The organism is Nocardia sp. 2TAF39, from assembly GCF_052114905.1.
Lineage (GTDB): Bacteria > Actinomycetota > Actinomycetes > Mycobacteriales > Mycobacteriaceae > Nocardia.
On record NZ_JBFRFQ010000015.1, the window covers coordinates 1 to 115343 of the forward strand.

Annotated in this window: 105 protein-coding genes, 1 tRNA gene and 2 pseudogenes; 50 read left to right on the forward strand and 58 right to left on the reverse strand. The window is 66.5% G+C overall.

The window, feature by feature from the left end; translation table 11 throughout:
- Window positions 1-130 precede the first annotated feature (130 nt).
- From AB4Z47_RS11565 to AB4Z47_RS11580, 4 genes are all read right to left on the reverse strand, one after another.
- On the reverse strand, window positions 131-427 hold the full coding sequence (locus AB4Z47_RS11565) for a tetratricopeptide repeat protein (protein ID WP_441950209.1): 297 nt from the start codon (window positions 425-427) through the stop codon (window positions 131-133).
- Between the two features lie 55 nt (window positions 428-482).
- Window positions 483-1712, reverse strand: coding sequence for a tetratricopeptide repeat protein (locus AB4Z47_RS11570; protein ID WP_441950210.1), 1230 nt, complete (start codon window positions 1710-1712; stop codon window positions 483-485).
- A 176-nt stretch (window positions 1713-1888) separates the two neighbouring features.
- Entirely contained in the window at window positions 1889-2344 is a 456-nt protein-coding gene (locus AB4Z47_RS11575) for a hypothetical protein (protein ID WP_441950211.1), read from the reverse strand.
- A gap of 265 nt (window positions 2345-2609) precedes the next feature.
- The gene (locus AB4Z47_RS11580) at window positions 2610-2993 is read right to left on the reverse strand and encodes an ester cyclase (RefSeq protein ID WP_441950213.1); all 384 of its coding nucleotides are present in this window, start codon (window positions 2991-2993) and stop codon (window positions 2610-2612) included.
- Between the two features lie 92 nt (window positions 2994-3085).
- Between AB4Z47_RS11580 and AB4Z47_RS11585 the strand changes: the two genes are divergently transcribed.
- Together AB4Z47_RS11585 and AB4Z47_RS11590 are read left to right on the forward strand one after the other, a co-directional pair.
- Window positions 3086-3676, forward strand: a complete 591-nt coding sequence (locus AB4Z47_RS11585; protein WP_441950214.1) for a TetR/AcrR family transcriptional regulator — start codon at window positions 3086-3088, stop codon at window positions 3674-3676.
- Window positions 3677-4180: 504 nt separating this feature from the next.
- Entirely contained in the window at window positions 4181-6124 is a 1944-nt protein-coding gene (locus tag AB4Z47_RS11590) for a polyprenyl synthetase family protein (RefSeq protein WP_441950215.1), read from the forward strand.
- A gap of 183 nt (window positions 6125-6307) precedes the next feature.
- Here AB4Z47_RS11590 and AB4Z47_RS11595 read toward each other — a convergent pair whose 3' ends face one another.
- The 3 genes and pseudogenes from AB4Z47_RS11595 to AB4Z47_RS11605 all read right to left on the reverse strand — a co-directional run bounded on the left by AB4Z47_RS11595 (window position 6308) and on the right by AB4Z47_RS11605 (window position 7752).
- Window positions 6308-6526, reverse strand: a complete 219-nt coding sequence (locus AB4Z47_RS11595; RefSeq protein WP_441950565.1) for a hypothetical protein — start codon at window positions 6524-6526, stop codon at window positions 6308-6310.
- Window positions 6527-6566: 40 nt separating this feature from the next.
- A pseudogene (locus AB4Z47_RS11600) lies at window positions 6567-6653 on the reverse strand (hypothetical protein); the annotation flags it as partial.
- Window positions 6654-6828: 175 nt separating this feature from the next.
- Window positions 6829-7752 (reverse strand): squalene/phytoene synthase family protein, encoded by a 924-nt coding sequence (locus AB4Z47_RS11605; RefSeq protein WP_441950216.1) that lies wholly within the window; start codon window positions 7750-7752, stop codon window positions 6829-6831.
- A 418-nt stretch (window positions 7753-8170) separates the two neighbouring features.
- Here AB4Z47_RS11605 and AB4Z47_RS11610 point away from each other — a divergent pair.
- From AB4Z47_RS11610 to AB4Z47_RS11645, 8 genes and pseudogenes are all read left to right on the forward strand, one after another.
- Window positions 8171-9685, forward strand: a pseudogene (locus tag AB4Z47_RS11610) (Mu transposase C-terminal domain-containing protein).
- Window positions 9682-10464: an AAA family ATPase gene (locus tag AB4Z47_RS11615; protein WP_441950218.1), complete on the forward strand. Its 783-nt coding sequence runs from the start codon at window positions 9682-9684 to the stop codon at window positions 10462-10464. The pseudogene AB4Z47_RS11610 and the gene AB4Z47_RS11615 overlap by 4 nt, the downstream one beginning before the upstream one ends.
- Complete coding sequence (locus AB4Z47_RS11620; protein WP_441950220.1) at window positions 10461-12026, forward strand: hypothetical protein; 1566 nt, start codon at window positions 10461-10463, stop codon at window positions 12024-12026. The genes AB4Z47_RS11615 and AB4Z47_RS11620 overlap by 4 nt, the downstream gene beginning before the upstream one ends.
- 166 nt (window positions 12027-12192) lie before the next feature.
- A complete protein-coding gene (locus AB4Z47_RS11625) occupies window positions 12193-12624 on the forward strand; it encodes a hypothetical protein (protein WP_441950221.1) in 432 nt (143 codons plus the stop codon).
- Window positions 12621-13541, forward strand: coding sequence for a tyrosine-type recombinase/integrase (locus AB4Z47_RS11630; RefSeq protein ID WP_441950223.1), 921 nt, complete (start codon window positions 12621-12623; stop codon window positions 13539-13541). Before AB4Z47_RS11625 ends, AB4Z47_RS11630 begins: the two co-directional genes overlap by 4 nt.
- A 279-nt stretch (window positions 13542-13820) precedes the next feature.
- Window positions 13821-14165, forward strand: a complete 345-nt coding sequence (locus AB4Z47_RS11635; protein ID WP_441950225.1) for a hypothetical protein — start codon at window positions 13821-13823, stop codon at window positions 14163-14165.
- Complete coding sequence (locus AB4Z47_RS11640; RefSeq protein WP_441950226.1) at window positions 14165-14848, forward strand: recombinase family protein; 684 nt, start codon at window positions 14165-14167, stop codon at window positions 14846-14848. Before AB4Z47_RS11635 ends, AB4Z47_RS11640 begins: the two co-directional genes overlap by 1 nt.
- A complete protein-coding gene (locus AB4Z47_RS11645; RefSeq protein WP_441950228.1) occupies window positions 14841-15455 on the forward strand; it encodes a DUF4158 domain-containing protein in 615 nt (204 codons plus the stop codon). Before AB4Z47_RS11640 ends, AB4Z47_RS11645 begins: the two co-directional genes overlap by 8 nt.
- Window positions 15456-15602: 147 nt before the next feature.
- Here the strand turns inward: AB4Z47_RS11645 and AB4Z47_RS11650 are convergent.
- Window positions 15603-15676: transfer RNA gene (locus AB4Z47_RS11650), tRNA-Met, on the reverse strand.
- Between the two features lie 538 nt (window positions 15677-16214).
- On the opposite strand from AB4Z47_RS11650, the gene AB4Z47_RS11655 reads away from it, so the two are divergent.
- Window positions 16215-16748, forward strand: coding sequence for a transglycosylase family protein (locus AB4Z47_RS11655; protein ID WP_441950229.1), 534 nt, complete (start codon window positions 16215-16217; stop codon window positions 16746-16748).
- 116 nt (window positions 16749-16864) lie between these two features.
- Here the strand turns inward: AB4Z47_RS11655 and AB4Z47_RS11660 are convergent, their stop codons facing one another.
- Complete coding sequence (locus tag AB4Z47_RS11660; protein ID WP_441950230.1) at window positions 16865-19864, reverse strand: UPF0182 family protein; 3000 nt, start codon at window positions 19862-19864, stop codon at window positions 16865-16867.
- 210 nt (window positions 19865-20074) lie between these two features.
- Here AB4Z47_RS11660 and AB4Z47_RS11665 point away from each other — a divergent pair, with 210 nt between their 5' ends.
- The gene (locus tag AB4Z47_RS11665; protein ID WP_441950232.1) at window positions 20075-20656 is read left to right on the forward strand and encodes a PPA1309 family protein; all 582 of its coding nucleotides are present in this window, start codon (window positions 20075-20077) and stop codon (window positions 20654-20656) included.
- 3 nt (window positions 20657-20659) lie between these two features.
- Here AB4Z47_RS11665 and AB4Z47_RS11670 read toward each other — a convergent pair whose 3' ends face one another.
- Window positions 20660-21685 carry a YlbL family protein gene (locus tag AB4Z47_RS11670; protein WP_441950233.1) on the reverse strand — a complete coding sequence of 342 codons (1026 nt, stop codon included), beginning with the start codon at window positions 21683-21685 and terminating at the stop codon, window positions 20660-20662.
- 126 nt (window positions 21686-21811) lie between these two features.
- Here AB4Z47_RS11670 and AB4Z47_RS11675 point away from each other — a divergent pair, with 126 nt between their 5' ends.
- The 3 genes from AB4Z47_RS11675 to AB4Z47_RS11685 all read left to right on the forward strand — a co-directional run bounded on the left by AB4Z47_RS11675 (window position 21812) and on the right by AB4Z47_RS11685 (window position 25571).
- Entirely contained in the window at window positions 21812-23218 is a 1407-nt protein-coding gene (locus AB4Z47_RS11675) for a zinc-dependent metalloprotease (protein ID WP_441950235.1), read from the forward strand.
- A gap of 85 nt (window positions 23219-23303) precedes the next feature.
- Entirely contained in the window at window positions 23304-24179 is an 876-nt protein-coding gene (locus tag AB4Z47_RS11680; protein WP_441950237.1) for a hypothetical protein, read from the forward strand.
- A gap of 48 nt (window positions 24180-24227) precedes the next feature.
- Window positions 24228-25571 carry an ABC1 kinase family protein gene (locus tag AB4Z47_RS11685; RefSeq protein WP_441950239.1) on the forward strand — a complete coding sequence of 448 codons (1344 nt, stop codon included), beginning with the start codon at window positions 24228-24230 and terminating at the stop codon, window positions 25569-25571.
- A 62-nt stretch (window positions 25572-25633) separates the two neighbouring features.
- Here the strand turns inward: AB4Z47_RS11685 and AB4Z47_RS11690 are convergent, their stop codons facing one another.
- From AB4Z47_RS11690 to AB4Z47_RS11725, 8 genes are all read right to left on the reverse strand, one after another.
- A complete protein-coding gene (locus AB4Z47_RS11690) occupies window positions 25634-26035 on the reverse strand; it encodes an NUDIX hydrolase (protein WP_441950241.1) in 402 nt (133 codons plus the stop codon).
- Between the two features lie 46 nt (window positions 26036-26081).
- The gene (locus AB4Z47_RS11695) at window positions 26082-27290 is read right to left on the reverse strand and encodes a NupC/NupG family nucleoside CNT transporter (protein ID WP_441950242.1); all 1209 of its coding nucleotides are present in this window, start codon (window positions 27288-27290) and stop codon (window positions 26082-26084) included.
- Window positions 27291-27754: 464 nt separating this feature from the next.
- A complete protein-coding gene (locus AB4Z47_RS11700; protein WP_441950243.1) occupies window positions 27755-28078 on the reverse strand; it encodes a WhiB family transcriptional regulator in 324 nt (107 codons plus the stop codon).
- A gap of 137 nt (window positions 28079-28215) precedes the next feature.
- Window positions 28216-28554: a hypothetical protein gene (locus AB4Z47_RS11705; RefSeq protein WP_441950245.1), complete on the reverse strand. Its 339-nt coding sequence runs from the start codon at window positions 28552-28554 to the stop codon at window positions 28216-28218.
- A 113-nt stretch (window positions 28555-28667) separates the two neighbouring features.
- Window positions 28668-30815 (reverse strand): ATP-dependent DNA helicase UvrD2, encoded by a 2148-nt coding sequence (locus AB4Z47_RS11710; RefSeq protein ID WP_441950246.1) that lies wholly within the window; start codon window positions 30813-30815, stop codon window positions 28668-28670.
- 136 nt (window positions 30816-30951) lie between these two features.
- Entirely contained in the window at window positions 30952-31428 is a 477-nt protein-coding gene (locus AB4Z47_RS11715) for a MarR family winged helix-turn-helix transcriptional regulator (RefSeq protein ID WP_441950248.1), read from the reverse strand.
- Between the two features lie 9 nt (window positions 31429-31437).
- Window positions 31438-31860, reverse strand: a complete 423-nt coding sequence (locus AB4Z47_RS11720) for an EVE domain-containing protein (protein WP_441950249.1) — start codon at window positions 31858-31860, stop codon at window positions 31438-31440.
- Window positions 31857-32273 carry an SRPBCC family protein gene (locus AB4Z47_RS11725; protein ID WP_441950251.1) on the reverse strand — a complete coding sequence of 139 codons (417 nt, stop codon included), beginning with the start codon at window positions 32271-32273 and terminating at the stop codon, window positions 31857-31859. The genes AB4Z47_RS11720 and AB4Z47_RS11725 overlap by 4 nt, the downstream gene beginning before the upstream one ends.
- A 117-nt stretch (window positions 32274-32390) precedes the next feature.
- Here AB4Z47_RS11725 and AB4Z47_RS11730 point away from each other — a divergent pair, with 117 nt between their 5' ends.
- Window positions 32391-32621, forward strand: a complete 231-nt coding sequence (locus AB4Z47_RS11730; protein ID WP_441950536.1) for a mycoredoxin — start codon at window positions 32391-32393, stop codon at window positions 32619-32621.
- A 35-nt stretch (window positions 32622-32656) separates the two neighbouring features.
- On the opposite strand, the gene nudC is transcribed toward AB4Z47_RS11730, so the two are convergent.
- The 4 genes from nudC to AB4Z47_RS11750 form a co-directional block, all read right to left on the reverse strand.
- A complete protein-coding gene (gene nudC, locus AB4Z47_RS11735; RefSeq protein WP_441950253.1) occupies window positions 32657-33562 on the reverse strand; it encodes an NAD(+) diphosphatase in 906 nt (301 codons plus the stop codon).
- A 44-nt stretch (window positions 33563-33606) separates the two neighbouring features.
- Window positions 33607-34662: a potassium channel family protein gene (locus tag AB4Z47_RS11740; protein WP_441950538.1), complete on the reverse strand. Its 1056-nt coding sequence runs from the start codon at window positions 34660-34662 to the stop codon at window positions 33607-33609.
- Window positions 34663-35087: 425 nt separating this feature from the next.
- On the reverse strand, window positions 35088-39122 hold the full coding sequence (locus tag AB4Z47_RS11745; protein WP_441950255.1) for an ATP-dependent helicase: 4035 nt from the start codon (window positions 39120-39122) through the stop codon (window positions 35088-35090).
- An 85-nt stretch (window positions 39123-39207) separates the two neighbouring features.
- Entirely contained in the window at window positions 39208-42654 is a 3447-nt protein-coding gene (locus tag AB4Z47_RS11750) for an ATP-dependent helicase (protein ID WP_441950256.1), read from the reverse strand.
- 72 nt (window positions 42655-42726) lie between these two features.
- Here AB4Z47_RS11750 and AB4Z47_RS11755 point away from each other — a divergent pair, with 72 nt between their 5' ends.
- The 5 genes from AB4Z47_RS11755 to AB4Z47_RS11775 all read left to right on the forward strand — a co-directional run bounded on the left by AB4Z47_RS11755 (window position 42727) and on the right by AB4Z47_RS11775 (window position 47089).
- Window positions 42727-43503, forward strand: coding sequence for an alpha/beta fold hydrolase (locus tag AB4Z47_RS11755; RefSeq protein ID WP_441950258.1), 777 nt, complete (start codon window positions 42727-42729; stop codon window positions 43501-43503).
- 4 nt (window positions 43504-43507) lie between these two features.
- Window positions 43508-43813 carry an MGMT family protein gene (locus AB4Z47_RS11760; RefSeq protein WP_441950259.1) on the forward strand — a complete coding sequence of 102 codons (306 nt, stop codon included), beginning with the start codon at window positions 43508-43510 and terminating at the stop codon, window positions 43811-43813.
- Window positions 43814-43859: 46 nt separating this feature from the next.
- Entirely contained in the window at window positions 43860-44615 is a 756-nt protein-coding gene (locus AB4Z47_RS11765; RefSeq protein WP_441950261.1) for a VOC family protein, read from the forward strand.
- A gap of 82 nt (window positions 44616-44697) precedes the next feature.
- Window positions 44698-46440 carry an NTP transferase domain-containing protein gene (locus AB4Z47_RS11770; RefSeq protein WP_441950262.1) on the forward strand — a complete coding sequence of 581 codons (1743 nt, stop codon included), beginning with the start codon at window positions 44698-44700 and terminating at the stop codon, window positions 46438-46440.
- A 469-nt stretch (window positions 46441-46909) separates the two neighbouring features.
- Window positions 46910-47089, forward strand: a complete 180-nt coding sequence (locus AB4Z47_RS11775; RefSeq protein ID WP_441950264.1) for a hypothetical protein — start codon at window positions 46910-46912, stop codon at window positions 47087-47089.
- Here AB4Z47_RS11775 and AB4Z47_RS11780 read toward each other — a convergent pair.
- The gene (locus tag AB4Z47_RS11780; RefSeq protein ID WP_441950265.1) at window positions 47086-47352 is read right to left on the reverse strand and encodes a hypothetical protein; all 267 of its coding nucleotides are present in this window, start codon (window positions 47350-47352) and stop codon (window positions 47086-47088) included. The genes AB4Z47_RS11775 and AB4Z47_RS11780 overlap by 4 nt on opposite strands.
- 46 nt (window positions 47353-47398) lie before the next feature.
- Here AB4Z47_RS11780 and AB4Z47_RS11785 point away from each other — a divergent pair, with 46 nt between their 5' ends.
- From AB4Z47_RS11785 to mtnC, 4 genes are all read left to right on the forward strand, one after another.
- Window positions 47399-47587, forward strand: a complete 189-nt coding sequence (locus tag AB4Z47_RS11785; RefSeq protein ID WP_441950266.1) for a DUF1330 domain-containing protein — start codon at window positions 47399-47401, stop codon at window positions 47585-47587.
- Between the two features lie 79 nt (window positions 47588-47666).
- Window positions 47667-49313, forward strand: coding sequence for an S-methyl-5-thioribose-1-phosphate isomerase (mtnA, locus tag AB4Z47_RS11790; RefSeq protein WP_441950268.1), 1647 nt, complete (start codon window positions 47667-47669; stop codon window positions 49311-49313).
- The gene (locus tag AB4Z47_RS11795) at window positions 49310-49885 is read left to right on the forward strand and encodes a 1,2-dihydroxy-3-keto-5-methylthiopentene dioxygenase (protein WP_441950269.1); all 576 of its coding nucleotides are present in this window, start codon (window positions 49310-49312) and stop codon (window positions 49883-49885) included. The genes mtnA and AB4Z47_RS11795 overlap by 4 nt, the downstream gene beginning before the upstream one ends.
- Window positions 49882-50568, forward strand: a complete 687-nt coding sequence (gene mtnC, locus AB4Z47_RS11800) for an acireductone synthase (protein WP_441950271.1) — start codon at window positions 49882-49884, stop codon at window positions 50566-50568. Before AB4Z47_RS11795 ends, mtnC begins: the two co-directional genes overlap by 4 nt.
- 1693 nt (window positions 50569-52261) lie before the next feature.
- Here mtnC and AB4Z47_RS11805 read toward each other — a convergent pair.
- A complete protein-coding gene (locus AB4Z47_RS11805) occupies window positions 52262-53008 on the reverse strand; it encodes an MspA family porin (protein WP_441950273.1) in 747 nt (248 codons plus the stop codon).
- Window positions 53009-53102: 94 nt separating this feature from the next.
- Complete coding sequence (locus AB4Z47_RS11810; protein WP_441950275.1) at window positions 53103-53708, reverse strand: MspA family porin; 606 nt, start codon at window positions 53706-53708, stop codon at window positions 53103-53105.
- Between the two features lie 698 nt (window positions 53709-54406).
- On the opposite strand from AB4Z47_RS11810, the gene AB4Z47_RS11815 reads away from it, so the two are divergent.
- The 6 genes from AB4Z47_RS11815 (at window position 54407) to AB4Z47_RS11840 (ending at window position 62665) form a co-directional block, all read left to right on the forward strand.
- Window positions 54407-58072 (forward strand): nitrate reductase subunit alpha, encoded by a 3666-nt coding sequence (locus tag AB4Z47_RS11815; protein WP_441950276.1) that lies wholly within the window; start codon window positions 54407-54409, stop codon window positions 58070-58072.
- 10 nt (window positions 58073-58082) lie between these two features.
- Entirely contained in the window at window positions 58083-59888 is a 1806-nt protein-coding gene (gene narH, locus AB4Z47_RS11820; RefSeq protein ID WP_441950540.1) for a nitrate reductase subunit beta, read from the forward strand.
- Window positions 59885-60565, forward strand: coding sequence for a nitrate reductase molybdenum cofactor assembly chaperone (gene narJ / locus AB4Z47_RS11825; protein ID WP_441950277.1), 681 nt, complete (start codon window positions 59885-59887; stop codon window positions 60563-60565). The genes narH and narJ overlap by 4 nt, the downstream gene beginning before the upstream one ends.
- A complete protein-coding gene (gene narI / locus AB4Z47_RS11830) occupies window positions 60562-61320 on the forward strand; it encodes a respiratory nitrate reductase subunit gamma (RefSeq protein ID WP_441950279.1) in 759 nt (252 codons plus the stop codon). Before narJ ends, narI begins: the two co-directional genes overlap by 4 nt.
- A gap of 317 nt (window positions 61321-61637) precedes the next feature.
- Complete coding sequence (locus AB4Z47_RS11835) at window positions 61638-62162, forward strand: DMT family transporter (protein WP_441950281.1); 525 nt, start codon at window positions 61638-61640, stop codon at window positions 62160-62162.
- Window positions 62159-62665: a DMT family transporter gene (locus AB4Z47_RS11840; RefSeq protein WP_441950282.1), complete on the forward strand. Its 507-nt coding sequence runs from the start codon at window positions 62159-62161 to the stop codon at window positions 62663-62665. Before AB4Z47_RS11835 ends, AB4Z47_RS11840 begins: the two co-directional genes overlap by 4 nt.
- A 138-nt stretch (window positions 62666-62803) precedes the next feature.
- Here the strand turns inward: AB4Z47_RS11840 and AB4Z47_RS11845 are convergent, their stop codons facing one another.
- From AB4Z47_RS11845 to AB4Z47_RS11865, 5 genes are all read right to left on the reverse strand, one after another.
- Window positions 62804-63256 (reverse strand): VOC family protein, encoded by a 453-nt coding sequence (locus tag AB4Z47_RS11845; RefSeq protein WP_441950283.1) that lies wholly within the window; start codon window positions 63254-63256, stop codon window positions 62804-62806.
- A gap of 200 nt (window positions 63257-63456) precedes the next feature.
- Entirely contained in the window at window positions 63457-64308 is an 852-nt protein-coding gene (locus AB4Z47_RS11850) for a class I SAM-dependent methyltransferase (protein ID WP_441950284.1), read from the reverse strand.
- A gap of 59 nt (window positions 64309-64367) precedes the next feature.
- Window positions 64368-64706, reverse strand: a complete 339-nt coding sequence (locus AB4Z47_RS11855; RefSeq protein WP_441950285.1) for a VOC family protein — start codon at window positions 64704-64706, stop codon at window positions 64368-64370.
- A gap of 1 nt (window position 64707) precedes the next feature.
- Window positions 64708-64884: a CopG family transcriptional regulator gene (locus tag AB4Z47_RS11860; protein ID WP_441950286.1), complete on the reverse strand. Its 177-nt coding sequence runs from the start codon at window positions 64882-64884 to the stop codon at window positions 64708-64710.
- A 162-nt stretch (window positions 64885-65046) separates the two neighbouring features.
- Window positions 65047-65493, reverse strand: a complete 447-nt coding sequence (locus AB4Z47_RS11865) for a cupin domain-containing protein (RefSeq protein ID WP_441950288.1) — start codon at window positions 65491-65493, stop codon at window positions 65047-65049.
- 207 nt (window positions 65494-65700) lie between these two features.
- On the opposite strand from AB4Z47_RS11865, the gene AB4Z47_RS11870 reads away from it, so the two are divergent.
- Window positions 65701-67404: a metallophosphoesterase gene (locus AB4Z47_RS11870; RefSeq protein ID WP_441950289.1), complete on the forward strand. Its 1704-nt coding sequence runs from the start codon at window positions 65701-65703 to the stop codon at window positions 67402-67404.
- Between the two features lie 6 nt (window positions 67405-67410).
- On the opposite strand, the gene AB4Z47_RS11875 is transcribed toward AB4Z47_RS11870, so the two are convergent.
- Window positions 67411-67746, reverse strand: a complete 336-nt coding sequence (locus AB4Z47_RS11875; RefSeq protein WP_441950290.1) for a TfoX/Sxy family protein — start codon at window positions 67744-67746, stop codon at window positions 67411-67413.
- 145 nt (window positions 67747-67891) lie between these two features.
- A complete protein-coding gene (locus AB4Z47_RS11880) occupies window positions 67892-68803 on the reverse strand; it encodes an NAD-dependent epimerase/dehydratase family protein (protein WP_441950291.1) in 912 nt (303 codons plus the stop codon).
- Window positions 68804-68940: 137 nt separating this feature from the next.
- Here AB4Z47_RS11880 and AB4Z47_RS11885 point away from each other — a divergent pair, with 137 nt between their 5' ends.
- The 3 genes from AB4Z47_RS11885 to AB4Z47_RS11895 all read left to right on the forward strand — a co-directional run bounded on the left by AB4Z47_RS11885 (window position 68941) and on the right by AB4Z47_RS11895 (window position 72273).
- Window positions 68941-69933, forward strand: coding sequence for a GlxA family transcriptional regulator (locus AB4Z47_RS11885; RefSeq protein ID WP_441950292.1), 993 nt, complete (start codon window positions 68941-68943; stop codon window positions 69931-69933).
- Window positions 69934-70498: 565 nt separating this feature from the next.
- Window positions 70499-70981 (forward strand): hypothetical protein, encoded by a 483-nt coding sequence (locus tag AB4Z47_RS11890; RefSeq protein WP_441950293.1) that lies wholly within the window; start codon window positions 70499-70501, stop codon window positions 70979-70981.
- Window positions 70981-72273 carry a flavin-dependent oxidoreductase gene (locus tag AB4Z47_RS11895; RefSeq protein WP_441950295.1) on the forward strand — a complete coding sequence of 431 codons (1293 nt, stop codon included), beginning with the start codon at window positions 70981-70983 and terminating at the stop codon, window positions 72271-72273. Before AB4Z47_RS11890 ends, AB4Z47_RS11895 begins: the two co-directional genes overlap by 1 nt.
- Before the next feature lie 31 nt (window positions 72274-72304).
- Here AB4Z47_RS11895 and AB4Z47_RS11900 read toward each other — a convergent pair whose 3' ends face one another.
- From AB4Z47_RS11900 to AB4Z47_RS11925, 6 genes are all read right to left on the reverse strand, one after another.
- The gene (locus tag AB4Z47_RS11900) at window positions 72305-73063 is read right to left on the reverse strand and encodes a sirohydrochlorin chelatase (protein WP_441950296.1); all 759 of its coding nucleotides are present in this window, start codon (window positions 73061-73063) and stop codon (window positions 72305-72307) included.
- The gene (locus AB4Z47_RS11905) at window positions 73060-74301 is read right to left on the reverse strand and encodes a uroporphyrinogen-III synthase (RefSeq protein ID WP_441950297.1); all 1242 of its coding nucleotides are present in this window, start codon (window positions 74299-74301) and stop codon (window positions 73060-73062) included. The genes AB4Z47_RS11900 and AB4Z47_RS11905 overlap by 4 nt, the downstream gene beginning before the upstream one ends.
- Before the next feature lie 4 nt (window positions 74302-74305).
- Entirely contained in the window at window positions 74306-74707 is a 402-nt protein-coding gene (gene nirD, locus AB4Z47_RS11910; RefSeq protein ID WP_441950298.1) for a nitrite reductase small subunit NirD, read from the reverse strand.
- Between the two features lie 64 nt (window positions 74708-74771).
- On the reverse strand, window positions 74772-77297 hold the full coding sequence (gene nirB / locus AB4Z47_RS11915) for a nitrite reductase large subunit NirB (RefSeq protein WP_441950299.1): 2526 nt from the start codon (window positions 77295-77297) through the stop codon (window positions 74772-74774).
- A gap of 29 nt (window positions 77298-77326) precedes the next feature.
- Complete coding sequence (locus AB4Z47_RS11920; protein ID WP_441950542.1) at window positions 77327-78784, reverse strand: nitrate/nitrite transporter; 1458 nt, start codon at window positions 78782-78784, stop codon at window positions 77327-77329.
- Between the two features lie 331 nt (window positions 78785-79115).
- Complete coding sequence (locus tag AB4Z47_RS11925; protein WP_441950300.1) at window positions 79116-80363, reverse strand: MFS transporter; 1248 nt, start codon at window positions 80361-80363, stop codon at window positions 79116-79118.
- 65 nt (window positions 80364-80428) lie between these two features.
- On the opposite strand from AB4Z47_RS11925, the gene AB4Z47_RS11930 reads away from it, so the two are divergent.
- From AB4Z47_RS11930 to AB4Z47_RS11945, 4 genes are all read left to right on the forward strand, one after another.
- Window positions 80429-81100, forward strand: a complete 672-nt coding sequence (locus AB4Z47_RS11930; protein WP_441950301.1) for a FadR/GntR family transcriptional regulator — start codon at window positions 80429-80431, stop codon at window positions 81098-81100.
- Window positions 81101-81314: 214 nt separating this feature from the next.
- Entirely contained in the window at window positions 81315-82799 is a 1485-nt protein-coding gene (locus AB4Z47_RS11935) for an MFS transporter (protein WP_441950302.1), read from the forward strand.
- A 799-nt stretch (window positions 82800-83598) separates the two neighbouring features.
- Window positions 83599-86052, forward strand: coding sequence for a DEAD/DEAH box helicase (locus AB4Z47_RS11940; protein WP_441950303.1), 2454 nt, complete (start codon window positions 83599-83601; stop codon window positions 86050-86052).
- Window positions 86053-86187: 135 nt separating this feature from the next.
- Window positions 86188-86532: a YrdB family protein gene (locus AB4Z47_RS11945; protein WP_441950304.1), complete on the forward strand. Its 345-nt coding sequence runs from the start codon at window positions 86188-86190 to the stop codon at window positions 86530-86532.
- Window positions 86533-86608: 76 nt separating this feature from the next.
- Here the strand turns inward: AB4Z47_RS11945 and AB4Z47_RS11950 are convergent, their stop codons facing one another.
- Complete coding sequence (locus tag AB4Z47_RS11950; protein ID WP_441950305.1) at window positions 86609-86944, reverse strand: DUF3761 domain-containing protein; 336 nt, start codon at window positions 86942-86944, stop codon at window positions 86609-86611.
- Window positions 86945-87333: 389 nt separating this feature from the next.
- Here AB4Z47_RS11950 and AB4Z47_RS11955 point away from each other — a divergent pair, with 389 nt between their 5' ends.
- Window positions 87334-88089, forward strand: a complete 756-nt coding sequence (locus AB4Z47_RS11955; RefSeq protein WP_441950544.1) for an alpha/beta hydrolase — start codon at window positions 87334-87336, stop codon at window positions 88087-88089.
- A 75-nt stretch (window positions 88090-88164) separates the two neighbouring features.
- Here the strand turns inward: AB4Z47_RS11955 and AB4Z47_RS11960 are convergent, their stop codons facing one another.
- Window positions 88165-88485, reverse strand: a complete 321-nt coding sequence (locus AB4Z47_RS11960; RefSeq protein WP_441950306.1) for a hypothetical protein — start codon at window positions 88483-88485, stop codon at window positions 88165-88167.
- Between the two features lie 444 nt (window positions 88486-88929).
- On the opposite strand from AB4Z47_RS11960, the gene AB4Z47_RS11965 reads away from it, so the two are divergent.
- Window positions 88930-91551, forward strand: coding sequence for an ATP-binding protein (locus AB4Z47_RS11965; protein ID WP_441950307.1), 2622 nt, complete (start codon window positions 88930-88932; stop codon window positions 91549-91551).
- Between the two features lie 1094 nt (window positions 91552-92645).
- Entirely contained in the window at window positions 92646-95237 is a 2592-nt protein-coding gene (locus tag AB4Z47_RS11970) for an AAA family ATPase (RefSeq protein ID WP_441950308.1), read from the forward strand.
- A gap of 348 nt (window positions 95238-95585) precedes the next feature.
- On the opposite strand, the gene AB4Z47_RS11975 is transcribed toward AB4Z47_RS11970, so the two are convergent.
- On the reverse strand, window positions 95586-96173 hold the full coding sequence (locus AB4Z47_RS11975) for a TetR/AcrR family transcriptional regulator (RefSeq protein ID WP_441950309.1): 588 nt from the start codon (window positions 96171-96173) through the stop codon (window positions 95586-95588).
- Window positions 96174-96296: 123 nt separating this feature from the next.
- Between AB4Z47_RS11975 and AB4Z47_RS11980 the strand changes: the two genes are divergently transcribed.
- The gene (locus AB4Z47_RS11980; protein ID WP_441950311.1) at window positions 96297-97265 is read left to right on the forward strand and encodes an alpha/beta fold hydrolase; all 969 of its coding nucleotides are present in this window, start codon (window positions 96297-96299) and stop codon (window positions 97263-97265) included.
- 455 nt (window positions 97266-97720) lie between these two features.
- On the opposite strand, the gene AB4Z47_RS11985 is transcribed toward AB4Z47_RS11980, so the two are convergent.
- From AB4Z47_RS11985 to AB4Z47_RS12050, 14 genes are all read right to left on the reverse strand, one after another.
- Complete coding sequence (locus tag AB4Z47_RS11985) at window positions 97721-98560, reverse strand: class I SAM-dependent methyltransferase (RefSeq protein WP_441950312.1); 840 nt, start codon at window positions 98558-98560, stop codon at window positions 97721-97723.
- Window positions 98561-98569: 9 nt separating this feature from the next.
- Entirely contained in the window at window positions 98570-98956 is a 387-nt protein-coding gene (locus AB4Z47_RS11990; RefSeq protein ID WP_441950314.1) for a hypothetical protein, read from the reverse strand.
- Between the two features lie 137 nt (window positions 98957-99093).
- Complete coding sequence (locus AB4Z47_RS11995) at window positions 99094-99678, reverse strand: RDD family protein (protein ID WP_441950315.1); 585 nt, start codon at window positions 99676-99678, stop codon at window positions 99094-99096.
- Window positions 99679-99967: 289 nt separating this feature from the next.
- Entirely contained in the window at window positions 99968-101047 is a 1080-nt protein-coding gene (locus tag AB4Z47_RS12000; protein ID WP_441950317.1) for a YncE family protein, read from the reverse strand.
- Window positions 101048-101278: 231 nt separating this feature from the next.
- Window positions 101279-102052 carry an ESX secretion-associated protein EspG gene (locus AB4Z47_RS12005; RefSeq protein ID WP_441950318.1) on the reverse strand — a complete coding sequence of 258 codons (774 nt, stop codon included), beginning with the start codon at window positions 102050-102052 and terminating at the stop codon, window positions 101279-101281.
- A gap of 96 nt (window positions 102053-102148) precedes the next feature.
- Complete coding sequence (locus AB4Z47_RS12010) at window positions 102149-102739, reverse strand: hypothetical protein (RefSeq protein WP_441950320.1); 591 nt, start codon at window positions 102737-102739, stop codon at window positions 102149-102151.
- 72 nt (window positions 102740-102811) lie between these two features.
- Entirely contained in the window at window positions 102812-103594 is a 783-nt protein-coding gene (locus AB4Z47_RS12015) for a hypothetical protein (protein WP_441950321.1), read from the reverse strand.
- The gene (locus AB4Z47_RS12020; protein ID WP_441950322.1) at window positions 103594-103917 is read right to left on the reverse strand and encodes a hypothetical protein; all 324 of its coding nucleotides are present in this window, start codon (window positions 103915-103917) and stop codon (window positions 103594-103596) included. The genes AB4Z47_RS12015 and AB4Z47_RS12020 overlap by 1 nt, the downstream gene beginning before the upstream one ends.
- Window positions 103917-104576: a hypothetical protein gene (locus AB4Z47_RS12025; protein ID WP_441950323.1), complete on the reverse strand. Its 660-nt coding sequence runs from the start codon at window positions 104574-104576 to the stop codon at window positions 103917-103919. Before AB4Z47_RS12025 ends, AB4Z47_RS12020 begins: the two co-directional genes overlap by 1 nt.
- 198 nt (window positions 104577-104774) lie before the next feature.
- A complete protein-coding gene (locus AB4Z47_RS12030) occupies window positions 104775-106064 on the reverse strand; it encodes a hypothetical protein (RefSeq protein ID WP_441950324.1) in 1290 nt (429 codons plus the stop codon).
- On the reverse strand, window positions 106064-106447 hold the full coding sequence (locus AB4Z47_RS12035; protein WP_441950326.1) for a hypothetical protein: 384 nt from the start codon (window positions 106445-106447) through the stop codon (window positions 106064-106066). Before AB4Z47_RS12035 ends, AB4Z47_RS12030 begins: the two co-directional genes overlap by 1 nt.
- 15 nt (window positions 106448-106462) lie before the next feature.
- Window positions 106463-106966, reverse strand: a complete 504-nt coding sequence (locus AB4Z47_RS12040) for a DUF3558 domain-containing protein (RefSeq protein WP_441950328.1) — start codon at window positions 106964-106966, stop codon at window positions 106463-106465.
- Window positions 106967-107101: 135 nt separating this feature from the next.
- Window positions 107102-107311 carry a DUF397 domain-containing protein gene (locus tag AB4Z47_RS12045; protein WP_441950330.1) on the reverse strand — a complete coding sequence of 70 codons (210 nt, stop codon included), beginning with the start codon at window positions 107309-107311 and terminating at the stop codon, window positions 107102-107104.
- Window positions 107308-108183 (reverse strand): helix-turn-helix domain-containing protein, encoded by an 876-nt coding sequence (locus tag AB4Z47_RS12050; protein ID WP_441950332.1) that lies wholly within the window; start codon window positions 108181-108183, stop codon window positions 107308-107310. The genes AB4Z47_RS12045 and AB4Z47_RS12050 overlap by 4 nt, the downstream gene beginning before the upstream one ends.
- Before the next feature lie 161 nt (window positions 108184-108344).
- Between AB4Z47_RS12050 and AB4Z47_RS12055 the strand changes: the two genes are divergently transcribed.
- The 4 genes from AB4Z47_RS12055 (at window position 108345) to AB4Z47_RS12070 (ending at window position 110204) form a co-directional block, all read left to right on the forward strand.
- Complete coding sequence (locus AB4Z47_RS12055) at window positions 108345-108755, forward strand: hypothetical protein (protein WP_441950334.1); 411 nt, start codon at window positions 108345-108347, stop codon at window positions 108753-108755.
- Window positions 108752-109075, forward strand: a complete 324-nt coding sequence (locus AB4Z47_RS12060; RefSeq protein ID WP_441950335.1) for a hypothetical protein — start codon at window positions 108752-108754, stop codon at window positions 109073-109075. The genes AB4Z47_RS12055 and AB4Z47_RS12060 overlap by 4 nt, the downstream gene beginning before the upstream one ends.
- A gap of 6 nt (window positions 109076-109081) precedes the next feature.
- The gene (locus AB4Z47_RS12065; RefSeq protein WP_441950337.1) at window positions 109082-109390 is read left to right on the forward strand and encodes a hypothetical protein; all 309 of its coding nucleotides are present in this window, start codon (window positions 109082-109084) and stop codon (window positions 109388-109390) included.
- 265 nt (window positions 109391-109655) lie between these two features.
- Window positions 109656-110204: a hypothetical protein gene (locus tag AB4Z47_RS12070; protein ID WP_441950338.1), complete on the forward strand. Its 549-nt coding sequence runs from the start codon at window positions 109656-109658 to the stop codon at window positions 110202-110204.
- 298 nt (window positions 110205-110502) lie between these two features.
- Here the strand turns inward: AB4Z47_RS12070 and AB4Z47_RS12075 are convergent, their stop codons facing one another.
- Entirely contained in the window at window positions 110503-111003 is a 501-nt protein-coding gene (locus AB4Z47_RS12075) for a winged helix-turn-helix transcriptional regulator (protein ID WP_441950339.1), read from the reverse strand.
- A gap of 83 nt (window positions 111004-111086) precedes the next feature.
- Between AB4Z47_RS12075 and AB4Z47_RS12080 the strand changes: the two genes are divergently transcribed.
- Window positions 111087-111731, forward strand: a complete 645-nt coding sequence (locus tag AB4Z47_RS12080; protein WP_441950341.1) for a dihydrofolate reductase family protein — start codon at window positions 111087-111089, stop codon at window positions 111729-111731.
- A gap of 386 nt (window positions 111732-112117) precedes the next feature.
- Here AB4Z47_RS12080 and AB4Z47_RS12085 read toward each other — a convergent pair whose 3' ends face one another.
- Both AB4Z47_RS12085 and AB4Z47_RS12090 read right to left on the reverse strand, forming a co-directional pair.
- Window positions 112118-113077: a DUF6924 domain-containing protein gene (locus AB4Z47_RS12085; protein ID WP_441950343.1), complete on the reverse strand. Its 960-nt coding sequence runs from the start codon at window positions 113075-113077 to the stop codon at window positions 112118-112120.
- 359 nt (window positions 113078-113436) lie between these two features.
- The gene (locus tag AB4Z47_RS12090) at window positions 113437-113883 is read right to left on the reverse strand and encodes a MarR family winged helix-turn-helix transcriptional regulator (protein ID WP_441950344.1); all 447 of its coding nucleotides are present in this window, start codon (window positions 113881-113883) and stop codon (window positions 113437-113439) included.
- Window positions 113884-113979: 96 nt separating this feature from the next.
- Here AB4Z47_RS12090 and AB4Z47_RS12095 point away from each other — a divergent pair, with 96 nt between their 5' ends.
- Together AB4Z47_RS12095 and AB4Z47_RS12100 are read left to right on the forward strand one after the other, a co-directional pair.
- The gene (locus tag AB4Z47_RS12095) at window positions 113980-114624 is read left to right on the forward strand and encodes an SgcJ/EcaC family oxidoreductase (RefSeq protein WP_441950346.1); all 645 of its coding nucleotides are present in this window, start codon (window positions 113980-113982) and stop codon (window positions 114622-114624) included.
- Window positions 114609-115331, forward strand: coding sequence for an SDR family NAD(P)-dependent oxidoreductase (locus tag AB4Z47_RS12100; RefSeq protein ID WP_441950348.1), 723 nt, complete (start codon window positions 114609-114611; stop codon window positions 115329-115331). The genes AB4Z47_RS12095 and AB4Z47_RS12100 overlap by 16 nt, the downstream gene beginning before the upstream one ends.
- Window positions 115332-115343 lie beyond the last annotated feature (12 nt).

Genomic DNA, 115343 nt, shown 5'->3' on the forward strand with positions numbered 1-115343 from the left:
CGAGCGACCGGAATCGATCACCCGATGAGCAGCCTCGACCTTGTACTCGGCCGAGAACGACCGACGCTTACGAGGAGGCATAACGGACATCCTTACCAGCAGAACCATCATCCTGCTAACTCGGTGTCCACTACCCGGGGTGAACCTCATGGCCGGCGTCCACAGCCTTCCGATACCAAAATTCCGCTTCTGCGTCCTCGCCCCGCTTCCGGAGCAGAACACCCAGATTTACCATCGCAGCGGAGTGGCCGGCGTCCACAGCCTTCCGATACCAAAATTCCGCTTCTGCGTCCTCGCCCCGCTTCTGGAGCAGAACACCCAGATTTACCATCGCAGCGGACCCGCCGCCGGCGGCTGCTGCCCGCCACCAGAATCCCGCTTCGGCGTCCTCACCCCGCTCGTAATGCAGAACTCCCAGGTTGTACATCGCAGCGGGTTTGCCGGCGGCTGCTGCCAGCCACCAGGATTCCGCTTCGGCGTCCTCACCCCGCTCCTGGAGCAGGACCCCCCAGGTTGTACATGGCGTCGAAGTCGCCGACGTCCGCAGCCTTCCGATACCAGTATTCCGCTTCCGTGATCTCGCCCCGCTCGTAGAGCAGAACACCCAGGTTGGCCATCGCGCCAACGTGGCCGGTAATCACAGCACGACGCAGCAGTGCGAGCGCGCTGGTTTTATTGTCGCGCTGGTAGGCAGTGTTCGCGACCGAGATCAGGACATCGGTGTCGGAGTCGTGAGTTGCGGTGTCCCAGAACGTATCCGGGATGGGGCGTGGGGTGCGGTGGCCTTGTCCGTCGTCAGCGGCAACGAGATAGTCGAAGGGCCGGTATCCACGGGTGTCGTCGCCATTGAGGTAGCTGGTGTGCAGCGCAGCGGCCCGCCCGGCACCCGTCGGCGGTGTACGGGCACCGGTGATCGCCGCACGGACCGTCTCGCTGGTGATGTCGATCTCCGGCCTGTTCACTCGCATTCTGCGCACGGTGAGGCCGGTGAGAACGAGCTCGGGGATCGGGTCCGGTCGCCCGATGCGCGCCCAGTCGATTGCGACCGCGATCACGCTGTGCTGCACCGGGTCTGTGGCTTTGGCGTCGTCATAGCGTGCCAGTAGCTCCGGCGCCCCTGCCAGCGCTTCCCCCAGACCGTGGCCAGCGGAAATCTGCCCGGGGTAGAGGCGGATCGCGGCGGCCTGCTCGTAGGGATCCTCACTGGTGGAGGCCAAGTCGATCAGCAGTGCCTGCTCGAGCAGCAAACGGGTGTCGCGCTGCAGTTCTCCCTCGCTCTTGATCTGGGCGCGCATCTCCGACCGCAACGTCGCGACTACCAGCGTCCGCCCCCGGCGAGCAGTCAGCCCGGCCAGCCCAGCAGGGGTAAGGGAATTCGTACCGGACAGATACTCGTGCAGGTCATCCAGCCACACCACGACCGGGTCCTCGCTACCGGACAGGCGAGGGTGGACAGCCAGCTCACCGATCCCATCGTGGACCGGCCACACCACTCGCACAGCCGGGTCATAGGCGCGGACCGCCTCGAACAGAGTGCGAGTCTTGCCCGCCTTGGACGGCCCCACCACGATCACCATCCGGCAGCCGGTCAAGGCCTCGGCCAGCCGGGCATCGACCTGGTTCGCTGTCCGCGCGACATACCGGTCACGCACGCCATGCTCGTCGGGCCCACCGAACACCGAACTCGTCGCCCCCAACAGATACGGGTCCACCTCACCGATCGTCGGCAGGTCCTCGCGACCAAATACACCGACCAGCTCCCGCAACGACCGCCGCACCACCGCGCGGTCTGATGTGTTGACCGTGACAGGACCGTAGAAGGTGCTCCCGACAATGTCGACCTTCCCGCCGCCGGTGGGGGCGGGTGGCGCGGAGCTGCTGCCAGGGATCAGTTCCGCGCCGTGGTGGGGTCCGGTGGCGCCTGGAACCCCGCGCGGATTCCGCTGATCTCGGTCGGGCCGCTGATCGTGCCACCGGTCACTCGGACCCCATCACCGGTCGAGTCGATATCGGTGATCTTCAACGCCTCGGCGATGTGATAACGAACCTCCGCACCCACCACGACATGCGGAGCATGCTGCTGCAGCGCCTCCAGCACCGCCACTGCCGCGGCGGCCAGCTCCGCATCCCCCGCGGCGCCGGCGTCTTCGAGATCCTCAGCCAGGGAAGCCTTCTTCCTCTCCGAGCTGGGTTTGCGCTCTACCCCCGACACGTCCACATCCTTGTACTTGCGCGAGATCACACTCTTCAACCCGGCATAGGCGTCCTTCACCACCTGCGCCACAGTGTCTTTCACCCCCGCCCCCGCACCTGCCGAGATCGCCGTAACCACCGCTGCCGTCACAGGATCCACCTCAGCAAACCTCCCACTCCCCGGATTCCGGCCAACCGCCGACCTTGGTGAACCCCATCAATGTAGCCGAAAAACACCGTCCCCGTAGCCATCCCGATCGACCAACAGCGCAAAGAACCTGCAGCACCTCCAACTCCTACCCGCCCGGCTGGGGCGTACCCCAACACCACACAGCTTCGCCACCTCAGGCCAGGCGTTGACGAGTTCGGTCAACTGTCTCGATCCGAGCCCCTGCTACAGACGCCGCTCCGACGGGTCATTCGCCGTTCGGGAGCGGTGCGGCGTACGCCCAGTGCTCGACGAGCAGGCCGTCGACGACGCGGACCATGTCGATGCCATTGATCTCGAAGCGCTTGCCAGTGGGGGCGGCGCCGAAGAAGTCGCCGGTATGGGTACCGCGGATCGTGTACCGGTTGGCGACCCAGTCGCCGTTCTCCACGCTGTGCTCGGTGATCACTTCCATGTCGGGGCAGCCGACCCGCATCAGCTCCCATTTGCGCCGCCAGTCCTCGCGGGTGACCCGCCTGCCCTGGTCGAGCGATTCTGGCGCGATGAGCCGCAGGCTCGCCTCCGTGTCGTTCGCATCCCGGCCGGCGATGATCGCCTGTACCACGGCCGCCGGCCCCTCGGTGTCGGTCACGGGTTCTCCTCTCAAAAAACGGGGAACAGTCCCTGGTTGTTGCCGTCGACAATATGGGGACTGATCCCCGGTTGGCAAGTACCATGGCCCGCATGGCTTCCCCACCGCCACGTCGGGCCGACGCACAGCGCAACCGCGAACGTCTGTTGTCCGCCGCCGAGTCCGTCCTCAACGAACGCGGCGTGACCGCGTCGCTGGACGACATCGCCAAGGCCGCTGGGATCGGAAACGCCACGCTGTACCGGCACTTTCCGTCCCGGGGGGAGCTGATCGAGGCCGTCTACGACCAGCAGATCCAGACGCTGTGCGAAAGCGCCGACAACCTGGCGGCATCGCGGGAGCCCAGCGAGGCGCTGCTGGCCTGGCTCCGGGACGTGGTCGTCCACATCACCAACAGCCGAGTGCTAGGCGAGGCGTTCATGGCCGACTACCAAGGCCCCGCCGACGCCGAGCCGCCGCAGATCGCAGCCTGGCACCGCGCGGTCTACAAGGCCGCCGCCCCGCTGCTCGCTGCGGCGCAGGACGCCGGAGCGGTTCGTTCCGACCTCGACGCGACCGAGTTGCTGACCCTCACCACCGCCGTTGCCCGCGCCGGGAACCCGTCTCAGGCCAACCGCTTCCTCGACGTATTGCTGGACGGTGTGGTACCACGGGCCGGCTCGGGGCCACAACGGCGGGCCTGAGTACCTCCTCGCGGGATCGTGCCAATGGTGAGAGGCCGCACGGAAATGTCAGCGGATACGCCGCACCAAAACGTCAGCGAGCTATCAGTCGGTAGTCCAGTTGTTCGGCCGGGGCTTGCCTTGTAGTCGTTCCCAGCCATTCGGATTGCTGTGCAATCCCACGACTGTCCGCCGTGTGGTTGACGCGTTATTCGCTGCTTTGCCGCCTGATCGACTCCCTCCGCGAACTGATCACCGACCGCACCCGCCAAGGCTGGCCGGCGCGGGCATTGTGGTGGGTTGTGACCGGTCTGTGCCGATGGGCAGCCGAAGCCGTGCCGGTGACGTCAAAATCGGCTTACACCAACATCTTCCGGGTGAGGCGGTGTCACAATTCCCTGGATCGACGATGTAGACGACCGATATCACCAGTCAGGAGCGTGGGCATGCCGCGTGAAATCGTTTCCTCCGTCTTCCCTCATCTGGAGGCGGACCTGGACCGTGTCCGTTAACGTTCTCGGGCCCGTGCAGTTTCCGGACAGGCCCGAGCTGACCGCACTCACCGACCAAGGTCCGGACACCTCGCGTCGCCTGGTGCGTCCGACATTGACGTTACTGTCGTACTACCTGCTCACCGATCCCGCGCCGCCGGCCGATGACCCGGCGGTGCGCGGAGCGGCCGCGGTGGAGTTGTTGCATCAGGGGTCGCTGTATCACGACGATGTGATCGATCATGCGGATGAGCGTCGGGGTCGCCCCAGCGCGAATGCGGTGTGGGGTCCGCATATGGCCGTACTGGGTGGGGATTCGGTGATGATGGAGAGCATGCACCTGCTGGCCGAGCTCGGTTTGCGCGAGGTTCTGGCGGGAACGGTCGCGAGCAAGCAGATGTGTGCGGGCATGGTGATCGAGGCCGCCGACCTGTATGTGACGTCCCGCAGTGAGCAGGCCTACCTGGACACCATCGACGGTAAGACCGCCGCGGTCCTGTCGCTGGCCTGCCGGGTCGGCGCCATGCAGGCCAGGCGATCCGAGGAGCACGAGGAAGCGCTGGCGCGGTTCGGTCGGCACTTCGGGCTGGCTTACCAGCTCTACGACGACATCCTTGATCTGACCTCGACTGCCGAGGAAATGGGCAAACCCGTCAACGCGGATCTGCCCGAGGGCATCTACACCCTTCCCGTGATCCGCGCGGCCGCTCGCGACCGCGATCTTGCCCGCCTGTTGCGCAGAGCGATGACGGCCGAGGAGGCCACCCGAGCCCGGGAACTCGTCCTCGCCTCCGGCGCCGTGGAGGAAGCGCAGAAGGTGGCCGATGAATTCATGGACCAGGCCATCGGCCAACTCGCCGCCGTGGCCGTCGACCCGCGCGCGGCCCACGCGATGACCGCTTACACCCGGTCCATACTCGACCGGCGAACTGCTCGACCGACCGCCTCCGAGACCTCGGCGCAGCCGCCCCAGATCAACGGCCATAGCTCCTCGCCGAAGACCATGTCGTGGGTGAGGAGTTGGTTGGTGGACACCGGCCTTGCCGCCTCCGCGGCCGAGTTGGACCACCGCCGGTGGGCAGGGGCGTTCCAGCTGATGGCAGTCTTGAGCGCAGTCTTGCCCGCGGACACCGCCCAGAAACAAACCGTCATCAGTATGGGCATGCTCTGCCTTGTATGGGACGACCTGTTCGAGGACCCGCAGCTGAGGGATCCGCAAGCCATCACCGCGCTGCGGCGTGGCTCGGTGGCAACACTGCGCCAGGACCCGGACAAACCGTGGCGGCCCGGCGCGGTTCCGGCAGCGTGGGCGAGTCTGTGGCCACGCCTGCGCGAGGGTCGCAGCGCCCGCTGGCAGCAGCAGTTCCTCGACAGCCTCGAGCAGTGGTTCGAAGCCGCCGAACGCGAAGCGAACCATCGCATCAACGGCTACATCCCCTCGGTGGCCGACTGGCTGCCACTACGGAAAGCGACCGGCGGGTTCGACTTCGCCATCGCCGCCCTGGAGGTGTACCAGGACATCGAACTACCGCCGAAGCTGCGCAGCCACCCCGTGATCCGCCGCCTCGAGGAACTCGCCTTCTGGGTGGGTTTCGTGGAGAACGACCTGGTGGGATTCGATCAGGACGAGGCCGACCACGTCCCCTACAACCTGGTCCGGGCGGTCCGTCACGAGAACGGATGCAGCCGCAGCGAAGCCATCGCGCAGGTGCAGCGCCAGCTCGCCGATCACCGCGCCCAGCTCGACGCGGTGATCCGCTACATCCCCGCGCTGCTGCGCGTCCTTCCCGGCCTGTCCGGCCAGGGGAAGAACTACGCGACGATCTTCGAAGCCCTGACGAACCTGACGCAGTCGGTGCCGCAGAACGATCGGCACACCCAAACCCACCCTTCCGAAGCTCCGGAGCCGGACTTGGAACGACTGCGCCGTGAGATCTACTACTACCGGGCCACCGACCCGGTTGCGGCCCTGCCATAACACCCACGACCCCACACACCTTCCGCTCCACGGACCCCGGTCCTCGTCACACGCCGATTCGAGGGCCTGGGGTATCCGCTCGCGACAAGCACAGACACCAACAGGGGCCGCCCTGGCCGCCTGGAACCCGGGTACCCGGTACCGTTCACCGGGGTGCCCGCAGGCGGCGGTCCGCGTCGCTGCTCAGACAGCCCTGGACGGGCGCGTTCGGGTGTTCCGGGTGATGTCGTCGGTCATGGCGGGGCCGGTCGAGGCGATGGTGTGGTGGCCGCGGTGTGAGCAGGTGCGCACCGTGAAGGCCGTGATACCTGTCGCGGCCGTGGCAGCAGCCCAGGCCAGTCCCAGGGCGAGGTAGCCGTACGGGATGAGGCTCATCTCGACGGAGGTGACCGCGCTCTGCATCCAGGATCCGCAGCAGCGTGCTCTTACCCGTGCCGTTCTTCCCCACGATCCCGACGAGCCGACCGGGCGACAAATCCAGTGTCACCCCACACAACACCGGCCGACGTCGGTAGGCCCTTCCACACATCCCGCATCCGCAACACGGCAACCTCTGGCAGCGTCGTCCACGCTTCCTTCCGCCGGTGTCCGGCAGCTCATGCCCGGCCACAGAGATTCCCCGGCCGTTGGCGTGAAAATATCCCGGTGTAGCGGCCCTTTTCCTCGGCCCCGGTGATGGAGTAGCAGTCGTGGTGACCGACCGCTCAGGACGGCCGCAGCGCAGCGCCGTCGAGTTCCGGGTGGCCAGGTCGGGTGTTGTTCGTCGATGCACCCATACGCCGGCAGCGGGCCACTAACGCCATCGACCTCACCACCGCATCGTGGTAGGGGCGACGGAAGACGGCCGCCCCACGAGCCTCGACATCGTCCAGACGCTCGTGGAACAAGTCGATCAGAAAACGAAAGAATGGGCGAAATTCCGGGGCGATTTCACCGAGGATCTGCTCACTGGCCACGAGCGAGGCACGCGCGGAACTCGCCGTGGCCGATATCAACGCCCTCACCCCAGGGGTGTCGCGTCCCTGCTCCAGATCCGCCCGCGACACACCGTACCGATCGAGGTCGGAAACCGGCAGACACAACCGCCCGTCCCGCAGATCCTCGAACATGTCGGTGAGAAAGTCCGCCCGCTGCCCACCGTCGACCAGTGAGCGGGCCAAAGATATGAAGTTCTGGTCTGTGGCCAGGCCCGGCATGGCCTCGGGGCCCAGCATGAAGCTCGGCAGCGAAACCGTGTCGATATAGCGCTGGTAGTCCGCCTCTTCCGCGAATCCGGGAAAGTCCAGGTCGATGCGAGTCCCCGCCAGATACGCGTCGATCCACGTACGCGACAGATTCAACAAAGCGACGGAGTGCAGATATGGACGCAACAACCGATGCCCCGAACTACCCGTATCCAGCCCGGCCGCTACATGGGCGGCCCATTCGTCGAACCGCTGTGCCCGCCCCTCGACGGGGCCGCTGTCGCTGAGGTCGTCGGTATAGCGCAGCAATGCCACCGCCGCGACCAGGTGCGGCCGGCTCTCCGGCGGAGACAACACCCGCACCGACCCCCAGCCGGCGAACTCCCTGCGCCACAGATACCGCGCTGCCGCCGAATAGTCGGCACGCGCCGCGCGATCGTGCACCCCTGCCGCATCCAGACAACGTCGCCATGACCGCACAAGCACTCCCGGTAATCGACAGGTACACAAGGAAATTCGACTGTACCAATCACCTTGTGTACGGCATGCACGATTGCGTCCAGAGGTCCGCACCACCCGCCTGCGCCGTCCCTACCGGACTCGTCGGTAACTGTCCTGCAACGTCCCGAACGGCTGCCGTCGCGGGACTCCGTCCGCGTCCGGGGCCGAGAAGGCCGCGGAGAGTAGATGTTCCAGGACCTGGGTGTGGCGGATTCTCGGAACATCCGGCACCGGCGACGACTACGTGATCGAATTGCGGTGCACTGATTGTCGAGGGCCGCTGCGCGGTCGTCGCATGGGGCACTGGTGTGGAGGACCGGCGATGGTCGACGAGAGCGTACGCGCGCTGCGTCAGGCCGCCGTGGACCGGCTTGTGCAACTGGCCGAACAGGACGCGTTGTCGCGGACGCACGTGGGGATGGTGGCGCAAACTCTGGGAGTGTCCGACCGCACGGTGTGGCGGTGGATTGCTGTCCGTCGGCGCAACCTCGCCCCGCCACAACGGAATCGTTTCCGAATCGATGACCACCTGCGGGTGAGATTGGCGTACTGGCGGGGCAATGCAGCAGCGCTGCAGCGCGAGCTGGCCACAGAGGCCACCCATGGTGGTCCGCCGGCGCCGAGCGTGTCGACGGTGCAGCGGGCCATTGTGCGGGATTTGACACCCGGTGAGCGAGCAGGCTTGCGGTACGGCGAGTGAGCCCGCCGCCGCTTTGATGTGTTCTTGCAGCGTCCCGCCACCCACCGGAATGCAGCGTGGGAAGCCGATCACGTCGAGGCCACGGTACAGGTCGACGTCGATGGACAGCTGGTGAAGCCGTGGGTGACGTGGTTCATCGATGCCGCCCACGATGTGATTCTCGGTGTCGCGGTGACACCGCAGGCGCCGAGCCGCGAGAGCATCCTGGCGGCGCTGCGCGCGGCGATCTCGCGCAGCGAACCGTACGGGCCCACAGGTGGCCTGCCCGCCGTGGTGCGTGTCGATCAGGGCAAGGACTTCCTGTCACGGACGGTGCGCGAAGCGATGGGCGCGTTCGCGGTCCGGGTGGTCGACTTGCCTGGATACACACCACATTTGAAGGGCACCGTCGAGGCCGTGAACGGCGCGGTCGATCGGATGCTGTTCGCAGGCCTGCCGCGCTACACCCACCGGCAAACCCAGGCGAGCGGGGCGCTGGTCGATCCGGACCAGCCCGCGCTGACGTTCGAGGCATTCGTCGCCGAATTACTGGCATGGGTGGGCTGGTGGAACCGCGACCACGTCATCGACGAGCTCGGCGGCCGGACACCATTGGCGTCGTGGCTGGCCGATGCGACGCCAATCCACGATGCCGACGAGGCGAAGCTATGGATGTTCACCCTCGAGGACGACCGCCGCCACCGCAAGATCACCTCCAAGGGCGTTGGGTTCGGACGGCGCCGCTTCTACATCGCGGACTGGATGGTGGGCCGTGTCGGGACCACGGTCCGGCTGCGCTACATGCCACACCACGATCACGAGGTCGAGGTGTTCGACGTCCGCACCGGTGCGCATCTGGGCCGCGCCGAGCTGGCCGACCGGGCATCGGAGGCGACCAAAGCAGCGGTCCGCCGCACCCGCGACCGCAAGGCGGCCAGGTTGCGATCGGAGTTGTCGGCGGCCGAACGTGCTCGCCGCACCCGGTATGCCGCCACGACGACACCGGCCCCGGCGAAACGCCTGGATGCGATGACCGTCACCGAAGCCGACCGGGAACGCGGCGACGAGCAGGACGCGGACCTGGCGCGGTGGGCGCGCCCGGACTTGATTCCGCTGCCGCCGCCCGCGCCGGGCTGGGTCATGCCGATCGATCTGGATGAGGTGCACCACCGCAGCGGGAGAAAGAAGCAACCGTGACTCGACCACCGCATCCGGGCGCCGACCTCGACGCTGCGGCCGATCACTTCCTCGGTCTGGTGGGCGCGCACATCGTGGCCACCGACGCGCTGCTGCTGATGAAGGACAACCTGGCCGACGTGATCGACGCCAAGGCGATGATGTGCGTGCACGGCGACGCCGGTGTCGGAAAGACACTGTCGGTCAACGCCACGCTGCGCGAGCTGGCCCCGGACACGGTGTGCCGGGTGCAGTTCCGGGCCCGCCCTACGCCGCGCGACATCCGACACACGCTGTTCGACGCGCTCGCGATCGGCGGAGCACCGCCACGCAAGCCGATCGAGTTCGACAAGGTACTCAAAGACGTTCTTTCCGAACGCTTCCGGGTGCTCGTATGCGATGAGGCGCAATGGCTCTCGCGGGAGTGTTTCGAGTACTGGCGGCACCTGTGGGACGACCGGCGCACCGACATCGCGATCGTGTTCGTCGGCGGCGGGGACTGTTACCAAGTTTTGCGCCGTGAACCGATGCTGTCCTCCAGAGTCTATGTCTGGCAAGAATTCCGGCGTATGACACCCGAGCAGGTGCTGCGGGTGATCCCTGCCTTCCACCCAGTATGGGAGAACACCGACCCGCAGACCATCGCCTTCGCCGACTCCCACGCCGGGCACGGCAATTTCCGTGCCTGGGCCAAGATCACCTCCCACACCGTGCGCGCGCTCACTCGGCTCGACCGCGCCCAGGTCGACGAAGAAGTGATGGGCTGGGTGTTCTCCAAACTGTCGGGACAGGCGGGGTGAACACCTCCCGATGGCACGACAATCTGGCCGAGGAGTTGAACATCGAGGCTCCCGCGCACCGGCCGGTCACCGTGCTGCGCGACGCCGCCGACACCGCCACCCTCACCCACGCTCTACTCGCCGCGCACAACTCCACGCAGGGGACCGTCACGGTGCATCCGACGCCGTCGACGAAGTCCGGACTCGCCTTGGCCGCCGACGTCGCGGCTGCGTTGGGGTGCTCGATCACCCGGATCGCGCCGGAGAAGGTGGCCGCGGTCGAGCCGTTGTCGCGTGCGGTGCTGGCCTGGTTCCGAGCCCTGCGTGTGCGGCATCTGGTGGTGCTGCGCGCCCATACCCTCACCCCCGACCAGCTCGCCTGGCTACTGCGGGTGCGCCGCTCCGCCGACGTGCATCTGGTCTTGGCCTGGCACCACCCGGGCCCTTTCGGACACCCACAGTTTGCCCTCGACCAGCTGACGCACCGCCTCATCGAGGATCCCCGTGTGGTTCTGGACGAGATCGCTGTCGCCTCGACCACCATGCCCGCTCTTGCCGGAGGTGATCTGCCGCAGGTGCCCGACGCCGGCGTGCGGACCTTCCGGGCCGACGCGGCCGACGCCCTCGCCCCCGAGCAGTTCGCGCGAGTCGACGCGGTCTACACCGGGGCGATCGAGACCACCTGCGCGTGGATCAGCTCCCACACCGGCCACTCGTGCGCGCACGCCCACACTGACGAGGGCTCCGGAGTGTGGCTCGGCACCGAGGACGCCGACTACGCCGAGCGGATGCTGCAGGCCCTGCACTCACGCCATGCCCACCTGCGCAGGCTCTACGAATGCCGCCCCGACGCGGGTCTGGCGCACTGGCACGAAACCCTGACCCTGTTCCGATTGCTGGCCGCCACCGTCGCCGACAGCCCCGGCCGCTACACCACCCTCACCCGACTGCGTGGTGTACAGGTCGGATTCGAGCTGCACGGCATCACGCTGGAACTGCCGCCGAACCTCGCCTACAGCGTCGGACCGGGCATGACCACCACCCCGTTCGATCACCAACTCGCCGAACGTATCCGCACCCGCACCGCCAACCCTGCCTACGCTGCGGCGGTCGCGATCTCGCTGTTCACTGGCGCGACCGTGCGAGAGCTCAAGACGATCACCTGCCTGGCCTACGCCTTCGACATTCTCGTCGGTATCGACACCATCGACCGCACCGATCCCACGCGCCTGTGTGTCTGGCCGGTCCCGCCCGCCGCGCGGCCGCTTCTGGAGGCGGCGCTGTTGTTTCAAGAGACGGCACCCGAACCCGGCGGACTTCTGCTCGCCGGTGGCCTCGGCGCGCTCGGCCAGATACTGCGCGACACCTTCACCGAAACTGGCTTGACCACTCCCGCACGCCATCCCTGGCACCAGAACTGGATCTGGCAGACCGGGATCCTATGGCGCGGACTACCGCCCCGATCACGCCCCCTCACCCGCAAACCACCACATCGGCGGCCCAATCAGCCGACCTTCCAACGCGTTCCGCGTGAGCCGGATCTGGTGCCGATCGAGGAGCCGGTCTATCGACACCGACGGTAAGGCTTGCCAGATAACTACGGTTATCGGGCAATATTGGCTAGGATGGGCGGGTACGACCTGGCGGAACTCGTCGATCGCCCGACCGCTCATTTCCTAGTTATCGGGCAACCTTGACCGCGCGGGCACTCCAGGGTGACGAGATCGAGCAGAAGAACGGCGGACAGACATGGAATTGCCCGGGCTGGTGCGAGTGCAGTTCGAAGGCGGCGCTCTTGACGGCGATGTGAACGAGCAGGACTACATGGAAGATGGCCTGGAGGTGGGCGCGATATTCGATTGGCCGACCCGCGGCCTCCGCCGTGGAGGTGTCGGTGCCGCCGACACCCGGGAACGCTATGTACTCGAAGAGCGGTCCACTGGATGGGTTTTCGCCCACGCCGGACAGGTGGTGCCGCCGGTAGAGGATCAGGCGTTCGAGGCCACCGTGGTCGGCGGTCCCGAGAACGGCAAGGTGGTCTACATCCTGGGCACCGCACGCCGCGATGTCGGGAGACGGATGAACCACCTCGCGCAGGGGTGCGTGCTGCACTACGACGGCGACGATCCCACACTCGGCTGGGAGCTGCGCTACCAGGACGACGCCGACCCAGCAGTGTGAACAGCGACGCCGAACCCTTCCGTCCTCTGCCGGACCATATCGAGGACTTCCTCGTCGATCTCGGCAATGCGAACAAGCCCGCCAACACGATTCGCGCCTACCGCGGGGATCTGCTGGCATTCGCCGAGTACTACGACGGCGACCTCGAGGTGATGGACGTAGTACCGGTTCGGCAGTTCTTGACCGACATCGCACACCAGGCACCGGCCACCCGCAAACGCAAACGCGCGGCGGTGTCGGCGTTCTGCCGATGGGCGGTACGCCACGACCGGCTCGACGCGAATCCGATGGACCGCGTCGACACCGTGCGCGTCCCGAAGACGCTGCCGCGACCGGTCCCGGCCCCGCGCATCTTCCGCGTCCTGGACGCGATGTGCGCGCGACGGCCCCGCAAGAGCGTGCCGCTGGACGTGCTGCGCGACCGCGTGCTGTTCGAGACCACCTACCAGTGCGGGACGCGGGCCTCGGAGGCGTGCGAGCTGTACGTCGAGGACTTCGACCTCGCGTTGGACGACGAACACGTCCGCGTGCACGGCAAGGGCGGCACCGTGCGCACCGTACTGCTCGACGACCGCGGCTACGTCGGGCTGGTGAAGCTGTACCTGGCGCGCACCGGCTACACCACCGGGCCGATGTTCCGCGCCAGCATCAACGGCAAAGGCGGGCCGCTGTCGTACTCGGCCGCCCACCACCGCTGGCAGAAGTACTGCACCGCAGCAGGAGTCGACATCGACATCCACCAGCTGCGCCACTCGCACGCCACCGAACTCATCAACGCTGGCGTGTCCATCGAGGTCGTCCGCAAACGTCTCGGACACGCCTCCACCGAAACCACCCAGATTTACACCCTGCTCGCAGACAAGGTCTCCGACGCCGAGATGCGCGCCGCTCGACGCCGCCGCGACACCCGTGGGTGATCAGCACCCGAGCTGGTGGGCACCGACAGTTCCGTTCAGCACCAGCCGACCTGCGGAGATGCCGTCAGACCGTCGGCATCCACTGACATTTTCGTGCGGCCTACCACTGACAGGCGGTGACGTTTCTCCAGCTCACGCCACTGACATCGTCATGCGGCATCGCACTATTGCCGCCGAAGGACTCCCAGCTCACAAAGTCTCGAAATCTTGTCTCGAAACACCGTCGTGAAACTCTGCTACGGAGTAAGATTATGAGAAATCCTGCTGTAGGAGGAACCCATGCTGCTCCCTGCTATACCTCTCGCCCCCCGGTTACGGGCTGTGCCCGATCTCGATGAGGGCTCCCACGAGATCCATGTAGGTGCACTCACCAGCGATCACCTCGGCCGTACCATCGCCGTCAAAACCGGGGTCGCCGTAATCGCGGGCCCGCTCACGGCGCTGGCCGAATCGCGGCTCGAAGGGCAAGCGCGCATCCGGCTGCGCGTGGGGACCGATAGCACTATCGGTGAACTCACTCTCGGCCTCCACCCGGCCCACCCGGTCACGGTGCTCCCGGTCGACCACACGCTCTCGGTCACCGCTACCCAGCGCCAGACATCAGCCACTGCGGCAGGACGCTGATGGACCTCGGCTACGCGAGGGTCTCCACCACCCACCAGGACCTCGAACGCCAGCTCGTCGCACTCGCCGAGCACGGGATCCAGGCCGACCAGATCTACGCCGACAAGAAGACCGGCGCCACTATCGACCGCCCGGAGTTCGCGGAGATGCTGAAGTACGCCCGACCCGGCGACACGATCGTGGCGACCAACCTGGATCGGCTCGGCCGCAACCTGCGCGAGTGCCTCAACGTCATCCATGACCTGACCGAACGCGGTGTCGGGGTGAAGACGTTGCGGGATCCCTTGCCGATCGACACCACCGATACCTCGGGCATGGCCGAACTCTCCGTGGCGATGCTGGCGCTGTTCGCGCACATGGAGCGAGTGTTCATGCGTGAACGCGCCGCGCACGCCCGAGAAGTCGCTGCCGCGAAAGGCAAGCAGCCCGGTCGGCCGCGCAAGCTCACCGACGGCCAACTGGCGGCCGCCCGTGCTGCGTTGGCCGCCGACCAGCCTATCGAGCGGGTCGCTGCCGCGTTCGGCGTCTCCCGCGCCACCCTGTACCGCTACCTCGCCGAAGTCACCAACGCTCAACCGAGCGTCGGGCCATCAGCACCGCGTACCGGATCCTCGACGCCCGCGGCTGCCGTCCGTGGGCTGAATCATGCTGTTGAGCTGGTGATTTCATGTCGGCGTGATTGATGCGGGTGTGCCCGGGTACGGGCGTTTCGGTGTGTTGTCCCGGGTGGAGTTGGAGCGGTTCTGCTATCTGGATGATGTAGATCGGCGGTTGATCGCGGCGCGGCGCCGGGATTACAACCGGCTCGGGTTCGCGGTGCAGGTGGTGACGGTCCGCTATCTGGGGATGTTTCTGACCGATCCGATCGATGTGCCGGCCGAGTTGGTGGCCTATCTCGGCGAGCAGTTGGAGATCGATGATCCGTCGTGCCTGGGTGAGTATGTGGTGCGGCGTACGACTCGGTTCGAGCATCAGGCCGAGATCGCGGCCGAGTACGGGCTGGTGGGGTTCGCCGAAGCCGAGGCCGAGCTGGCGGCGTGGATCGCCGATCAGGCATGGATCACCGGTGACGGCCCGACAGCAATTTTCGAGGGCGCGGGCGCCGGCCGGTGTCGGCTGTCCCGTTATGCCCCAATCGCTTTCGGAAAAGTACGGGATATCATTCCGCCGTATTCGCACGGGAGTCCGCATAACCGTGGGCCGTTCTGGACACGAATTCGATCGACTGATTCGAATCGGGTCAGAGGTCAACGGAGCAGGTCGGCGATCCCCTGGGCGCTGAGGAGCTGATGCGGCGTCCGCGCCGATCCCGAATTCCACGTGTGTAATTGCTCGCCGATCGAGAACTGCCCAGACGTAGGGCGAGCCGAGGTTGGACGACCGAGAGAGGGGCACGAAGAAGGCCCCCCGGAGATGTTCTCCGGGGGCCTTCGCTTGTAGCGGGGACAGGATTTGAACCTGCGACCTCTGGGTTATGAGCCCAGCGAGCTACCGAGCTGCTCCACCCCGCGTCGGTGAACACAACATTACACACGGGTTCACGGACTCTGCAAATCGCCAGGTCAGAAGGGAATCCGCCCGGTTCACCGACGAGAGAAGGCATGCAAGCGGTCGTGCGATCGACAGCCGGAGAGACCCAGATCACAGCGGTGGGCAATGGCCCGTCAAGTCCCGCCGCCGCGACGCCCGCGCGCAGTCGACACCAGAGGAGCATTTCAAACGTGACAGGGCCCACTATTTCATAGTGATCTCGATCACATAACGATGCGATCACTTACCGTCCCAACGGCGTGTTGGTGCCGTTTTCACCTGCAAACACGCCGATATTCGAGTTATTCGCGTCATGCAATTCAGGCGTTATCGAGATGTGATCTGCTGAGATTTCTTCGTTACCTTCAGTCCACGGCCCGGATCAACCGTGATGGGCTCGAACTCGAACCGCCGAACACCGGTGACCCTGTCCCGCGGTTCGAGGATCCCCGACGACCTGGGGACAGGGACACGGCATGCACCATCGCCGTGCCGGCGGGCGCAGGGAGGGAAACCACCATGACTGAGAACCGGAAGTTCAGCACCCGCGCCCTCGGCTTCGCCGCCGTCACCGGCGCTCTTGTTGCCGTCCCGTTCGCACTCTCCACCGCTACGGCCTCCGCCGCACCGACCCACAACTGGGACGGTGTCGCGCAGTGCGAGAGCGGTGGCAACTGGGGAATCAATACCGGAAACGGCTACTACGGCGGTCTGCAGTTCTCCCAGAGCACCTGGGCCGCCAACGGCGGTCACGGCTCCGCGCACACCGCGAGCAAGGACGAGCAGATCCGCGTCGCGGAGAACGTGCTCGACACGCAAGGCCCCGGCGCGTGGCCGGTGTGCGGTCAGTACCTGCGTCCGGGAACCTCCGAGCCCGAGCCCGCTGCGGTGCCGGAGCAGACCCTCGCCGCGCCTTCCCAGGAGGAAGCCGAGTCCGTGGTCGAGCAGGCCAAGTCAGCCGCCGGCGAGCTGGCAAAGCAGTACGGCCTGGAAGGCCCTTATCAGCTGCTCCTGCAGCAGAACAGCGCGATCGTCGACTCGCTCGGCCGCTGACACCGGCGATCCACCAGCACGAAATGGGGCTGCAATCCCTCCGGATCGCAGCCCCATTTCGTGCGTCTGCCGCCTAACTCGCCCGCCGCGCCTATCTCACGCGCAGTGGCCTACCCTCAGCGTCCAGCGTCCTGATATGCCTTGACGGCGGCTTCGAGCTCGTCCAGCGCCCTACCGAAGTCTTGGAAGTTTCCGCTGCGCATCGCGTTGCGCACGTTCTCGATCTTCCGGTTCAACTCGGCCGCCGCCGCGTCCTTGCCGGAGGATGATCCCGTCGACGGCGGCGGGGTGACCGCGGGCGGTGGGGTTGCGCCGTTGGCGATCCCGCTGCCTTGATCGACCGGCGGCGGAATCGTGCCGGGTTTCGGCCTGGTACCCGAATCACCGCCGAACGGCGTCGCCAGTGCACCGGCCCCTGGGATCACCTGGTTCAATGCCTCGGCCAGCGTCGAGGCATAGCCCACCTTGACGCTGCCCGCTTCGTCTCGATAGCTCACCAACACCCGCAACAACTGCGGGAAGGTCGCGGTGTTGGGACCCGTGTTGCGCTCGTTGTAGAACGGCTCGACGTAGAGGATCCCGCCGTCGGCGATCGGCAGGGTCAGCAGGTTGCCATATTTGATCTTGTTCGAGTTGGACAGCAGTGTCTTCTCGCGCGAGACCTCCGGCGCCGTCGTCATTCGGTTCTGCGTCTGCTGCGGACCCAATGTCTGTGTGTCGGTGGGCAATCGCAGAATAGTGAACTTGCCGTACCCGTCCGGGTCCGACCGTACCGAGATGTAGGCCGACAGGAACTGCCGGTTGTAACCGACCATGGCGCTGGTCAAGTTGAACGTCGGCTTGTTCGTTTGCGGGTCGCCGAGCAGCACGTAGTACGGCGGCTGGTTCGCGGTCGTCCCGCCTTCGGTGGTCGGGTCGGCGGGCACCGACCAGAACGCGTTGTTGGTGAAGAATTCGCGCGGATCGTCCACGTGATACTTGGTCAGCATCTCGCGCTGGACCTTGAACAAGTCCTCCGGGTAGCGGAAGTGCGCCCGCAGTTCCGGCGAGATCTCGCTCTCCGGCTTCACCGCGCCGGGGAACACCCCGCGCCACGCCTTCAACACCGGATCCGACGAGTCGGTCTCGTACAGCGTGACGGTGCCGTCGTAGGCGTCGACCGTGGCCTTGACCGAATTCCGGATGTAGCTGACCGACTTGCGCGGCAGCAGCCTGCCGGTCTTCTTGTCGATACTGTCCTCGACCGCGCCCTCCAGCGAGGTGGACTGCGCGTACGGGTAGTTGTCCAGGGTGGTGTAGGCGTCGACAATCCAGACGATCCGGCCGCCGACGACGGCCGGATAGGCGTTGCCGTCGGTGGTGAGCCAGGGCGCGACCTTCTGCACCCGCTCGCGCGGGCTGCGGTTGTAGATGATCTTGGAGTCGTCGGCGATGGCCGAGGAGAACAGGATATTGCGTTCGGCGTACTTGGCCGCGAAGGCGAGGCGGTTGAACCAGTTGCCGATCGGCACACCGCCCTTGCCGGTGTAGGTGTACTGCGCGGTGTCGGAGTCGTACTCGCGCGGACGCTGGCTGTCCATCGCGCCGACGATCGCGTAGTCCGGGCTGGACTGCGAGATCAGCTCGCCGAAGTAGACGCGCGGCTGATCAACCTTGATCCGCTGTTTGTCCAACGGCGTGAACAGGTCGCTGACATTGAAGATCGGGTAGCCGCTGTCGCTGCTGCCCCCGGTCGCGTTGGGGTCCTCGGACTGCGGCTTGTTCACCCGGTTGGCGGGGGCGGCGACGAAGCCGTTGCCGTGGGTGTAGACGGTGTGCTTGTTGATCCAGTCGGTCTGGTTTCCGCTCAGCGCGGCGGGCGACAGCTCACGCGCGGCGACGATGTAGTCCTGCACGTCGCCGTCGAGGTTGTAGCGGTCGATGTCCAGCGACTCCGGGAAGCCGTAGAAGTTCTTCAGCTGACGCAGCTGGGTGAAGGTGGGCGAGAGGATGTTCGGGTCGAGCAGCCGGGCGTTGCCGATGGTCGCGGCGTCCACCGGAACGGTGAGCGGGCTCTTCTTACTCTCGCCCAGGTAGTCCTTGTAGTCGATCTTGTCGTCGGTGATGCCGAACGCCTGCCTGGTCGCGGCGATATTGCGTTCGATGTACTCACTTTCCTTGTCGGCGGCGTTGGGGCGAACCGAGAACTGTTCGACCACCAACGGCCACACCGCGCCGACCAGGATCGAGGACAGCACGAGCAGCGCGGCGGCCATCGCGGGCACCCGCAAATCACGCAACACGACGCCGGCGAAGAACGCTATCGCGCAGATGACGGCGATCGACAACAGGATGAGCTTGGCCGGCAGCACCGCATTGATGTCGGTGTAGGAACCGCCGGTGAAGGTGGGCTCCTTGCGGCTGCTGGAAAGCAGCTCATACCGGTCGAACCAGTACGCGATCGCCTTGAGCAGCACGAAAAGCCCGGCGAGCACGGCCAGTTGGATGCGGGCGGGCCGGGTGAGCGTGCCCTCGCGCCCACTCAGTCGCAGGCCGCCGAAGATGTAGTGGGTGACCAGGCTGGCGAAGAACGCGATGACCACCGCGACGAACAACCAGTTCAGCACCATCCGATAGAACGGAAGATCGAAGGCGTAGAAGCCGACATCCAGATGGAACTGGGGGTCCTTCTCGCCGAACGAGCCACCGTTCAGGAACAACTGCACCGTCACCCAATTCGACTGCGCCACCAGACCGGACAGCAGGCCGAGCAGCACGGGAATGCCGACGCCGAACAGCCGCAGCCTGCTCATCACGGTGGTGCGGTAACGCGCGATCGGATCGTTCGGGCCCGCCACCGGGACGAACACCGGCCTGGACCGGTAGGCGAGCAGCAACGCCAACCAGACGACGAGGCCGACGAAGGTCGCCACGACGAGGAACAGCAGGATTCGGGTGCGCAGCACGGTGAGGTACACATTGCGGAAGCCGACCTCGCCGAACCACAACCAGTTCGTATAGGTGTCCGTCAACCGCGGACCGAGTAACAGCAATGCCGCAAGGACGATGGCCGCCACCAGCAGCACACGGCTGCGTCGGGACAGCGAAGGTAAGCCGGTGGGGGGCCGCATGCCCACGATGCCACTCTCCAAGGTCAGACGGCACTCGCACCGATACGCCCGGCCGATGCGCCGCAGTCCGATGTTGCGGGTGGTCCTTCCGGACCGTCCCGGCCCACTCTACGGAAATCGGACACGGTGCAGCTGCCAGGGTTGCGCTTGCCGCTCGCGACGACCGATCACCCGGGTTCGTGACCGTCCGGGACGCCGGTTTGATTGGATGTTTCCGTGACCGCAGACCTGCACGCCGAACTCGTCCTCGCCCGTTCCGTCCGGGAGGTGGCGGACTTCGTCGACGCCGAGGGTTGGGGTCGGCCGCCGCAGATGTTCGCGCTGGTGCCCACCGCCGATCTGGTCGCGGCCCAGCCCGAGCTGATAGATCAGCTCGACGCCGGAGACGAGCTCACTCCCGTTGCCCAGGAGGCGTTCCCGGATGATGTGACCGGCGGGTCGATGGCGCTCGACGAGTTCCTGGCCACCACGAGCTGGCCCCCCGCCGTTCGGGGCTGTGTGCTGGTCCAGGAGATCGTGGTGCTGCCACCGGCCGCCGAGTCCACGCTGGACGACGCGTTTGCCCCGCTGCTCGCCGACCACGAGGCAGCCGACGCGGCCGCCCGGGCCGCCGCCGAGGCGCATCCGGAGCGCAGGGAGGCGCGGCTGTTCGCCGCGGCGCTGCGCGACGGAGCCTCGCTGTGCCTGCTACAACTGCGTCCCGAGGACGACGCCGACGACTTCGGCGACCTCGACCTGCGCACCTACCCGAACCTGGCGCCGAACCTCATCGAGGCGCTGCACCACACGCTGGAGTGAGGCTCACCCGCAGCTGACGGTGTCCTTGCCCGCGTTGACGTCGTTGAGCGATTGCACTGCGCCGGTGAGGTTCTCGACCTTCACCAGCCGCAGACCGTCCGGGTTCCGCTGTTCGGCCTCGTTGCAGTTGGCGGCGGGGACCAGGAAGGTCTCCGCGCCCGCCGCACGCGCGGCCATCATCTTGTACTGGATGCCGCCGATCGGACCGACCTTGCCGTCCTGATCGATGGTCCCGGTGCCTGCCACGAACTTGCCACCGTCCAGCTCACCGGGCGAGAGCTTGTCGATCAGCGCGAGGCTGAACATCAGGCCTGCCGAAGGCCCGCCGATGTCCGCGAGGTTGAAGGCGACCCGCATGGGCGGGCGCGCGCCTTCGCCCGGCGTCACCCCGAGGTAGCCCTTGGTCGCGTCGTCGGGGCGGGCGCCGAGGCTGAGCGTCGCGGTCTGCTCGGCGTTGTCCCGCCGGTACACCACGGTCAGTGGGCTACCGGGCGCCTGCGACGACACCGCGGTGACGACGTCCTTGGGCTCGCTCATGGGCGCGCCGTTGATGCTGAGCAGCTCGTCGCCGGCACGCAACACCCCGTTGGCCGGGCCGTCGTCGGAGACCTTCCGCAGCAGCACCACAGTCGGCAGGTTCAGGTAGTGCAGCGCCGCGACCTCGGCATTGCCCTCGGAGTCCTTGAAGTCCTGCTGGTTGGACTTGTCGATCTCGTCACGCGACACGCCGGGCGGGTAGACCTCCGCGCGCGGCACCAGACCGTGCTTGCCGCTGGCCCAGAAGCCGAACGCCTCGAAAATGCTCAGCCCGTCGCGCACCGCCACCGTGGTCATGTTGAGATGCCCGGTGGTCGGATCCACCTGCGCGCCCTTGACGTCCACGACTTCCTTGCCGTCCACCTCACCGAGAGTGTTGAAGGTGGGACCGGGGCCGAGTGCGACGAACGGCACAGTGAGCACGCTGCCGAGGACACCCAGCACGAGCACCGGGATCAGAGCGGCCACGAGAGTGAGGATCCGACGATTCACCTGCACCACAGTAGTGATCGTCGCCGCCGCGGGCGGCGCAGGCGGCCATTTCGCCGTCGCGCGCGTCCTCCGATTTCGCGCCGCGCGAACATCGGGACACCGTGCTTCACGCGTAACGTAAGGGATATGAGTGACCTCCCCTTCGGATTCTCGAACCGCGACGACGACGATCGCAAGCGCGGCGACGAGCCGAGCGGTCCGGGTCCGAACGATCCGCTCGGCTTCGGGATCGGTGGGTCCGGCGCGGGCGGGTTCGACCCTGCACAACTCGGACAGATGCTGACCTCGCTGGGGCAGATGCTCAGCGGCATGGGACAGCCGAGCTCGGGCCAGGCCGGCCCGGTGAACTACGACGTCGCCAAGCGACTGGCTCGCCAGCAGCTGGGCTCGACTGTGGCGCCGGTGTCGTCGAGCACAACGAGCGCGGTGACCGACGCCGCGCACCTGGCCGAGCTGTGGCTGGACGGCGCGACCACCCTGCCCGCAGGTGCCACCAAGACCGTCGCGTGGACCGCCAACGACTGGATCGAGCAGACCCTGTCCACCTGGCAGCGGCTGTGCGATCCGGTGGCCGAGCAGATCTCCGGGATGTGGACGGCGTCCCTTCCCGCGGAGGCCAGGGAGTTCGCCGCGCCGATGGTCGGCATGCTCGGTCAGATGGGCGGTCTCGCCTTCGGCTCGCAGCTCGGTCAGGCGCTCGGTCAGCTCGCCAAGGAGGTGCTGACCTCCACCGACATCGGTCTCCCGCTGGGGCCCACCGGCACCGCGGCGTTGCTGCCGGCGGCGATCTCGGAGTTCAGTGCGGGCCTGGAACAGCCGGAGAGCGAAATCCTGGTGTTCCTCGCCGCGCGTGAAGCGGCCCATCAGCGACTGTTCGCGCACGTGCCATGGCTCCGCCAGCAGGTGCTCGGCGCGGTCGAGGACTACGCGCGCGGCATCCGCATGGACTTCTCCGCGCTGGAGCAGGCCGCACAGGGCATCGACCCGATGGCGCTGGCCGATCCGTCGAAACTCGAGGAGATCCTGGCGCAGGGCACGTTCGAGCCGCAGAACACGCCGGAGCAGAAGCAGGCGCTCGAGCGCCTGGAGACGCTGCTCGCGCTGATCGAGGGCTGGGTGCAGGTCGTGGTCACCGACGCCGTCGGCGATCGGCTGCCCGGCGCGGGCGCGCTGGCCGAGACGCTGCGCCGGCGCCGCGCCACCGGCGGCCCGGCCGAGCAGACCTTCGTGACCCTGGTCGGCCTGGAGTTGCGTCCGCGCAAGCTGCGCGAGGCGGCGGCGCTGTGGCGCAGGCTCACCACCGACGCGGGCATGACCGCGCGCGACGGCGTGTGGGCACATCCCGATCTGCTGCCGGATACGAATGACCTGGACTCACCCGCCGGCTTCATCGACTCGGTGATCGGCGGCGGGACCACGGCGTTCGACGATCCGCTTGCGCAACTCGCCGAGACCGAGGCGCGCGAGCAGGCCGAGCGCGAGCAGCGCGACAGCGGCCCCGATCTGGGAAAGGGTGGCGGCACGTCCTCCTGAGCCGCCCTGTTGATAACCAAAACCCTGTGGATAACCACGGGTTTGGGGGCGAGTCGCGCAGCGCGTGGTTTGCATACTTCTGACCATGACAACGATGTGTCGCGGCCCGAGGCTTCGGCCGAGGGTGACCGTACTGGTGCGCCCTACCGGCGTGGTCCAGCTCGGGTGGGACCCGGAGACCGCCCTGGTGCTCGGCCCCGAGGACATGGACGGCGAGACCGTGCTCGCGTTCCTGCGCCTACTGGACGGCCTGCGGACCCGGCCACAGATCATCTGGCGCGCCGGGGAATGCGGTATCGATCCCGAGCGCGCCGTGGCGCTGCTCACTCTGATCGACGAGGCCGGTCTGCTCGACCACCCCGAGGATCGGGCCGGGCGGGTCCGGGCGGTGCGTGTGCACGGGCTCGGCCCGCTGTCGGACGCGGTCTCGGCCGGATTGCGCACACTCGGGGTACGCCCGACCCGCTCGCGCGACCATTCGCCCGACGCGGCGGCGGTGCGCACGTGGCGGTCCGACCTCGTGGTACTCGCCGACGCGCTGATGCCCGACCCACGGCTGGTCAACGACCTTGTGCTGCACCGGATTCCGCATCTACAACTACGCATCCGGGACAACAAGGGCGTCATCGGGCCACTTGTGCTACCCGGCGTCACCAGCTGCCTGCGCTGCGCGGACCTGATCCGCGCCCAGAACGACGCCGACTGGCCACACCTGGCCGCCCAACTGCTTGGCCGGGTGGGCCATGCCTCCCCCGCCGGCATCGCTGCGACGACCGCGGTCGCGCTCGGCGAACTCGAGGCGATATTGGATTGCTCCCCGCGCCGCGCACCGGCCACGCTCAACGCCACCGTGGAGTTGGATCTGGATTCGCATGTCCTCGACCGACGCGCGTGGGCTCGCCACCCCGACTGCGCGTGTGCCCATGTTTCCGCTGGTCTCGCCGCGGGAAGTAGCGAGTGATCAAGATTGCCATGGCAAATCCACAGGTCCGTCCGCCATGATGGGTACGTGTCTGAGATCGTGCGCCGTCCTGCGTCCCGAAATGCCAAGCTGGCCAAGATTCCGCTGGGCATCGCCGGGCGGGCCGCCGTGGGGTTCGGCAAGAAGCTCGCCGGAGGCGACAAGTCCGCGATCAACGCCCAACTCAACCAGAAGGCCGCCCAGCAGTTGTTCACCATCTTGGGTGAACTCAAGGGCGGCGCGATGAAGTTCGGGCAGGCGCTCAGCGTGATGGAGGCCGCGGTCCCGGAGGAGTTCGGCGAGCACTACCGCGAGGCGCTCACCAAGCTGCAGGCCGCCGCGCCGCCGATGCCGGCCGCGACCGTCCACCGCGTGCTCGACCAGCAGCTCGGCACCCAGTGGCGGCGGCGCTTCCGCGAATTCGACGACACTCCGGCCGCGTCGGCCAGCATCGGCCAAGTGCACAGGGCGGTGTGGTCGGACGGGCGAACAGTCGCGGTGAAGGTCCAGTACCCGGGCGCGGACGAGGCGCTGCGCGCGGATCTCAAGACGCTGTCGCGGATGACCGGTCTGATCGCGTCGGTGATCCCGGGCTCGGATGTGAAGCCGATCCTCGCCGAGATCACCGAGCGCACCGAGGAGGAGCTGGACTACCGCAACGAGGCGGCCAACCAGCGTGCCTTCGCCAAGGCTTTCGACGGGCACGGCGAAATCGTGGTGCCGAAGGTGGTGGCGAGCGCTCCGAAGGTGATCGTCACCGAATGGTTGGATGGCACCGCTGTTTCCGCGATTATCGCGCGGGGCGCCGAGGATCCGGTGGGCACCCGCGCGCTGCGCAATCGCGTCGCGGGTCTGATGGGCCGGTTCCACTTCTCCGCCCCTGAGGTCGTCGAACTGCTGCACGCCGACCCGCACCCCGGCAACTTCATGATGCTGCCCGACGGCAAGCTCGCGGTCATCGACTTCGGAGCATGTGCGCCGATGCCCGGCGGCTTCCCGCCGGTGCTCGGCCGGATGCTGGCCTTGGCGGTCGAGGAGCGCTTCGCCGAACTCACCGAGCTGATGTACGACCACGGCTGGGTAATTCCCGGGCGGGTCGTCACCCATCAGGAGATCGCCGACTATCTGCGGCCGTTCACCGACCCGATCCAGACCGACTCGTTCCACTTCACCCGCAAGTGGATGCAGCAGGTGGCGGGCAGGGCCTCCGACATCTCCAGCGCTGAGATGAAAACCGCACGGGCACTCCAGCTTCCGGCCGAATTCGTGATGATCTTCCGGGTCCTCGGCGGGTCCGTCGGCATCCTGGCCCAACTCGACGCCGAGCTGCCGTTCATGCAACTCGTGCGCACCTGGATGCCCGGATTCCGTGCGGAACGCACCGCCTCCTGAACCATCGCGCAGCTCGATGCACAAGCATCGACGTATGCACATCAGCGGTCGATGGTATTCGGTCAGTGGAGTCGGCCGGTGTGGTGGAGGTGGTCGAAGATGAGTTGGTCTACGGGTGAGACGCGACCGCGGTCGGCATAGGTGAGCCAGACGACTTCGTCGATTTCGCTGCTGGGGGTGGGTGTCCCGTGGCTGTCGGCGGTGTAGCAGGTCATCTGGACGGTGACACCGCCAGGGTGGCCGTGGGCTCGGGCCTGGAAGGTTCCCAGGTGGGTGGCGGTGGTGGGGACGATGGTGACGGCTAGTTCTTCGTCGATCTCTCTGGTGAGGGTGTCGAGGTCGGTCTCGCCGGGTTCGCGTTTGCCGCCGGGGATGTAGTACACGTCCTTGCCATGTGAACGGGTGCTGAGGATCCTGCCGTCTTTCAGGTGGATCCAAGCGATCTTGTCGATCACGGTGTTCATCCTCGTGTCCTCGTCGATGGGTGTCCGTGGGTGGGGTGCACCGGTGTCAGCTGAGCAATCCGACGATGGTGGCACTGAGGAAGCTGACCAGGGTGGCGGCGTAGAGCAGGCGTAGGCCGTTCTGCGCGACGACCACACCCTGCTTCTGCTCCAGACTACGGACAGCGCCGACGACGATGGCGATGGTGGAGAAGTTGGCGAACGACACCAGGTAGGTGGACACGATAGCGAGTGAACGCGGGGACAGCCCCTGCTGCTGATGCAGCTGCTGCATGGCAACCATCTCGTTCGACACCAGTTTGGTACCCATGAAGCGTCCGGCCGCGGCGGCCTCGTCCCACGGCACGCCGGTCAGATAGGCGATCGGGGCGAAGATGTGACCCATCACGTCCTGGAATGTGGTGCCGTGGAACAGTGCGGCGAAGATCCCGTTCACCATCGCCAACAGGGCGATGAAGCCGATCAGCATGGCCCCCACCGTGAAGGCGACCTTGAATCCGACGAGGATGTATTCGGTGAGCATTTCGAAGAACGACTGCTGTTTACGGCTTTCGGCGATATCGGCGGCGAGTAATTCGGCATCGTCGTCCGGACTCACCGCGTAGGGATTGATGAGAGAGGACACCACGAACGCGCCGAACATGTTGAGCGCGATGGCGGCGATGACATACCGGGCGTCGATGAGCTGCATATAGGCCCCGAGGATGCCCGCGGACACGGTCGACATCGCCGACGCCGCGAGGGTGAACATCCGCTGCGGCGGGATCTGCGCCAGCATGCCGCGCAGCGAGATGAAGACTTCCGACTGCCCGAGGATGGCCGCGGCAACCGCATTGAACGATTCGATTTTGCCGAACCCGCTCAGCCACGACAGCAGCAGACCGAGATATTTGATGATCAGCGGCAGCACGCGGATGTGTTGCAGGATGCCGATCAACGCCGACACGAACACAACCGGCATCAAGACCGCGAAGAAGAAGGCGGGGCCGTTGGCGCCAGCATTCATCAGATCGCCGAATACGAAAGCGGTTCCCTGCGCGGCATATTCGAGGATGTGCTGGAACCCGTCACGGATCACCCGGATCACCGCCGTGCCCGCGCCCGTCTTCAGCAAGACGAATCCGAGCCCGAACTGGACAGCCAGCAACACCGCCACCCGGCCGAGTTTGCCGCCCGCGGCCCGGCGATCCGTGCTCGGCAGCCACGCAAGCAGCAGAAAGGCCAGCAGACCAAGTATCCCGATCACATAGTGCACGCGCATCTCCACCGAACCGGCCGCAGAACCATCCCTGAGCCAAAAGCATTGGCGCACACGCTACCGACGGCTGCACAGTTCGGCGAGTCGTCCGTGCGCTGTGCGTTCCGGATCACACACCGTCGACCCGCACCAAGTTGCCAGGCCGCGGGTTGCTCTTGTAAGACTCGCACTCGACAGGGTGGGGAGACGGTTTGTGGTTTGGGGTTCGGGCCGGAATTCGGGCGGTGCTCATGGGGTTGCGCCTCGACGGAGCTGAGGGTGGAACGCAGACGAGCCGCTCACCAAGCACCGGTGAGCGGCTGGTCTGCTTTCTCGTTCGTTGGCTCGGCCCGCGTCGGAACCGACCGACTCGAGCACATCGACCGGAGGGAGGGAAGTCACTTCCCAGCTCACGCTGTATCCATCACAACGTGAGCTGGGCCCTGCGTGATTGCGCCAGCTGCCGTCTCCGGGCCTGACGCTCACGCTGGGATCGCGACCTTGCGCGGACGGCCGCGCGGGCGCTTGCGGGCGATCACGACACCCTGGTCGAAGATCTCACCGCCCCAAACACCCCACGGCTCACGCCGATCCATGGCCGCGTTCAGGCAGCCCTTGCGGATCGGGCAGGTCGCGCACAGCGCCTTGGCCTGCTCCAACTGGACCGGGCTCTCGGCGAACCAGAGGTCCGGATCTCCTGCGCGGCAAGGCAGGACCTTGGTGACCTCCCGGGTCCGGGTAGTCGACGCCACGGCTCGGCATGTCACGTCAGTAGCGGCTTGTGGCCAACCCTGTGCGGTGAACACGTCGTTCTCCTTCAACTCGTTTGCAGCGGTTCGTTTCGTTGTGTCGCGAAACCGGTGCCGGTGGCTGAAGGGCCGAAAAATATTGGCCACGGTTTCGCTTCGTGCGATCCGTGGCCAGGAGGTCGGGAAGGAGGTCCCTACCTAGGTCGACATCTGCGTCGAGTCCTGATCACGGTCGCTGGGTGTGCGGTGCGGAGGCGTGCTGCCCGCGGATCCGCCGGCTCGAGTCCGGCTTCATCCGTGACGGCGCCGACTGCTGCCTGGGCAACTGCCGGGTGCCAACCCACGCTGGGCTTGTCCTGGATGAGGGTGCGAATAGGCGCATGCATGGAGGCAGAATTCACCTGCGTTCCAAAGGCGCCGAACGCACCGATGCAGGACAGACCGATCCCCTGCAAGGCGAGGATCCCCCGGGAGGCCGCCATGGGCGCATTGACCGCAACGCCATAGGCGTTGAAGTTCACGATGTTGTCCATTGCTCTGCCTCCCTCCTGTACTCGTGGTGTGTCGGTAACGATGCGCGCCGAGATGACCTCCCAGTGCGTGACTCCCACCATATGCAAGTTCGCCTACGGCGACAACCTATTTTCTACCTGCGGTTTTGTGATCTAGATCGGAGCCGGGACGCGACGATCGCGAGAACCTCGGCGCCGTACTGGTCGAGCTTCTTCGCACCGATGCCCGGAATCGCGGCCAGCGCGGCGTCGTCGGCAGGTAGTTGTTCGGCGATCGCGGTGAGCGTGGTGTCGGTGAAAACCACGAATTCGCGCACCCGCAACGCTTCCGCCTTCTCCGCGCGCCACTCCTCCAGTGCGACAAGCAGTTCGGCGTCCAGCTCCGCCGGGCAGCGGCGGCAGCGGCCGAGCATGGTCGCGTAGGTGCCGATCAGCGGCTTGGCACACACCCGGCACGTCGGGCGGATGCCGTTCGATGTGGTGACCGGCGCCGCGACACGTGAGGCGGGCGAGTCGTCGGGGACGAGGCCGTTGAGGAACCGCGAACGCCGCCGGGTGCGCCTGCCACCCTCGTTCCTCGCCAACGCCCAGGACAGCCGCAGATGCTCACGCGCCCTGGTGACGCCGACATAGAGCAGGCGCCGCTCCTCCTCCAGCGCGGCCGCGTCGGCGACCGAGCCGTCGTCGGCGAGGACGTGCGCGATCGGCAGGGTGCCGTCGGACAGGCCGACGAGGAACACCGCATCCCACTCCAAGCCCTTGGCGGCGTGCAACGAGGCCAGCGTGACACCCTGCACCGTAGGTGCGTGCCTGGCCTCTGCGCGGGCGGCGAGTTCACGCAGCAGCCCGGTCAGATCGAGCCGGCCGTCGTGGCCGACCAGCTCCTCGGTCAGACGCACCAGGGCAACCAGCGAGGACCAGCGTTCCCGCGCCTGGGCGCCCGCTGGCTCGGTGGCGGTGAGGCCGAGCGGGGCCAATACCGCACGGACCAGCGATACCAGGGCGGTGCCGCTGCGCGCCTGGTCGGGCAGATCGTCGCGGGCCGTGGCCTGCCGCAATGCCTGCACAGCCTGCCTGACCTCGGCACGCGCGAAGAAACCCTCGCCGCCGCGCACCTGGTACGGGATGCCGCGTTCGGTGAGCGCCTGCTCGTAGCCCTCCGACTGGGCGTTGATGCGATACAGCACGGCGATTTCCGCGGCGGGCGTGCCGACATCGATCAACCGCTCGATCGCCTTCGCCACCGCGGCCGCCTCGGCGGGACCGTCGTCGTACTCGGCGAACGTCGGCTCAGGTCCGTCTGCCCGCCGACCGATCAACTGCAGCCTGGTGCCCGCGATGCGGCCGCGCGCCACCCCGATCACGCGATTGGCCAGCGACACCACCTGCGGGGTCGAGCGATAGTCGCGTTCCAGCCGGACCACGGTGGCCTCGGGGAAGCGGCGGGAGAAGTCGAGCAGATAGCTGGGGGTGGCGCCGGTGAACGAATAGATCGTCTGGTTGGCATCGCCTACCACGGTGAGATCGTCGCGGTCACCCAGCCAAGCGTCGAGTACTCGCTGCTGCAGCGGCGTAACGTCCTGGTACTCGTCGACCACGAAACTTCGGTAGCGGCCGCGGAATTCGTCGGCAACGGCCGGATAGTCCTCCAGCGCGGCGGCGGTGTGCAGCAGCAGATCGTCGAAATCGAGCAGCAGCCCGTCCGGCGTCGCCTTGAGCTTCTCGTAGCCCGCGTAGACGTCGGCCACTCGCATCGCGTCGTACGGAGTTTCGCGGCGGTGCTCGGCGACCGCGGCCGGGTAGTCCTCCGGCGCGATGAGCGAGGCCTTCGCCCATTCGATTTCGCTCAGCAGGTCGCGGACGCTGTCGGTGCCGCTGGAGAGACCAGCCCGGTTCGCTGCCTGCGCGACGATCGGGAACTTGCCGTCGATCAACCGCCATGGCACGTCGCCGACGATCTGCGGCCAGAAGTATTTGAGCTGCCGCAGCGCGGCCGCGTGGAACGTCCGCGCCTGGACCTGAGTCGCGTCGCCACCGAGACCGAGCGCGCGCAGGCGACCGCGCAACTCCCCCGCCGCGCGCGCGGTGAAGGTCACCGCGAGCACCTGGTCGGCCTTGATATGTCCTTCGGCCACCAGATAGGCGATGCGGTGGGTGATGGTCCTGGTTTTGCCCGTGCCGGCGCCGGCGAGCACACACACCGGACCGCGCGGCGCACGGACGGCGGCGGCCTGCTCGGGATCGAGGTCGGCGAGGTCGAGTGCGGGCACGCGGTCCATCATGACAGCGCCCACCGACACGCGCAGTCCCGCCGTGGCGAGCGGCGCAGGGTCGCCGTCGCCGGCATCGGCCCGCCCACCTGCTGCATTCTCCCTACGCCGGACCGAGGCCTTGCGCGCCCGCTCAGCCGCGGCCGGGTCAGCGCGTGCCGCGGTCGCGCAGCAACCGCAGGGCATCGGAGAATGCGCTGCCGTTCGGGCCGAGCGGGCCGAAGAATTCCTGATCGCAGGACTCGACTGCGCCTATCGCCCGATTCACCAGCACCGCACCGGCTTCGGTGGGCACCAGCGCTTTCGCCCGGCGATCGCCCGGATGGTCGCGGCGCTCGATCAGGCCCTTCTGTTCGAGCGTGCGCAGCACCTGGGAGGTCATCATCGGGTCGGTGGCGGCGTGCGCGGCCAGGTCACGCTGCCGCACCGGATCGTCGCGCCGGTCCGCGAGGTAGGTCAGCGAGGCGAGCAGCACGAACTGCACGTGCGTCAGATCGAACGGGGCCAGCGCCGCCCGCTGTGCGGCCTGCCACCGGTTGGTCACCTGCCACAGCAACAGGCCAGGACTCTCGTCGGCCTCGCGAAATCTGGTGCGCAGTCCGGCATCCGGCGCTCCCTCGTGCATCAACCTCCCTCACTCGTCCCGCATTGCCCGCTCGATCAGCGCGTAGTCGTGTGCGCTGAGTTCTACCAGGCCACGGCGCAGCACCATGCCCCAGTTCGGCACGCTGGTGAGATCCAGATCCGCGCGCAGCTCCTCGATAGGGATCTCCCGTACCCCGGCGCGATAGCTGACCGACCGGCGCCACGGCTGGAAGCAGCCGTCGGCCTGCGGGTCGGCCTGCCAAACCGGCCGGTCGTCGACGGTGCCGATCGCGGTGAACGAGCGCACCGCCGCACCTGCCCGTATGCCTTCGCGCGGCGAGTAGTAGACCAAGCCGTCACCGGGCCGCATCCGCTCCACCGCCGAGCGTTTGCCGTGGTTGGCCTGCGCGATGCCGAGCCGCACACCACGCAGGACGTGTTCGCGGGACACGACACCCAACCAGTACCTCACACCGCCACCCCCTCGGCGACAGCGACCAGTGCGTCGAGGTCGGGCTGCACGGACCTCGCCAGGTCGGCGCCGAGGATTTTCGTCCACAGCGCGCGCAGCGGCCCGTCGATCGCGACCGTCACCGCCGTGCGGCCTTCTGTGACGGCGACCTCGTGGGTGAAGGTCAGCCGTGCGCCGAACAGTTTCGACACGTCGACGAACTCGGAATCGGTGAGCCGCTCGATGACGAACCCGACCTTCGGGCCACCCTTCGGCTTCAACGTTCCGGTCGAGCCCTCGGCGAACGGGCCGCTCGAGCGCACCCACTCGGTGTCGGTATTCCATTCCGGCCAGGTGGCCATATCGGCCCAGCGTGCGAAGAATGCGGCGGGTGGCGCGGTCGAGGTGGCGCGCACGGTGGCGATGATCGTCATTGTTTTAGTATGCGCGCTTACTAAAATCGGTGCAAGCAGAGAGAATGTTCGAGTTGGAACAGTGAGCGGTCGTGCAACGTTGCACGGTGCGTGACTGACGCGAACCATGACCTGACGATGTACTCGACCACCTGGTGCGGCTACTGCCGCAGGCTGAAGAAGCAGCTGGACGAGTCCGGTATCAGCTATGTCGAGATCGATATCGAACAAGATCCGGCGTCGGCCGAATTCGTCGGCAGCGTCAACGGCGGCAACCACGTGGTGCCCACGGTGAAGTTCGCCGACGGTTCCACCGCGACCAACCCGTCGCTGGCGACCGTCAAGCAGACGCTCGCCACACTGTCCTGATCAGCCCACGCCGACCCGAACAGCCCGTGCGGGGCTCAGTCGATCGCCGCCCAGGATTCGACGATGGTGCGCGCGATGGAGATCGAGCCCGGCAGCAGTAGCCGCTGGCCTCGGCCCTGCGCCGACCAGTCCCCCACCACAAGGGCTTCGCGCACCTCGGCGCGGGTGAACCAGTGGGCTTCGGCGATCTCCCCGTCGGAGAAGGCCAGCGGCTGATCGGGATCGGCGACCGCGGCGAAGCCGACCATCAGCGACCGCGGGAACGGCCACGGCTGGCTACCCAAGTAGCTGATCTCGCGCACGTCGAGGCCGACTTCCTCGCGCATCTCCCGCTCGACGCAACGTTCCAGCGACTCGCCCGCCTCGACGAACCCGGCGAGCAGCGAGAACAGCGACTTCGGCCAGCTGTGCTGCCGGGCGAGCAGCACCCGCTCGCCGCCGTCGTGGATCAGGCAGATCACCGCGGGATCGATGCGCGGGAACTCCTCGTAGCCGCTCTCGGTGATCCGCGACCATCCGGCCTTGGACGAGGCCGTCAACGCGCCGTCCGCGCCGTTGAACCCAGCCTTGTCGTGCCAGTTCAGCAGTGCGATCGCGGTGGAAAGCAACCCGGCGGTACGGTCGTCGATACTGCCGCCCGCCAAGGCGCGCAGATCGGTCAGCGTGCCCTCGAGCTCCGGATCGCGCACCGCCCACAGGTGGATGCCGTCCTCGACACCCAGGAATACCGCGGCGGGGCTCGGCTCGGCGGACAGCTCGACAGCCGTAGCCATGACCAAGGCGCCATTGTCGAAGCGCACCTGCCCGCGCCGGTTGACCCGCAGCAATCTCGCCTGGCCCCAACCTTCCTTCAGCGCCTGGGCGTCGCCCCGGATCTCCTCGGCCCGGTCGATCACGGCACGGGACAGCAACGGAACACCATTGAGTTGAAAAGCGGGCACGATTCGAGACTATCGCCCGAGTTACCGGCCCGCTTGCGTCGGTGTCACTTGCCCACCCGGCGGATGTACAGCAGTTTGTCGCCCGCCTCGATCGCGTCGACCTCGGGCTCGCCGACACGCACCAACACCCCGGCACGCACCACCCCGAGCACGATGTCGCTGAGATGCCGTGGCGAGCCGCCGACCTCGGACGGCTCCACCTCGCGTTCGGCGACGGCGAAGCCGTGCTCAGGAGTGAGCAGGTCCTCCATCATCTCCACCACGGTCGGCGTGGTCGTCGCGATGCCGAGCAACCGGCCCGCGGTCTCGGAGGACACCACCACCGAGTCGGCGCCGGACTGCCGCACCAGGTGGGTGTTCTCCGCCTCCCGGATCGCGACCACGATCTTGGCGGCCTTGTTCAGCTCGCGGGCGGTCAGGGTGACCAGCACGGCGGTGTCGTCCCGGTTGGTGGCGACCACGACCGCGGCGGCATTCTGCACACCGGCCAGCCGCTGCACGTCGGCCTGGGTGGCCGACCCGTGCACCGTGACCAGTCCGGCATTCGCGGCTGCCTCCAACGCGACGACGTCGGTGTCGACCACGACGATGTCGGCGGGATGCACACCGTCACCGAGCATGGCGTCGATCGCGGTCCGTCCTTTCGTGCCGTATCCGACGACCACGGTGTGATTGCGCACGCTGTGCCTCCATCGCTGAATCTTGAAAGCCTGCCGGGAGCGTTCCGTCAGCACGCCGAGCGTGGTTCCGACGAGCACGATGAGGAACAGGATGCGCAGCGGGGTGATGATGACGATGTTCACCAGCCGCGCTTCGGCCGTCACGGGGGCGATATCACCGTACCCGGTGGTCGACAGCGACACCGTCGCATAGTAGAACGCGTCCAGGAACGACAGTTCATCGCCCGAGTTGTCGTGGTATCCGTGGCGACCGAGATACACCACCAGCGCGGACAGAAACAGCAGACTGACCGCGAACAGCACCCGCCGGGTCAGCGAAATCCATGGACTGGTCTGGATTTCCGGGATGCGCAGCACGCCGACCAATGCGAAGTGCGGCCGGCTCGACAGCTCGAGGCCACGTGATCGGTCACCGAACACCGGACCCACCCGTCTTATCGTCGGCCATCTCCGGCGTTCCTCGTCCCTCCGGCACGATGTTTATCTTTGCAGCGCCTGCGGCACTGCGTGTTCGCGGGCTGTGTTTTTGGCCGCGCGGGCGCGGCGTGTTCGCGGCCCCCTTCTGGCTCGCGTCCGAGCGACCGAGACTCGCGACTGCGTCGCATGCGCTTCGGTCGCTCGGACGCGAGCCGGGCCGCGAACGGGGAATGCTCGGTCTCGCTCCGCTCGGAACCGGGAGTGAGGCACGACCGAGTCGAAGGGCTTGAACCACACGAAAACGCAGCACACTGGCCCCACTCCCGTTTTCGAGCGCAGCGAGACCGAGCATTGCCTGTTCACGGCGTGAGCCATAAGGGGGCCGCGAACACGCCGCGCCGAAGGCGCGGCCGAACAAGCACAGCAAATCAAACACCGGGAGCCGCGCTCCTGATCAGCTCGGCCAGGTCTTCCGGACCGGCCAGCGTTGTGGGCGCGATGGTGCGCCCGCTGCGCACGTAGTGGAACGCGGCCCCGATCCGGTACAGCATCTCCTGCTCGGACCGGCCCTCCCGCGCGGCCATCAGCCGCGCCCAGGCCAGACGGTAGACGGCCAGCTGCATGGCGACCGCGGGTTCCTCGGCGGCGGTCGGCTCGGCGCCGGTCTTCCAGTCGACCACGACCCAGCCGCCACCCGGTTCGGCGAACACCGCGTCCATCCGCCCGCGGATAACAGTGCCCGCGATCGAGGTCTCGAACGGGACTTCGACCTCGATCGGGCTGCGATTCGCCCATGGCGACTCGAGGAACGCGTTTTGCATCGCGGTCAGCTCGGCATCCAGGCCCGCGTCGGCCGCGCCGCCGTCGGCGGCGCCGGGCAGTTCGTCCAGGCCCAGCAGACGGGTGTCGCCGAACCACCGCTGCACCCAGGCATGGAACGCGGTGCCGCGGCGAGCCAGCGGATTCGGCGGGTAGGGCAGCGGACGGCGCAGGCGCGCGGCGAGTTTCGCCGGGTCGGCACGCAGTTCGACCAGCGCCGTCGCCGCGATCTGGCCGGGGAGCTCGACCGCTTCGGCGGCCGCAGCGACCGCCTGATGTTCGGCGAGCAGGGCGTCGACGTCGGCGGCCCAGCCCTCGGGATCGTCCGGGTCCTCGGGCGGGTGCGTGAAACGTGGGTCGAAGGCGTGATCGTCGGCCGACAGGTATTCCTCGACGGGGTCCGACGGCACGGCCTCGCCGTAGCCGGGCTCGAGATCCGCGTACGGGTCGATGTATTCCCTTGCGGCGGAGTCGAAAACGGGATCTTCGGCGAACTCGTCCATCGGATCCGGAGGGAGATCGTCGGGCGGGTAGGACTCCGGGTCGCCGATGCGATCGCGATCGTCCTGGTCTGCCGCTACGTCGTCAGTGCTCGACGTCGGGACGAGGTCGAAATCGAGGGTGAGCTCCGCAGCGCGGGGGGCCGCGGCAGTGCTGTGCGCATCCGATTCGGGTGCTGTGGCTTGCGTCGCGGAGGCCGGGCCGGCCCTGAGCTCGGCAAGGGCCGTGCGGACCAGCGCGGCGCCCTGCTCGATAGGGTCGCGCCGGACGCCCAGGGGATCACGAGGCCAGTGCGCGGTGGCGGGGTTGTCGGTGAACGGGTTGACCGCGTCGGCAGCGGGTGGGTCGTCCCAGCGGTCGATCGCCAGGACGCCGTTCGCCGGACTGTCGGGGTCTTCGCCCGCGCGCTTCAGCTCCAGAAGAAAGTCCGAAGGCCCCTTCGGCGAGGTTCCGGTTTCGGCCCAGTGGTGGGCCGAAACGAGAAGGACACGTTCGGTTCTGGTGAGCGCTACATAGAACAGTCGGCGCTCCTCGTCGATCCGGCGACGCTCCAGCGCCTCCTTATGCGCTTTGATCGCCCGTTCGAGGTCGGCGCGGTCGTACAGGTCGGTGAGATCGAGAACCGGGACGCCCTCGGCCGCGTCGTCCTGCTTGCGGTCGCCACGCAGCGTCGTCGGCAGCTCGGCGAGCGCGCCGAGCCACGTGCCAGAACCTACTTTCGACGGGAACACGCCGTCCACCACATGCGGAACCGCGACGACCGCCCATTCCAAGCCCTTGGCAGCGTGTACGGTCAGCACCTGCACCCGATCCCGGGCGACCTCCACTTCCCCCGGCTGCAGCCCGTTTTCGACCTCCTCCGCGGCGGCGAGGAACGCGAGCAGCCCACCGAGCGAGGCGCCGGTGTCGGCGGCATATCCGGCAACCACCTCGGCGAAGGCGTCCAGATGCTCGCGCCCCGCGCCCGTACCCGCCATCGCTCGGCGCGCCTGAGTCTCCACACCCACACCGATGGTGCGTTCGACATCCGCGACCAACTCCGCCAACGGTTGCCCGCTACGCTCACGCAGCGCGGCCAACTCACGCCCCAGCGCTTCGAGCCGGGCGAAACCGGCCGCCGAATACTGCTCGGCCGGACCGGGATCGGCGATCGCGTCCGCCAGCGCTGCCTGTTCCGAGGGTTCCGGGGCCACCTCCCGCAGCGCGGCGTCGAGTGCGGCGCTGTCGGCGATCTCGGCCGCGTTCTCCTGCGCGGGGCGCCTGATCGACAAGTCTCGGGCCCGGCGGGCGAGCGCGGCGATGTCGGCGACACCGATGCGCCAGCGAGCGCCGGTCAGCACGCGCATGGCGGCGCTGCCCGCGCCGGGCTCGGCGACCAGACGCAGGGTTGCGACGATGTCGGCGACCTCCGGCGTGGCCAGCAGACCGCCGAGTCCGACGATCTCCACCGGAAGTCCTTGCTCGCGAAGCGCTTCCGCGAGCGGCGCGGCATCGGCATTGCGGCGCACCAGCACCGCCGATGTCGGCGGCTCCTGTCCCGCCGTGCGCCGGGCCGACCATTCCGCGGCAATCCGCTCAGCCACCCACGCACGTTCCTCGGCAACAGTTCCGGTCAGCGCCAAGGCCACGCCACCCGGCCCCGCGTCGGGTTTGGCGCGCAACGCGTCAACTGTCACGCCGCCGGCCTCGATCGCGTTGCGGCGCAATGGTTCCGCGACCAGGTTCGCCAGCGCCAGCGCTTCGGGTGGGTTGCGCCAGCTGGTCAGCAGCGGCAGCGTCGGGGCGGGAACACCTGGCGCGCTGGGGAAGTCGGTGGCGAAGCGGGGCAGGTTCGCCGCCGACGCGCCGCGCCAGCCGTAGATCGACTGCATCGGGTCACCGACGGCGGTCACCGCGAGACGCTGTGCATTGCGCGGCCGGCCCCGTATCGACGAACCAGGGGTCCCGGCATGTGCACCGGCACGTGGCGATGGCGAATCCCGCGTCGGTGGATCGAAGTACCGGTCGTGTGCACCAGCGTGCGGTGACTGCACGGCCCGCATCGGGGGTCCAGGGTGCAGGTCGTCTGCACCGGCGTGCGGCGACGACGCGTCCCCTATCGGCGAATCCGGGTGCTCCGCGACGCGATACGACGACGGGGCCGCGTACCGGTCGTGTCCGCCGGGGCGAGTGGGCCCGTTCGCGGGCATGGGCTCCCGCGACGCGGGTCCGGGGTCCGTCGCCGACTCCGGGGCTTCGCCGAACAGCGCGGCCAGTAGCACACGCTGGGCGTGGCCGGTGTCCTGGTATTCATCGAGCAGGACCAGCCGAAAACGGGCGCGCTCGGCGGTGGCGACTTCAGGATGCTCGGCGGCCAGCCGCGCTGCGAGCGACATCTGGGCGCCGAAATCCAATGCGCCGCGGCGGCGCAGCGCATCGGCGAGCTGCTGCACCAGCGGAAGCAGGGCGACCCGTTCGCGCTGCACCTGCAGAATATTCAACAGTGCCTGGCTGGGCCCGCCGCGCTGGCGTGGACCCGCGGGCAGCGTGTGCACCAGCTTCGCCAGCTCGGTGTGCGCCTCGGCCAACTCCTCGGCCTCCACCAGGTGCTCGGCCAGCTGACCGGACAACGCGAGCACCGCCTCGGTGACCGACACCGGCGTGCGATCGGTGTCCAGGTCGCCGTCCCAACCGCGGACGACTTGGTGAGCCAGCTGCCAGAGCTGGGTCTCGGTGAGCAGCGTCGCGGAGGGTTCCACCGGAAGCAGCAGCCCGTGCTCGGTGAGCAGCCTGCCCGCATACGAGTGATAGGTGCTGATCTCCGGTTCCGCTCCGGCCAGCTGGGCTCGCAACTGTCCGGTCGCGTCGAGTTCGCGCAGCAGCGGCGCACCGGCGAGCCGGGCGAGCCTGGTGCGGATGCGGGCGGTCAACTGCTGCGCGGCCTTACGCGTGAAGGTCAGCCCGAGCACCTCGTCGGGCAGTACGAGCCGGTTCGCGACCATCCACACCACGCGTGCGGCCATCGTCTCGGTCTTGCCCGCGCCCGCGCCCGCGACCACCAGGGTCGGGCCCGGCGCAGCCGCGATCACGGCGGCCTGCTCATCGGTGGGCGGGGGCAGGCCGAGCGCTTCCGCCAGCCGGTGCGGTGTCACCCGGTCGGTCACGGCCGCGCCCCGCCGACGATCGGCCGCGCCTGGTCCGAGCGTGCGGTGCCCGCGGTCGGCTCGGTCATGCCTGCGCCTGGCTCGCTCACTCGTCGGTCACCTGTCTTCCGCGATCCTGCACGGGGCAGCTGCCGGCCACCGCGCAGTGGCGGCAGCCGTCGTTGCGCATGGCGACGTAGCTCGGGCCCTGGGTGGCCGCAGCGGCTTCGTGAATCGTGGTGCGCCACTTGTCGAGTGCCTCGGCATCCAGCGCGGGCTGCATACGCTGAGTCGCGCCCTCCTTGCTGCTCGGTTTGGCGACGTACACCAGGCGGGCCCCGCCGGGCTCGCCGATCGGTTCGGTTCCGCCCGTGGCTTCGGATTCGGCCGCCGCGTCCAGGGCTCCGGTGGCGGCCGCCACCTGGTAGGTCGCCAACTGGGCATGGTCGACGGCGGCCTGCTTGGTGACCGGCGACTTTGCGGTCTTCACGTCCACGATCACGAAGCGCCCCAGCGCATCTCGCTCCAGCCGGTCGACGCGGCCCCGGATCCGCACGGCGCGTTCGTCTTCGGTCCGGGCAGGCAGCACGCAGTCGACCGGAACCTCGACACCGGCCTGGGTGAGTTCGCCGCGGGTGTTGCGCACCCAGGCCATGAATGTCTCCAGCATGGCTTCGGTGCGGCGCAGCTCCTGCCGGGAGTGCCAGCCCGAACCGGGATCCACCGCCCGCCACGCGCGGTCCAGCGCCGCTCGCACCTGCGCCCCAGGTACGTTGCCCGCGAGCGCCTGCACCAGCGTGTGCACCAGGTTGCCCTGCACGGCATGCGGATTGTCGCCGTCGGTGCCGCCGTGGCGTTCCAGCGCCCAGCGCAGCGGGCAGGTGCGCAGCAGCTCGACGGTCGAGGGCGAAAGACCCACCGCACCTTCGTCTTCGGCCCACAGCGGACGCTGCGAGCTCAGTTCGGCGGTGCCGTACCAGTCGTCGGGATGGGTGCCACGCACGCCCGCGTCCGCGAGCCGCGCCAGTTGATGCGCGGCGCGCCGCCTGCGCTGCGGGTCGGCGTCGGGATCGCAGACCACGCCGCGCAATTCGGCCACCAGCGAGTGCATCACCAGGGCGCGGCCGGGATCGACGATCGGAAGCGCGCCGGGCTCGCTGTCGTCGTCGTGTCCGAGCAACTCGGTGAGGAACCGCGACGGCACCAGATCCCGTTCGCCGGACACCGACTCGACGGCGGTCACGAGCAGCGACCGGCGGGCCCGGCTACACGCGACGAGCAGCAACCTGCGCTCCTCGGCGAGGATCGGAGCCGCGCGGCTCACCCGTTCCCCCGCATCGACCACGCCCGCGGTGAGGTCGACCAGGTCCTCGGTATGCAGCAGAGTGCCGCGCGACCGCGGGTTGGGCCAGATCCCTTCCTGCACCGCCGCGACCGCGACCACATCCCATTCCCGGCCTGCGGCGGCGTGCGCGCTCAGCAATGCCACCGCCGCACCCTGCGCGGTGCGCGGTGCGGCGTCGTTGGGGATCTCCTGCTGGAGTAGGTACTCGACGAAACCCTCGATACTCGCCCGCGGCAGCCGGTCGACGTAGGCGGCGGCTGCGTCGAACAGTCCGACCGCCGCGTCCAGATCGCGGTCGGCCTGCATGCCGACCGCGCCGCCGCGCTCGGATTGCGCCACCCAGCGCCGTTCCAGCCGTGAGCCGGTCCACAGCGCCCACAGCACGTCCTCCAGGCCCGCGCCGCGCCTGCGCGCCTTGCGCGCCCGCTCCAGCGCGTCGAGCACCCGGCGCAGTGGCGCCGCCTCGACCTCGGTGAGCCCGTCCAGGATCGCCGGGTCGCCGGACCCGATCAGCAGGTCGCGCAGCACCTGTGCGGAGGGGCGGTCGATCTCGCCGCCGCGATCCGGCGGCTGTTCGCCGCTCGCGGATCGGGCCCCCCCGGAAGTCGGTGCGTCCTTGGACCCGTCGCGTTCCAACTCCAGCACCGCACGCCGGACGCCGCGCCGCACTCTGCGCAACGCGATCTGGTCGGCGCCGCCGAGCGGCCCCGTCAGCAGGTCGAGTGCGTCCTCCGGCTCGAAGCCCGGTTCCGCGCCGTGCCTGCGCGCCGCCTCCCCTGCCAGCACCGCGCGCAGCGACAGCAACATCCAGGCCGCGCCGCGCCTGCGCGCGAGCGGCGTATCGAGCGCGGGCTGCTGCACCGGCACACCCGCCGCGAGCAGCGCGCGCCGCAGCGGCGCCAGCGACAGCGGCACCGAACGGACGATCACCGCCATCCGCGACCATGGCACCCCGGCGGTGAGGTGCGCGCGACGCAAATGGTCGGCGATGAGCGCGGCCTCCTTCGCGGGTGTGGCGAGCACGCGGACCCGCACCTCGGTGCCGTCGTCGGCTTCGGTTGTGCGGCGCGGCACCGGAAGACGCTGCCGCGCCGCGCCGGGCAGGCGTGCCGCGATGCGCGCGACCGCGAGCCGCACCTGGCCGCTGAAACGATGGTTGTCTCGCAGGACGATGCGCTGGCCGTCCGGCGCGTCCAGGTCGGCGAGGAAGCGAGCGTCGGCGCCGCGGAAGGCGAAGACGGCCTGATCGGGATCGCCCGCGATCACTGTGGTCCGCGCGCTGTGCCCGATCGCCTTGATCAGGATCGCCGCCTGCGGATCGAGATGCTGTGCGTCGTCGACCAACAGGTACCTGATCCTGGCGCGTTCCGCGGCAAGCAGATTCGGGTCGGTGGCCAGCGCGTCCAGTGCAGCGCCGACCAGTTCGGCGGCATCCAGTGCGGGCGCCGTCGCCTCCGGCGCCTCCACGCCGACGGACCAGCGCAGCAGCATCGTCTGCTCGTAGCGGATGGCGAACCTGCCCGCCGCCACCCATTCCGGCTTGGCGTGCTCGCGCCCGAGCCGCACCAGATCCTCCGGCCCGATACCGCGCTCGGTGGCCCGGAGCATGAGGTCGCGCAACTGCTCGGCGAACCCGCCGAGCGCGAGCGCGGGCCGCAACCGCTCCGGCCAGAGTCCGGGCGCGCCCTCGGCGATGTCGGCCAGGTCACCGCGCAGCATCTCGCGCAGCACCGCGTCCTGCTCGGCACCGGTCAGCAACCGCGGCGGCGGATTGCCGTGCGTCGCGGCATGCCTGCGCAGGACCGAGAAGGCATATGAGTGCAGCGTGCGCACCAGCGGCTCACGGGTAGCGCCGGGCACTCCGCCCTCGGCGCCGGGTTCCGGCCCCGACAACCGCGCCGTGACGGCGTCGCGAACGGCGCTTGCCGACTGCTTCGAATGGGCAAGCACCAGTATCGATTCGGGGTCGACCCCCGCCTCGATGCGCGCGGCGGCGACGTCGACGAGCAGGGCCGTCTTGCCGGTGCCCGGTCCGCCGAGCACCTGCCAGGGCCGCCAGCCCGAACGGGTCGGCCCCGCCTCGGCCGACGCGTCCACCAGCGCGCGAACATCGGCGCCCCATACCCGCGGTCGGGGCGCCACCACATTCCGGCGAACAAGTCGCACCGCGCCATCCGATCGCACCACGCGGGCTATTGCAACAGACACGACCGACACGCCGTCACGCCCCTCCGCGTGACTCGCCCTGCGCCCGATTCCCGCGCAGGTCACAATGGACCGGTGCCTGTATTGAATGTCCACCGGTTCGGTCCGACGACGGGACCGGTGGTGCTCGCCCTGCACGGCGTGACCGGCCATGGCAAACGCTGGGAGGACCTGGCCACCCGGCACCTGCCCGACGTCCGTGTCCTCGCCCCCGACCTGCGCGGACACGGTCGCTCGACGCCGCTTCCGCCGTGGAACTTCGAGACCGTCGTCGCGGACCTGGTCGAGCTGCTCGCCGCCGAGGCGGACGGGCCGGTGGTGGTGGTCGGGCACTCGTTCGGCGGCGCGTGTGCGCTGCATCTCGCCCACGGTCATCCGGAGCTGGTGCGCTCGCTCGTGCTGCTCGACCCGGCCATCGCGCTGGAACCGGAGTTGCTCAACGAGATCGCGCTGTCCACGCTGGTGTCGGCCGACTACGACAGCATCGAAGAGGCCCGTCAGGACAAGCTGGACACCGGCTGGGGCGACGTGGAGCCACGCCTGCTGGAGGCCGAACTCACCGACCATCTGATGCCCACCGCGGACGGACACTTCGGGTGGCGGATGAGCCTGCCCGCGATCAATTCCTACTGGGGCCAGCTGGCGCGCCACTGGGTGCTGCCACCCGCCGACCTGCCGACGGTGCTGGTGCAGGCGATGAAGGTCGACCCGCCCTTCGTCACGCCGGAGTTCCGCGCGGCGCTCACCGCCCGTATGGGCGACAACCTGGCCGTGCACGAATGGAATTGCGATCACATGGTCACCCAGGCACATCCGGCCGAGACCGGCGAACTCGTGCGCTCGGTACTCTGATCCGGTGCCCACCACCGATGCCCAGGTCGAGCAGGTGCGCGCCCTGGTGGCCTCGATCCCGGCGGGCCGGGTGGCCACCTACGGCGACATCGCCGCGGTGGCGGGGCTGTCCACCCCGCGCACGGTGGGCTGGATCATGCGCACCGACGCCGCCGACCTCCCCTGGCATCGGGTGATCGGTGCAGGCGGCAAGCCCGCCGCGCACTTGGCCGGCCGCCAGCTGCGGCTGCTCGCCGAGGAGGGCGTGCCGATCCGGGACGGGCGAGTAGACCTGCGCGCCGCACGCTTTCCGTTCCTTTCCGCACGCTGATTCGAAAGACCTCCGAGCCGGGCACGCGCCCAGTACCGTTGTTTTCATGTCCACCCGCCTGGCATGTGTCGTGTTCGATGCGGACCAGCCGCGGTTCGTGGCGGACTTCTGGGCCGAGCTGCTCGGCTGGGCCGTAACCCTCGACCGGCCCGACGAAGTGGACGTCGCGGCGCCCGATCCCGACGGCCTCGACATCGCCCTCGCCTTCCTGCCTGCCGCGCGGGCGAAGAGCGGTAAGAACCGCATGCACCTCGATCTGGCCAGCCGCTCGGTCGACCATCAGCGCACCCAGGTGGAGCGGGCACTGGCGCTCGGTGCGCACCCCGTCGACATCGGCCAGGGCGCGGTGCCGTGGACGGTGCTCGCCGATCCCGAGGGCAACGAGTTCTGTGTGCTGGAGCCGAGGGAGGAGTATGTGGGCACGGGCGCTGTAGCGGCCATCGTGGTCGACACGCGCGACCCGGCACGTCTCGCCGAATTCTGGTCGGCTGCCTCCGGCTGGCCCGTCACGCACCACGATGCGCGGATGGCCGGGCTGCGCTCGGTGACCGGGCTCGGCTCCTGGCTCGAGTTCGTGCGCAACCCCGATCGCGGGTCCGGTCGAACCGGGCTGCACCTGGATCTCACCTCGTTTCCGGCCGATGACCAGGCCGCGGAGGTGGCCAGGCTCCGCGCCGCCGGTGCGACACCGCGCGAGCCGACCGCCGCGGGTTCCGGCCGTGCGGACTGGCTTGCGCTCGCCGATCCGGAGACCAACGAGTTCCGCCTGCGCCGGCCGGCCCACGACTGCTCGACCGCGTGATCCACGCCGTCCGCTGCCCAGCTTTCCGGTAGCGACGAATTAGCATGTCCGCCATGGTGCACCTAGCTCGAGGTCGTGGCGTGTGACGGCCGCCGACGCGATCGTGCTCGCGGGCGGCCGGGCCAGCCGGATGGGCGGCGTGGACAAACCCGCGATCATCATCGGCGGCCGCTCCATGCTAGAGGCGGCGCTGGCGGCGGTAGCCTCCTGCACGCACACGGTGGTGGTCGGACCGCACCGTCCCGAGCTGCCCCCCGAGATCAGGCAGGTCAGGGAGGTGCCGCCAGGGTCGGGGCCGGTGTCGGCGATCGGCGCGGGGCTGCGCGCCCTCGGGTCCGCCGCGCCGCTGGTGGTGGTGCTCGCGGCCGATCTACCGTTCCTGTCGGGGTGGACGATCGGCGAACTCACAAGGCACGTCATGGAATCCGGCGCGGACGCGGTATTCGCGGCCGACGAGTCCGGGCGCCCGCAGTACCTGATCGGCGTGTGGCGAAGGTCCGCGCTGGCGGCCGCTTTGGACAGGCTGGACTCGCTGATCAACCAGCCGATGAAGGCGTTGGTTCCGGACGACTCGGCGATCATCGCGCTGCCCGGGGTCGCCGACTGCGACACCGAGGAGCAGGTGCGGCAGGCCAGGGCCGCGGTCGAAACGCCGCGCCAGCTGCCACCAATGGACCTGGACGAGGCGCGAAACATCCTGCGCGGCAGCCTTACCCGACTCACCGCCTACGAGGCCGACCTGCGGTCGGTGCACGGCGCCGTCCTCGCGGGCCCGCTGACGGCGGCCGGGCCGCTGCCCCGCTTCGACGTGTCCGCGATGGACGGCTACGCGGTGTCCGGCGACGGGCCGTGGCGCCTGCGGCGCGATATCGGCTTCGCAGGCGGACGGCGTCCGGTCGGGCTGCTGGCCGGCGAGGCGGTGCGGATCGCCACCGGCGCGCACGTGCCGGACGGCACCACAGGCGTGCTCCGCGACGAGTTCGTCCGCGTCGCCGACGACACCCTTTACCGGCCGCCGGACACTCCGCTCCGCGACGACATCCGCCGCCGCGGCGAAGACCGTGAACTCGGCGATCTCGTTGCGCCGGAGGGGACTCCGGTCACCGCGGCGCTGGTCTCCGCGGCAGCGAGCGTCGAGGTCACCGCGGCGCCCGTGCGCGGACCGGTCCGCGCGCGCATCATCATGACCGGTGACGAGATCCGCAGCGAGGGTCCGCTGCAGCGGGGCCAGACACGCGACTCGATCGGGCCGATCCTGCCGGACCTGCTGTCCTGGTACGGCATCCGCACCACGGACCGCGTGCACCTGCGCGACACCCCACACGGTTTCGACGAAGTCCTCGCCGCCGCAGCGGATTGCGACCTGCTGGTGATCGTCGGCGCGACCGGCGGCGGCGCCGCCGACCAGCTGCGGGCCGCGGTGACCCGTGCCGAGGCCCGAATTCTGGTGCGGCGCCTGCGCCTGCGCCCCGGTGGCTCCACCGTCGTCGCCGAACTCGCCTCCGGCACTGCCGTTCTCGGCCTTCCCGGCAACCCGTTCGCGGCCGTCGCGACGCTCATGGCCTTGGCTCCCGCGATCGTCGCGGGCCGGACCGGCGCGTCCCCCGCGCGTCTGCTGCGCGGTCCGCTGCGCAACGCGGCCGCAATCGCGGGCCCGGTTCCGCGCATCGTTCCCGCCCGTGCCGCCGCCGGAGGCGGCTGGCTCGGCGATCCGGCCATCCGCACCGCCCACCTCGGTGGTCTGGTCGACCGCGACGGCCTCGTCATCGTTCCCGTCGATGCCACCGACGACGCGATCGTCGAATTTCTCCCCTTGCGCGGCTGAGCTCGAAGGAGCATGCCTCGGCCAGCCCTCGAAAATGGCTGTGGCGCTTGATCTTCGAAGTGTCGATCGATAGATCACCGCTGGGCGTCGTCGGTCTGCGCTCATGCCGTCGCGCTGACGATTACGTCGTCGCGACAACAGCCTGTTTCGAGTCCCCGATATGAGTGTTCGGGGAAATCAGCGCGATCGCGTACTTCTTGCGCAGGGCGCCCCGAACAGGTGCCCGACTTGGCGGTATCCAGATTTCCGGACACGGCACAGGGCGTGATCGAAGAAAATAGCCTATTCGCCGCCCAGAGGGCCGGATTCCTTATCGAAACCCACTCTCAATAGGCTCTCTACCTGCGGCAATGTCACGTTATGGCCGCTAAGGCCCATATTTTTCCGGCCCCCTTCCGGAAGCCATATCTGATGGCTATCGTGTTTGTGGTTAGGCGAATATCAATCACCCGGAAAGGACCGAGTGGAGATGGCTGAAAAGTCTAAGAAAGCGCCTAAGAAAATGCCGAAGCAGATGCCGAGGCAACAGCAACAACAGCGCCAAGAGCAGGGCATGCCCGAGAGCGGGAATCCCGAAGGCCGCCGGTCGGGCAACCAGCGCCAGTCGGAGACGCCCGACCGGCGCGGCGAGCAGGACCGCCGCTACTAACTGATCTGCACCACGCCGCGCCGCCGGTTCCCCTCCTCCGGGACCGGCGGCGGCGGTCGTCCGGGCACCCTGCGCGACCAGAGGCCGGGGGACCACCCCACAGCGGACCATTCCGCCATACGGGCAAGCTGCGCACGGTGACCCACCCACATTCCGCCTATGGCTTCGCCCATCCGCGCGGTCGCACGCCGCACGCCGATATCCTCCAGGACCTGGAGCGCATCCAGGCCACCCTCGATCCGTTCGGCCGCTTCGTCATCCACGGACCGCCGGCCGAGGTCGTGGAGGGCAGCTGGCCGGGCAGCATGGGTGCTGATCGAATTCCCCGGCACGACCGAGGCCCGCGAGTGGTATCACTCGCCCGCCTATCAGGCGATTTCGGCGCTGCGCACCGACCACGTCGAGGGCGACCTACTGCTGATCGAGGGGGTCGGCCCGAACTACGACCCGCGTGAACGAGCCGCGAAGCTGCGCGCCGAGGCGGCCGGAGCCGCCTGACGCGGATGGCGGCCATCGACCGGCATCCGATACCGTTGACCAGGCACGACACTGCTCGACGCGATGAAGGATGTGCCTGATGGACGACAGTTCTCTGATCTGGGACGACGGTGCACTCGTCACCATCGACCAGCGCGGACTGCCGCACGAGGCGCGCGAGCTGCGGTTGCACACGGTCGACCAGGTGATCGACGCCATCAAAGTGCTTGCCATCCGCGGCGCACCCGCCATCGGCATCGCGGGCGCGTTCGGTGTGGTCATCGCCACGGCGGTGCACACAACGGACGGGGTGGTGGATGAGCAGGCGGTGCACGCCGAGGCGAATCGGATCGCGGCGGCCCGGCCGACCGCGGTCAACCTTGCCTGGGCTGTCGAGCGAGTCCGGGCCAAGGTAGGGCAGGGCGCGGATGCCGTGCTCGCCGAAACGCTGGACATGCTGGCCGAAGACGGCAGGGTGAACCGGGCCGCCGCGACCAACGCCGCGGACCTCGTACAGGAACTCTGCCCCGACCGGCCGCTGCGGGTACTGACCCACTGCAACACCGGCAGGCTTGCGACCAGCGCATTCGGCACCGCCATCGGCGCGCTGCGGGTGCTGTCCGAGCGCGGCGCGCTCGAGCAAGTCCTGGTCGGCGAGACCCGTCCGCTGCTGCAGGGCGCCCGCCTGACCACCTGGGAACTGGCCGAGGCGGGCATCCCACACCGGCTGACCGTCGATTCCGCCGCCGCCTGGGCGATGGCCACGGGGCAGGTCGACTGCGTGCTGGTCGGCGCCGACCGCGTGACCGTGAACGGTGACGTCGCCAACAAGATCGGCACATACTCCCTCGCGCTAGCGGCACACCACCACGACATCCCGTTCCTGGTGGTCGCCCCGGAGTCGACCCTCGATCCGCAGATGACCACCGGCCGCGAGATCGTGGTCGAGGAGCGCGCGGCAGCCGAGGTGACCGGATTCGGCGGCGTGGCAACGGCTCCCGCGGACACCGAGGCCTTCAATCCGGCCTTCGACGTGACGCCGGGCGACTTGGTGACTGCGGTGGTCACCGAGCGCGGCGTGGTTCATCGCTCGGACCCGTCGCACGGCACGGCGATCGCGGACATCGCACGCGAGCTGTACCGGCGCGGCTGGATGCCCGGCACGGCGGGCAACATCTCGGTGCGCACCGGCGAAACTGCCGTCGTCACCGGAAGCGGCCTGTCCAAGGGCGAACTCACCGAGCGCGACATGGTCACCGTTCGTGTCGCGGACTCGACGGCAGTGTCCGGCCACGGTCGTAAACCCTCGGCGGAGACCACGATTCACACCGCCGTCTACCGGACCGGTCCAGCTCGAGCCGTGGTGCACATCCACCCGCCGTACGCCACGGCGCTGGCCACGCGGTCGGCCGTTCGCGACGCCGTGACCACGATTCGGATCACCGACTACGAGCTCATCAAAGGGCTCGGCGGAAGCGATCCGGCCACCGTCGCCATCCCGGTGTTCCCGAACTGGCCGGACGTGCCGCGCATCGGCGCGGATATCGAGCGCTATCTTCTCGACCACCCCGATACTCCCCCGGTCCTGTTCATCGCCGGCCATGGGATCACCGCGTGGGGGGATAATCTCTCCCAAGCGCGTGATCGCGTCGAATGCCTGGAAGCGCTGTGCGAGTTGGTATCGCGGACGGGTAGCCCGGCCGCGTTCGGCGCGCGTGACGACATCCTCGAGATTGGACTGAGATGACCCTGCTCCAGGTGATGGCCGCGGGCAATGCCGCCGACGTGCGCGTGCGTACCATCGACGACGAGCTGATCGGCACCGAATTAGCCAGCCACGGAATCACTTTCGGCCGTTGGCCGGTGGTCGAGAACGCCGCCTCCCGCTCTTCCGACGACCTGCTCACCCAGTACGCGGCCGAGGTCGCGGAGCTGAACGAGTCGGGGCGCTACCGGCACATCGACATCGCCCGTATCCATCCCGACGACGCCGACCCACAGTGGCCGCAGGTCGCCAGGGGCGCGCGCGAGAAATTTCTCGACGAGCACCGGCACGCCGAGGACGAGGTGCGTTTCTTCGCCGCCGGGCGCGGCTGCTTCTACCTGCACCTCGATGACGAGGTGCTTGCTGTGGTGTGCGAGGGCGGCGACCTGCTCTCGGTGCCCGCCGGAACGCTGCACTGGTTCGACATGGGCGCACGCCCGGACTTCATCGCCATCCGCTTCTTCGAGGAGGAGGACGGCTGGGTCGGCGACTTTACCGGCGACAAGATCAGCGCGGGCTTCCCCACCCTCGACGAACTGCTCACCGCGTCGTGATCGGCGCCGTCGTCGTCGACATCGAGGGCACCACAAGCCCCACCCGTTCGGTCCGCGAAGACCTGTATGGCTATACCCGCGAACAACTTCCGCGCTGGCTGGCCGAAAACAACGCTACGGCAGCGGAGCCCGTGCTCGCCGCGACCAGGGAGCTGACCGGGCGGGCGGACGCCGAGGTCGCCGAGGTCGCCGAAACCCTGCGCGCCTGGCTCGACTCGGACGTCAAGGCCGAGCCGCTCAAGACCGCCCAGGGCCTGATCTGCGCGAAAGGCTTCCGCGCCGGTGTGCTGCACGGCGAGTTCTTCCCGGATGTCGCGCCCGCGCTCACCGCGTGGCACGCCGCGGGCTTCGCCCTGTACGTCTACTCCTCGGGATCGGTTCGCAACCAACAGGATTGGTTCGCCTTCGCGCGAGGCGGCAGCCTCGCCGAGCTGATCAGCGGATACTTCGATCTGACTACAGCAGGCGGCAAACGCGAATCCGCCTCCTACACGAAGATCGCGGACGCAATCGGCATCCCCGCCGAGCACATCCTGTTCCTGTCCGACCATCCGGACGAGCTCGACGCGGCCGTCGCCGCGAACTGGCGGGCCATCGGCCTTACCCGCCCCGGCGAGCCCAATCCTCCACGGCCCCCGCACCGTTGGGTTGACACGTTCGCCGACGTCAACCCCGCCGACTAGCCTGGGCTTTCCCGGCAGTAAATGAAGAAGGGTGCTCTGAACTGCGACAATACCGGTTCGGGAAGAAGGTGCTGGTGCGCACCGACTCCGGCGGCGGCACCCACGAATTCCTCGACTACGTTGGACCGACTGCCCGGTAACCGGAACCTGGAACCGGTGTGGCTGTGGACATCTCGCACCGATCTCACCACTGAGCAAACCGACTGGTGCCGGCAGGCGTTCCTGCGCCGCTTCGACCTGGAACACACCTTCCGGTGCCCCGGCAGAGCCGGGACCATCCGGCTGAATCCCAAGCCGAGGGTGGGACCCGAATACGCCGAAAAGGGACAATGCCGGATCGTCGTCCCTGATGGGGGTCGCTTTCATCCGCGGCAGCATGGCGCTGGAATGAACCCCGACTCCACAGACCCGACCTTGACTAATCGCGTCCACTTGGGGACGGCACGTTTCTGCCGTATTCAGTGTCCCACCCGTTCCGCATCCGGCGAGGGTGGCGATTTCGCTGCCGGTGAACGTGTCCGGCTGGCTGTAACCTTCGACGCGTAACGAAAGACTCCCGATCCGATGGACCGGGAGTCTTGAAAAGCATTACCCCAGCGTACTGCTGAAGGCATGCCTGTTTCGTCTACCGTCGGCCACCAGGCTGTCGCCACCGTGGCCGCCGCGGCGTGGCCTAAATAACGAAGATGAGGGCACCCAGGCCCACCAGAAGCGCGCCCACAGCCGCGACAGCACCACCAACGACCTGCCCAACAACTGGCAGAAGCATACAAACATTCCTTTCGATATTTATTCCCCGTGCCGATTTGGCGACTGCCATCATGGTCGAACAATGCATCAACTGTCAACCATCGAAACCAATCTGTGACATGATGTCGTGGCTTACAAACCCCCCGGTCTCGTCATAGCAGAATGTCACCTCGGTGGCATCAGTCGCCACCGATCAAAACTTGCTGCCGGTAGGCCGAGAGCGGTCGATCGAGGAAGTTCACGACCGTATATGATGTCGACGATTCGAGCCTCGATCCGGCACTCGCCTGCCGCCCCATCCGCGCATAGGGCCAGGTCAGAACGATTTTTGCGGTTAGAAGCACGAGGCGACACGGCCCTCCGGTTCGGATTCGAGGTTACCTCACCTCAGCCGAACCCCCGAGCGCCGAGAACGATTCAGGTGACGTATGAATTCACTCGTCCGGTATTCGCAAGTACATGAGGACATAAACAGCCCGTATCCGGATGAGACGGCGGGCAATATCAGCCAGGCTGCTATGCCAGAGTTCTTGACATAGCCATCTTTATATTCCACATTTCGTCGTAACGTTCGGTTTGTTTTCCCGCATCGCCATCCCCCCAGCACATCGGGCGGCACCGCAATACTCCGAGCCTGGTTCATACCGCCAGAAGGAGAGAAATGTGACTACCCGAGATATTCGCATGACCGACACCCCGACCTGGTCATTTGTCGGGTGTGGGCCGCACTTTCGAAAATTTCACGGCAACGAGTAGTACAACTGCATGTATTGAGCCGAACGATTGTTTCCTACTCGATCTACCAGGGGCTCGACGCCTATCTTCAAGCCCCGATCTCCCAATGACCGCAGACGACCTCACCTGTTCTACGTTGCTCGGTGGGATCATCTCGTTGAGAATCCGCCAGTCTTCGCGGAAAGACATAGCGCGAGGGGGACGCGGATCACCCGAGGCTGAAGGGCTGCCCCCAGAGGGTTTGTGAAGCGTCCATGACATTGTCCTGCACGAAGATTGTCATATACGAACGCGCCTCGGCGTAGCCCGCGCAGCCGTCGATCGACAATGTGTGGTCCACATACTGCGTAGTACCCGAGGTGCCGCTGAAGTTGTAGGTCTCGATCTGCTTGGTGGCGACCTTGCCCGGTTTCAGCTGCAGCGACATATCAGGGTCGGCATACGGCGTGATCCCCGAGCTGTTGGCGCTCCCGCCCAGGTTGTAGGTTCCCACGGTCAGGCCACCACCCCCATTCCCGCCACCGCCGGAGTTGGCTGTGTTTCCACCACCACCAGCCTGGGCATCACCACCGGTTTTGTCCGGTCCCTCGCTTTTCGCCTTGTCCGCAGCATCACCACTGGCGTCAGCGTGCACGCCAGAACCCAGATCGACCTGGCAGCCGACCAGATAACCGGTCTGAATGCGGCCCCCGGTGACCGTGATACCGACTGGCACATCGACACTCACCGAGGTGACGCCGGAAACCCACACGTTGCGGGAGAGCGGACTCGACGCTATCGACGGGGAGACCGTCACATGCTCCCCACTGCGGTCGACCTGGACGGTCACCCCGTCGCGAGTGGTGAACTGGCCGTGCCCGTCGGGCAGCACCACCTGTGTGTCGGCCTCCGCCGAACCCGTCCCGACCAGCATGACGGCACACGCCACGATTGCAGTGCACAGCGGACCTCGCACGGCACGTTTCCTCTCTCCCGATCGAACTATCACCGATCTCGTTGCGGCATAGGAATTCGGTAGGCCGACCGGCCGGCACCGGAACGTGCGGAACTCACCCGATGCTGAACGGATCGCCGTACAACGTCACCTCGGCCGAACCGCGCTCATTGATCACCGTCAGTGTGGTGAATGCACGAGCCTGCGCATATCCAGCGCACCCATCGACCTGGACACCTCGATCGTGATACTCGAAGCCGACGGCATCGGCTCGAGGATCGATCTGCTTGGTGTCGAACTTCACCTGCGCGACACCTCCCGGCACCAGGTTGATACTGGGTGCCAGTTCCGGTGACACCGAACCCGGGGCCACGTACACGTCACCGCCCACGGTCACGCCACCGGACAGATCGATCTGACACCCGATCAGATACCCGGAGACGAGAGTGCCGCCGGTCGCACCGGCGACCGTGGCGTACACGGTGCCCGACATGCTCGCAGTGCGCGACAGACCGTTGTAGGCGAGCGACGGGGAGACCACCGCGCTCTCCCCTGTGCGGCTCAGATCGATCTGCACACCCGTCGCCGTCGTGAAAGCCTGCTGACCGTCGGGCAACGGCACCACCGTATCCGCTTGTGCCACAGCGCATCCGAGCAGTAGTACCGCGAGCCCCGCGCCGATGCCGACGGGCAATCGGCCGAACCCAGCAACCAACCTCATCATTCCTTCTGCTCGAACGCCAGCGAACCTCGCCCACAGTTTCTTCCGCAGGTGAACTCCAGCTGGGAGCCAGCATGGGATCGGCTGGGACTTTCGGGGCCGACACCTCGGACCCGGCTCCCGCGCCCTGCACGCGCAATCGGAAACGGACGACCACACCCGGCGCCTGAGTGGGCCGGATCCGGGACTGCTGCCGACCCCACGTAGCTGGACGAAATCATCCGGAGGGCAGCGACCGCGGCACGTTATTTCCTGATGTTTCGCAAATATTCAGCGAATTGAATCCCGCTCGGTGAAATGCGTCCGTGGAACCGACACCGAAGCCGGCGAAATCGAGTAGAACGGACACCGCCGACGACCGCGCGGTTGTGTTAACAAATGTAAAGCGCCGGAGAACCAGTCGTTTCCAAAGCATCACCGATCTCCGCGCAAACCGGCCTCCCAGGTACGCTTTCGGCCAGGTCGCAGCGCAACTCGCCTGGTCACCTCGCGCCGGACACTGCGGAAACCCCGCACGACCATGACCACCACGTTGCGCTGATCTCACAACTCACCTCGATCCCGAATGGGCTGTGAGAGAGACGTTTGGTCCGCCGTGCTCCGCTCCCTACAGTCGGAAAATCACACCGATTTCACTGCTCGAAGGGGACGTCGTGGTTAATTCGCGTAGCCAGGGTCGCATACCCTCCTCCCCTGCCATGGATGCCGGGGACGCGCTTCTTCGGTTGGGGAGATACTTCCACCGTGGTGAGGTGTCCTCCGACGGTCGCATGTTGCACAAGGTCGGTGGCCGTAGCGCTGATGAGTTCTATCGGGATCGGTGGTCGCATGACAAGGTTGTGCGCTCTACGCATGGTGTGAACTGCACCGGGTCCTGCTCGTGGAAGATCTATGTCAAGGATGGTGTGATCACCTGGGAGTCGCAGCAGACCGACTATCCGTCGGTCGGGGCGGACAAGCCCGAGTACGAACCGCGCGGCTGCCCGCGTGGCGCGTCCTTCTCCTGGTACACCTACTCGCCGGCCCGGGTCCGCTACCCGTATGTGCGCGGCACGCTGCTCGAGCTGTACCGGGAAGCCAAGTCCCGGTTGAAGGACCCGGTGCTCGCCTGGGGCGAGATCATCGAAGACCCGCAGAAGGCGCGCAGCTACAAGACCGCCCGCGGCAAGGGCGGATTCGTACGCGCCGAGTGGTGGGAGGCGGCCGAAATCGCCGCCGCCGCACATGTTTACACGATCAAGCAATACGGGCCGGACCGGGTGGCCGGGTTCTCCCCGATTCCGGCCATGTCGATGGTCAGCCACGCCGTCGGCGCCCGGTTCATCTCGCTGCTCGGCGGATCGATGCTGTCGTTCTACGACTGGTACGCCGACCTGCCGGTGGCCTCGCCGCAGGTGTTCGGCGACCAGACCGACGTGCCGGAGTCCGCGGACTGGTTCGACGCGGGCTACCTCATCATGTGGGGCTCGAACGTGCCGGTGACCAGGACGCCCGACGCGCACTACATGACCGAGGCCCGCTACCGCGGCCAGAAGGTCGTCGTGGTCTCTCCCGACTACGCGGACAACACCAAGTTCGCCGACGAATGGGTGCCCGCGCGTCCGGGCACCGATGCGGCTTTGGCCATGGCGATGGGGCACGTGGTGTTGAAGGAGTTCTTCGTCGAGAAGACGACCTCGCGTTTCCTCGACTACGTCAAGCGTTACACCGACCTGCCGTTCCTGATCACCCTGGACGAGCGCGACGGCGCGTTCGTTCCTGGCAAGTTCCTCACTGCCGCCGATCTCGGTCAGGTCGGCGAAGGGGTCGAGTTCCAGACGGTGCTGCTGGACGCGCAGGCGCGACCGGTCGTGCCCAACGGGTCGCTCGGGTACCGGTTCGGCGAGGCAGGCACCGGGCGCTGGAACCTCGATCTCGGGGATGTCGATCCCCTGCTGACTCTGTACAGCCGCACCGATGATGCTGCGGCCGTGCAGATTCCCCGCTTCGACAGCGCCGCGCCCGGGGTGCTCACCCGCGGGGTCCCGGCGACGACCGTCGCGGGCAAACGGGTGACTACGGTCTTCGATCTGCTGCTCGCCCAGTACGGCGTCGGCCGCGACGGTTTGCCGGGCTCCTGGCCGGGTGGCTACGACGATCCCGCCGAGCCCTACACCCCTGCCTGGCAGGAGACCATCACCGGCGTGCCCGCGGCGCAGGCGGAACGCATCGCGCGGGAGTTCGCGGACAACGCCGATCGCTCCGGCGGCCGGTCGATGATCCTGATGGGCGCGGGCACCAACCACTGGTTCCATTCCGACCAGATCTACCGTGCGTTCTTCACCCTGACCCTGCTGACCGGCTGTCAAGGCGTGAACGGTGGCGGCTGGGCGCATTACGTCGGCCAGGAGAAGTGCCGACCGGTCACCGGGTGGTCCACGCTGGCCTTCGGGTTGGACTGGCAGCGTCCGCCGCGGCAGATGCAGGGCACGGTGTTCTGGTATCTGACCAATGATCAGTGGCGCTACGACCCATTCACCGCCCAGGCGTTCGCCTCACCGCTGGGCACGGGGAAGTTCGCCGGGCGCACCGCGGCCGACAATATCGCCCTGGCGACCCGGCTCGGCTGGATGCCGAGCTACCCGACGTTCGACCGTAATCCCCTCGACCTCGTGGACGAAGCCGAGGCCGCGGGCAAGACCGCGCCGGAGCACGTGGTGAACGGGCTGAAGTCCGGAGATCTGCGGTTCGCCTGCGAGGACCCGGACGCACCGGAGAACTTCCCGCGCTGCCTGACCGTGTGGCGGGCAAACCTGCTCGGCTCCTCCGGCAAGGGCAACGAGTACTTCCAACGCCACCTGCTCGGTGCCGATTCCAACCTGCAGGCCACCGACGCCACCGGCATACGACCGCAGGAGCTGACCTGGCGCGAGACCGCCGCCACCGGCAAACTGGATCTGCTGCTGTCACTGGACTTCCGGATGACCAGCACCACGCTGTTCTCCGACATCGTGCTGCCCGCGGCCACCTGGTACGAGAAACACGACCTCTCCTCCACCGACATGCACCCGTTCGTGCACGCCTTCTCCCCGGCCATCTCACCGCCCTGGGAGGCGAAGACCGACTTCGATGCCTTCCACCGGATCGCGCGTGGCTTCTCCTGGATGGCCGAAAAGCACCTGGGCACGCGCAAGGATCTGGTGGCCGTGCCGCTGCAGCACGATTCGCCGGACGCGACCGCGCAGGCGGGTGGCCGGGTGCTGGACTGGAAGGCCGGTGAGTGCGAACCGATCCCGGGCAAGACCATGCCGAAGCTGGTGGTCGTCGAACGCGACTACCCGAAGCTGGCCGAGAAGATGGCCGCGCTCGGGCCGCTGATCGATACGCTCGGCGTCACCACCAAGGGAGTCACCACCTATCCCGACCACGAGGTCGAGTATCTCGCCGGAATGAACGGCACCGTGGTTTCCGGTGTGGCGCAAGGGCGTCCGTCGCTGGCCAAGGACACGCACGCGGCCGAGGCCATTCTCGCGCTCTCGGGCACCACCAATGGCAGACTCGCCGTGGAGGGCTTCCACGCGCTGGAGCGCCGCACCGGCACCGAGCTGGCCGACTTGGCCGCCGAGCACGAAGGCAAGCGGATCTCGTTCGCCGACACCCAGGCTCGCCCGGTACCGGTGATCACCTCCCCGGAGTGGTCGGGCAGCGAAACCGGCGGCCGCAGGTACTCGCCGTTCACCATCAACACCGAGCGCCTCAAGCCGTGGCACACGCTGACCGGGCGCCAGCACTTCTACCTCGACCACGACTGGATGATCGAACTCGGCGAGCAGCTGCCGATCTTCCGCCCTCCGCTGGACATGACGGCGTTGTTCCGCGAGCCGTCCATCGGCGCGGTCGACGACCGGGGCGTCACCGTGCGCTACCTGACACCGCACTCGAAATGGTCGATTCACTCCGCCTACCAGGACAACCTGCACATGCTGACGCTCTCCCGCGGCGGACAGACGATCTGGATGTCCGACCGGGACGCCGCGAAGATCGGTGTCGCCGACAACGATTGGATCGAGGCGATCAACCGCAACGGCATCGTGGTCGCCCGCGCCATCGTCAGCCATCGGATGCCGGAGGGCACGGTGTTCATGTACCACGCCCAGGACCGGGCGGTGGACGTGCCGCGCATCGAAGGCATCGGCGAGGACACCAAGGGCCGCGGCAAACGCGGCGGCATCCACAACGCGCTCACCCGCATCATGATCAAACCCTCGCATCTCATCGGCGGCTACGCGCAGCAATCCTTCGCGCTGAACTACCACGGCCCCACCGGAAATCAGCGCGACGAGGTCACCACGATCCGCAAACGCTCGCAAGAAGTGGAGTACTGACATGCGAGTCATGGCACAGCTGGCCATGGTGATGAACCTGGACAAGTGCATCGGCTGCCACACCTGCAGCGTCACTTGCAAGCAGGCGTGGACCAACCGCGGCGGCACCGAGTACGTCTGGTTCAACAATGTGGAAACCCGTCCCGGGCAGGGCTATCCGCGCCGCTACCAGGATCAGGAGAAGTGGAAGGGCGGCTGGACGCTGAACAAGCGTGGCAAGCTCACCCTGAAGTCCGGCTCCCGAGTCAAGCGGCTGCTCAACCTCTTCGCCAATCCGGACCTGCCCACGGTGGCGGACTACTACGAGCCGTGGAGCTACGACTACGACAACCTGCTGTCCTCGCCGCCGATGGACACCACGCCCGTCGCCCGCCCCAAATCGCTGATCACCGGCGCGGATACGAATATCACCTGGGGCGCGAACTGGGACGACGACCTGGGCTCCGGTCCCGAGCAGGTCGGTAAGGACCCGCTGCTGGCGAAGCTGTCCGATCAGGTGAAGCTGGAGTTCGAACAGACCTTCATGTTCTACCTACCGCGCATCTGCGAGCATTGCCTCAACCCGTCGTGTGCGGCGTCGTGCCCGTCCGGCGCGATCTACAAGCGCGCCGAAGACGGCATCGTCCTGGTGGACCAGGACAAGTGCCGCGGCTGGCGACAGTGCGTGTCGGGCTGCCCGTACAAGAAGATCTACTTCAACCACAAAACGGGCAAGGCGGAAAAGTGCACTTTCTGCTACCCGCGGGTGGAAGTCGGCATGCCGACGGTGTGCTCGGAGACCTGTGTCGGGCGGCTGCGCTACATCGGCGTGCTGCTTTACGACGCCGACGCCGTATCGGAGGCCGCGTCGGTCACCGACGACACCGACCTCTATCCGGCGCAGCTCGCAGTGTTCCTCAACCCGCACGACCCGCGGGTGGTCGCCGAGGCCGAACGCGCCGGGATCTCCCCGGAGTGGATTCAGGCAGCGCAGGATTCGCCGGTCTACAAACTGATCGTGGACTACCAGATCGCGCTGCCGCTGCACCCGGAGTACCGCACCATGCCGATGGTCTGGTATGTGCCGCCGCTGTCACCGGTGGTCGACGTGCTCGCCGGGACCGGGCACGACGGCGAGAACGTGTCGAACCTGTTCGGCGCCATCGACGCGCTGCGCATCCCGGTGGAATACCTGGCCGAACTGTTCACCGCGGGTGATGTCGGGCCGGTGCGCGCGGCGCTGCAGCGCCTGGCGGCGATGCGGTCGTTCATGCGGTCGGTGAATCTCGGCGAGGAGCCCGATCCCGCCATCGCGCCGTCGGTACGCCTCGAACCCGAACAGATCGAGGCGATGTACCGCCTGCTGGCCATCGCCAAGTACGAGCATCGCTACATCATCCCGACCGGCGCGGGAGCCCGTGCGCACGAACTGGATTCACTCGCCACCGGGTGCAGCCTGGACACCGACGGCGGTCCGGGCATGACAGCATTCGACCAGATGGTGGACAAATTCCACCTCACCGACACCAACGGCGCCGCGCCGCAGGAGAAGTCGTCCCGGGTCAACCTGCTGAACTGGGATGGCAAGAGCACCGTGGGGCTGGTGCCTGCCAACGGCACCACGAACGGCACGAACGACGGCGCACACGCGAACGACACTAGGAACGGCCAGGGCACCGGTGGGTACGCGAACGGCGGGAGCGACAGAGCGCACGTCAACGACTCCGCGAACGGCGACAGCAACGGAATGGACGTGGGCAGCAACGGAATGGACGTGGGCAGTAACGGCGCCATGACCGGTGGGCCGATCTCGGCGCCGGGCGGAGCAGAGCGATGAGCCTGCTGAAGTTGCGCCGCCGCCCCGAATCCGCGGTGCAACTCGCCCAACGCGACCGCCAGCTGGTGTGGCGGATCGCCGCGCTGCTGCTGGACTACCCGACCGAGCAGACGCTGGCCATGGTCGACCAGTTGACCACTGCCGCAACCGGATTGCCGGATGCGATTCGCGAGCACTTGAGCGGTTTCCTCGAGTACCTTCGGGTGACGGCGCCGTTGGAGCTGGCGGCCTCCTACGTCGAGACCTTCGATATGCGCCGTCGCGCCAGCCTGCACCTGACCTTCTACGCCTACGGCGACACCCGCAAGCGCGGCATGGCGCTGCTGCGGTTCAAACACGCCTATCGGCACGCCGGTGTCGAACTCGGCGACGAAGAGCTGCCCGACCATCTGCCGGTACTGCTGGAGTTCGCCGCCACCGTCGACCCGATCGGCGGTGAGCGGCTGCTCGGCGAGCACGTTCCCGTGCTGGAGCTGCTGCGGCTTTCACTGTCCGACAACGGCTCTCCGTACGCCGGTGTGCTCGCCGCGGTCGGGGCGACACTGCCGCCGCCGACCACCGCCGACCGTCGGCGCATCGCCGAACTCGCCGCGCAGGGCCCGCCCGAGGAAGAGGTCGGGTTGGAACCCTTCGCGATGGACCCCTCCCTGTTCGACGGATCGGAAGGCCGACGATGAACGCGACGCCGCATCTGCCGACCGCGCTGTGGCTGATCCTGCCGTATATCGCGTTCACCTCGTTCGTGCTCGGCCACCTGTGGCGCTACCGCAACGATCAATTCGGCTGGACCACCCGGTCCTCCCAGATCTACGAGAGCCACCTGCTGCGCCTGGGCAGCCCGCTGTTCCACTTCGGCATGCTCGGCGTGATCGGCGGGCACGTGCTCGGCGTGCTGATCCCGGAGTCGTGGACCGCCGCGGTCGGCATCTCCGAGCACGCCTATCACCTGATCGCGGTCTCGGCGGGCTCGGTGGCCGGTCTCGCCGTGCTCGCGGGTGTCGCCATCCTGGTCTACCGGCGGATCACCGTTCCCGCCGTCCGCAAGGCCACTACCCGCAACGACCGGCTGATGTACGTCCTGCTGGCCACGGCACTGGTCACCGGCCTGCTCAACACCTGGGGCAGCAACCTGCTCTGGGGCACCTACAACTACCGGGAGACGGTCTCCCCCTGGTTCCGCAGCCTGTTCACGCTCGGCCCCGAGCCCGAGCTCATGGTGGACACCCCGTGGACCTTCCAGGCACACGGCCTGATCGTTCTCGCGTTGATCGGCTTCTGGCCCTATACCCGGTTGGTGCACATGTTCAGCGCGCCTGTCGGATATCTGGTGCGGCCCTATGTGGTCTACCGCAGCAAGGCGTTCGACGCGCCCGACAAGCGCCGCTACGCCCGCGCGTGGGACGCGCCGGTGACACCCGAGCGCTGGCGCTGACGACGCTGCCGCGGCATGCGAAGTCGCGCCCGGATATCGAGGGCGGCGTCTTCGTGTGTGTCAGGCGTTGTCGTAGGCGTGCCGCAGGACCCCGGTGACCCGAGAGGGTCTAGGAGACAGCAGAATTCGTCCATGGCTGACATTGCCGCAGTCATCTACCGCTATTGACGGTGCCGTTATTTAACGGTACGTTACGCAGGTCACACCAGATGGTGTCGCTAGCAGACGGAGACGTGGTTCCTCCTGCCGGGGGCCGGTTGAGCCGCATCGCTGGGTTCGTGATGGCGTTTACTCCCTGAACCGAAGGACGTCTCGCCGTGGCCGTCGTCAGCCTTGGGCTTGTATTTCTGTTCATCCTCGTATCCGGTGGGCTGCGGTCCATCGAGGTCGGATGCCAGAACACTCAGAAGACCTATGTGCAGAACACGTGGCTGTGCGCGGTGTTCTCGTATGCCGTTGCACTGGCCGGATTTTTGATTTTCCTGGCGGTATCGAGAGTGGTCTCGGACTCGCCGTTGCCGACCCTCGAGGATGTGCGGCACATGCCGTGGTGGGCGCCGTTCGGCGGCCTGATCGGCGGTGTGGCGGTGGTCGGCATGATCACCGTCGCCAAGTACGTCGGCGTGGCAACCTTCAACGCGGTCGTCATCGTGAGCGAGATGCTGGTCGCGCTGGTGATGGACGACCTTGGCCTCATGGGGTTCGCCACCAGGGAAATGACCCCACCCCGACTACTGGCCGCCGGTTTGATCACGGCGGCGGTCTACCTGATGGCCAGCGACTCGACAAAGCAAGAACCTGCCCCGCGCACCACTGAGCCGGCCGAAAGGGTCTCCCGATGACGACGACCACCACCACCGAGACACGGATGACGCTCCCGCGCTGGGCGATGGTCCTGATCTTCGTGTTCATGCTGGTCGGCGGCGCGTTGCGGTCCGTAGAGGCCGGGTGCCAGAACACGCTGAAGCTGGCACTGAAGAACGTGTGGTTGTGCGGGGTGATCTCCTATGCCGTGGCCCTCACCGGTGTTGGCGTGATTCTCGTTGTCTGGCTTCTCATTTCGCGCCGTCGGGAGTGGCCGACCCGTGCCGACCTCGCGGCGATGCCCAAATGGGCGCCCGTCGGCGGCCTCACCGGCGGTGCGGCGATCTTCGCGATGATCACCGTCGCTTCCAGCGTCGGAATCGGAACGTTCAACGCCTTGATCATCGCGGGCCAGATGTTTCTCGCGGCGGCGATGGACCATTACGGAGTGATGGGTTTCCCGCGGCGCCGCATCAATTCCCGACGAGTCGCCGCGTGCGCCATGATCATCGTCGGCTCCTACCTGATGGCGAAATACTGAGACTGTTCGAATATGTGTGGCGTCGGCGAGGCCGGACAAGTCCGCGCTCGTCCATGCGGTGACGCCGGAACGCTGTCACCGACGACGCTGTCGCGCACGCGAAGACCCGCCCGAGCGGAGGGCGGGTCTCCGGCCATGTCAGGCGTTGTCGTAGGCGTCCTGCAGGACCTTGACGTCGAGCTTGGACATCGAGCGCAGGGCGGTGCCGACGGCGATGGTTTTGGCGGGATCGTCCCCGCGCATCAGTTCCAGCAGCGCGGAGGGCACCACCTGCCAGAACAGACCGTAGCGGTCGGTGAGCCAACCGCAAGGCCCCGGCAGGCCCCCCTCGGAGAGGGCATCCCACAAGCGATCAACCTCGTCCTGGGTGTCCACGACGACCTGCAACGACGCCGCGTCGGTGAGCGGGTGGTCCGGCCCGCCGTTCATGATCGTGATCGCTTGGCCGTCCAAGTCGAGCGAGACGATGAACGCCGAGCCATCGGCGTTGCGGGAGATATCGACCACCCGCGAATTCGGAATCACCGAGGCGTAGAAGTTGGCGGCTTCCTCGGCACCGTTCTCGAACCAGAAGAAAGTGTTGACCGACATGATGTGCTCCCTTGTCGTGTAGGACCCGCTGTCACCCTTTGGTCGGAGCCACCCCCACCCATTCGACATAACTCTCGAACTTTCTCGAGATATTTTCCAGCCCCATCCTCCCAGCACCCACACCTGAAATTTACGGCGCGTGGCTGCGGCATTTCGCGAGAGGGCCCTCCCCCTGTGCCGGTGATCATGAAGCACAACCATCAGGTGGTCGCCACGAGCAGCTCCTCCGAAGTCGAGGGGCGTAGTCCATCAGCGCGGTCAGCGAAGTAGCGCCGGGTGAGTTCGGCGGCCGACACGTGCTCGGTGGCGGCGAAACCGGCTTCCCGGGCCGAGGCGGCGATCTCCGACGGGGTGAAGAAGCTGATGAACGGCGTGCCCGCTGCGCGCGCAGCGTACTCGGTCCGCTCGCGTTGGGGCCGCTCATCCGGTTCGACGAGCTCGAATGGCACGATGAACGTCATGGCCAGCGCGGAGCCAGGTGCCAGCGCGGCGAGGTGGCGTAGCGTGCCGGCGGTCGCGTCCTTTGTCAGATACATGGAGACGCCGGTGGAGACCACCACCGCGGGTCGTTCCGGATCGAACCCCGCCTCGACCAATCGGTCCCACCATCCCGCCTCGAAGTCGACCGGCACCAGTCGGAGCCACTCCGGAAGTCCGTAGCCGAGCTCGAGCAGGCGTCGGCGCTTCCATTCCTGCGGTCCGGGCTGATCGACCTCGAAAACCGTCAAGTGGGAGGCGATTTCCGGTCGCCGCTGGGCGAAGGTGTCCAGACCTGCCCCGAGGATGACGTACTGGTCGACGCCGCGGCCCACCTCCCGCACGACGAGATCTTCGATGAAGCGGGCACGGGCGACGACGGTGGCCCTCGAACGACTGGTCGTCAGCGGGGCCATGTCGGGACGTTCACGCCAGTCGTCTCCCGGAGCCGCCAGCCGCAGGCCGATCTCGTCGGCGAGCACGTGCGGGTGCGGGTCGATCTGGACGTGCAAGGCCCGCCACAGGGCCACCCGCAGAGCTGTGCTCTCCGGTGCCGCGGTCTGCTCGACCGGCATGATGAATCTCCTTCGTCTGTGTTCGATCGTCTGTGTTCGATGCCGTCTCGGAGGCTGGTTCAGTTGCCCGACTGGAGGCTCCAGATCCGCCCGTCAGGGTCGCGGACGGTCATTTCTTTTGTCCCGTAATGGGTTTCTTCGAAAGGCGTGACCACGTCGACCGCGGGGCCGGGCTGGAAGCCATCCGCGTCGGCCACCGTCAGCACCAGTTGCACCTGCGGTTCGCGGTGCTCGGGAATCTCGGCGACGAAGACGTACGGGCCGTCGCCGTTGCGAAGCATGCCGGAGCCATGGTCGGTCGCGAAATCCAGTTCGAAGCCGAGCTCTTGGAAGAATTTGGCCGCCTTGCCCCAGTTATGGGTTTCCACGAATACGCCCTCGATGCCGTGGGTCGTCATGTCAGGTCTCCTTGTCGGACGATCGCTGCTGGTCGTGTGGTTCGGCGAGGTATGAACGCAACGCCTCGGCGACCAACGCCGAGAGTGATGTGCCCGACTCGATGGCGTGATGCTTCACCTGCTTGATCAGCCCGATCGGCAGGTACACGTTGAACTGCTTGACTTCCTCGTCGCCCACCCAAGAATGCTAGCATCCTAATAAGCTAGAAAAAAGAGCGAGTCGGCGGCCGCTTCGGACGGCCACGCATCCACATGATCACAGGGCATGGCCGCCTGGCCGCGAACCAGTGCACCGACCCGCGCTTGGTTTTCGCGGCGGTGAATCGTGTGCGAACTCGAGCTATGCGCAGGACGGCGCCGGGGCATCCACGAACAGCGGCTCACCGAGGGGTGGGGCATAGACCACGTCGAGAATCAGTGGTTCGGTGCCCAGGTTGCGGCCGATGTGGACGTTCCATTCGCCGGCGGGCTCGTAGATGAAATCGCCCGTGCGGTAGACGGGATCGTCGCAGTCGGGTCCGGGATGGGTGAGCGTGCCCGCGCGGACGAAGCCGAAGACGGGGCCGTCGTGGTAATGCCAGCCGGTGGAACCGCCGGGGCCGATGGTGATTTCGCGGACGACGAGATCGGTGCCCGCGACGAAGGGCAGCAGTCCGGCCGGAATCTGCGCCTGACCGAGGGTGACCGCGGTGATGTCGACGCCGGGCGTCGCGTGCGCGGTCGCCGCCCCCGCCAGTGCGCCGACGAGCACGATCGCCGTGAACGCGGTGCGGGTGAAGGTCGCCATCAGCGCAGCCTAGCCACGGCGGCGCCACACCGGACCCGTTATGCGAGCGAGAAATTGGCCCGACACCTGGCAATGCTCCCCGTTTGCGGGGATTGTCCGGATCACGCCCGCGATCGTGAACGTGGGCGGACAACGTTCATCCACTGTTCCCGCACACGGTGCGATGTCGAGTTGCCCAGAATGCGCGGTCCGTACAACATCAGCGGTATGCCGTCCACTCCGCTGAATCCAGCAGGCGACATTCCGGACACCGGAATTCCTGACCGTCTCGCCGCCGATATGACCATGACGGAACAACACGAATGGCACCGCGCCTACCTGCGCCGCCATCCGGTGTCCCGGCGCAATATCCTGCGTGGCGCCGCGGCGGCCGCGGCCGTCGCCGCAGTCGGCGTCTCGCCGTTCGGCCGGCGCGCCTATGCCGAGGAGGCCCAACTCGCGGTGGGCGGACGACACGTCGGATACGGGCCCGATGCCGCGAGCCAACTGCGATTCTCGGGCCAGCTGTCGCGGCGTCCGGCGGGCGCCACGGTGTACCTCGACCACGGCCCCACGCCGGCGCTGGGCGCGACGGTCGAGGCCGAAGTGCGCGATCTGCTCACCCAGGTGCCCACCGCCGACGGCGGGGTCCTCGCCGCGGAACAGTTCTACGTCCATGCTCCGGTGGAGGGCCTACCCGGCCGGGTACCGCACTTCTACCGCTGGCGGACCTCCGACGGATTCGTCGGCGACATCCGCACCGCCGCGCCCGCGATGCCCACCGGACGAGCCGGGGTCCTGCCGTTCCGCTTCACCATGATGGGCGACCAGGGCACCGACGGTACCCCGGCGCTGCCGGACGGCGTCGCGCCCGGCGAATACGACGACAAGTACTACAAGGTCGACAACGATCCGGCCGCACCGCATGCGAGCAACGTGCTGCGCCAGATCGCCGCGGCCCGACCGGATTTCCATATCCTGGCCGGCGACATCGCCTACGCCGACCCCACCGGCTGGGGCAAGCCTGGTCAATTCGTCGCGCACGGGGCGCAACCGGCTAGCGCGTTCGACAGGTACAACCCCTACGTGTGGGATGTCTACTTCGGTGCCATCGAGGTCAGCGCCGCGCAGACGCCGTGGCTGTTCGCCACCGGCAACCACGACATGGAGGCGACCTACGGAAAACTCGGCTACGGAGGGCATCTGGCGCGGCTCGATTTCCCCGGCAACGGCCCGGCGGGCTGTCCCTCTGCGTACTCGTTCACCTACGGCAACGTCGCGGTGCTCTCGCTGGACGCCAACGACGTCTCCTACGAGATCCGTGCCAACTCCGGCTATTCCGATGGTGCGCAGACGAGTTGGGTGCAGCGCACGCTAGCCGCCTACCGCGCCGACCGCGACATCGATTTCATCGTCTGCTTCTTCCACCACTGCGCGTACTCGACCACCGAGGCGCACGCCAGCGACGGCGGCGTGCGCGACGCCTGGGTGGAGCTGTTCGACCGCTACCAGGTCGACCTGGTGCTGCAGGGACACAACCACGTCTACGAGCGCACCGATCCGATCCGCGGCGGCAGCGCGACGAAGGTCGCGGGCGACAGCTCGATCGTCTACCCGGAGACCGACGGGACCGTCTACTACACCGTCGGCGGGGGCGGGCGTCCGCGCTACGACTTCCAGCCGGATTCGCGAGAGTCCTTCCGCGGCAATGAGCTACCGGACACCACGGTGCCGAACAGCTACGTCTGGACGCCCGGCGGCGGCAAGCAGGAGGAGGCCGCACCGTGGTCACGGGTCCGGTTCCGGAACTACTCGTTCCTGCGTGTCGATGTTCGCCCCGGCATCTTCGCCAGCGAGATGGACGTGGTCGCGGTGGACGAGTACGGCCGCGAGTTCGATCGGGTGACCTTCCGCCGCCAGGTCCGGCCCTGATCCGAGCTACTTCTTCCTAGGTGGGAGGGTCCGGGCGTAGGCGACGCCGCGCTCGACCCATTCCCGCAGCACCTCGTCGTCGTCGGCCGCCTCCGGGGCGACCCGGAGCCAGCCGACCATCTCACGACCGCCCATGACCATGGGCTCGACCGAGTCCCCCACCAGCCGCTCGCCCTCGTCCGGGTCAACCCGGACCATCAAGCCACCTTTACCGCTGGCCGCCACCGCCATGTTCCCGCCGATCAGGAATGCCAGGCCGCCGAACATCTGCTGCTCGGTGAACTCGGGCCCGGGCACGATCAGTTCGCGGATCCGCTCGGCCAATTCCTCGTCGTATGCCATACCGGGATTGTCCGCCCCGGGTACGACAGATTCGCGGCTCAACGCCCACCGCGGCGCGTTCGCGCCGAACACCGCGAGCTACGCCCCTGACCGGAGCCTGGGCAGCCGGGTCGCCGGTGCGCGGGCATCCGCTGTATGCGCCGCATCAGGACGCGCGCACCACCTCCGCGAACACCTCGTCCGGATCGGACGCCTTCAGGCCGAACGTCTCCCGGATGTCCGCGTCATCGACGGTGAACGTCGCATGCGACATGTGCTGGGTCTCGAACAATTCGGCCCAGAACGGGTCGGCGAGCCCGAGGATCGTCAGCTCGCGATCGGTCATCACCGCCAATCGCGGCGCAGGCGCGCCTGTGGCCTCGGCGAACATCTCGGCCAGCTCACGCGCCGTCGCGGTGATGGTCGGTGCGTGCCAGGCCCGACCCCAGGCGCGCTCGTCGCGGGCCACCGCGACCAGGGCCGCGGCGGCGTCGCCGATCGCGGTGTAGGCGTGTGGTGAATCGAGAGCCTGGGGCAGCAGCGCGAGCTGCCCGGCCCGGATTTTCGGCTGGGCGAGCAGCGTGAACAACGAGAACGCGCCGGGGCCGATGAATTGTCCCGCCCGCACCTCGGTGGCGCGCAGCCGCCCGGCCAGGTGCGCCTCCTCGGCCTCCCGCCACATCCTGGCCCGCACCAGGCCCTTCGGACCGGTGGCCGCCAGCGGCGACTGCTCGGTCAGCGGGCCGTCGGCGGGGCCGTAGCCGTACAGGTTGCCCAGCATCACCAAGTTCGCGCCGGATTGTTCCGCCGCCGTGCGGATGGACCCGAACAACGGCGGAACCTGTTCGGGCCAGGTGTGGTAGGCGGGCATGGCCATGTTGAACACGGTGTCGGCGTGCTCGGCGAGCGCGGTCAGCGACGTCGTGTCCAGCCCGTCCAGCGCGACCCGCTCGATGTTCGGGTGCTCGGGGCCTGCACCGCTGCGGCTGACCATCCGCACCCGGTCGCCGGACTCGACCAGCAGCGTCGCGGTGGCCGACGCGGTGCCGCCCCGGCCGACGATGACGTGCGTTCGCATGTGAATTCCCTTCTGCAACAACGGTATAGGCGCGATCGCTGACAACATCACCGTTCGCCGATCGCGTGCATTCAGCCTGCCGCCGGGCCTCCGGGTAGGCTAGTGGCCGAATTGCCAACTATCCCAAGGATCAGGCCATGCACACTGTCGCCGTCGTCGCGGTACCTCCGGTGAAGGCATTCGACCTGGCCATGCCCGCGTCGCTACTCGGCGCGGCGGTGGTGGGCGACGCACCCGGCTACCGCATCGTGGTGTGCACCGCCGTGCCCGGCGTGCTGTCCGCGGGAATCGGCGGATTCGACGTCGTGGTTTCACACGGGCTCGACGCCATGGACGAGGCGGATACCGTCATCGTGCCGAGCACCGGCAGCCGCGGCAGCGCCGACGACGCCACGCTGGCCGCGTTGCGCCGCGCCTTCGACGACGGCAAGCGCGTCACGTCGATCTGTAGCGGCGCCTTCGTCTTGGCCCAGGCGGGCTTGCTGTCCGGCCGCACCGCAACCACGCACTGGGGCCTGGCCGACGAATTGGCCGCGATGTTCCCGGACGTGTCGGTGCGCACCGACGCGCTGTTCATCACGGACGGCCCGGTCACGACCGCCGCGGGCGCGGCGGCCGGAATCGACCTGTGCCTGCACTTGATTCGCACCGACTACGGTGCGACGGTCGCGAACGCGGCCGCCCGCGCCGCCGTCGTGACCCCCGTGCGGCCCGGCGGGCAGGCCCAATTCGTGGACGCCCCATTGCCTCCGGAGAACGGGCTGACGCTGGCGGCCACCCGCAACTGGGCGTTGGAACGGCTGGACACTCCCCTGTCGCTGGAGGACCTGGCCCGACATGCTCGGACCAGCGTCCGCACGCTGACCCGCCGCTTTCATGAGGAGACCGGCCTCAGTCCGCAGAAATGGCTACTGCACCAACGCCTCCAGCGTGCACGGGAGCTGCTGGAATCCACCTCGCTGCCGATGGATCAGGTGGCACGGCACAGCGGCATCGGCTCGGCGGAATCGCTGCGCCAACACATGATCCGCCACGTCGGCGTGCCGCCGAGCAGCTACCGCGCGTCGTTCACACGTTCGCCCGCTCCCCCGGAGCCGGAACGAACAGCGGCTTCCCGACACCGACCGTGACGTGCCCGGGGTATCCGCAGCGAACACGAGGTCGCCCGGACCGAATCGGCGCCGAACGCCGTCACCAACGCCCACAGACGCCGCCCGAACTGGATCGGTGCGGTCTTCACCATCGGCACGGAAGCCAAGTGACATGTCCCACAGTCACATCGCCGTGCATGCCGATGACTGAAAAAGACTGCGCTGCAACCGGTCCCCCAACCGCAGCATAGACATTCTCGTCGAGTTCTGACCCAAGCGCCGCTCCAGCTCGACGATTCGGCCTTCATCTGGGCTTTTATCCCGAGAATCGACCGGCCCCGTGGGCCGATGCGACGAGCAACTGCTCCACTGTCGGCACAGCATCGAAAACTTGCAAGTACACCAGTAGTCGGCTCCACGATCAAGCCGCCACACCGCTCGAACCGCAAGCAGCAAAAATCAATGGTTACAATATCTTTCGAGCGATGTCGATCCTGGCCGGGGGGCGCAGCGTTCCTGCCCATTCAGCTACCAATGATTTCCCCGTGGAGCGCTCATGTCGTTTAACGGCTCGGCAGAGTCCGTTCCTGCCCATCATGTCGCGGTGACCGAACGGGCGATCCACTCGGATTCCGAGCGGCTGATCAGGCTGCTGCGGGCGAGTGATAGCGCAACCAGGACGCTCGCGGCCTGGACTGGTGGTCCGGTGCTGCTGGAGGTGGTGAACCGGCACGATGACCGGCTTTCCAGCACCGAGTTCGCCGATCTTGATCTATGGCGGCCGGAACCGGTGCAGCGGCGGGAAATACGCTTACTGGACAACCGTAATCGCGTGCTTTCCGAGGCGACGGCCACCGTCGTGCTCGGCCGGGTGCCGTACCGTACGGCACTCGCGCTACGGGACGGCGACCTGCCGTTGGGAATACTGCTTGCTCCGTTGCATCCCAAGCGGCACACGCTCAGCGTGGTACGCGGATCCGGCGACCAGCCCGACAGCCCGCTGTTCGACATCACCGCCCGGCTGGATGTGGGGGGCAGCCCCGTCGCGTTCGTGCGCGAGCGATACCTGCCGGAGGTACTGCTGTGATGAGCGGGACCGGCGCAGGCGTGTTGATCGCCGGCGCCGGGATCGCGGGGCTGACCACCGCGCTCAGCCTGCACGCCGCCGGCATCGAATGCGTTGTGGTGGAGAAGGCGCGGGAACTCACCACCGCGGGCGTCGGCATCAACCTGCTCCCGCATGCTGTGCGTGAACTGACCGAGCTCGGTTTCGGCGACGAGTTGGCCGCACTCGGCGTGCCCACCGCCGAGATGATTCATTACGACCGGTTCGGCAACCAGATCTGGTGCGAGCCGAGAGGAGCCTCGGCGGGTTACCAATGGCCGCAGTACTCCATTCACCGCGGTGAATTGCAGCTGATGCTCTTGCGTGCGGTGACCGAGCGGCTCGGCGTCGACGCGATCCGGACCGGCCTCGCGCTCAGCCACTTCGCCGACACCGGGGACGGGGTGCGGGTGCACTTGATCGACCGCCGTACCGGCAGGCCGGGATCGTGGGATGGCGACGCGCTGATCGGCGCGGAAGGCCTGCACTCGGTGGTCCGCGCTCACCTGCATCCCGGCGAGGGCCCGCCGATCGGCTCCGGTATCCGGATGTGGCGGGGTACCGCGATACGCCGGCCGTTCCTCAATGGTCGGACCATGATCATGGCCGGCTGCAATACGGTGGCGAAGTTCGTCGCGTACCCGATTTCTCCGACGATCGACGGTCTGGTGACCATCAATTGGGTGGCGGAGGTCCGTCGGCCCGATGAGGGATTCGCCGCGGACTGGACCGCGCGGGGTCGGCTCGACGATGTGCTGCCGCACTTCGCCGACTGGCAGTTCGACTGGCTGGACGTGCCGGAGCTGATCCGGGGCGCGGATTCGATCTTGGAATATCCGATGGTGGACCGGGATCCGCTGGCGTATTGGGGCACCGGACGGGTCACCTTGGCCGGCGACGCGGCACATCCGATGTATCCGATCGGGTCGAACGGCGGATCACAGGCGATCCTGGACGCGCGGGTGCTGGCATATCATCTGGCGACCGCGCCGGACACGACGACCGCGCTGGCCGGCTACGAACGTGCGCGGCGGGAGACGGTCAACGCGATCGTGCTGGCCAACCGGGAATTGGGGCCGGAGCGCATCTTGCGCACGGTGGCGCAGCGGGCCCCGAGCGGATTCGCCCGGATCGAAGACGTGCTGTCCGAACAGGAACTCGCCGCGATCGGCGATGCCTACCGGAGCGCCAGTAGCAGCGACGCGTCGACGCTGAACACCCGCGCCTCCTGGACTGTGGCCGCTCGCGGCGCGGAGACCGCCGCGCCCACGTGACCATCTGCCAGGACAGACCGGATTTGCGAACTCAGTGGGCGCGTGCCCGGACGATCTCGCGCGTGGCGGCCCGGTAGCGTTCGGCGATGAGCCGGACGACAGCCGGGTGCACGCCGATGGGTTCGGCGACGCCGTCAGCGCCCGCTTCGAGCAGACGCTGCTGAAACAGCCCGTGTGCCAGCAGGTACGAGGCGATGAACACCCGGCGCGCGCCCGAGGCACGCAGGTCGGCGACCGCTTCCGGTAGGCGGGGCGCACCGGTCGCGACGTAGCCGATGCGAGCCGGGGCGCCGAGGCGTTCGGCCAGCAGCGCGGCCGCACGCCGAACATCCTGGCGGGCACGGGCATCCGAGGAGCCCGCCGCGGCGAAGACAACCGCGTCACCCGGCTGCCAGCCCGCGGCGCGCAGGCGCATTTTCATGATCCGCGCCAGCGCCGGATCAGGTCCCATTGCCAGCGTGACCGCCACCGCGGGATGGGCGCTCTCGTCCACTTCGCGTGGCACGTCCTGGTAGACGTGGTATCCGGAAGCCAGGAACGCCGGAACCACCACCGCGGGAACGGCTTCCCCGGCGGGTGTCACCAGGTCACGCAGCACCTCCGACGGCGAAGGGCCGAGCACGTCGACGAAAGCCGTACGTACCCATGGTGCTTCGCCGACCTCGGGCCCTGTCCCCGAAATTTCGGCACCGAGTTCCTTCGACACGGCTTCGGCGAGCGCCGCGATCATCTGCACACCCTTGGTGCTTCGGGTCCCGTGGGCCACCAGCACCAGGGCGGGCGAGGTCACCAGCTCCCCGCAGCCTGGATGTACCGCGGTGCCCGGGTCGGAATTCCGACACCGGGCACCTGCGGGCCTCCTGTCGCCTGGGGCCGCGGGTTGTTGTCGATGCACTCCGCGGGGTCCAGCGCGAGCCGGTATCCGCGTTTGACCACGGTCTGAATCGCTTTCGGCGTGCCGAGCCCGGCGCGGAGGCGGGCGATGGCGGTCTCCACAGCGTGCGTGTCGTCGCCACCACCGGGCAGCGCGGCGAGCAGGTCCTCGCGGGAGACGACCCGGCCGGGCTGCCTGGCCAACGAGCGCATCAAAGCCATCGGCGCGGGTGCGAGCTGGCGCACCTGACCGTCGACCACCACGCAGGCGCCCCGCACGCTGATGTTGTGACCCGCGGCGTGGATTCGGTTGGCGCGTCTCGGTAGTTCCTCGGCGACGTGGCGGGCCAGCGCACCGAGCCGAGCCCGGCCCGGCATCGAGGTGGGCACCCCGAGCTCTTCCAGCGGTGCCGCCGTGATCGGGCCGACGCATGCGGGCAGCACCCGGCCGCGCAGCGCGTACAGCAGACCTTCGAGCAGCCCGGTCTCCTTGGCGCGCATCAGCATCGACGCGACCGCGGGCGCGCTGGTGAAGGTGACGCAGTCCAGGCTGGAAGTGACGATGGACTCGATCAGCTGATCCATCGGCGCCCGGTTGTCCGGCGGAACCCAGCGATACACCGGGACCGGAACGACATCCGCACCGGCGCAACGCAATACCTCACAGAAGTCGGGTACCGGCTCCCACTCGGTGGTCGCGCCGTGCAACTGAACCGCGATCCGGACGCCCTCCACGCCCTCGGCGAGCAGGTGGTCGAGCACCTCCGCGGAGGACTCCGAGGCGGGCGACCATTCTTCGCGCAGTTCAGCGGCGCGGATGGCACCCTTCGCTTTCGGGCCGCGCGCGAGCATCCGGGTGCCGCCGAGCGTGCCGCGCAGATCCTCGGCCAGTCCCCAGCCTTCGGCCGCCTCCATCCACCCGCGGAAACCGATGCCGGTGGTGGCCACGGTGATCTGGGGTGGATCGGCGACGAGCTGCCGGGTGACTCGCTCCAGCTCGGTGTCGTCGGCCAGCGGGATGATCCGGATGGCCGGTGCGGACACGGTGCCCGCCCCTCGCCGTTCGAGCAGCGTGGCGAATTCTTCGGCCCGTCTGGCGGCCGTGATGCCGACCGTGAACCCGGCCAGGCAGGCGCCCGTGTCAAGTGTTGTCATGCCGTCATCCATCCGAGGAGACGAGCCCGGATGGCACCGGCTCGTTGGAAATCGAAACGATGCCGTCGTCCACGCGCACCGCGTACACCGGCAGCATCGCCGATTCGTCGTCCAGACAGCGCCCGTCGACGAGGGAGAACGCCTGCTTCAACAAGGGCGAGGCCACGACGGGCACGCCGACGCGGTCCCCGACGATACCGCGCGACATGACCGCGGCCCGCCCGATCGGGTCGATATTGCCGACGGCATAGAGCATGCCGTCGTTCAGCAGGAATAGCGCGGCCTGTCGGCCGCCTTTCAGCAACACCGCAACGCCGCGGCCGGGAATCAAGTAGTCGAGCCGGCATGCCTGCGTCCACCCAGTGGTGGTTGCTGCGGCGATGCCAGGGGTATCGATCACGGTCATCGGTGTCATCCTCCAAACGCCTTACTCATTCGTACCGACGTTCTGTTTCCGTGCGGTTAAGCGGTCATTTCCCCGGCGTGGCGATGGGCACTTCCGGAAGTCCGAGCAGGACGGGAGCCTTCCGCTCCCCGGTTTCGTCGAAGGAAATCGTCGGATCGGACTCCTCCGGAGCATTGACGAACGAGACGAAGCGAGACAGCTTCTGTTCGTCTTCCAGCACCGCGGCCCACTCGTCGCGGTAGCCCGCGACATGCTGGGCCATCGCCACCTCCAGATCCTCGGCGATGCCGAGGCTGTCCTCGCAGATCACCTGCTGGAGGTATTCGATACCGCCCTCTAGCGCCTCCTGCCACGACGCGGTGCGCTGCAGGCGATCGGCGGTGCGGATATAGAACATCAGGTAGCGGTCGATGTACTTGATCAGTGTTTCGTCGTCGAGGTCGCCCGCGAGCAGTACCGCGTGCTTCGGGGTGAGTCCGCCGTTGCCGCCGACGTACAGGTTCCAGCCGTTCTCGGTGGCGATCACGCCGACGTCTTTGCCACGTGCCTCGGCGCATTCGCGCGCGCAGCCGGAGACGGCCAGCTTCAGCTTGTGCGGCGAGCGCAGGCCACGGTAGCGCTTCTCCAGCAGGACGGCCATGCCGACCGAATCCTGCTGGCCGTAGCGGCACCAGGTGGAGCCGACGCAGCTTTTCACGGTGCGCAGCGACTTGCCGTACGCGTGGCCGGATTCCATGCCCGCGTCGACCAGCCGCTTCCAGATCAGCGGAAGCTGCTCCACGCGCGCGCCGAACAGGTCGATGCGCTGGCCGCCGGTGACCTTGACATACAGGCCGAACTCCTTGGCCACCTCGCCGATGGTGATCAGCTGCTCGGCGGTGACCTCGCCGCCCGGCATCCGGGGCACCACCGAATAGGTGCCGTTCTTCTGCAGGTTGGCCAGGAAGTGGTCGTTGGTGTCCTGCAGCGCGGCCTGCTCACCGTCGAGGATGTGGTCGCTCGAGGTGGAAGCGAGGATGGAGGCGACGGTCGGCTTGCAGATGTCGCAGCCGGTTCCCTTGCCGTACTTGGCGATCAGGGCCGAGAAGGTGCGGAGGCCGGTGACCTGGACGATCTGGAACAGCTCGGCACGAGACTGCTCGAAGTGCTCGCACAGCGCCTTGGACATCTCCACGCCGCTTTGCTCGAGCAGCTTCTTGATCATGGGAACGCAACCGCCGCAGGAGGTTCCGGCGGTAGTGCACTTCTTGATGCCGGGAATGTCGCAGGCACCGTCCGCGATCGCCCCGCAGATCGCGCCCTTCGTCACGTTGTTGCAGGAGCAGATCTGCGCGTCGTCCGGCAGCGCGTCCGCACCGAGCTCCGCGCCGGCGGGCGAGATCAGCGCGGCCGGTTCTGCGGGCAGCGGACGGCCGACCAGCGGGCGCAGCGCCGAGTACGCGGAGGCGTCGCCGACCAGGATGCCGCCGAGCAGGATCTTCGCGTCGTCGGAAACGACGAGTTTGGCGTAGGTGCCCTTGGCCGCGTCGTGCAGCACGACCGAGAGCGCACCCTCGGTGCTGCCGTGTGCGTCGCCGAAGCTGGCCACGTCGACGCCGAGCAGCTTGAGCTTTGTCGACATGTCCGCGCCGGGGAATTCGCCCGCACCGCCGAGCAGTCGGTCAGCGACGATCTCGGCGGTGCTGTACCCGGGCGCCACCAGCCCATAGCACACGCCCTCCACGGCGGCGCATTCGCCGATGGCCCAAATGTTCGGATCGGAGGTCTGCAGCCCGAGGTCGGTGACGATGCCGCCGCGGGGGCCGACCTCGAGGCCCGCGTCGCGGGCGATCTGGTCGCGCGGGCGGACACCGGCGGAGAACACCACCAGTCCGGCCTCGATCACCGACTCGTCCGACAGCGTGACCTGCACACCCTGGTCGCCGTCCTCGATCGAGGAGGTGCCGACACCGGTGTGCACGTGCAGGCCGAGATCGGTGACCAGCCGCTCCAGGATGGCGCCGCCCCCCTCGTCTACCTGGGCGGGCATCAGTCTGTCGTTGAACTCGACCACGTGCGGGGTGAGCCCGAGCAGTCGCAGCGCGTTCGCGGCTTCCAGGCCGAGCAGTCCGCCGCCCACCACGACGCCCGACGCTCCGGGTCCGGCGGCTTCGGCGGCCGCGCGGATGCCGTCCAGGTCCTCGATGGTCCGGTAGACGAAGCACCGCGGGTGGTCGTGGCCCGGCACCGGCGGCACGAACGGGTAGGAGCCGGTGGCCAGCACGAGCGCGTCGTAGGCGAGGGTGTCACCCGCCGACGTGGTCACCTTGCGCGCCTCGCGGTCGATCGACTCGGCGCACTGGCCGAGCCGCAGCTCGACCAGGTCGTCCCCGGCGTATTCGTTGCCGGGCAGCGCGAGCGCGCTCGCGTCCCAGGTGCCGACGTAGGACGACAGACCGACCCGGTCGTAAGCGGGCACCTGCTCCTCGCTGAGGATGACGACCTGCCACCGGCCTTCGGTGTCACGCGAGCGCAGCGCCTCGACGAACCGGTGCCCGACCATGCCGTGGCCGACGACCACCGCGGTCTTGCGATCGACTGTGGGGTTCATCTGTTGGTCCTCCTGGACTGGATCGAAGGTCAGGCGCGGGTCGACGAGCCGGCGGACTGGGACGAGCGGGCAGCCTCCGCGTCGAGTACGAACGCCTCCGCCTGCACCACGACATCGGGGCCGGCCGGGACGGTGCGCGCACCGGGGCGGCGCAGGAAGACCGCCCACACCACCAGCGCACAGGCCACGTAGAAGGCCGTGAACACCCAGAACGCCGTGGTCGCCGAGGTAGTGGAGGCGTACGAGGAGCGCAGCACGAGGTTGATGGCGACGCCGCCGAGCGCGCCGATGGCGCCGACGAAACCGATGAGCGCGCCGGAGGTGTTCTGCGACCACGCGGCCCGCGCGGCGGTGGTGCCGTCCAGGCTCTTGGACTTCGCCTCGAACACCGACGGAATGATCTTGGTGACCGATCCGTTACCGATCCCCGACAGCACGAACAGCGCGATGAAGCCGACGACGAGGGCGGTCATCACCGGGCCGCTCGCTACGCCGCCGTTACGGTCCGCCATGGTGCTGGCCGTCGCGACCAGCACCGCAGCCGCCATCATGGCCCCGAACACGTACATGGTGACTCGGCTGCCGCCGATCCGGTCGGCGAGCTTTCCGCCGTAGGGCCGGGCCAGCGAACCGAGCAGCGGACCGATGAACGCGATCTGCGCCGCGTGCAGTGTGGCCTGCGCGACGGTGTCGCCGCCGGCCTTGAAGCTGATCTGCAGCACCTGGCCGAAGGCGAAGCTGTAGCCGATGAACGAGCCGAACGTGCCGATGTAGAGGAACGCGATCGCCCAGGACTGTGGCACCTTCAGCGCGGTGAGCATGTAGGACAGATCGGCCTTCTGATTGGGCAGGTTGTCCATGTACAGGGCGGCGCCGAGGCCGGCGATCGCGACGAGCACCAGGTAGACCGCGCAGATCAGCGAGGCGTAGCCGTTGCCGAGCGTCGCGATGACAAGCAGGCCGATCAGCTGGATCACCGGAACGCCGATATTGCCGCCGCCGGCGTTCAGGCCGAGCGCCCAGCCCTTCAACCGCTGCGGGTAGAAGGCGTTGATATTGGTCATCGAGGAGGCGAAGTTGCCGCCGCCGAAGCCCGCGAACGCCGCGACCACGAGGAACGTCCCGTACGGCGTACCGGGCTGGTTGACGAAGTACAGCGTCAGCAATGTCGGGATCAACAGCAGGACGGCGCTGAAGACCGTCCAGTTGCGCCCGCCGAACCGCGCGGTCGCGACGGTGTAGGGAATCCGCAGAAACGCGCCGACCAGCGTCGGCATCGCGACCAGAAAGAACTTGCCCGCGGCGTCGATGCCGAACTTGTCGGCCGGCATGAACAGCACCATCACCGACCAGATCGACCAGACCGAGAACCCCACGTGCTCGGCGATGACCGACCAGATCAGATTGCGCTTGGCGATGTCCTTGCCGCCCGCTTCCCAGGCCGCCACATCCTCGGCATCCCAATGCTCGATGTGCGGGCGCCGGATCGCCGTCCGTCCCAGCGCTCCCAAGCGGTTACGCGTCAGCGTGCTCAACAGGGCCTCCCAAAATCGGTTGGCCCCACGGTAGAAAACGGGTATTGCCGAAATGCTGCGCGAAATGACCGTCAAATCAACGGTTGCTCACGATTACTTTCGGCCCGGGGTGAGTTCCAGCGAATGTTTCCGGCATGTGACACAACGATTTCCGTGCGTCAACAAATGGCCGATTCCGAATTCGGCAGCCGGTGAGGTGTGACCGGGACAGCATGCTCCGGGCCGCACACCCACGCAACTCGAACGGTGAGATTACGGCGCACCGAATTCGCACCGTCGAATATCACCAGGTGTCTTCGAGCATTCGCGGTTTGCATGCCTGCCAGGCACCCGCCAACAAGACGAGCACCGCGACACCGAGCAGCGCGAACGGTGCGAGCCACCCGCCGGTCGCCGTGTGCAGGATGCCGAACAGCAGCGGACCGACGCAGGCCACCGCGTAACCGACGCCCTGGGTGAAGCCGGACAGCGCGGCCGATCCGACTGCCGTGCGGGTGCGCAGGTTGATCAGCGTCAGCGCCATCGGGAAGGTGCTCGGACCGAGGCCGAGCAGCACGACCCACAGGATGGTCGCGCCCATCGGCGCGATCAGCAGCCCCGCGAAAGCGATGAAGTACAACACCGCACAGGCCACCACGATGAGGAACGGGTTGCGGAACCGGGCGACCACCGTCGGTGCGGTGAGCGCCGCGACCAGACCGACCACGGAGAACAGCCCGACCATCGCGCCGCCGAACCCGGCACCGGCGCCCGCCTCGCTCAGGATCTTCGGCAGCCAGGCGAAGATGGCGTAGGTGGTCAGCGAGGTCATGCCGAACATGCCGGACATGCCCCAGGCGATCGGCGAGCGCCAGACGCGTCCGGTGCGCGGTGCGGGCGCCGCCGTCGTGTCCACGCGGTCGCGCCCGCGCCGGTCGCGCAGCACCCCGAGCCACGGCATCGCCGCCGCGAAACCGAGCAGCGACCACACCCCGATCGAGACCCGCCACCCGTGCGCGTCGGCGAGGGGGACCGCGGTGAACGCGGGAACGACGGTGCCCAGTTGCACCATCATGATGTACAGCGAGCTGGTCACGGCGAGGCGATCCGGAAAGTACCGCTTCAGCAGTGGCGGGATCACCACATTGCCGATGCCCATGCCCGCGAGCGCAAGCGCGGAGAACGCGAGCAGTTCGCCGGTGCCGGACACCAGCACCCGGATCAGCATGCCCACGCCCGCCATCAGCATGGCGGTCATGGCGGTGCGCTCCAGCCCGAGACGGCGGGCCATAACCGGAGTGAGCAGTCCGGACAGCGCGAACATCGCGGTCGGGATCATGCCGAAGACGCCGACCACGGCGGTGCCGTAACCGATCTCGGCACCGATCCGCTCGGCCAGCGGGCTGAACGCGGTGACGGCGACCCGTAGGGTGAGCGCCGACATCACAATGGCGGCCAGGACCAGTAGGCGGCCCTCGGTCAGTGCGCGTCGACGGCGCTCGACCAGGACGGATTCCTGACGAGTCTGAGTTTCCGGAAAGGTCGTAGTCACCGAGAAATCATAGGATGACCGGATGATGAGCGGCAATGGTTTGTGACGGGCGGTACCCTGTCGGAGTGCAACCCGTCCGGCGTACCAGCCTCATCGCTCAGGTGACCGAGCAGCTGCGTGCCGAAATTCGTTCCGGCCGTTGGCCGATCGGCTCTCGAATTCCCACCGAACCAGAGCTCACCGAGCTCACCGGCACCGGCCGAAACACCGTGCGCGAAGCCGTCCAGGCCCTCGTGCACGCGGGCATGCTGGAACGTCGACAAGGCTCGGGCACCTATGTGATCGCAGCCTCCGATCTCGGCGGCACTCTGGGGAAATACTTCGCCGATGCCGAAGAGCGCGACATCCTGGAGCTCCGTCTGGCGCTGGACACCACCGCCGCCGGGTTGGCAGCACGCCGACGCGACGACACTGACATCGCGAACCTGCTTCGCCTGCTCGGCGAACGCGACAAGGTGTGGGAGGACGACCCGACCGCCGCGATCACCGCGGATGTCGAACTGCACCGCGCCATCGTCGTCGCCAGCCACAACACGGTGTACCTCGAGTTCTATGATTCGCTGCTGCCTATCATCGAGCAAGTAATCCGTGCACGGACTTTGAAGTCCAACGACTCCTATCCGGAGGAGCACGCCGAATTGGTGCACGCGGTGATCGATGGCGATCCCGAGCGATCCGCCTCGGCGGCAAGGTGCTTTCTCAACTCCTTGATCGCGGAGTATCCGGACGCGCGATAACGGCGAAATCGAGGCTCGCGAGGACACCAGGTAACCAAGTGGTCACCATCGGAATATTCCCGATGTGAGTCGGATTTGCCGGGAACGTCACGGCGGGCCACCGGGACGCAACAACCGGCTCATATTTTTGTCTCGACCGTAGCTAGGCACTCGACAGCCGCCGGCGGCGCTTTCGCCGCGATGAGGGCCGGTCGAGCCGATCGAGAGGAAGCCGATGACCGCCGTAGTAGCTGCCACCGGCCAGCAGTCGCCGACAACGACTTTCGAGTACCGCAAACGCGGACGCTGGCTCGACCACTGGGACCCGGACAACACGGAATTCTGGGAATCCGGGGGCGCGAAGACCGCCCGCAAGAATCTGCTCTTCTCGGTGTTCGCCGAAAACCTCGGCTTCAGCATCTGGGTCATCTGGGGCACCGTGGTCACCAGCATGGGCGCCGCGGGCTTCGACTTCCTCGCCGGACTGGGCAAGGGGAACCCGACCGCGGTGAGCAACGCGCTGCTGCTGACCTCGACGCCGACCCTGGTGGGCGCGGCCCTGCGGATCCCGTACACGTTCGCCATACCCAGGTTCGGCGGCCGGGCGTTCACCGTGTTCAGCGCGGGAATGCTGCTCGTGCCAACCCTCGGACTGGCCTACTTCGTCAACCAGCCTGGCACACCGATGTGGGTGTTCATGGTGCTGGCCGCGCTGGCCGGCGTCGGCGGCGGCAATTTCTCCTCCTCGATGGCCAACATCAATTTCTTCTTCCCCGAAGGAAAGAAGGGCGCAGCGCTCGGCATCAACGCCGCGGGCGGCAACCTCGGCGTCGCGCAGACCCAGCTGGTGCTGCCGCTGGTGATCACCCTCGGCACGCATCTCATGGCAAAAGACCCGGGTGGCTACCGCTTCGGCATCACGCTGTCGGTGCTGGTCTGGGTGCCGTTCATCCTCGCGGCCGCGTTCGGTGCGCTGCGTTATATGGACAGCATCAGCACCGCCAAGTCCGACGGAAGGTCCTACCGGCTCGCACTCACCAATCGGCACACCTGGGTGATGGCGATCCTGTACATCGGCACCTTCGGCTCGTTCATCGGCTTCTCGTTCGCCTTCCCGACGCTGATCAAAGCCAACTTCCCGGACCTGGCCAAGATCGGCTGGATCACCACGCTCGGCAACCTCGCCTTCCTCGGAGCGCTCGTCGGCTCGTTCAGCCGTCCGTTCGGCGGCTGGGTGTCCGACAAGGTCGGCGGCGCCAAGATCACCGTGTACGTGTTCGGCGGCATGGCGGTCTCGGTCGCGCTGATCATGGCAGCGCTGCAGATGAAGAGCTTCCCGCTCTACCTGATCGCGTTCCTGCTGCTGTTCGTGCTGACCGGCGTCGGCAACGGTTCGACCTACCGGATGATCCCGACCATCTTCAGCGCCGAGTCCAAGAAGTACGCCGCCGAGCACGGTCTCGACCTGACCGAATCCGCCGCCTCGGCCAAGCGCCAGGCGGGTGCCGCGATCGGCGTCATCGGCGCGGTCGGCGCCTCCGGTGGCTGGCTCTTGCAGCAGGCCCTGCGCCTGTCCAACACGAACTACCACAGCATGGCGCCCGCGTTCTGGGCCTACGCCGGAGCTTTCCTGGTGATGGCCGGCATCACGTGGTGGTTCTACCTGCGGTCCTCGTTCGCCATTCAGCGCGTCCCCTCGCTGGCTTACGCGAACGTGTAACCGCCACAGCGCGTCTCGCGATCCCAATACCGCGGGACACGGAGCGCGATAGCCGCCGAGACCTTCCGGCAGGACGCGCCCACCGCACAGAGACCGAACGTCCGCCAACTCGCCCGGGGTGTGATCCCGGGTCCGGCAACGGGTCCCGGCCTGCACCGGGACGACGGCGGACGTTCAGTTTCGTCTCGAGGTACGCGATACGGTCCCCGGATTACCGGCTCACCTGCCAGGCCATTCCGTCAGTGGGTTGTGGGAAACGCCGCAGCGTTTCGTTGAGCATCTGAGCGCCACGCGGATCGGGCCGCTCGAGAGCGCCCGGGTTCTCCGTTGTCTGATCCCGATGAACTCCTGTTGGAAGTTGACGTCTCGGAGGGCGATCGGTTGTCGTCGCCGCGGTCGGCTATCGTGGCGGCGTCGTTCAGTCTTGTCACGCCGAGTCACCGGAAATGGTGCGGGTCGGCATGTTCAGTCCACGGAGGTCGCGGTCAAGTCGATGGACATCGAAGGCGACAGCCCCGTAGCGACAGGCAGTATGCCCGCACTTCTCTGGCTGAAGATCGCAGACCCGTCAACCGCACTCCCGGCATATCCACCCGGCACCGACGTTCGGGTGCTGCTCCCCTCGGATGGGCGCTTCGCCGACTTGAAACGTCAACTTCTCTCCGCCCGTGTGCCTTTCCGTGAGGTCGGTTACCTGCTGGAGCAAGAATCCGTCAGCACTCTGAACCGACAGGGACGCCTCACCGTGGCTGTCGCACCGTCCGGTCCAGCACGGATGTCCGCACAGCAGCGTCCCCCGATGACGGGAGCTGCTGCCGAAGCGGCGCGCGATGCGTTCGAGCTGATGTGGCACAGCCATGCAGCTGCCGATGGCACCGTAGTCCGTCCACTTCCGATCGAGCACATCGTGCCGTCGGAATGGGTTCGATTCCTTCCCCATCCACTTGTCAATCCCGCACAGGCCGAGGCGATTCCGCACATTATCGGCAGCGATGAGCACTTGATGGTGGTGGCGCCGACCGGAGCGGGCAAGACCGTCATGGGCATGGTCGCGGTCCTGCGTACAGTCTTGGAGCAACGGAGGAAGGCCGCCTGGCTGGTGCCACAGCGTTCGCTCACCGATGAGTTGAACGATGAACTCGACAGCTGGCGCCGACGCGGACTGCGTGTCGAACGGCTTTCCGGCGAGTATCGGGTTGACGCGCAACGCATTCGAGACGCGGACCTCTGGGTGACGACTACCGAGAAGTTCGAGGCCATCTGCCGGACCTCCTCGCTCAAAGAGGCGTTGGCCGAGGTCGGCTGTCTGGTTGTCGACGAGATCCATCTGCTGGGCGACGCGGCCAGAGGACCGTTTCTGGAGGCGATTCTGGCTCGTGTGCGCGGTACGGACTCATTGATCCGGATCATCGGACTGTCGGCCACCGTCGCCAACGCCGACCAACTCGCGGCATGGATGCACGCACGGACAGTACGGGTAGCCTGGCGCCCCACTCAGCTGACCTGGCAACTACCTACCGTTCCCAATAGTGCCGACTGGAGTCTGGTCGAAGCCGCCAAGGCACGACTGACTACTGCCATCACGCACATGGTGGCGGCCGACCACGGAAGCGTGCTCGTGTTCTGCGGCAGTAAGCGCAACGTCCGCCGCACCGCGTTGATCCTCGCAGCCAGTCGAGGCGCCAACGTCTTCGGCATCAACCCCGACGACACCGAGGTTGTACACAAGATCTGTGCAGCAGTCGGCGTCGGCCTGCACTACAAGGGTTGGGAGCACAAGCGGGAGGCCGAAAAAGCCTTCCGTGCACGCGAATTGAATGTCCTTGTGGCCACCTCGACGGTGGCTGCCGGAGTGAACATGCCTGCTCGTGCGGTGGTCGTACAAGATACGGAGGTCGGGCTCAAAGCCATAGACGTTGCGACGGTGCAACAAATGTTCGGCCGCGCCGGGCGTGTCGGTGCCGGCGAGCGCGAGGGGTGGGCGTTTCTTCTCGTCGACGAGACCGAGCGCGCGACCTGGCAACGCAAACTACTCGCGGGTTTTCGGGTCGACTCGCAGATCCAATCGAGCCTGCCGGAACATCTTCTGGCCGAAGCTACCCAAGGACGAATCCATTCCGTGGCAGAGGCCGAGCACTGGTGGGTGCAAACGCTGGCCTACCACCAGGGCAGCCGGGATATGACCCCGCTTCGACAGGCCATCCGCTTCTTGATCGATGGCGAGTTTCTCACCGAGACCCAAGCGTCCGACGGCGAGCTGGTGCCCTCCGAACTGGGCTTGCTGACGGCGCGGTTGATGGTGTCGCCGCAGGTGTGCCACCAGCTGCGCATGACCCTGGCCGAATTCGGTATGCCGGAATCCGCACAAGCAGCTGAGGACCTGTTGGTCCAGACAGTCGCCAGCCATGTGCCGAAACTCGCCCAGGCGGGAATAAGTGAGGACCTCAAGCCGCTCGCTGTCAGCTTGAAGCTCGCCCGCGGAGCGGTCGCACATCTCAGCAACAACGGTCTGGCACGCTCGACGGACGGCGCGTCCGCTTACAGCCCGGGTGACCTGGCCAGCGCCGCAATGCTGACTGTTGCCAACTCTCCGACCGAGTTCCATCAAGGCGCCCGCACCATCGGCGGAATCCCTTACGCCACAATGTATCCGATACTCGAGGAAGCGCCCCGCTACCTTCATTGGTTGGGCTGCCAGGGATTTCTGGGTACCGTGCACCCATGGGTGGCGATCGTTGCCGCTGATCTGAGCAGACGGATCCGATGGCGGCGGTGCCAGCCACCTCGGGGTTCCGGTCGTCTGCTGTGGATGTGCGAACAGATGGCCACATCCGCACACCTCGAGGACGTAGTGCCGGCTCTCTGGCAGGCGGCCAGGGCGCGCGCTCTCACCAATCCGGACTGGCCGGAAACCGGCAGACCACAGGCATGCCGGCTGGACCAGCAGGAATACGCAGGGCTGCTGCGCGATCGCGCGACCAACACGATGCTGGAAAGCGCATCGGACGAGATGCGCCTGATCGGCTCGACCACAGCTGCCCTCGCTGTGTGGTGCGGAGCGAACTATGTGGTCAGCGCGACGACGCAGGGAAGGGCAACAGCCGGTTTCCCGATAGGTGATGTGCAAGAGCGGGGTTCAGCGATATTCACCTGGCGTGGGGACTACCGTGCCCTCGGCTGGCTCGAGGTGTACTCACAGTGTCAGGTCACGTCGGATGGTGAAACGTTGTCGCCGACGTCCACTCCGGCGTGACGCCTCGCGCCACCTAGCCGCCGAACCTCTCTCGATGGTCAGCAGTGCCGGGTAGCAACTTGACGAAGCCGAACCCGCCTTGCACACTGCTCCCATTAGAGAGCGATGCTCTCGACAGCTCGCGGGAGAATGAACATGCAGGAAGTCTGGAAATGGGCCAACCTAACGTTGGCCTTCGGGATGGAGTTGGTCGCGCTCGGGGCGCTGGGACTGTGGGGCTGGAAGACCGGCACTGTGACTCCGGTCAAGCTCGTGTTGGCCGTGGGCGTACCTCTCCTCGCAGCGCTGACCTGGGGCCTCTTCGCGGCGCCGCATGCGACATTCGACAACCCGCTGCTCGCGGTCGTCACCAAGGTCGTGGTTTTCGGCAGCGCCGCGGTCGGACTGTGGGCCGTGAGCTACCGAGCGGTCGCGGTCGTCTTCGTCGCCGTCCTGGTAGCGAATCTGCTGGCGATCAGGTTCGGGCACCTGACCTCGTGAGCCCGCCGCGTGATGTATGACCGGACTGGCCAGCCGCAATCTCGATCGTGTCGTCGTGGATCCGCGCTGCCGAAGGTTACGGCAGGGCGACCAACCAGCGGGCGAGACCGCCGTGATGGGAGCAGGTGCCCGCGCGGTGTCGGCTGAAGCTGTAGGTGCCGTCCTTACACTGGGCGGTTGCCCCGTCGGGGGCGACGGAAGCCTGCTCCGGGCGCGGGACGCAGACATGGTTCGCATTCGCGTATTCGCCTGCGCCGCAGGCGATCAGAGCTGGCGCGGCGGTAGCTTGCGGGGCCAGAACCGAAACCAGACCAACGCCGACGGTGAACAACCCGGTCGCGAGTGCGGCTCGACCGGCCGGCGATCTGTGTGTTCCGGTAAGAACGCTGTGGCGGCCCGCGTCGCTGTTCATTTGTGAGACTCCCTACGACAATTCAACGCTCAGCCGGAGAAAGCTCCAGCACAGGAGCCGAAACTAGCGCAGACCCCATCCCGGTTGTCCGCATTCGGCTTGGATTGGGGGCCGTGCGCAATAAACGGACCGGTATCGGACCTACTCCCCCGAGGGCCCTCGCCGCTGGCGAGCTCCGCCGAGTTCGGTTGCCAAGAATGGGTTGTGCGGGGTGGTGCTCCGGCGGGTACCGTGCGTGGGTCCGTGACATGACGCGAGGAGGTGAGACCCATCAACGCTGTATCGATTGGGTGCTCCCCATCTTCTGCACGGTTGGGCGATTGACATAGGTATCGCCGGGAGCGCCTCGACAACCAGGCCATCCCGAAAGGCAACAACCTATGCATTCTGTGCATTTCACTGCGGAGACATCGTCGAACGGTGTCGTCGAACGCGACTTCACGGTGGGTGAGATTCCCGGTGTACTCTTCTCGCCCGCATCCGGCTCCGAGCACGCGCCCCTGGTGCTGATGGCCCACGGTGGCGGCCAGCACAAGAGAGCACCGGGAATCGTGGGCCGGGCACACCGCTTCGTGACCGGCTGTGGTTTCCACGTCGCCGCTCTCGATGCGCCCGGACACGGCGACCGGCCACGAACGGCCGAGTACGAGCAGCACGTTGCCGTCCTACGGCGAGCTCAGGCGGCAGGCGAGCCGATCGGCCCGATCATCGTAGATTTGCATACCTACCTGGCCGAGCGTGCCGTGCCGGAATGGCAGGTGACCCTGGACGCCCTGCAGGAACTACCGCAGATCGGCGCCGAGGGGCCGGTCGGCTTCTGGGGCATCATGCAGGGCACCGGGATCGGGGTGCCGTTGACGGCGGTCGAACCCAGGATCATCGCGGCAGTTTTCGGTGTGCTGGGGCACGAGTCCCTGACCGAAGCGGCGGGACGGATCACCGTCCCGGTCGAGTTCCTGCTCCAGTGGGACGATGAGCTGGTGGACCGCCGATCCGGTCTCGCGTTGTTCGACGGTTTCGCCTCGAAGGAAAAGACATTGCACGCCAACGCGGGCGGGCATGGCGAGATGCCCAGGTTCGAGGTCGACAGTGCGGCACGGTTCTTCGCCCGGCATCTCGGCCAGGTCGGCACGTCACCGGCCTGACACGACAGGTATCAGCGGCCAGGTCTTCGTCCCGGTCGCTGATACCTGTCGCATCTCGATGGCTGCGATGTGCCTTTACGTCGACAACTCGCATACGTGTGCGCGGCCGCGAGCGGCCATCACATCGACCAGGCACGCACGCGGCGTCGCCATCCCTGCCAGGTGCCCGCACAGCGTGAACACCATGTGTGCCTCTGCGCGGCGACACTCATCTATCAGATCTATGAATGCTTGCGGCAATGTCGCGGCCTGCGGCGCCCGTTCTCGGAAGACGGCCGCGAGTTGGTATCCACGTTCGCGAGCGAAGGCCTGCATGCGCTGCTCGCACGTGGCCAACTCACGTCCGGCAAGATCCAGCCGGATGTAGCCGTACGCCAACGGCAAGTTCACACTCATTGGTTGCCGCCCTCGCTCGGAATGGACGCTATCCGCAACTCCAAGCACACCAACCCCTCGCGCAGCATGTGGAACAACATTCGCCTCGACCTCGCAACGTTCTGACAGTTCGTCACCGGCCGGCTCGCAGATCGTGCCGACTCAGTGACTCGAGCGGTCAATCGAGACCAGCATGGCGACACGTAGCAGCCCTGGCATCGGTAACGCATAGGTATAGGGCCGCGGCAGCCTTCCTGAGCTCGGGGCGCCAGTTGCAGAAAGGTCGCGAAGACGAGCAAACAGCCGGCCGGGATGTGCCGCGCAATCGTGGTGATGGTGTCGGCGCAGCGACAGACTGTGGTCGTTGATCGCGAAGAATGCCAGATAGAGACGGCTTGGTTGTCCAGATGACCCGACCCGCTCGGGGATAGCTGGTGGTGTACCGGACGACTAAGCTCGAACGGTATGTCGGCGCAGCGCCGAGAACGGATCAGGGGTCTGCCTGCGGCAGCGGATAGTTTCGTTGGCCGGGGCCCGGAGCTGGACACGATCATAGACTTGCTGCTGTCCTCGGCCCGGCTGATTACGTTGACCGGACCGGGCGGGATCGGGAAAACTCGGCTCGCGACCGAAACCGTCCGCCGATTCCGCAAGGCAACGCGGACGCCGGTCCACTGGGTGCGGCTGGCACGGTTGCTCAAGGGCTCCGACGTGGCCGCAATCGAGGAAGAAGTTGCCGACACGGTGGTCGAAGCCGACCTCTCGGGACGGTCCGTGTGGGACGCACTGGTCGACACGTTGACCGTAACCGACGAGGCGGGACGGAACGTGCAGTCGCTGCTGGTGATGGACAACTGTGAACATGTGCTCGCGGGCGCCGGTCAGTTGATCGCGGAGCTGCTGGAGGCGGTGCCGGGGTTGACCATCCTGGCGACCAGTCGTGCGGCGGTGGGATGGGTGGACGAGTACGTGGTGGTGGTTCCCTCGCTGTCGCAAGAGCAGGCTTTGCTTTTGTTCCAGCAACGCGCCGAACTCGCGGGTCATCGCATCGTCGACCGGGACGATATCGCGAAGGCGACGCTGATTTGTCGTCATGTGCACAACCATCCGCTGTATGTCCGGTTGGCGGCTGCGCGGTTGTTGCGGCAGCCGTTGACGACGATCGTCCAAGAACTGAGTGGCGAGGCAACGGACAAACGGCTGCGGTGGACGCATGGGCCTCGGGTGGGTGCGGAGCCGCGGCATCAGGGGGTTCGCGACGTCATCGCTTGGTCCTATGACCTGTGCACAGACAAGGAACGGCTGCTTCTGGACCGGATGTCGGTCTTCGCCGCGGGATACGACACCAACCCCGAGGATGACACCGGCTGTATTGCGGATGTCGGCGTCGTGTTGGAAGCCATACAGGCGGTGTGCGCCGACGATCCGGCACCTCGACATGACGGGAAACCACCGCACGATGAGGAAGCGTCGGTGAGCGTGGCGGCTGAGGAGGTCGAGGGCCTGCTCGAGCGTCTGGTCGACCAATCTTTGGTGACGGTGCACATCACGCCGACCACAGTGCGGTACTCCCTGTTGGAGAGTATTCGCCTGTTCGCCGCGCGACAGCTGGCAGAACGCTCCACCCCGGAGGTGGACGAACCGGCGCGGCTCGCGCAGCGTCACCGCCGCTACTATCGGGACAAAATCGTTGCGGCGCAGCTCCATTGGTTCGGTCCCGCCGAGCATGAACTGCTGGACTGGGCTCGCGTGGAATGGGACAACATTGTGACCGCGATCGAGACGAGCCTCATCTCCGGCGAGTCGGCGCTCGGTCTGGAAATCTCCGCGGGTCTGATTGCCCTGCCCATCGTCAAAGGCATACCCCGAGAAATGCGTCGATGGGCCGAACGCACGCTGCAGGCCACCCGCACACTGACCCCGCAGCCCACCGAACTGCAAATCAGAGCCATGGCCCTGATCGGGTGGCTCGCCCTGATCCAGGGCAGACGCGAGGACGCTGAACGGATGCTCGAGGACTGCGCCGACACCTGCCTCCGCGGCCCGAAGACCCGACAGAATTGGCGGCAGACCCCGGAAACCGACGTCGGCCTACTCGCCCCCTTCGAATTCGTGTGGGGCGTGGAACTGATGATGGCCCACCGAGACCCGAGAGCCATCACTGTGTTGGCACGTGCCCGCCAAAAGTTCCGCGCCCTCGGCGATCGAGGTGGCGAGGCGATCAGCTCGCAATTCGAGGCGTGGGCAGCGTGCTTCCTAGGATCCGCGCAGCAGGCCCTGCGGATCACACGACGCAACCTCGATTACGCCACTGCATCCGGGGCCGGATGGGCGAAATCCTGGACAGAGATAGCGTGGGCGCTGGCACTGACCAAACATGGTGATCCCACCGAGGCGTTGACCATCGGACGCAGTGCTTTGGCGCACCAGGTAGCTGCGCGTGACCAATGGGGCGCGGCGTGGACGGTGCATATTCGGATGTGGTCATTGGCGCAGATCATCACCGACTTGATCGCGGCTGGAAGCACTGACCGGGCCGAATTCAGGAAGCTGGCCACCGAGACCGCACAACTCGCCGGAGGGGCCGCGACATTGCGAGCGGAGCTGGGTGTCAATATCGAGGGGCTGCGCCCAGTCGCCGATGAAACGAACAAGGCCGTTGACATCGCTCGCCGCGTGTTGGGACGTGAGACTTTCGCCGCCGCGCAGCGGCAGGGCTCCCTGTTGCGTTTCCATGAGGTGCAGCGCTTGGCGCTGGGCACACTGTCCATCGACAAGATGCCGACGGACCATCCCGCCCGGGCCAACGCTCCTTCTCACTGGGACGAGCTGTCCACAGCCGAGCAGGAGGTCGCGGCCATGGCGGCGGCGGGATGGACGAATACCGCGATCGCGGCCCGCCGAGGCAATTCCCGCAGAACCGTCGACGCGCAGGTGGCCGCGATCTTCCACAAACTGAGCATCACATCACGAGACGACATCATCGAACTCGTCCCCGAAGACCAGATCGCTCGAGTCCGGTCCGAAGGGGCGAAGCAGCCACACCGGACAAGCGAAAGGCGGCGGTCTCGGCCACGGCTGCGGTGATGGATGCGCCTGGGCGTCATGCGAAGATTCTCAGCTGTAGCCGACCGGTTGTATTGAGATGTCGGTAACGACCGCGTTGCGACGATCTGACCAGCACCATCAGATCACCATTGCCCCGCTATGGTGTATTCCGGTCGCACCTTTCCAATTCGTGTGAGTGCCGGCTCGATGCGGATGTCGAACGGTCGTTGGCATTTTCCCAGGTCAGCCGACTGCACCAAGTGGTGCTTGCGTTCGCGCGCCCTCAGCTGATGCCTTCCATCGGTATTACACCTATACATTACCGATGCGTGGAATATACCTACTTGCGCATGCTGGTTGTCGTGTAGTTGACGAAGGTCCGGGTGACAACGGGGTCACCCACCCGCTCCGACAACGGCGTCGGCAGGCTGACAACGAGGTCGGCCACGCAGGCAAAACCTCAACCACACAACCTAGCGACAGCCGAGCTCGACTTCATGCCGAGTCGACTGCAAGCAGGTGCATGCATGACGCTCTGCGATGACAGATCCATCCGGCCGACAGAGATGTAATCTCTCGCGGCCGACCAACCGGAAACCGAATCATCCCATGACAACTGCGCTATTACCTCTTGCATACGGATACTTGCGCGACGATTTACTCTGTGACCGCGACTCGAATTCGAGCGAAGACACACTGCGGAACACTGCCAGGTCACTCGGGTACGAGCTGGGCGCCGTATTCCGCGAGCCCGCCCCACAGAGCGGGACAAATCCCCCGGCGTTCGCCGATCTCGTCAAGGAATGCCGGCGAGCCGAAGCACACGCCGTGATAACACCGCACGGACACATGTCGAACATGTCCGTGTGCCGGATGGTGCTGCTGTCGGTCCTCGAAATACGAGCCGGTGCCGCAGTGCACGAAGTCGAGTTGTAAACCATTCCGTCAACGCATCCGCCGTGAGGTACGGCGAGGCCAAGGCGCGCGGAGGCCCCTGAGCTGCTGCAGGGTCGACAGCAGCCGCGGCGGCTCGCGCCCGGTCACGCTTCACGCACGGGGTTGTACGCATCCCACGCGCTTGGGTCGGTCGCAACGGCCAAAGGACTGAGGCGTGAAGACTATGCTCACGTGGTGTGGCGATCAGGAGTCAGGATCGTGTCGGTGGGCTACCGACAGCCACCGCGAACATCGTCGGTCGTGAGCCGGAGCTGGAAAAGATCAGCACCCTGCTGGTGGGTTCGGCCCGGTTGATCACGTTGACCGGTCCAGGTGGGATCGGCAAGACCCGGTTGGCGGTCGAAGTCGCGCGCCGTTTCCACAAAGCCACCAACGTGCCGGTGTATTGGGTGCGGTTGGAGCGACTGGCCAAAGGCTCGGATACCGCAGCGGTCGAAGAGGAGATCGCCCGATCGGTGGTAGACACCGACTTCTCTATGCGATCGGCGTGGGAGTCGCTCATCGACACCTTCACCCGTACCGACGCTGTGCGGCGGCGCCCGCAGTGCGTGCTGGTGTTGGACAACTGCGAGCACGTTCTCGTCGGTGTCGGTGAGTTGATCACCGAACTGCTCGACGCCGTGCCCGGGCTCACTATTGTGGCGACCAGCCGTGAACCGATCGGATGGGTTGACGAACACCTCGTGGCAGTGCCGCCGCTATCACGCCAGCACGCTGTGACCCTGTTCCGCCAACGCGCCGAGCTGACCGGCCATCCGATCACCGAGCCCGAACAGATCGCCACGGCCGTCAAGATTTGCCGGCACGTGCACAATCACCCCCTCTATATCCGGTTGTCGGCTGCGCGGCTGGCGCATCAACCACCGGCGATGATCCTGCGTGGGCTCACCGGAGGAGCTGATGACACACGACTGCACTGGTCACCTGGTCCTCGCTCCGAGGCCGGCCCGCGGCATCACGGGGTCCGCGACGTTATTGCCTGGTCGTATGAGCTGTGCAGCGATAAAGAGCGTCTGCTGTTCGACCGCCTGTCGGTCTTCGCTGCAGGCAATGACACAAACCCCGAAGACAGTCACGGGGCCGGCGATGCTGCTGGCGATATGGGAACCGACCTGGACGCTATCGAAACCATCTGCAGTGACGACACCAGCGAAACCGATAGGAACAGTCACGCGGGTGCGGACCTGCCCAGGCAGGAGATCGAAGGCTTGCTCGAGCGGCTTGTCAACCATTCCTTGGTGACGGTGCACATCACGCCGACGACGGTGCGGTATTCGCTGTTGGAGAGCCTGCGGGTGTTCGCCCAGCAGCGGCTGCGTGAACGCTCCGTCGACGAGGTGGATGAACCGGCCCGGTTGGCCTGGCGACACCGCCGCTACTACCGCGACAAGGTCGTCTTCGCTTCGGCCAGCTGGTTCGGTCCCGCCGAACAAGATTTATTGGACTGGGCCCGCGCCGAATGGGACAACATCCTGACCGCCATCGAAACCAGTATCACCACACCGGGCGAAGCCGCCGTCGGTCTGGAAATCTGTACAGGGCTGTTCGCCCTCCGAATGCCTTTCTACACCGGCGCATTCCGGGAACTACGACAATGGACCGGACGATGCCTCCAGGCCACCCAGGCATCAACCTCGCAACCCACCGAACTCCAAATGGTGGCGATGGCCCTGATCGCGGGGATCGCCGTGCACAAAGGCGAGCACGAGGACGCCGAACGGATGCTCGAAGACTGTATCGCAGCCTGCATTCCCGACCCGGACAGCAGAAGAGACTGGCGACACACTCCCGAGACAGATATCGGCCTGCCCGCCTCCGCCGAATTGGCGTGGGGCATGGAATTGATCTTCGCCCGCCGCGATGTCCGGGCGATCGGCGTCCTGGCTCGGGCCCGAGAGAAGTTCCATCACCTCGGCGACCACGGCGCGGAAGCGGTGAGCGACTTGTGGGCCGGCTTCGCGGCGGGCCTGCTCGGAACAGCGCGACAAGCCCACGAGATCGCGCGACGTAGCCTCGACCGCGCCAACGCTTCCGGAGCGTCGTTGTTGATCTCCTGGGCCGAGCTGACTTGGGCGATCACCTTGACCGAACACGGCAATCCCACCGAAGCACTGGACGTCGAACGGCGGGCGCTGGCATACCTACTCTCCCTGCGCGACCGGTGGGGCGCATCGTGGGCGGTGCAGTTCAGAACCTGGTCACTGGCGCAGATCATCGCAGACTCCGTCGCCACCGGAAAACTCGACCGCGATACGCTCGTCGCGTTGGCTACCGAAATTGCTCAACTCACCGGCGGAACCAAAACGCAACTGGCCAGGCTCGGCGTCGACCTCGAGAAACTAGGTCCCCTCGCCGACGAATCCACCAAAGCCGTCGCTATTGCCCGCCAGGTACTCGGACCTGAGGCGTTCACCGCGGAAGAAGCCCGAGGCGCGCGGCTACGTCCCGAACACGACGAGGTGGAACGACTCGCGCTGGGGACACTGTCCATCGGAAAAACCCCGGAAAACCAGACCAGCCGAGAAGACCTCACCGCACACTGGCAGCTGCTCACCCCCACCGAACAGCAGGTCGCAATCCTGGCGGCAGCCGGGTGGACCAACACCGCCATCGCCGCACGCCGAGGAAACTCCGTCAGAACCATCGACGCACAACTCACCGCGATCCTGAACAAACTGATCATCACCACCCGCAACGACATCATCGAACACGTCCCCCGAAACGTCATCGACACCGTCCGCATCGAAGCCACACACCTGTCACACTGAACCAGCGTTTGCCGTTGGGGGCTTGCGGTGCTGGGACTTGGTCATGAGTTCGAGCAGGCTGGCTCCGGTTTCGCCGAGGTGAGTGCGGCCCGTGTGCCGGAGTTCGTGCAGATCCAGATCCCACGCCGGCTCTGGGTCGTCGACGGCGGTGGCAACGTCGAGCCGGCGTCGGCTTGCCGTCGGACACACGGGTCGAACGCGCTGTGTTCATGGCGCCACCCCAGCCGAGAAGCCGGGGCAACGCGGCGGGCGTTCCACGTGTTGACCGCCTTCCCGCCCCACGGGTTTCGCGGGTCTCGCCGATCTCGTCGTCGGCCAGTGGTCTGGTGTTGCCGATTCGGTCGGCGATTATGGACTCGCCGTAGCGTTGTCGTACCGGCTGAGGGTGGTCATGAAGGTACCGAATGCTGTGGCGATGCGGTCGGTGTCGCCCGTTGTGAGCAGATCGAGCAGCAGGCCCCGCGAGGTGGCGATCACCAGGGTGGCTTTGGTGGTCGCGGTGTCGTTGTCGTCGCCGTCGGCTTCGAATGTGCTGGTCAGGATGCGCAACCAGTCGTCGATGATGTGCGCGAGGAAGGGCTGATAGGTCCGGGGCTGTTGCAGGGCGTTTCCATAGATTTCGAACAACAGCCGGTACAGGGGGGCGTGCTGTGGGTCGGACAGCCACTTCCACGCCCGGGAGATGAGGGTGTGAGCGTCCGCGTCGGTCGTGGCCTGGAGATCGACGGCTTGCCACATTCGGTCGCGGACTTGGCCGATGATCGCGGTGAGGAGTTGGTCCCGGCTGCCGAAGTGATGCACCAGGGTGGTGGTGGTCACTCCGAGTTCCCGGGCCAGCGGTCGTAGCGACAGGTCGGACAGGCCGTTCTCGATGATGTAGTCGCCCGCGGCTTCCAGGAGGCGGGTTCGTCGTTCATGATCCACCGGCCGTGCCATGGTGCACCCTTCCCATTCCTTGAACAGTCGTGCTAGTTTAACGGCACCTTTTATTGAACGACTGTGCAAGAAATTTTGTGGGGCCTCGCGCCGCGTCGTGAGGCTTGTGCCGATGTGTCGGCCATGAGCGAAGGAGTCGCCTCGATGGCACTCGGTATGCGAACCGTTCTGCTGGGCGCGGGAACCGTTCTTCCGCTGGTGAAATATTTGCGCGACGAGCCGGTACCGATGGGGCCGGCGGCGCGGCATGACGCGCCCGGGTCGATCGTGCGTTTGCGTCACGGCAGCACGCACTACGAAGTCGCCGGTCCCACGGAGGGGGAACCGGTTTTGTTCATTCCGGGAGCGACGTTGTCACAGTGGATCTGGGACGGCCTGTTCGAGCGAATCGCGGCTGCCGGTGCCAGGGCGATCCGCTACGACCGATACGGCATCGGGTTCAGCGATCGGCCGAAAATCGAATACGACTACGACTTGTTCGAGGCCCAGATCCTCGAACTGCTCGACCGCCTCGGAATCGACCGCCCGATCACGATCGTCGCGCTGGCGTTCGGCGGCCCCATCGCCGCCGAATTCGCTGTGCGCAATCCGCAGCGGGTCGCGCGGGTGTGCATGATCGCCCCGGACGGCTTCGGTGTGCCGATCAACCTCGGCCTGAAGATCGCCATGCTGCCGGTGATCGGCTTGCCGTACTTCAAGGTCATCGGAGACCGTGCTCTGCACGCACGTATCCCGGGATATTCCGAGGACGCCGGCGTCGTCGCGCAGGTGGCAGCACGATTCCGGCCCGAGCTCCGGTACCGGGGATTCAAGCGGGCACTGCTGTCGGCGCTGCGCAACATCCCGATTCACAGCGCCGAGTACCTGTACCGATACCTCGATACCCGCGGTATCCCGCTGCAGATTCTCTGGGGCACCAACGATCGAGTCACCCCGGCACCGAGCCACGGTCTCGTCGCCGACGTGTTCTCCCACGCTGACATCCGCTTCCTGGACGGTGTCGGGCACCTGCCGCATTTCGAGCAGCCGGACGACACCGCCGCGGCCATCACCGAGTTCATCACCGGCAAGCCGAACCAGAAAGGCATCTGACGACCACAACGGCAGCACCGGCCCCCGCCGACAATGCGATCCACTGTACCGAACTGCGGATCACGCACATGATTGTCCTGTGCCAGCGAAGCTGACCCAGCCGCGCGGGTCCGACCAGCGGTGGGACATTGTGAGTGGCCGAGCGATTACGGTTCTCTACCACTGAAGTTTGCCCAGCTCAGCGCTTATCGGGTCGTGTGACTCATGCCTGCGGCTCTGCCGGGTCGACCGGCTGTGGTTGCGTCGCGGCCAGTCAGGACAGTGCCGCATTGGTCGGTGTGGCCTCCTTTGGGGATGCGGTGCCGCCGACGATGCGGTGGATCGTGGAGCAGCCGCCGCTGTATTCCTCGGTCAGATCCGCCAGGCCCGCATCGTCGTAGCGGCATCGTAGCGGCGATGGATCGTCTTCCGGGTCCCGCGGAGTCCGCCGGGCCGGGCCGCCGGCACGCACGCGTTCAGGCCGATCCGGTTCGCACAGCGGAGACCGCGAGCGTGACGTAGTCCATGGTGAAACTGCCGCCCAGCGCGTCGATTGCCGAACCGATCTCCACCAGCAACTCGGCGAGCTTGTCCTGCGGGAGGCGGGTGAGGGCGCCGGTGGTGGGCGCCAGGTCCAACCATTCGGCGCGGGTGTAGGGGCGCTGCCAGTCGAATCGCCAATGCTCGGGCTCGCCGAATCCATCGGTCTCCCGGATGCCGTCGGCGAATTCAGCCATTCCGGCCTGGTAGATGTCCACGGCCCGCTCGGGCGTCCCGTCGCCTTGCTGCGCGGCGAACGGGGATTCGGGCAACACCCGCCGCAGCGCCGCCAGCTGTGCCTCCGCGATGGGCCGCGGGGGCGCGATCACATGCGCGAATATCGCCAGCCGCCCGCCCGGTCGCAGCACCTGCGCAGCCTTCGCCGCACCCGCGACCGGATCGACCCAGTGCCAGGACTGCGCGGCAATCACCGCGTCGAAGGTCCTATCGGCCGAATCCCATGCCTCGAACGTCGCCACTTCGGTCTCGAGGCCGGTACCTCGGGCGAATTCCGCCATGCGCGCATCGGGCTCGACCCCGAGCACCCGACACCCGGAGTCCCGGAACTGCCTGGCGGCGATGCCGGTTCCGCAGCCGACGTCGAGGACGTCGAGTTCCGGGCGGGCGGCGACGATCCGGTCGATCAGGGCGTCCGGGTAGCGCGGCCGGGCGCGGTCGTAGCGTTCGGCGTCCACGCCGAACGACTCGGCGATATGCCGCTGCCGATGCGGTTCGGCAGCGGAGGGGCCAGCGGATTCGGAGGGTAGAGTGGGCATGTGCCCACCTTAAGTGGGCATGTGCCTACTCGTCGCCGGGTTCGCCCACAGCTGAAGGAGATTCGCCTGCAGGCCGACCGGAATCGCCCTGCGCGATGTGCGTGAGCAGCTTTTCGACGCCGCCGAGCGCATTTTGCTCCGGGACGGGGCCGAGTGCCCTGACCAGCCGGGCGGTCCCGGCTGCGCCAAGGGGGTTACAGTCCGGCCGATCATCTGCTGCAAGGTGGCGGCGATCCGTTCGGCGGTGGCGGGCTTGATCGTCAACGTGCGGGTGCCGAAGGTGACATAGCGGCCATCATTTTCGACGTCATTCACCTGGAAGTCCTTGCAGCCGTGAATATGTCGATCATCCACGCGGCCCATCGCGTAAACCCCGACGTGGCCGATCAAGGTCATCGCGCGACTGGGATGAGCTGTCCAGAGCCGAGCAGGAGGTCGCGGCAAAGGGGCGAAGCAGCCACTCCGGACAGGCGAAAGGCGGCGGCCTCGGCTACGGCTGCGGTGATAGCTGCACCTGGGGCCCACGCCGGTCGTCATCCGAAGATTTGAAGCACCTGCAGGGACAGGCTCACGACGCCGAAGCCGCCGCTGAACCATTGCTTGATCAACTCCCACAGCGTCGGCCGAGAGCCGTCGGGATAGTGCAGCCGGAATCCGAACAGCGCTTTGCCGACAGTCGTGTGCAGCACGCGCTGCACGAAGGTCCGATGGATGAAAGATAATGCGAGCCAGGCGAATACGGCGAGCGGCACCGCGGTCTGCGGCCGGTCGGAGTATGTGGTTACGGCGAACCAGACCGCTGCACCGATGCCGAGGTGCAGCGCCATATCGATCACGAAGGCAACGACGACGAGGGACCCCTTCAGCACCCGCCGGGAGTCGTCGAGCCATGGACTGGAGGTGACCAGCTCCTTGCCTTTCTTCGGCTTGGTCTTGGGTGTCGGACCGGTGTACTGCGGCCGCCCATCGCCGTCACCCTCGTACCCGCTGTGCACCGCCGCCGGTATCGGTGGTTCGTTCGCCATCACGTTGCCATCCACTCCGGAATATGTAGTGCCGTGCCGTGCCTGCTGCCCGTACATTGCTCCCTCGACGAATCCTGAGTTCCGTTGCTCCATAGTGGCCCAGGAGTGTACCGCCGCCGAAAATCCCTGGCGGTGCGAAGGCCTTGCGAGCCATTCCGAAGGTCGATGAAAAACGTTCCACCACAACGGCTTGGTGTCTCGGCGCGCGCAGAGCAAGATCGCCACGTTCGAGGATTTACGTCTGTGGTCGGGAGCTATCGCCGACGCAATGACGCGCGGGGAGCGGATACCGTGTCGTAGCGGTGTACGTGGCCCGGGGGTGTCGGGGCGGCCTTGTGCCGGCGCCCGTCGACGGTCCGCCAGGGTCCGCTCCTCGGGTCGCTCACTGATGCGCGATTACTTCCACGGTTCGGTCGGGCTGACAATTCGCAATGTAGACATGATGGGTTGCCGTATCCACGGCGATTCCCCAAGTGCAGTGTCCGGACTTACCGGAGCGTCGAGCGGCGGTGACTTTGCGGGTATTCGTGTCGATCATCGTGACGCTGCCGAACGCACTGGAGGTGAGGTATACGGTGTGCTCCGTGGGATCGACCGCCACTCCGAGGGATGACTCGAATCCCAGCGAGATGGTGCCTGCCGGAGTACGGCTCGCGGTGTCGATGAGCGATACCGAGTTCCCTTCGAGGTCGGTCACATAGGCCATATGAGTCCCCGGGTCGATGGCGATGCCCTGCGGTGAATCACCCACCGGAATCGTGGCGCTCACGGTGTAGGTACCGGGGTCGACGACGGAGACGTTCTTTCCGTTGGCGACCCAGAGCTGGTGACTGCTCGCGTCGACCGCCAGTGCATTGGGCTCGGCGCCGACCGGAATCGTTGCGACGACGGCGTGAGTGCTGGAATCGATTGCCGTCACGGTCTTGTAGTAGCGGTTGGCGACATAGACGGTATGGCGCTCGGCGTCGATTGCGACTGCACTGGGGTCTCCGCCTGCCGGAATTTTCGCGGTGATGGTTCGGGTATTCGAATCAATGATCGACAACTTGCCGTTCGAGCCATTGGCGATCAGATAGACGAGATGAGTAACGGGATCGACCGCCAACGGCTGGGCGCCGGTCGAATATTCGGCGACCGGAATGGTCGCGGCGGCAGTCCGGGTGACGGTGTCGATGACGTATAAGGTTTGATCCTCACTGCTGACGACGTAGGCTTTTTGCGCCCCGGGGTCGACGGCGACACCACGGGGATCATTACCGGTGTTCAGACTCGAGAGGACTCGATAGGCGCTGGGACCAACGTCGGCGAGCGGGTTGGTGGCCGGGTCACGGGTGGTGGTCGCGGTTGTGGTCGCCGTTGTCGGGAAAGTCGTCACCTGACGGGGCGAAGCGCAGCTGCTGACGGAAACCCCGACGGCTACCGCAAGCCCGATCCCCCCGATGAGCCTTGTCTTGGAGCACATTTGCTGAAATCTAGCACTGGCGAGGCGTGTCCCGCGGATCCCCCGTCGTGGTTGATCGGGTGAATCACGCAGGGCGGGAATGCATTCAGGCATCAACCGGAATTCTCGCCGAGCGGAGGACAGGATTGTCATGCACGCTGGCTGGCGATCACACCGTCCAGCGATCGAGCAAACCGTCGTCCGCGCCGCCCCGGTCCAACGCATCCGTCATCGCCATCCCGGCACGTCAGGTCAGTACGGCAGGTGAACGCCGTCGCGCACTTCCGTGACGGTCCGGCTGATCATCTGCTGCAAGGTGGCGATGATCCGTTCGGCGGTAGTGGGTTTGATCGTCAACGTATGGGTGCCGAAGGTGACATAGCGGCCATCATTTTCGACGTCATTCACCTGGAAGTCCTTGCGGCCGTAAATATGTCGATTGTCTACGCTGCCCATCGCATAGACCCCGACGTGGCCGATCAAGGTCATCGTGCGGGTGAAGAACTGCTCGAACTCCTCCCGCGGTGTCGGCCGCCAGGTATCGCGGACCGGCGGCCGTGGCCGCCCCAACTCCTCAGTCGAAACCTGCACTTGCTTACCCCGCCCCGCGGTGCAGCCGGGGAATACGTCGACCACCGCCCGCGCCACCTCCACTGGGGGCAGCAACGTCAACACCACATCACCGCCGTGCTGGTGGTCCGCACCCGGTTCCTGCACCGCGATCGCGCCCTGCTGGTAGTACACCCCGGCATGGGCACGCAGCTTGCGGTCTCGACGGGCGCCGACGAAGCCGGCGAGTTCCACCCGGACCTCCGGCGCCAGCAGCACTTCGACCGCGCGCAGCAGATCGTCGCCGATTTGCGGGCGCAGCGACTGCGCCGCCGCCTGCCGCAACCGCAAACTCTCCGACCGGAACTCCGTCGCGTGCTGGTGCTGCAACGGATACGGCAGCACGTCCCGGCCGGTGGACTCCCACAGAGTTCGGAATTCGAGCGCGCTGAACCGCCAGCTCCGCACTTCAGGCATGGGTGAGGTCCCTATCGTGTCGGGCTATCACCGGTTGCGCAGGATGCGCCCACTCTGACAGAGGGTTTGATGGTCTACCTCGCCCCCGTGCCTCCCTCATCGCGTGCATCCTGCGCACGGGTCGACTTCCCATATCGCCAGCTCGGACTGCCGAGAGGGAGTTCCGTCCCACCGATGGCTCTGGAAGTTCTTGTCGCTGAGGAAAGCTCGATACGGCGGATGGTTGGAACCCCAATTGGTGACGGACAGTTCGGCTGTGCGCTGTGCGACTTCGGTGCCTGTCAGCGCATGAGCGATATCCGTGGCGGCCGCGCGAAGATCGTCAGGGCCGGTTGAATCGGGCACGGTGAGATCGACACGGACGGAAACTTTCCCGGACTGGTTGGAAATGTCGTCCATGTCCACTGCGAAAAAGCACGTGCCAGCCGGAAGCTGCAACTTTGCCATTACCGCCGTCAACTTCTTCTCGTCCTGATCATGCGACACCGAGTCCTGCACAGCGGGGCATTCGACTGCTGCGACCGACGGCGGCGTAGGCATTATCGTCGCGCTCGGGTGACTTTCCGAACTGCAGCCGATGAGAGCACCCGAGGCAGCAGCAACCGCGACGATCGAGACGATTCTCGGCAAAGAGCATCCAACGAAAGCAACCAATGGCTTACTGGACAACAGCGTTACCGGCTTCACGTCGCCTTCTTGGCGCACTCGACTGCCTCGCTTTCAGGATCGATATAAACAAATTCAATGCATAGTTCACGGTCACTCGGCCAATTTCCATTCCCCTTTATCATCGAACCCATCGGCAACCGAATCGGGCCAGTGATCCTTCCCGTCCGCTCCAGTCGGGAATCCGGGTGGATGATTGACTATGTTCTTGAGTTCGTTCGACGATATGAAAACCTTCGACTGAAGTTCGAAGAAGCTGGTGATAGTCCCGACAACAAGTTCTACAGCGGTAACTATGGCGTCGTTGAACTTGTCTATTCCCCAGGGCGCTCCAGCAACGGATGCGATCTCCTCCAAGGCAATCGCCAGCTGCGCGAGCAGTGTCGCCAATTTGTCGATGATCTGCTTATAGAAATTCCGACCTTCAGCCGCTAGCGTAAGAAGTTCTGTATGAACTTTTTGGGACATATCCGCTATGTTGGTCATGGCGGTCGCCTGATAGGTACGTGATTCCTTGAATTTTGTATACGCAGTCCCTTCCCAGTGCCCTTCCATGTTTACTTTGGGATCGTTTTGTCGATTATTGACCTGGGAGACGTTGTTTCCTACCTGCTGCCACTTGGCTGCGTAGTCTATGAACAAGAACGGAGCGGCTATTCCTTCAGCGGCTTCTTCGAGCTTCTCCAGCAGCGTCTTCAGATTTTCTTGCGCCTCGTCTCGGACGTCGGTATACATCCAGTAGGCTTGCGTCCACGCCCATTTCAGCTTGTCGAACTTGTCGTTCAGCTTTGCCGGTTGCTTCTTGACTTCATCGACCTTCGCTCTGAAGCTCTCGACGATTCCATCCAGTTCCTCTTTGGTTGTGGTCTCGCCCATTATATTGTGAAATCCATTTCCCCAGCGAGCTGGTGAGTGCTCTGCTCTTGTTCCATTTGCTGTTGTTCGTAGGTGCTTGCTACGATATGCAGGGCGTTTCCAACCTGCTCAGCCGCAGCAGCCCCTTCTATCAGACGCTCCTGAATATATGCGGCCGCCAGGGAATACGAACTCCACGCACCAGCGAAGAGACCGAACTGTATCGCCGAGTATTTCAGCTCATTGATCGACGTGGCCGCGTTTCGCAATCCCGGGGCAACGTCGGTGATCCACGCCTTGGATGCGCGCTCGAGAAGATCGAGTTCAACTTTGAGATCGGCCATCAGATTTCATTCCGTATTAGTTGTTGTTCATGCCGGACCAGACGATCCGTCAATTCTTGGTCGGTCTCTTGGTCCAGGTAGACATCCCGGACCAATTTTGGCTTCTTCGCTCGAACCTGATTGCAGCATTCCAGGATGTCTTGCGCGATGGCGGTCCCGTCTACCGTCATGGCCCAGCTTGTGTCGATGGTGATCGAAAGAAGGGCGGACCGGGTTGCGGTGACTGTTAGACCAGGCTCGTCATACTGGTTGTATCCGGGGCCGTGCACGGTGTATGCAGAGTCGACGTATAGGCTATTCCATACCGCATGGAATTCGTCATAGGTGCGCTGCTGTAAGAGCAATGGTACGACTTCACGTAGGGATGGCCAACTCGAGCGCGGTCGTGTACCGGTCTCGACAAGGCGAACTGCCAGCTCGTAGACGGCGTAGTGATAAGCGTCCATGATCGACTTGCCGTACTGCGATGGCTCGAATGTATCTTTCCAGCGACGGCTCAGTTTTATATTTGTCGGTAGGCGATCGTCACCGACTTCCACCTCGACGAGAGAGGACTTCTGTGGCGGCGTGAACGCAGCTTCGCTGGAGTTGTCATTCTGAACTTGATAGTCATCCATGTCATCCGGATCGTCGCCATAGAGGTAGTGATTCGAGGCCATACATACTCCTTTCCGATCTATGCGAGGCACCGACCGAGTCGATGCCGAATGTGGGCAGTTTCTATGAACTGGCTGTCGTGTACTGCGACGGATAGAGCAGCACTTCGCGGCAGGCGGACTCCCACAGAGTCCGGAATTCGAGCGAGGTGAACGGCAAGCTCCGCACTCCAGGCATGGGGATGTCCTTATCGTGTCGGGTTATTCGCCGATGACCGGCGGCACCGTCTTGGGCATATCATCCAGCCCGGTGAGCTCATCTCCGTGTTCCTGCGTGATCAGGTAGTCCGGAATGCCCTTGCTGGACTCGTCATCGGATTTTCCGCCGCGCGCGCCCGGCGCCGTCCCGCCTGGCATGCCACCCATGCCGGAACGGCCAGTAGCGGCTCCTGACCGCGCGGCGGCCGGGGTCGCGCTGGAGTTGTTCGGTGTACCCGGAATCGAACGACCCGGGCTTGGCACCGGGGCGCCCGGACCGGTGGGACTTCCTGGACTGCCTGGCGTTCCTAGATGCGGGCTGCCGGGGGTGCTGGGCGCGGTGGTCGAGGCGGGTGTGGTCGCAGCCGGTGTCGTGGACGCGGGATCGGTGCTGGTCGACTGCGGTGTCCCGACGTCCGTGGACTGGGTACTCGAAGGAGTGGTCGAGTCGTCAGAGGAGTCCGTGTCGAGAGGATGCGAGCCGGGCGATGGTGTGCCCGAAGGGTTTCCGCTGCCGGCATTCGTGCCACCGTTGTTGTTGCCACCATTCTCGGTGCCGCCCGGATTCGCGCCCGGATTCGTGGCAGGCGCCGGTCGGGGTATCACCGGCACATTGGTATCGGACTCCATCACGACCGGGGCGTACACGGTGCGCAGCACGCGCAATGCCTCGGTCTTCGAATTATGTTCGGCGACATCATCATTGCGCCAGCTACGTCCGGCCAGAAGGCCGATCGCGTTATCCACTCCGCTGCGATGTTCCGGTGCATGCGGGACCAGTTGTTTGGTCGGTTCCAACCCGGTCTGCAATTCGGCCAACTTGCTGCTGGTCAGCCGGGCCGCATTCGTGACCTGCGCGCCCTGGGCAGCGTAGTCGCGAACCCCACTGGCCGCCGCGTCGCGTGCTTCGCCCCGCCACACACTCTCATCGGTGGCCCGGGCCATCGCCTTGGTGAAAGTATCCAGTGAGGTCTGATGCCGATCGGCGATGGTGTTCCATGCGGACACCAGGTCGCTGACCGCCTGCAGATCGATCTGATCGACCTTACCGCGCAGCGTCCTGACGTCGTGCCTTTCGAACTCGTCCGCATCGAGAACTTCCCTCGGCCGGAACTCTCCCTGAAAGCCGAGGCCGGCAGCCCTGCTGCGCACGTCGTCCCGCTGCCGGTTGTATGTATCCTGCACAGCGTACGGATCGGCATCGGGCTGCACATGGAAGATCCAGTCCGTGACATTGCGCAGCACGGTCGAACCCAGGTCCTCGACCGCCGGGTTACCGAACGGGTTACCCATCAGCCCACCTGCTCGGTGGCATTCGCGATCTGAGCCGCGTTCTCGATGTCGCGACCGGTGATGCGCTTGAACGAGATCGCCATGACTTCACGCATGTTCTTCACGGTCTCGATGTGTTCGTTGATCACCTGGTCGATCGAATGATCCTCGCCGGTGGCCTGCTTCAGAAACTTCTTGACCAGGTCATCCGCCATCTTGAAGCCGCCGAAACCGGAGATATTCTGAGCATTCCGCGCATACACACGTAAGTCGTTGAGATCTTGAAGGCGCTGATCGCACGCGCCGAAGCATTGACGCGCTGTCTGTTCATCATCGAGATACAGCTCACCGGCGCGAGCTCGATCTGCGAGTCGCCGCCACTGCGTCGCGTTTTCCTCATCCAATTTGTTCCCCCTATTTCAATCCGGCAGCACCGGCACGAGTGATCCTCCGACTCGGGAAAGAATCGTGCATGGGTTTTCGAGGTCGTCCAGCGCAGCGTTGTTCAGTATGCGAAGTTGCAGAACCCCTTGAGCGGCAGGGAAAACGACATCACAGTCCAGATCCTTGGAGGCTCCCTCAACACGGAACTGTCGTCCCACACGGCCAGAGATCGTGACATCTCGAAAGTCGACATTGCCGGGTTTGTTCTCGAATTCCGCCACGGAGTGTCCGGTCGAGAACACGGTGACGTGATACCTGCGGCTCTTCCAGGTGCATATTTCCCAGCCAGACTGGTGAATTCCGGCGATGCCGGCTTCCTCGGTCGCTGGATCGACGCCCGCCGCCCGCAACACATCATCGGGAATCCCCGTGCACGGGTTGAACAGGGCTTTGGCTGCAGTAGTTCCTACGCTAGGCGACCCGCTCGTGGCGTCCCCACACGCCACCGCACCCGACGCAAGCAGAAAACCGAGCAGCATCAACGTGATTCGACGGCCCATCCCCACCCTCTCGACCCGTGACTGACGCAGGTTGCGCCAACAGTAGCAGAAGACGGGCTTGACCGTGGTAGACGGAATCGAGGTCGCCGCTTACTCATGACGCGATTCGAGCGATCAGGCACGCCGGGTGAATTCGTCGTTCATCACACCTGCAATGAAGGCACCCCACTCCCCCGGCGTGAAGATCAGCGCCGGGCCGTTCGGGTTCTTCGAATCACGGACACCGACCTGACCGGCGGCAAGCCACGCGACTTCGACGCACGACTCACCATCTCCGCTGCGTCTCGACTTGAACCACTGTGCGCCGGATAGTTCGTTGGTCACTGTTCGTATCTCCTTGCGATGTTCCTAATCAGGTCTCTCGATGGTCGGTCTTCCAGCGCAGCAGCCCGGAGGGCCTCAAAGATCACCCGGTAGCGCCCAACGTCGTCTTCTTCCTCGAAAATCATTGTCCCTATGGCGCCTTCGGTATATACGACGGACGGTTCATTGTGCGGGAAGTCGATGATGATGTGCGGCGGTATCGCCAATCCGGCCGGAAAACCAGCAGTAAACGGAACGATTCGGATCGAAACATTGTCAAGCGTACCCATGTCGGCAACATGTCGAAGTTGCGAAGACATGGTCCGATCAGAGCCAACAACGGTACGCAATACCGACTCATGCAGTAGAAACTCGGCTCGCACCGGCTTGTGCCTACGAGTTAGCATCTTCGATCGCTGCATACGCAACGCCACACGCCGATCCAACTCTTCCACGGTGCCAGCGAGCGGAGACGTCACCACGTGCCGCGCGTAGTCGGCGGTCTGCAGTAGCCCGGGTATGACGAGTGAGTTGAAAAAGTGAAATTCGGTTGCCACAGCCTCCAATTGGAGATAGGTGTTGAATCCCGGTCGGATCAGATTTCGGAAGTCTTCCCACCACATCTTCGTATTAGCGTTTACTACAAGCGACTTCAGATATTCTGTCCGATCTTCCGGCAGCCCGTAGAAGTCACAGATGAATTCGACATCCCGAACCTTGACCTTCTCATTCTGGCCGAGTTCGATCCGACTGAGCGTGGACCGGCTGATCTCCAGTACTTCGGCTACCTGTTCGAGCGTGTGGCCGCTCGCCTGACGCGCGTCGCGCAGCGCTCGGCCCAACTGGCGACGCGGCAGCGTCGTCCTGCTGAGGTCTGACTTCGTACCCGCCACTCCGCTGTGTCCTCCCCTTGTTCTCACGATGCGACCTGTGTTTTCCCACGGCGAGAGTCGTCCTACATCGAACTCGGGAAACTCTCAGGGCGTACGTATGGATTGCCGTGCCCCGGCGGTTTCGAGTCCACCGTCATCAGCACACTCCGCAGCATAAGGACATGTCCTACGACACGGAAGAGAACTCCGAACGTTCGCAAACGCAATTGGCAGAACCGTTTTCGCCTGATGCCCACTCCCAGCCGAAGGCGGTGGGGTTTGTGCGGGGCGAGGTGTCGGGGCTGGATGCGCCCCGGCACGCGGTCGCCGTCCAACGGCACGCCCGCTCGCTGGGCTATCAGTACGTGTACACCGTCAGTCCACCGCGCGACAATGCCGACCCGATCGGGTTCCTGCTGGCTATAGCGGCCGGCTTGGATGTGGCCGCGATCGTGGTCTACGACTTGGCCCACGTCGATGACCAGCCCGCGCGGGTCTGCGAGGACTTCGACCTGGAAACGGTGTGTCCGCCGAGCACGTGGGCACGGGCCTCCGCACCGACTCACACCATCGCGAAGGTGGCGGATCGATGAATCGGGATGCTCTGCTCACCCCGCCCGAGGTCTGTGGCCACGCTGATGTGCGGCTGGCACACGAGCAGATGCGGGTGCATCGGGCCTGCCGGGTCGAACGGTGTGTGTGGAAAGCGGCGGCGTATCGCACGCTGGTATCGGCGGGACGGCTCACACCGCAGACGATGAGCCCGCGCGAACGCGCAGCCGCGCGCGGCGTGCGGTTTCCGCCGCTGGATGAGCCCGACCGCGCCGACCGGAGCCCGGTCGCGCACACGCTGCAAGAGGTGCTGAAACGGCTGTCGGAGTTGGCCACACCACCGGACCCGCGCCGGGGGTGAAAACGGTTGTATCGGACCACGATCGGAAAAACACACACCGGCTGGCGACTGGTGGGGCATCGCATCGAAATCCTGTTCTTGCGCGACGACACCGACCCCACGCCCGCCTACCGGCTGCGCAATAACGGCGACACCGTCCCGATTCCGTTGGGGCGGTGCGGGCTTGTCGCATTCGACGAGCGCGCATTACCGGATCTGGCACAGGTGCGGGAATGGTTCCCGCGCCACTTCCGGCTGTGGGACGCGGTGCGCGCGCAATTCTGGGAGACGTTGTTGCTCCCGAGCGGCGCTCGCCGCCCGACGCCTGGCACATGACTGCGTCGAAACGCGAGTAGGCCCCTCCGCGGTGTGCCACTCGTCGGGACCGCAGACCTCCCCGTCCAACCCACCCGCCGCACGTGGCGGGCGAATTCGCCTGAACGCACCAGCGACCTTATGCGGGTCACCTATTCGAAAGAGGATGATGTCCAAGCGACGCAATCGACCGCGGCACAATCCGAAAGCACTGCGGAAACCGCCGCAGACGGGCTCCACCATCCGATACCCGCCCCGTGCCACGATCGACGCGATACTCACGACCATGATGGCCGAACGCAACGCCGACACGTCCGACCCGAATATCGACACCATTCACTTCTGGGGATTCGCCAGCGCGGACAACCTCATCACACAAGAGATGGCCCACACCGCGATAGTCCTCGATCCAGACGCCGAGTGCTCCCCGATCCTGGATTCGGCCGAATGGCTGATGCGAAGACTCCCCGGCCGCCTGTGGGGGTTCGGGCTCGCGTTCCGGACGGTTGGCGAGATGTTCACCGGAACCGATGGCGTCCCCGAGGACGCGATACAGGCGGCGAGAGCGGGCAAGCTGAACGAACGCGCCGGGGCCGACGAGATGTGCGCGGCAACGATTTTCGATGCCCGCGCATACTCGTACACCGCACTGACCTACACCCACCTACCCGAACTCGGGCCGACCCCCACCTGGGTCGACGACACACGAAAGTCCACCGACACCTGGATCGCCCTGTTCGATCGGCGTGCCGTCGCGGCGCACGCGTGGGCGGCGGCGATAACGCTGGACCCGGACGGCAATCACGCCACCATAGCCCGGCTACGCACGCCATGAGGACGCTGAACTGACGCTTTCCGGTGGGATACCAGGTCTGATGCCGGCGGCCCGAAAGAGGTAGCTATGAGCCAGATCCTCCACGCCACCGAAGCCGCCCAGGTCCACCCGGACAAGCCCAGCACCACCACGGCCGAGATGGCCCGCAAGATCACCGCGGCCCTCGACGCCGCCGAGGTGGCCACCGCGGACAACGGGGCTGCGCCGGCAACCGCTGCCGGGCGATCCCGGTCGACGGGGATTCCGCCGCGGATCCGGCGGTACTGCGCTGCGAGCCTGGTGTTTTCGGGCACGTGGTTCAGGTGTGCCGCTGGGCGACCACGGCTTCATAGGCGGTGGCGAGGCGCTCGGTGGCGGTGGGTTTGCCGGTCGCGGGGCGCGGGACGCCGAGGTGGCGTTCGCGCAGCTCCGCCATGAACTCCTCCCAGAGTTCGGGGCCGCCTGCCTCGAGCAGTTCGGCGCGCACACGCAGCTCAGGGGTGGTGGGGCGATGCCGCAATCCCCAGCTCGCGAGGTGGACCAGGACCGGAACGAGCTGGATGGCCGGCTCGGTCAGGCTGTAGGTGGCACGCCGTCCGCGCCCGGCGTTGTCGCGGGTGAGCAGTCCCGCATCGGTCAAGGTGCGCAGCCGGTCGGCCAGGATGTTGGACGCGATGCCCTCTTCCGACTGTGACTGCAGCCGGCGGAAGTGGCGGCGGTCGCCGAACATCACGTCGCGCAGCACAAGCAGCGTCCAGCGATCGCCCAGCACCTCGATCGCGGCGTTGATAGGGCAGCCGGAGCGCGACCCGTCGGACATGAAACCTCCTGCATCAACTGCTTGCAGTTTACCAGCACCTCCGGCAAACTGATTGCACATTGCAAGCAGAAGGGGTCATTTCGATGACACAACTCGTGCGCGTCCATAACTTCAACGTCTCCAGCGACGGGTACGGTTCGGGGGCTGGGCAAAGCCTCGAGCGTCCTTTCGGGCACGCCGACCCGCAGCCTCTGTTCTCGTGGGCGGGGGCGACCGCGAGTTGGGTCAACCGCACCGAGCCCGGGGGGACACGCGGCCTCGACGACTACTGCACGCGCGAATTCGCGCGCAATATCGGGGCCGAGATCATGGGGCGCAACAAGTTCGGACCGCAGCGCGGCCCGTGGGAAAATTACGAATGGCAGGGCTGGTGGGGCGACGAACCGCCGTTCCGCACACCGGTATTCGTTCTCACCCATCATGAACGGCCCTCGTTTACCTTGGGGGAAACAACGTTTCATTTCCTGAACGCATCACCGGAGGACGCCTTGGCGCGGGCGAAGGAGGCCGCCGACGGAAAGGACGTGCGGATCGGCGGCGGGGTCGCCACGGTGCGTGCATTCCTGGACGCCGACCTCATCGACACCATGCACTTCGCCGTCGCGCCCGTCGAGCTCGCCGACGGTGAGCGGCTCTGGGACAGTCCCGATCACCTGCTGGACCGCTTTCACCTGGAGAAGATCCCGAGCCCGAGCGGCGTTGTCCACCACTTCTTCTGGCGCCGCTGAACCGGCCGCTGGAGGGATTCGAGATCTTCCGATCGCCGCTCGTTCCGCCTCACTTATCCAGGCCACCAACGTCGTCAGGCTCCGCCATACACCGGAATCGGCGGTGTAGTCGTCCGGGCATGGCCACATCGAGCCAGCCACCCGCACCCACGGACCTTACGAGCGAAAAGACACTCAACCTCCGGGTCCGCGGAGCCCGCTCGGGACGAGCCGACCAGGCCAGACCTCGACTACCACTCGGTCGCCCCCTGAGGTGGAGCAGGTCATCTACCATCGCGGCGTGCCTGGGAGTCCCCCTTTGCGGCACTAGCTTTCGTGGCAGCGGTCCAGGCCGGACCGATCAGCCGCGCCGACGCAGGACCGTAGAGGGCAGCGTCGCTGCCCTTTCAGGAGCCCTCCCACCACGGCTCCGTGTCCTCCACGGCGACGAACTCGTAAAAGTCCATGTTGCTGATCTCCAGGTTGGACGCAAGCGATCCGACCATGCGGCAGGGAAGGATGGCGGGCTGCCCCGGGGTGTCGTAAAGGTCGACAGCGGTCAGCGGTCGGCCAGGCTCGGCAAAGGTCCTGGCATCAGCGAGAACGACCAGCGTGGTGTGCTCCTCGGTGTGCTCCTTGGGCGGCGGGACCAGCGCCGGGACCTGACCCGGCAGCAGGCCCTCGAAGGCTCGGTCGTCGACGACCAACGCAGTCAGCGGAAAGTGCTCCACGTCGATCTCGTCTAGGTCCAGGTCTGCGCCGACCCAGCCGTCCTCGTCGGTCCCGCCCAGCTCGTCGAGCAGGGCGTGCCAGCCCTCCTCGTCGTCGAAGATGGTACGGACCAGCAGTACGCCGCCGGTGGAGGGCAGTGCCGGGAAGGAGCGGTGCGGCGGCGCCGTCGGCGCGGGGAAGGCCGGCCGACCGCCGTCCCCCTGGTACATGCCGCTCACGTCCATGTCGCGCACCAGGTGGTCGAACGTGAGTGTGCCGCCCAGCAGGTCGGCCAGGATCTCGCCGAGCCGGGCCTTCGGGACCCGGACGCCGCGCCCGGGTATCGCCGCCAGGTCCACCAGCAACGGGCCGTCCCCGCCATACACCACCGGAATGTCCGCCAAGACGACGACCGGCGGCACCGGGCCGCCGTCCACGACAAGCGCCGGGAAATTTCCGCCGTGCAGGAAGTCCCACCCGCAGTCCTCGATCGGTCGCAGCCGCACCCCGCTGCCCTCGACAACGAGCACATCGCCTTCCCGGCGGCCCGCGATCTCGTCGAGCAGCCCGCCCCACAGCGCCTTGCCGTCCTCGTAGCACGTACAGACCAAGAGCACTTCACCGGGCTCCGGCTGGGGAAGCTTGGGAAAGGACATGACACTCCTCTGAAAGGCTGCTGCGGTCGCCTCGTCGCAATTGGTCCTGGCCTTGGTGATGTCTCCTGCATGACATCCCGGTCAGACCAGCGCCGTCTGGATCGGACAGCCGCTCATGGTGGCGGATAGGCGACATCGAGCTGTAGCCGGGCCTGACACTACAACAGCGCCTGCGCTAGTGGGTGCTGGTAGTTCTGATGTGTGGTGTTGAATCGTGTTGTGGTCGAGCCGGATTCGTTGATGTCGCGAATCAGGGGCCGGTTTGCGCGGGCGAAGCCGCGGGCTCGGGTGCGGGAGTATGTGTTGGGCTTCTCGCGGGTCTGGAGCGCAAGAACGATCCGGCGTGGATCTCGCCGCTATCATTCCATCTCGTCGGCGGCCTGCTGAAACGCCTCGGCGGCGCGGGCGAAATAGTCGAACAGCACCTCGCGCTGTTCGGTGGAGTAGCCGCTGATGATGTCGCCGATCTTGCGGCGGGCCGGTGCCAGCACCGTGTCGAGGCCGGCCGGTTTTCCGATCGGCTCGACGATGACCTTGCGGCGGTCACCCGGATCGGGGGCCCGCCGGACGTAACCCGCCCCCTCCAGCCGGTCGATGAGCCTGGTGGTCGGGCCTGTCGTGAGCCCGGCGCGGGCGCCGAGTTCACCAGGGGTCATGGCGCCGCTCAGCTCCAGGATGTTCAGCGCGTACAGATCGGTGGCGCCGAGGTCGCATGCCCTGGCGCCGGCCTGGGCATGCAGCACCACCGAGCTCAGATAGCGGCGGTAGACCTCACTCGGGTCGGGTTGGCGATGCGAGGTTGACACGGGCGACTCCCCTCCTTAATCTCTTCTTTTGTGAAGATATTTCTCCAGAGAAGAAACATCTTCTGAGAAGAAGATGCTACAGCAGGAGACCTTGCCATGACCAACGACACCATTGCTACCCCGGTACCGCGGAAGTCTCGGCGTTACCGGGTAGCCCGGGCCGCGGGCGTCACCGCGCTCGCGCTCGGGATCGCCGCGGGAGGCGGCTACCTCTGGCTGGACAAGACCGACCGGGTCCACAACACCGGTACGGCCGAGTGCACGAGGATCATCCCGGACGGCGGCACGGACGCGGATCTGCGCTCGGTGTGCGCCGCACTGGCCACGATGACGGCTGCGTGGGGACGCAACGACGCCGACGCCTACGGCGCGGCATTCACCGAGAACGCCAGCTACACAACCTACCTGGGCACCCACTACCAGGGCCGTCGTGATCTCGCCGAGGCGCACCGCACTCTGTTCGACGGCTTCCTGCAGGGAACCGAGCTAGCCGACTCCTATCTCGGGGTGCGCTTCTACGGCTCGGATGTCGCCATCGCGACCAGCCGGGGCGACACCTACAAAAAGGATCGCCCGGCCGAACTGTCGAAAACCCAGACGTACACGCTGGTCCGGGAATCCGACGGGCAGTGGCGGATCGCCGCCTTCCACAACACCAAGCGGCAGCCGGTGATGGAGCGCATCTCTTTCCTGTTCGCGCCCGGCACCAAGCCGGAGGCGGAGCGATGCGAGCGCTGGTGACCGGCGCCAGCGCCGGAATCGGGCGCGCCTTCGCGACATCGCTTGCGGCCGCGGGATATTCGGTGACCGCCGTGGCGCGGCACGCGGAAGCGTTGGACCAGCTCATGGCCGAACTGGGCGGCGGGCACGACTACCTCATCGCCGACCTTGCTACGCAGGAGGGCCTGACGGCCACCGCGGACCTGTTGCGTCATCGCGACTACACCCTGCTGGTGAACAACGCGGGCATGGCCGCCCACGGCGACTTCGCCACCGTTGCGCTCGAAACCGAACTCGCGACAGTCGATCTCAATATCCGGGCGGTTGTGACACTGGCGCACGCCTTTCTCGGTGCCGCCGCCCCGGGCAGTGCACTGGTAAACGTGTCATCCACGCTCGGACTCGTGCCGAAACCCGGCGCCGGTGTGTACAGCGCGTCCAAGGCGTTCGTCGCCTCGTTCTCGGAAACGCTCTGGCACGAACAGAAGTCACGCAGTGTGCATGTGATGGCACTGTGCCCCGGCGTCACGATCACCGCATCGCAGACCGCTGCGGACGTGCCGTCCTGGCTGGTGCAATCGCCACAGCAGGTGGTGAACCGCGCGCTCCGAGCCCTGGCCGGCACGGCCGGCCCACTCGTGCTCACCAGCCGCGCCAACACGCTGTTCACCACCGCCGTGCGACTGCTTCCCCGACGAGCCGGGCTCGCATTGCTCGGTTCCGACTGACCTCGAAAACCC

Coding starts and splice junctions, on each gene's coding strand:
- AB4Z47_RS11565 (WP_441950209.1), bottom strand. CDS start 427: ATGTACAACCTGGGAGTTCTGCATTACGAGCGGGGTGAGGACGCCGAA.
- AB4Z47_RS11585 (WP_441950214.1), top strand. CDS start 3,086: ATGGCTTCCCCACCGCCACGTCGGGCCGACGCACAGCGCAACCGCGAA.
- AB4Z47_RS11595 (WP_441950565.1), bottom strand. CDS start 6,526: ATGCAGAGCGCGGTCACCTCCGTCGAGATGAGCCTCATCCCGTACGGC.
- AB4Z47_RS11625 (WP_441950221.1), top strand. CDS start 12,193: ATGGAATTGCCCGGGCTGGTGCGAGTGCAGTTCGAAGGCGGCGCTCTT.
- AB4Z47_RS11635 (WP_441950225.1), top strand. CDS start 13,821: ATGCTGCTCCCTGCTATACCTCTCGCCCCCCGGTTACGGGCTGTGCCC.
- AB4Z47_RS11640 (WP_441950226.1), top strand. CDS start 14,165: ATGGACCTCGGCTACGCGAGGGTCTCCACCACCCACCAGGACCTCGAA.
- AB4Z47_RS11655 (WP_441950229.1), top strand. CDS start 16,215: ATGACTGAGAACCGGAAGTTCAGCACCCGCGCCCTCGGCTTCGCCGCC.
- AB4Z47_RS11675 (WP_441950235.1), top strand. CDS start 21,812: ATGAGTGACCTCCCCTTCGGATTCTCGAACCGCGACGACGACGATCGC.
- AB4Z47_RS11680 (WP_441950237.1), top strand. CDS start 23,304: ATGACAACGATGTGTCGCGGCCCGAGGCTTCGGCCGAGGGTGACCGTA.
- AB4Z47_RS11690 (WP_441950241.1), bottom strand. CDS start 26,035: ATGAACACCGTGATCGACAAGATCGCTTGGATCCACCTGAAAGACGGC.
- AB4Z47_RS11705 (WP_441950245.1), bottom strand. CDS start 28,554: ATGGACAACATCGTGAACTTCAACGCCTATGGCGTTGCGGTCAATGCG.
- AB4Z47_RS11710 (WP_441950246.1), bottom strand. CDS start 30,815: ATGATGGACCGCGTGCCCGCACTCGACCTCGCCGACCTCGATCCCGAG.
- AB4Z47_RS11715 (WP_441950248.1), bottom strand. CDS start 31,428: ATGCACGAGGGAGCGCCGGATGCCGGACTGCGCACCAGATTTCGCGAG.
- AB4Z47_RS11725 (WP_441950251.1), bottom strand. CDS start 32,273: ATGACGATCATCGCCACCGTGCGCGCCACCTCGACCGCGCCACCCGCC.
- AB4Z47_RS11730 (WP_441950536.1), top strand. CDS start 32,391: ATGTACTCGACCACCTGGTGCGGCTACTGCCGCAGGCTGAAGAAGCAG.
- AB4Z47_RS11765 (WP_441950261.1), top strand. CDS start 43,860: ATGTCCACCCGCCTGGCATGTGTCGTGTTCGATGCGGACCAGCCGCGG.
- AB4Z47_RS11775 (WP_441950264.1), top strand. CDS start 46,910: ATGGCTGAAAAGTCTAAGAAAGCGCCTAAGAAAATGCCGAAGCAGATG.
- mtnA (WP_441950268.1), top strand. CDS start 47,667: ATGGACGACAGTTCTCTGATCTGGGACGACGGTGCACTCGTCACCATC.
- AB4Z47_RS11795 (WP_441950269.1), top strand. CDS start 49,310: ATGACCCTGCTCCAGGTGATGGCCGCGGGCAATGCCGCCGACGTGCGC.
- AB4Z47_RS11810 (WP_441950275.1), bottom strand. CDS start 53,708: ATGAGGTTGGTTGCTGGGTTCGGCCGATTGCCCGTCGGCATCGGCGCG.
- AB4Z47_RS11815 (WP_441950276.1), top strand. CDS start 54,407: ATGGATGCCGGGGACGCGCTTCTTCGGTTGGGGAGATACTTCCACCGT.
- narH (WP_441950540.1), top strand. CDS start 58,083: ATGGCACAGCTGGCCATGGTGATGAACCTGGACAAGTGCATCGGCTGC.
- narJ (WP_441950277.1), top strand. CDS start 59,885: ATGAGCCTGCTGAAGTTGCGCCGCCGCCCCGAATCCGCGGTGCAACTC.
- narI (WP_441950279.1), top strand. CDS start 60,562: ATGAACGCGACGCCGCATCTGCCGACCGCGCTGTGGCTGATCCTGCCG.
- AB4Z47_RS11840 (WP_441950282.1), top strand. CDS start 62,159: ATGACGACGACCACCACCACCGAGACACGGATGACGCTCCCGCGCTGG.
- AB4Z47_RS11845 (WP_441950283.1), bottom strand. CDS start 63,256: ATGTCGGTCAACACTTTCTTCTGGTTCGAGAACGGTGCCGAGGAAGCC.
- AB4Z47_RS11850 (WP_441950284.1), bottom strand. CDS start 64,308: ATGCCGGTCGAGCAGACCGCGGCACCGGAGAGCACAGCTCTGCGGGTG.
- AB4Z47_RS11855 (WP_441950285.1), bottom strand. CDS start 64,706: ATGACGACCCACGGCATCGAGGGCGTATTCGTGGAAACCCATAACTGG.
- AB4Z47_RS11865 (WP_441950288.1), bottom strand. CDS start 65,493: ATGGCGACCTTCACCCGCACCGCGTTCACGGCGATCGTGCTCGTCGGC.
- AB4Z47_RS11870 (WP_441950289.1), top strand. CDS start 65,701: ATGCCGTCCACTCCGCTGAATCCAGCAGGCGACATTCCGGACACCGGA.
- AB4Z47_RS11875 (WP_441950290.1), bottom strand. CDS start 67,746: ATGGCATACGACGAGGAATTGGCCGAGCGGATCCGCGAACTGATCGTG.
- AB4Z47_RS11880 (WP_441950291.1), bottom strand. CDS start 68,803: ATGCGAACGCACGTCATCGTCGGCCGGGGCGGCACCGCGTCGGCCACC.
- AB4Z47_RS11885 (WP_441950292.1), top strand. CDS start 68,941: ATGCACACTGTCGCCGTCGTCGCGGTACCTCCGGTGAAGGCATTCGAC.
- AB4Z47_RS11895 (WP_441950295.1), top strand. CDS start 70,981: ATGAGCGGGACCGGCGCAGGCGTGTTGATCGCCGGCGCCGGGATCGCG.
- AB4Z47_RS11905 (WP_441950297.1), bottom strand. CDS start 74,301: ATGACAACACTTGACACGGGCGCCTGCCTGGCCGGGTTCACGGTCGGC.
- nirD (WP_441950298.1), bottom strand. CDS start 74,707: ATGACCGTGATCGATACCCCTGGCATCGCCGCAGCAACCACCACTGGG.
- nirB (WP_441950299.1), bottom strand. CDS start 77,297: ATGAACCCCACAGTCGATCGCAAGACCGCGGTGGTCGTCGGCCACGGC.
- AB4Z47_RS11935 (WP_441950302.1), top strand. CDS start 81,315: ATGACCGCCGTAGTAGCTGCCACCGGCCAGCAGTCGCCGACAACGACT.
- AB4Z47_RS11940 (WP_441950303.1), top strand. CDS start 83,599: ATGACGGGAGCTGCTGCCGAAGCGGCGCGCGATGCGTTCGAGCTGATG.
- AB4Z47_RS11945 (WP_441950304.1), top strand. CDS start 86,188: ATGCAGGAAGTCTGGAAATGGGCCAACCTAACGTTGGCCTTCGGGATG.
- AB4Z47_RS11950 (WP_441950305.1), bottom strand. CDS start 86,944: ATGAACAGCGACGCGGGCCGCCACAGCGTTCTTACCGGAACACACAGA.
- AB4Z47_RS11960 (WP_441950306.1), bottom strand. CDS start 88,485: ATGAGTGTGAACTTGCCGTTGGCGTACGGCTACATCCGGCTGGATCTT.
- AB4Z47_RS11965 (WP_441950307.1), top strand. CDS start 88,930: ATGTCGGCGCAGCGCCGAGAACGGATCAGGGGTCTGCCTGCGGCAGCG.
- AB4Z47_RS11975 (WP_441950309.1), bottom strand. CDS start 96,173: ATGGCACGGCCGGTGGATCATGAACGACGAACCCGCCTCCTGGAAGCC.
- AB4Z47_RS11980 (WP_441950311.1), top strand. CDS start 96,297: ATGAGCGAAGGAGTCGCCTCGATGGCACTCGGTATGCGAACCGTTCTG.
- AB4Z47_RS11985 (WP_441950312.1), bottom strand. CDS start 98,560: ATGCCCACTCTACCCTCCGAATCCGCTGGCCCCTCCGCTGCCGAACCG.
- AB4Z47_RS11990 (WP_441950314.1), bottom strand. CDS start 98,956: ATGACCTTGATCGGCCACGTCGGGGTTTACGCGATGGGCCGCGTGGAT.
- AB4Z47_RS11995 (WP_441950315.1), bottom strand. CDS start 99,678: ATGGAGCAACGGAACTCAGGATTCGTCGAGGGAGCAATGTACGGGCAG.
- AB4Z47_RS12000 (WP_441950317.1), bottom strand. CDS start 101,047: ATGTGCTCCAAGACAAGGCTCATCGGGGGGATCGGGCTTGCGGTAGCC.
- AB4Z47_RS12005 (WP_441950318.1), bottom strand. CDS start 102,052: ATGCCTGAAGTGCGGAGCTGGCGGTTCAGCGCGCTCGAATTCCGAACT.
- AB4Z47_RS12015 (WP_441950321.1), bottom strand. CDS start 103,594: ATGGGCGAGACCACAACCAAAGAGGAACTGGATGGAATCGTCGAGAGC.
- AB4Z47_RS12020 (WP_441950322.1), bottom strand. CDS start 103,917: ATGGCCGATCTCAAAGTTGAACTCGATCTTCTCGAGCGCGCATCCAAG.
- AB4Z47_RS12025 (WP_441950323.1), bottom strand. CDS start 104,576: ATGGCCTCGAATCACTACCTCTATGGCGACGATCCGGATGACATGGAT.
- AB4Z47_RS12030 (WP_441950324.1), bottom strand. CDS start 106,064: ATGGGTAACCCGTTCGGTAACCCGGCGGTCGAGGACCTGGGTTCGACC.
- AB4Z47_RS12040 (WP_441950328.1), bottom strand. CDS start 106,966: ATGCTGCTCGGTTTTCTGCTTGCGTCGGGTGCGGTGGCGTGTGGGGAC.
- AB4Z47_RS12055 (WP_441950334.1), top strand. CDS start 108,345: ATGTCCTACGACACGGAAGAGAACTCCGAACGTTCGCAAACGCAATTG.
- AB4Z47_RS12060 (WP_441950335.1), top strand. CDS start 108,752: ATGAATCGGGATGCTCTGCTCACCCCGCCCGAGGTCTGTGGCCACGCT.
- AB4Z47_RS12070 (WP_441950338.1), top strand. CDS start 109,656: ATGATGGCCGAACGCAACGCCGACACGTCCGACCCGAATATCGACACC.
- AB4Z47_RS12075 (WP_441950339.1), bottom strand. CDS start 111,003: ATGTCCGACGGGTCGCGCTCCGGCTGCCCTATCAACGCCGCGATCGAG.
- AB4Z47_RS12080 (WP_441950341.1), top strand. CDS start 111,087: ATGACACAACTCGTGCGCGTCCATAACTTCAACGTCTCCAGCGACGGG.
- AB4Z47_RS12085 (WP_441950343.1), bottom strand. CDS start 113,077: ATGTCCTTTCCCAAGCTTCCCCAGCCGGAGCCCGGTGAAGTGCTCTTG.
- AB4Z47_RS12095 (WP_441950346.1), top strand. CDS start 113,980: ATGACCAACGACACCATTGCTACCCCGGTACCGCGGAAGTCTCGGCGT.
- AB4Z47_RS12100 (WP_441950348.1), top strand. CDS start 114,609: ATGCGAGCGCTGGTGACCGGCGCCAGCGCCGGAATCGGGCGCGCCTTC.